Here is a 115343-nt window from a genome sequence, read left to right on the forward strand (position 1 = left end):
GCTTGAGAAATTATTTTCGGATTAAATCCTTGAACGAGCGTTAACTTTAAATCCTTCGTAAATTTTGTCATACAAAAAACTGCACCTCCAATTGTTAGACTGTGTCTAACAATTGGGGTGCAGCTCATTCGTTGGCTTTTTCATATGCAACGGCTCCTTTTTCTTTTGCCAATTGCTGAAATGATTTTTTCGATTTCACAATCCATACTTTCGTTCCAATTGGAATGCGATCAAACAAATATTCCACATCGTTTTTCTTCATTCTTATACACCCTTGTGAAATATACTTTCCAATTGAACTCGGTTGGTTTGTTCCATGTATTCCATATTTACTTCCATCAGTTCCTCTTGCATTAAATCCAATCCACCTTGACCCAAGTGGATTTTTTGGCGATCCACCTGGAATATCCTTCGCAATGTAATACGGATCCTTTGCTTTCATTACAACATCAAAATTTCCTTCTGGAGTTAATTCATTCGTTTTCCCTGTCGCTACTGGAAAAATCTTTTGAATCTTTCCATCGTCAATGTAAGCTAATTTATTCGTTGCTTTATTTACAATAATAAAAGGATCTCCGGCACGTGGATTATCCCCAAGAGGCCAAATCGGCGATAAAGAAAGACATAATATGATAGAGAGAAGATACGGCATAGATAATTCCTACCTTCTATATAAGTTCTTTTATATTATCCTTTCCCTTAAAGCGACTTTTAATGAGTAAATATTGTTCCATTTCATACACAAGTTGAACAAGTTTCGCACGTATCTCAAATTCTTCGCGTGTAGCTGGCAATGGCATGTCTCTAAATAATTCCCTCATTTCTTGAAGCTGCCTTAAGGAAATAACGCCAGTACTCTCAGGGCTAATAGCATTACCAATGTTTTCAACAACATCTGCAATCATGTCAGCTTGTTCATATGTCCACGATAAAGAAGCTGCTAGTGGTATCATTCGCTCTAAAATTTCGAATTGTTGCATACGCATATTAAAATAACGATAGTAATAATCATCTTCTCGCATAAATGCATTCTCAAGTTTTTTAAACGATAAATCTCTTGCTTCATTTAACATATTCTCGGTTTCAATGAGTTCTGCTCCACTCCAACTACTTTCTCGATTTCGTAAATACACAACCATTTCAAACAAAATCGTTTTAAAATTATTCTCTATTTTATCCTGATACTCTTTTAGCTTATTTTCACTACTCGGCATATACATATTTACTAATAACGCCACGCTAATCCCTATCGTTAATATAGCAATTTCATTTCCAACTATAAGCCATGTAATTTGCTTCAATGAATATAGATGCATAACAATAACTGAACTCGTGACAATACCTTCTTGAATTTTAAGCATTACTGCAGTCGGAATAAATGTAAGTAACAATATGCTAATTGCAAGTGGTGTATAGCCAATCGTTTCAAAAATACAAAACGCGAATGCCATTGATAATACACACGCTAGAAAACGATGTAACGACACTTGAAGTGATTTGCGCTTCGTATTTTGTACACATAAAATAACTAAAATGCCTGCTGAACTATAAAATTCTAACCCTAATAACTGAGCAATAAAAACTGCCGCACCTGTCCCTATTGCTGTTTTTACTGTACGATATCCAATTTTAAACATATCATTACTCCTATATGTATAAACGTATTTACAGCTAGTATAAAAAAAGGATGACACAATGTCATCCTTTTCTACTTATTATTCACATAACCTTTTCATATTACAATATTTTTTGTAAAAATTGTTGCGCACGTTCACTTTTCGGCGCTGCAAAAAATTCTTCTGGCGCACTATCTTCTACAAGCTTTCCTCCGTCCAAGAAAAGAACACGATCTGCCACTTCTTTTGCAAAGCCCATTTCATGTGTAACGATAGCCATCGTCATTCCTGTCGTAACTAACGATTTCATAACTTCTAACACTTCTTTCACCATCTCTGGATCTAGCGCCGATGTCGGTTCATCAAATAACATAACTTCCGGTTCCATCGCTAACGCTCTTGCAATTGCTACACGTTGCTTTTGTCCTCCCGAAAGACGATTTGGATACGTATCTTTTTTATCTACTAATCCAACCTTTTCTAAAAGTTTCTCAGCTTTCTTTTCAGCTTCTTGCTTCGTTACCCCTTTTACATTGATAGGAGCATACGTAATATTTTCTAATACAGTCATATGAGGAAATAAGTGAAAATGTTGAAATACCATACCGACATTTTCACGAACATGCATAACATTCGTTTTCGGATTCGTTACTTCTTCCGTCCCAATCCAAATGTGACCATCCGTTGGTGCTTCTAACATATTCATACAACGTAAAAATGTTGATTTTCCTGATCCAGAAGGCCCTATAATTGCGACTACTTCCCCTTTTTCAATTGTTGTTGTAATTCCTTTTAATACTTCGTTTTTACCAAATGATTTATGAAGGTTTTCAATTTTAATCACTTTTCTTCATTCTCCCTTCAATTGCCTTCCCGACTAATGTAAGAATAATGACTAACATATAATAAATCAGTCCAACAAAAAGTAATGGTTCAAGATATTTAAATGTCTCACCGCCTACAATGTAAGCACGACGCATTAAATCAGTCGCGCCTATTACTGTTACTACAGCCGATTCTTTCGTAAGTGTCGCAAATTCGTTCACAAGCGCTGGTAATATATTTTTTAATGCTTGAGGGAAAATAATATTTCTCATCATTTTTCCGTACGGTATCCCTAAAGCCATTGCTGCTTCTGTTTGTCCTTTATCAACCGCTTGAATACCAGCACGAATTACTTCTGACATGTATGCACCTGAATTCAAGCTAAATGCAAGTACAGCAGCTAAGAATGCTGGTATTTCATAACCAATTATTTGTGGGACGCCGAAATAAATAATCATTAATTGCAATACAAGGGGTGTACCACGAAAAATTGATGTATAAAAATCTGCTGCTATATTTAATGCTCGTATTCTAGCAATTTTACAAAGTGCTAATAGCGTTCCTAAAATAAATCCTGCTAAAGCTGATACTGCTACAATTTTCAAAGTAACTTCTAAACCTTTTAGTATATATGGTATCGAAGGCGTAATCGCCGAAAAATCTAAGTTCATTCTTTTCATTCCCCTCACAGAAAAGTGAAAGGCAGCTTATTTTCCGCTGCCAAACCATTTCTTCACTAATTTATCCATTTCTCCATTTTCTTGCATTTTTTTAATTACTTTATTAAATTCAGCTGTTTTATCACTGTTTTTCGGAAGGGCAATTGCTGCTCCAACTTCTTCTGGTGCTTCTTTAATTTCAATTCCTTGTAAATCTTTCATTTTCTCTAAATAATTTTTAGCAACTGTATCTTCTATAATTGCAGCGTCAAAACGACCAGCTTTAATTTCTTGTACGATTTCTGGTATACGGTCACGTCCCTCAACTTGGAAATCTACTTGTTTTTTAAATTCTGAAGCTTTCTCTTCTTGAATAGACCCTGTTTGTACCCCTACTTTTTTCCCTTTTAAATCCTCTACAGATTTAATGTTAGAATCCTTTTTAGAAACGACCATATTTTTCGCAACAAAATAAATATCTGTAAAATCAACATTATTTTTACGCTCTGCAGTTGGCGTCATACCTGCCATTACGAAATCAACTTTTCCTGAACTAAGAGATGCTAATAAACCACCAAAATCCATATCTTTCACTTTCACTTCATACCCAAGTTCTTTTCCGATATATTTAGCAACATCAACATCAAAGCCAATAATTTCATCGCTCTTTGACGCATCTACATATTCATAAGGTTTATAATCTGCTGAAGTTCCCATTACGAGTACTTTTTTATTTCCTTTTGTTTCTTTCGATTCCTCATTACTACAAGCGCTGAATATACTTACAATTAAAATAAGTGCAAACGATATTGATACTAACTTCTTCATCTTTCTTCCCCCTAATAATGTATATTTAAAAGTTTAATAGAATATTTATTCGATGTTTGTATTGTATCAGCACTTTTATTTTTATGCAATATATAAAATAAAAATAAATAACGAAACAATATAAACGCTGTTTGTTATGTATAAAATGATGCATAAAACAACATAACTATGCATATCTCAGAAATTTTAATAATAAATAAAAAAGGCGGCACATCCACTTGATTGTGGACGTGCCGCCTTTTCTCTTATTTTTTATAGTTCTTCACAATTCTCTTCGAAATATGATTGTAGTTTCGCAATAACTTGCATCGGTTCATGACCTTCAATTTCATGACGCTCTACCATCGTTACAATTTTTCCATCTTTTAATAAAGCAAATGATGGAGAAGAAGGTGGGTACCCTTCGAAATATTCACGCGCTCTTGCTGTCGCTTCTTTATCTTGACCTGCAAACACCGTTACAAGGTGGTTAGGACGTTTATCATAATGTACGGAATGCGCAGCAGCAGGACGAGCAATACCACCTGCACAACCACATACAGAGTTTACCATTACAAGTGTTGTTCCATTTCTTTTAAACGCTTCTTCTACCGCTTCCGGCGTCGTCAATTCTGTATATCCAGCAGAGACAATCTCTTCACGCGCTTGGCGGACAACATCATTCATAAAAAAGTTAAAATTAATCACTCTTTTCCCTCCTCTAAAACTACCTATTTGTATCTTACCAGTTAATGTTTATGAAATACAAGTAAGTTTACTTGTATTTAAGTATAGAAAAGGTGTTAGAGCTCTTGCTCTAACACCTTTTCTTTAATGACCACGATGTTTTTGCTTTGCTTTTTGTACTTTCATTAAACGTCTTCTTTCTTTTTCAGCTTCTCGCTTCTCTTTAGACTGCAGTTTCTTTTCTTGTTTATGCAATTCATAAGATAAACTAATCGCCTCTTGCGCCTTAGTAAAACGTTTAATAGTTGTTTCTTTTGCTGCTTGTCGTATGATACGCTTTATGTTTTTAGGACGCTGTTTTTCTTTAACTTCTACACCACATTTTGCAAAGTGCTGAAAATGCTCTAAAAGTGAACCATTCACAAACATAAGCACTTCTTCATCTGACGGTTCCGCCCCAAAAATATACCTCGCCCCATACAATTTCCCTTTTTCTTTACATGTAATGATTCCAACAAAAAATTGGCCATCGTGATATACTGTCAAATCCATTGACAGCCCCTCCTTTAAAAGATTAGAAATACGGGACATCCCGGAGGGGAAGGTTACTGACATGAAATCATGCGTCTGGACTACCAACCAGAGCTGTGTTTTTGTATTTCTTTCACTATTATTATATCTTCTTTTCCATAATCTTCATATATTCAGCAATCATTTTTTTATGCGATCCTACAATATAGTCAGGTAGTTCTGTTACTGAAAAGAATTTAAGCTGAACTGCTTCTTCTTTATTCATAACAAAATCCCCTTCGTATTCATCCGTATAATAGGCGGTTGTTACAGATTGAAATTCATCACCGTTTTCTAATTTTGTAAAGTAGTTCGCTCCAGAAAATACATTGATTAGTCGCAAGTTCTTCACTTTTATTCCTGTCTCTTCATATACTTCACGATAAGCTGTTTCTTCTGGTGATTCACTAAGCTCCATTAGCCCGCCAGGTAGCCCCCATTTTCCGTACGGCTCTGTCCGCTGCTGCAATAAAACATATCCATTTTCATTTATAACGAGTACAACAGCACCAACTAAAATTAAAGGGCGATGACCAACTATTTTTCGTAATTCTTCTACATATCCCACCGTATCGCCTCCTTTTTCGTTGTCCACACTATTGTATCATATGTACGAAACGACAAAATGCGTATATTTTTCATTTTTTTAACAAAATATTTATTTTATGTGATTCATCTACTGTAGCTAACATAATAGATTCGACTTCTGTACTCTCCTCTAGAAATTCTCTCGCCCACGCTTCTGTTTTTCCTAATAATGCAAGAACATCTTTCTGTATCCTCCCATCCTTTACTAATACAAAAGAAACTGGAGATTTTTTTCCCGCCACTTTAAGATCAAGCCGCGAAACTGCTTCATATTCTGGATACCGAAATATAGAAACGACACCGTTTGCTTCCCATAATGCTAATTTAATCGTTTGAATATCGCTCACATTTCGCATACGAAGTTCCGAAAACAAATATTCCAAGGTAATTCTCGCCTTTTTCAAATTGCTAAAATTAATGGAACCATTGTGTATAAGAATAATAGGTGTAGGCTCTAAAAAACGTCTCCATCTATCCCATTTCAGCATTAAAACTGAGCTTATAATATGAAGTACAACAAGTATGAACGTTGTAATCATCGATCCCAGTAACCCTACTTTTTCATCAGACAATGCGTTAGAAATATTCCCACCAAGCAATAACACTAATACAACATCTAAAAAACGAAGTTGTGCGATAGACCTTTGCCCCATCGCTTTCGCAACTAATATTAAAAATATGTATGCTATAATAGCCCGAATAACCCATTCACTATTAGAAAGATGTCGTGCTCCTTCAAAAATATGCATATGCATCACTTTGCACTCCTTACCCGTCTCAAACTGCTATCCTGTTTTAGTTTGCAACGTTTATGAGCATATATGTAAAAAAGCTGGTTCGTTTAAAAACGAACCAGCTTTTTTTACTTAACTGAAAACATATATTTTTTATACGTTTTCCGTACCGATAATATGAGCCCCATCATAATCATATTTGAGAATAAGGAACTTCCCCCATACGATAAGAAAGGTAATGCAATACCTTTTACAGGCATTAATCCAACGATCATACCGATGTTTTGGAATATTTGAACTGTTAATATACCGATTGATCCAGCGCATAATAATGTACCAAATAAATTATCAGCGGAATAACCAATAATAATTGTTCGATATAGTAGTAATAGGAACAAGAAGACAACTAAGGCTGCTACGATAAATCCACCTTCTTCGGCAATTGTAGCGAAAATAAAGTCAGTATGCTTCTCTGGAATATAGACGCTTCCTCCCCCAAACCCTTTACCTTCCATTCCTCCACTACCTACAGCTAAAATCGATTGCTGTGTTTGATAACCTTGATCTGCATTTTCAAATGGATTTAACCAACCTACAATACGCGACTGTTGGTGAGGCTTTAGTAAAGTAACTAAATTATTATAGAAAAAGTCTTGATACTTAAAGAAAATAAATATTAAAGCAGATAATATGGTCAACGGAATAACTGTACATAATGCTATCAATTTCTTTTGAATACCTGACATAAATAAAATACATGCAATAGCAGCAGCATATAAGAACACCATACCTGTATCAGGTTGACTATATACAACCGCCATAGGTGGAAGTGACACTAGCATAATTTTACCTACTAGCTTTAAATCTGTTTGGAATGTCCTTGCCATATACTGTGCATTATGTTTCACTGCTATACTCGCTACTACAAGTAGCAATGCAATTTTGAAAAACTCAGACGGCTGAATTTGCCCAAATACTGGGAAAACAAACCATCTTTTTGCACCTAATTTTTCAGGTGTAAAACCTGATGGTGGTAATACTTTCAAAAGAATAAGTGAAGCAAATCCAGCAATATAAAGCGGCCAAGATAATTTTTGCAATTGATCTAAGTCGATGCTTGCAACAAGAAGTAACAATACAACCCCAATTATGTAGTTAACACCTTGTTTCATAGCAAAGTTTGCAGCTCCATACTGTCCCGTTTGCTGACTGCTATATATAGCAGCTATACTCGTCACACATAGTGCACACAAAATTAAAATTAATTTTACATCTAAACTTTTTAGAAACTCGGTACTTCTTTTCATGACATCCTCCTGAAACATTGTTACGGCAAAAATAAAAAACCAGGAGTCAACATTCTTCATGTTTTGACGACTGATTACACATTATCTATAAAACACTTATATAGAATAACTCTCTTTTTCATACAATACAATATATTATACTACAGTTTCATCAGTAAGATTTGCCAAAAAAATTATTCTTTTCTTATTTTATATCCATATACCATATATCAGCAATGTATTTTCGTAAATTCCTAATACATAATCGTTTATTGTAAGATTACTGGGAAAGATATTTATACATATAGTAGGATGTAGATGAAGAAATAAGATAATAAAAAGCTCGCATAAGCGAGCTTTTTATTAATATACAGATGTATTATTTTCTGACATGTTTTCTAAAATTTCTTTAACACGTCCTAAGAACTTACCACAAATTAAACCATCAAGTACTCGGTGATCAAGTGATAAACATAAGTTAACCATATCACGAGCACCGAACATACCGTTATCCATAATTACTGGGCGTTTTACAATTGATTCAACTTGTAAAATAGCCGCTTGTGGGTAATTAATAATACCCATAGATTGAACAGAACCGAATGATCCTGTGTTATTAATTGTAAATGTTCCACCTTGCATTTCGTCTGCTTTTAACGATTTCGTACGTACTTTTCCTGCAAGTTCTGTAATTTCACGAGCGATACCTTTAATTGTTTTCTCGTCCGCTTGCTTAATTACTGGTACAAATAGTTCTTCCTCTGTTGCAACAGCGATAGAAAGGTTAATATCTTTCTTCTGAACAATTTTATCGCCAGCCCACATTGAATTAATTTGAGGATACTCTTTTAACGCTTGTGCTACTGCTTTTACGAAGAAAGCAAAGAACGTTAAGTTAAAGCCTTCACGCTTCTTAAAGTCACCTTTAATTGAGTTACGGTATGACACAAGGTTTGTCACATCTACTTCAATCATCATCCAAGCATGTGGTGCTTCGTGTTTACTACGTAACATGTTTGCTGCGATTGCTTTACGCACACCTGTTACTGGAATTTCGATATCTCCAGGCATTGTAGGTACAGAAACTGATTTCGCAGCTTCTACTTTTTGCGCTACTGGTGCTGCTTTTGGTGCTTCTGGGCGAGCTTCTACTACTGCCGCTACAGCTTCCTCTTTCTTCGCCGCACCTGCTTGTGGGATATTTCCAGATTCCACTAGCTTTAAAATATCTTTACGAGTGATACGGCCGTTTGCTCCCGTACCTTCTACTAGATCTAAATCAACGTTATGCTCACCCGCAAGCTTTAACACAGCTGGTGAAAAACGTGGTTTTCCATCAGTTGGTTGTTTTACTTTCGGTGCTTTTTCAGACGTAGCTACTTCTGCCTTTGATTCTTCTTTAGTTTTTTCCTCAACAGCTGTTGCTGCTACTTCATCTGCGCCTTCTACTTGAATAACACAAACTACTTCACCTACAGCTAACGTATCACCTTCACCAGCGATTAACTCTTTCACAACACCCGTGAAAGAAGATGGTACTTCAGCATTTACTTTATCAGTCATTACTTCTGCAAGCGGATCATACTTATTTACGTGATCGCCAACATTAACGAGCCATTTACTAATTGTGCCCTCTGTAACGCTCTCCCCGAGCTGAGGCATTGTAATATTTTCTACAGCCATGTATAGTCCCCCCGATTAAAATTCCGCAAGTTCACGCATTGCTTTTTCAACTTTATCTGGATTTACCATAAAGAATTTTTCCATTGTTGGTGCATATGGCATTGCTGGAACGTCTGGACCTGCAAGACGTGCGATTGGCGCATCTAAATCAAATAGACAGTTTTCAGCGATAATTGCTGCCACTTCACTCATAATGCTTCCTTCTTTATTGTCTTCTGTTACAAGAAGAACTTTACCTGTTTTAGAAGCTGCTTCAATGATTGCTTCTTTATCTAATGGATATACAGTACGTAAATCAAGAATGTGTGCAGAGATGCCATCTTGTGCTAACTTTTCAGCCGCTTGAAGAGCAAAATGAACACATAATCCGTACGTGATAACTGTAATATCATCACCTTCACGTTTTACATCTGCTTTTCCGATTGGTAATACGTAGTCATCCTCTGGTACTTCACCTTTAATTAAACGATATGCACGTTTATGTTCGAAGAATAATACTGGATCTTCATCACGAATGGCTGCTTTTAATAAGCCTTTTGCATCATATGGTGTAGAAGGGATAACGATTTTTAAACCTGGTTGGTTTGCAAACATCGCTTCTACAGATTGTGAATGATACAATGCACCGTGAACCCCCCCGCCAAATGGTGCACGGATTGTAACTGGACAAGTCCAATCATTATTAGAACGATAACGAATTTTTGCCGCCTCAGAAACAATTTGGTTTACTGCTGGCATGATGAAATCAGCAAACTGCATTTCAGCGATTGGACGCATACCATACATTGCTGCACCAATTGCTACCCCAGCAATTGCAGATTCTGCAAGCGGTGCATCAAGCGCACGATCTTCACCAAATTGATCATACAAACCGTGTGTCGCTTTAAACACGCCACCTTTTTTACCAACATCTTCTCCTAAAACGAATACTTTCTCATCGCGTTCCATTTCTTCGCGCATTGCTAATGTAATAGCATCAATATAAGACATTACAGCCATGAAACGTTCCCCCCTATTCTGCGTATACGTGCTTCAATGCATCTTCAGGTGCTGCATACGGAGCATTTTCTGCATATTCTGTTGCTTCATTTACGATATGCATAATTTCGTCTAACATTTGTTTTTCGGATTCCTCAGTTAACACACCAGCTTCTTTTAAATAAGCTGCGAATGTTATAATTGAATCTTTTTTCTTTGCTTCTTCTACTTCTTCTTTATCACGATAAACACGATCATCATCGTCACTAGAATGTGCTGTTAAACGATATGATACTGTTTCAATTAAAGTTGGTCCTTCACCACGACGACCGCGATCTGCTGCTTCTTTTACAGCTTTATATACTGCAAGTGGATCGTTTCCGTCTATTGTATATCCAGGCATACCGTAACCAATCGCACGATCTGATACGTTTTTACATGCTAATTGTTTTTCAACTGGAATAGAGATTGCATATTTGTTATTTTCACACATAAAAATAACAGGTAGTTTGTGTACACCAGCAAAGTTTGCCCCTTCATGGAAGTCACCTTGGTTTGAAGAGCCTTCTCCAAATGTAACGAACGTTACTAAATCTTTCTTCTCCATTTTTCCAGCTAGTGCAATACCAACTGCATGTGGTACTTGTGTTGTTACTGGAGATGAACCTGTAACAATACGATTTTTCTTTTGACCGAAGTGACCAGGCATTTGACGACCACCAGAGTTTGGATCTCCAGCTTTCGCAAAAGCAGACAACATAAGCTCTTTAGCTGTCATACCAAATGCTAGTACAACACCCATATCACGGTAGTATGGTAATGCATAATCTTTCTCTCTATCAAGAGCGAACGCCGCTCCAACTTGTGCAGCCTCTTGTCCTTGACAAGAAATTACGAATGGAATTTTACCAGCGCGGTTTAATAACCACATACGTTCGTCAATTTTACGTGCAAGTAACATCGTACGGAACATTTCTAATACTTGCTCATCACTTAAGCCAAGCTCTTCATGGCGCTTTTCTTTTACTTCTGCCATTTTTCATAACCTCCTAAATCCACATTTTTATGCGTGTAACGCTCTTCCATCTACAGCAAGTGCTGCTTCACCAATCGCCTCAGATAATGATGGATGCGGATGAATTGTATGTGCTACTTCCCAAGGTGTTGCATCAAGTACTCTTGCAAGACCCGCTTCAGAAATCATATCTGTTACATGTGGTCCAATCATATGAACACCAAGAATGTCATTTGTCTCTTCATCAACTACAAGTTTTACGAAACCATCTGATTCTCCGTATACAAGTGCTTTTCCGATTGCGCGGAATGAGAACTTACCTACTTTTAACTTATAGCCTTTTTCTTTCGCTTCTTGTTCTGTTAAACCGACAGAAGCAACTTCTGGACTGCTATATACGCATTTTGATACCATAGAGTAATCAATTGGTGTAACTTCTTTCCCTGCAATATGTTCTACTGCAGCAATTCCTTCATGAGAAGCAACGTGAGCAAGTTGCAGGCCACCGATTACATCTCCAATTGCGTAAATATGCGATTCTTTCGTTTGATAAAACTCATTTGTTTGAATGTATCCTTTTTCCACAACGATATCTGTGTTCTCTAAGCCAATATTTTGCGTATTCGCTTGTCTTCCTACAGATACAAGCATTTTTTCTGCTTTAAATTCTTTATTTTCACCGTTGTGTTCAGCTTGGATTGTTACTCCATTATCTTTTACCAATGTTTCTGGTAATACTTTTGCACCAGTTACCACTTTAATACCTTTTTTCTTGAATAGACGTTGCATTTCTTTTGAAATGTCTTGATCTTCTAGTGGTAATATTGTTTTTGCATACTCTAATACTGTAACTTCTACACCGAAGTCAGCAAGCATAGATGCCCACTCAATACCGATTACACCGCCACCAACGATAATAATCGAACTAGGAAGCGTTTCCATTTTTAGGGCATGATCTGAAGACATTACGTACTCTCCGTCTAATTCTAAACCTGGTAATGAATTTGGACGAGAACCTGTTGCAATAAGTACATTTTTTGGAATTAACATTTCATTCTCTTCTCCACTTGCAAGTTCAACTGAAATTGTCCCTGGCATCGGAGAGAAAATAGATGGGCCAAGAATACGGCCAATACCTTCAAACACATCAATTTTACCTTGTTTCATTAAGTGTTGAACGCCTTTATGAAGCTGCGTTACAATCTTCTCTTTACGCTCTTGTACTTTCGCAAAGTTTAGTTCTACATTGCTTGCAATAACTCCGAACTCTTCGCTTTTTTTAGCAGTTGCATATACTTCCGCACTACGTAAAAGAGCTTTACTAGGGATACATCCTTTGTGTAAACAAGTACCACCAAGATTTTCTTTTTCGACTAGTGCAGTTTTTAACCCTAGTTGTGATGCACGAATTGCAGCAACATATCCACCAGTACCGCCGCCAACGATGACTAAATCATATTCTTTTGCCATTATCTCAACCCCTAGCTACCGTTTCTTTTTCACGTACAACATATTCTTTTGGAGCTTCTTCTTCACGTAATACACGAAGTGCTCCTTCTGCTAACGCTTCTAACTCATCTTCGCCTGGATGTACGATAACATCTGCAATCCAGTCCACTCGCTCTTTTATTTCATCGACAAGAATTTTACTGTATGCCAGTCCACCAGTTAATACGATTGCATCGATTTTCCCGTGAAGTACAGCGCTAGCTCCGCCAATCTCTTTTGCAACTTGATATGCCATTGCTTTATAAATAAGAGTTGCTTCAGGATCACCTTTTTCAACCATTTTCTCTACTTTAATCGCATCATTTGTACCGATTAAACTTACAAGTCCACCTTGTCCGACAAGCTTTTTAATCATTTCATCTCGGTAATACTCACCAGAGAAACACATTTCTACTAGTTGCCCTACTGGTACTGTACCAGCACGCTCTGGACTAAATGGTCCTTCTCCGTTTAAACCGTTATTCACATCGATTACTCTTCCTTTTTTATGAGCACCAACTGTAATACCACCGCCCATATGTGTAACTAATAAATTTAAATCCTCATATTTGTGGTTTAACTGTTCGGCTACTTTACGAGCAACTGCTTTTTGATTTAATGCATGGAAGATACTTTTACGTTCCATACCAGCAATACCACTTATACGAGCAACTGGCTCCATCTCATCTACAACGACAGGATCCACAATAAATGCAGGAATGTTTAATCCAGAAGCAATTTCATATGCTAAAATGCCTCCAAGGTTTGAAGCGTGATGACCGCTAAACCCATTTTTTAAATCTTCTAACATCGCATCGTTTACTGTATACGTACCGCCTTCGATTGGACGAAGTAATCCACCACGTCCACAAACAGCGTTTAATTTTGAAATGTTAATACCATGAGAATGTAGAACTTCTAAAATCGTTTCTTTTCGAAACTCATATTGGTCGATAATTCGCTTGTATTTCCCAATCTGTTCTACGTCATGACGAATCGTTTCTTCTAAAACGGGTCTTTCATTATCAAAAACACCAATTTTTGTGGATGTACTACCTGGGTTAATAACAAGAATTCGATTTACAGACAATGTTGCTACCTCCACTAATAAATTCAAAAGGAAGTGGAAACCTCATAAGAGGTAACCACGCCTTTTGTAAAAGTTATATATGAATGATTAGCGACGGCTAATAATATCGTGACCGTTGCGTAAGTAAGTGCTACGAGAATTTTTCAAGCTTGCAATGCGCTCTTCAGCTAGACGATCTGCCGCTACATAAGTTGCTATGCCATCGCGTTTTGAAATTTCGATTACTTTTGCAATTGTGTCATAAATAGACTCAACACGTTTTAGTGCACGTTCTCTATTGTATCCATATAATTCGTCTGCTACGTTAATTACGCCACCTGCATTAATTACATAATCTGGTGCGTATACAATACCCATTTCATGAATGATGTCACCGTGACGATTTTCTTTTAATTGGTTATTTGCAGAACCTGCGATTACTTTTGCTTTAAGTTGTGGAATAGTTTCATCATTAACTGTTGCGCCTAATGCACATGGTGCGTAAATATCGCATTCAACACCGTAAATTTCATTTGGTTCAACTGCTGATGCACCGAATTCTTCTACAGCACGTTGTACAGCTTCTTTATTAATATCTGTAACGATTAATTTTGCTCCTTCAGCGTGTAAATGTTTGCATAGGTGATATGCTACGTTACCAACGCCTTGAACAGCAATTACTTTTCCTTCTAAATTGTCAGTACCGAAAGCTTCTTTTGCAGCTGCTTTCATACCACGGTAAACACCGTATGCAGTTACTGGAGATGGGTTACCAGAAGAACCGAATGATGGTGAGATACCTGTTACAAAGTCAGTTTCTTCATGGATAATATCCATATCATCTACTGTTGTACCAACATCTTCAGCTGTAATGTAACGTCCGTTTAGTCCTTGGATATAACGTCCTAGTGCACGGAACATTGCTTCGCTCTTATCTTTACGAGGATCACCGATAATTACTGTTTTCGCACCACCTAAGTTTAAACCAGCTGCTGCGTTTTTGTATGTCATCCCTTTTGCAAGACGCAATGCATCTTCAATCGCCGCTTCTTCAGAATCATATGTCCACATTCTTGTTCCACCAAGAGCCGGTCCAAGTGTTGTATCATGAATTGCAATAATTGCTTTTAAACCAGATTCTTTATCTTGACAAAATACTACTTGCTCATAATCATATTTTTCTAAGTATTCGAAGATTTCTAATGTCATTGTCGTTTCCCCCTAATGTTTTACCCTTTTTGGTTTATTTTGAAGCAGTCGCAACTGCCAATGCTAATGAATATACTTTTGTTTCTGCTGAATCAGCACGAGATGTTAAAACAATCGGTGCTTTTGCGCCAGCAATCATTGCTCCTACTTTTGCATCCGCAAAGTATACGAGTGATTTATATAGCACATTTCCAGCTTCAATCGTTGGGACGAGTAAAATATCTGCCTTACCTGCTACATCACTTACTATGCCTTTATGCTCTGCTGCAATTTGTGATACTGCATTATCTAAAGCAAGTGGTCCATCAACGATACAATCTTTAATTTGTCCGCGGCGATTCATTTGTGTTAACATCGCTGCATCAATTGTCGCCTGCATCGCTGGATTCACAACTTCTACTGCTGCGATTGGTGCCACTTTGGGCAAGTCGATTCCTATTGCCTGGGCAACTTCTACAGTATTTTGTATAATAGCAGCTTTTTGTGTTACGTCAGGTGCGATGTTCATCGCTGCATCTGTAACGAAAATAAGACGGTCGTAATTTTGAACTTCAAATGCTGCTACATGTGAAAGTACGCTACCTTTACGTAGGCCCCACTCTTTGTTTAACACAGCCTTCAAAATATTCGCTGTTGGGATGTTCCCCTTCATAAGCACATCTGCTTCAGCATTTCTCACAGCTTTAACAGAAAGTTCTGCAGCTTCAGCACTAGACATTGCTGCAATCACTTCAACATGTTCTGAAGTTTGTAAACCATGTTCTTGTAGCATCCCCATTATTTTTTCTTGATTTCCATATAGACGAAATTGAGCTAGCTGTAATTTAATTGCTTTCGCTACAGCTTCAATTACTTCATGATCTTCAGCTACTGCTACAGCCACAGTTTTTTTAGGCTTTCCTGCTGCTTGATCAATTAAGTATTCTAACTTCATATTTTGTAATCAACCCTTTCCGTCGTCCCTCGTCTATTTATAAAGCAAATACCGTGCCAACTTTTAAAAGTGGTCTTACCAATAATGAAAACGCATTCAAAATGCAGTAAAATCAATACTTTGGAAAATAACGAAAGATTCTGTCTTATTTTGTCGCTTTTTGTATACCATGCAATAAATTGCACGGTACGCAATTTATTGCATGCTATTTTTTGCATGGTCATACTTTTCTAGCTTGTAATATAAATTTCGAACGGAAATTCCTAACGCTTTTGCAGTTTGTGTTTTATTCCCCTCAAATCTCTCCAAATATTCATAAATAATATTCCCTTCAAACTCTGTCACTAAATGTTCAAGTGGCTTTTCTTCTAATTCAGGTAATAAATGAGATTGCTTTGACTCCACCTGCTCTTCGTTATGTAATGGCGGTAAATGGTGTACATCAATATAGGTCTCGTTATAATTCATAAAGATAATAGCTCTCCCCAAAATATTTTCAAGTTCCCTCACATTTCCTGGCCATTCGTATGATTGTAAATATAAAACAGCTGAATCAGTGAGCCCTTCTACATTACGACCGTAATCTTGATTAATTTTTTGAATCAATCTGTCCGCAATTGTCGGTATATCTCCTTTACGTTGACGAAGAGATGGAATTTGAATTGGAATTTTATTTAATCGATAATATAAATCCTCCCTAAACTTCCCTTCTAGAATAGCCTTTTCTAAATTCACATGTGTCGCTGCAATTACTCGAACATTAATAGGTATCGCTTTCGTTCCACCAACTTTTACAATTTCTTTTTCCTGCAATACACGAAGGAGTTTCGCTTGTGTATTTGCAGACAACTCCCCTATTTCATCTAAAAAAATACTACCGTTATTCGCTTCCTCAAAGAACCCACGTTTCCCGCCTCTTTTCGCTCCAGAAAACGCCCCTTCCTCATAACCAAATAATTCACTTTCTAACAACGTCTCCGAAATGGCCGCACAGTTTACACGGACGAACTTATTGTATTTTCGATTACTTCCATTATGGATTGCATGTGCAAACAATTCTTTACCAGTCCCAGATTCCCCGCGTAACAGTACTGTTGCTGGTGTATTCGCTCCTAGCTTCGCCTGTTCGATAGCTGCCGTTGTTTCATCTGAATTTCCGACAATATCATCAAATGAATATTTCGCTTCTAATGTACGAATAATTTGCCTTGCTCTATTCAATTCATTTGTTAATTTTTGAATTTCCGACACGTCACGGATAACACCGACGCTTCCTTTCAATATTCCATCCACAATAACTGGTGCTACGTTTACAATTACATCTCGCTTTTTTTGCCCAATCTTCATATGTATTCCGCGCACCGCACGACGCGTTCGAAGTACTTTCATATGCATACTTTCGCCTTCTACAATATCAGTTGTAGCAGGCTTCCCAATAATATCTTCTTCTGTTAAACCCGTTAATTTCGTATATGCTGGGTTAATGACTAAACCTCTTCCTTTTTCATCCACAACCGAAATCGCTTCTTCAGATGAGTTAATAATTGCCTCTAATAGTGTTTGAATTTCTTTTAAGTCTGTAACTTCTTCCGCAAGATCTACAACTTCTGTTATATCTTTAAAAATTGCAAATGCCCCTTGTACCTCTCCTCCTTCTTTTAATATTGGAATACGCGTTGTAATAATTTTCTTTCCATTCTCTAATGTCAGTTCATAATTTACTTCTATTTGTTTCGTACGTATAATGCGAAGTAATTTACTAGTTGGAATGACTTCTAAAATATACTTTCCTATCGCCTCTTCTTTTTTATATCCGATAATACGCTCTGCACTTTTATTAAAAAGACGAACTTGTCCCTCTCGATCAATTACAATCATGCCGTCATGTGTAGAATTTAAAATTAATTCTCCTTGTTGCGTCTGTTCCTCTAACCGCCCAATTAGCCCTTCCTTCTCATGCGCTAATCCTGTAACAATTTTTGCGATATCACCTGGTATAAGAAGAGTGTCTTTTTTCTTTTTTTCTGATAAAACTTTATGTACATCATCTTCACCTGTCATATCAAATATTACATCGATATGCATAGAAAGAAATGGAGTTACACTTTCTCCAATTGCAATCCCGTATTCCTTAGCAATTTGTAGTCCTTTTGCCAACGGATTTATATCAATAATCCCTATAATTTGAAAGATATTCGAACTTTGTAACAGATTCAGCAGCGCGCTCCCGCCTTCACCTGCACCAACAATTAATACTTTTTGTTTCATATATTACACTTCCTCTCGAAGTAACTCTGCAAATTTTTTCACACCCTTATCTTACTCGTTCAGCACCCTCTTGACAAACCCCCTTTCCGTATAACATCATTAAAATATACGAAATAATCTGAAAAGGAGCGTTATGTATGCAGCGTTACGTTGCTCTACTATTAGCACTCATCCCTATTTCATTAGCTGTGTTTGGTATAAAGTTAATGAGAGATACTGTATTCGGGATTCTATTTCCACCAATTTCCATACTGTGGTTACAATTTTTAATCGGCGCTCTCTGCTTCGCGCTAGGGTTTTATATCTTTGGTGGCTTCGTCTTGCACCGAGATCGCAAACGAAATAAAGTACAAGCTCGCTTTAGAAGATAGGAATGCCCCACTATTTATAAATAAAAAAATGAGACCGTTACACGCGGTCTCATTTTTTTATTGGCAATAACGTTCTTGCCGTTTCAGGGTAATCAGTAATAATCGCCGATATATTCATATCAAAATATTTACGCATAAGCGTTTCTTCATTAATTGTATAAGGGCGAACTTCTACACCACTTTCCATCGTTAGTTCGGCAATAGCATCTTGAAGATAACGATAATTCGGATGTACTGCTGTAGCCCCCATTTTTTTCGCGTATGCCCACGGACTATGCAAACCTTCGCGATATAAAATTGCTGTTTGAATATCAGGAGCCATCATATGGCACCGTTTCATACTGTAGTGATTAAACGAAGAAAATATAACACGATCCTCTAGACTAAATTTCCGTACAAGCGTTATAACTTCTTCCTCTAAACCTCTGTATGGAATTTTATTATTTTTAAGTTCAATATTAAGTAGCAAACTCGTTTGTTCAAGCCATTCTAATACCTCTTCTAAAAGTGGTATTTTACAAAAACCTACTTTATCACCAAATTTATAACTTGCATCTAACTTGCATAAGTCCTCATATACATAATTGCGAACCGCACCTTTTCCATTTGTTGTCCGGTCCACCGTTTCATCGTGAATGACGACAACTTTTCCATCTTTCGTTAATTGAACATCAAGTTCAATTCCATCCGCTCTAAAAGACTCAGCTGCTTCAAATGAAATCATTGTATTTTCTGGGTACGTTCCAGCCGCACCACGATGTGCAAATATAAGAGTCATCCTCACTCCCCCAATCTTATGCTATACTATACGAAAAAGGAGGTACTTCTATGAGACCATTACAAATCTCTCCAGATACTGCAGTCCGCTTATCAAAAGCACTAGGTGTTCCACTTGAACAACTCATGCATATGCCGCAGCACATTTTAATTCAAAAACTAGTTGAATTAGAAAAACAAAATAAAGACGAAGAATAATACAGTCCTGTTTTGCAGGACTTTTTATTATTTTCTATTATATCACGGATGCCTTTCCTACTAAAATCCTTTAACAGATGTACTACGATGTGATTTAGCCGTTCCTTCATCATTTAATAATGAATCACATCTTTTCTTTTTTGTTACACGTCATAAAGAAAGCAGACCATTTATTTATAAGTCCCCATTGCGTCCTAAAAACACGATCATAAAAAAACTAGAAGCCCTTTATATTGTTTTTTATTGAACGTGCGGAGCATCCCCTGATTCGTATAGTTCTTTCGCTTTTTCCTCCCCGAATGTAGTTAAAATATAATGTTGCTCTTCTAACGCATCCATTGCTCTAGTTGCTTTACAAACGCTATCTTCTTGAGCATCCGAGAAATAATTGTGATCTTCTACAATTTTACTAAAATCTTTTTTCGCCCATCTATCAGCAATTGCTAAAAGTTCATTTTTCTTCGCAAAGCTACTCTTATTTATAATTTCTTTTAATTTTTTAGCATTACTTTGAATCATTGGGATAGAGCCCGATTTTCGTTCTGCCACCACTTTTTGATGAGTCATGCGATGCATCGCTGTAATGACTTCGCTTTCAGTAGAATTTTCAGTAACATACACATCAACAAAGACCCCATCTACCTCTCTACCTACTATTGTTTGGTCTTCTTTTTTATCTATTTGAGCGCTCACTTCTTTATCTACGGGATTATCTGCAAGTTCTAACATTCCAAATGTAACTGCAATAGCAAGAACTCCCATAGCTGCTACTATTCCTAGCCAAGTTGAAATTTTATTTTCCATTCCCCTTCTCCCTATCTATATCTATTTTATTACCTTATAAAAAACCCACTTACATGTAATATTACTAAAAATAGGTTTTATTTTCCATACTATCAAATAATCTCTTTTTCTCAACAAAATAAAAAGACCAACGAATTATAACATTCATTGGTCTTTAAATAAAAAGTTCATTGGTTTTAAATTTGATATCGAGTATCAATTTCAAGAATTATTAAGCTTTACTAAAGCTTAAATCCCTTACTACTTTTACTCTCAACTAGCTTTATGTTCAAGTCTCAGCTTATCCGCAACCATTGCGATAAACTCAGAATTCGTAGGTTTTGCTTTTGACATGGATACTGTATAACCGAATAAGGACGAAATAGAATCAATATTCCCACGGCTCCAAGCTACTTCAATTGCGTGACGAATTGCGCGCTCCACACGGCTTGCTGTTGTATTATATTTCTTTGCGATATCTGGATACAATACTTTCGTAATCGATCCTAATAATTCGATATCATTGTATACCATGGAGATTGCTTCTCGTAAATACATATATCCTTTAATATGAGCGGGTACACCAATTTCATGAATGATACTCGTAATACTCGCATCTAAGTTTTTCGGTTTTCCATCTACTGTTGTGGCTGATCGGAATGATGGTAGTGGACGCTTAATCATAGTGTTTGCTTTACCACTCACTTGACGAATATGACTCGTTAAATTCTCCATATCAAATGGTTTTAATATGAAATATGAGGCACCTAAGTCAACTGCTTTTTTCGTCACATCTTCTTGGCCAAATGCTGTCAACATAATTACGCTAGGCTGTTTTAACCTTTCAATATGTCGCATTTTCTCCAATACAGCTAAACCATCTAAGTGTGGCATAATAATGTCTAAAACGAGTACATCAGGTTGCTTATCTGTTAATAAGTTTAAACACTCTTGACCATTATAAGCAGTACCGATTACTTCCATATCATCTTGAGCGGCTACATAGCTCTCTAACATTGATACTAGTTCTTTATTATCATCCACAAGACATACTTTAATTTTCTCCACAGCTTTTCCTCCCTTACCGAATCGATTCTCCGACATGTGTATCCTTCTAGGCTACATGAATTGTTCGACAATTGTGTGAAAATTCCCTTTTAAAGTTTCTTACTTTCCGATAAAATCACAAAAAAATATGTTTATCGTTCATTTATTCCCTTTCGCAACACATTCCATCATAGAAATACAACGAAACGTTCAACCCTTTCCTTTTATTTTACAACAAAAAACACCTCTTGCGGAGCTTTTACAAAATTTCAACGAATTTTTCAACAGAAAAAGCGAGCTAATAATATATATTAGCTCGCTTTTTTCTCTTGATCATAAATATTAATTCCAGCTTGATGTAACATCCATTCAATATGAACACCATATCCTGATGTTGGATCATTTACAAATACATGTGTAACAGCACCAATTACTTTTCCATTTTGTACAATTGGACTTCCGCTCATTCCTTGTACGATACCGCCCGTTTTCGCTAATAGACGTTTATCTGTTACTTTTATTACCATACCCTTTGTGGCTGGGAATTTTTGCTGCACTGTACTAACAACTTCAATATCAAACGCTTCTACTTTATCTTGATCAATAACTGTTAATATTTTTGCCGGTCCTTCTTTTACTTGATGAGATAATGCGATAGGCATTGCTTTATCCATTATACCGTTTTTCATATTCGTATTTAATTTTCCAAAAATACCATATGGACTATTAATTGTAATATTGCCAATCACTTCACGGTCTGGTGAGAATCTTGCTAATTTCTCCCCTGGATTCCCATGACTACCTCTTTCAATTGATGTAACTGTCGAGCGCATAATTTGTCCATCTTCGACTTGAATCGGCTTTTTCGTATCATTATCAGAAATAACATGACCAAGTGCCCCATATTTCATAGAATCTGGATGAACAAATGTCATCGTTCCAATTCCAGCTGCCGAATCACGGATATACAAGCCAATTCGATAAGACGATTCACCGTTGTCTTTTTGTGGAGTTAGCTTCGTACGAATATATTTTCCATCTCTTAACAATACAAGATTAAGCGGTTCACCTGTTTCTCCACTATTATGAATAAACGGTGCTACATCACTCATTCTTTCAATTGTTTTACCATTAATTTCAGTAATCATATCTCCAATTTGTACACCTGCTGTTTCACCAGGAGATATTTTACCTTTTTCAGTTTGAATTAAATGATGGCCTACAACAAGTACACCTTTTGTATTTAATTTCACACCAATTGATTGTCCACCTGGAATCACTTTAAAATCTTTTAACACTTTCACATTTACTTTTTTCACTGGAAAACCAGCAAGCTGAAATACCATATCAGCTTCACCATTTTGATGAGAATTTACCATAAGTCCTTGTTTTTGTTCATTCGAACTCACTGTAAATACATGACGATTTGTGGATGAAGCTTTGAAAACTGGTAATGATGATATTTCTGATTGTTGCCCTTCAAAAACAACAAGTTGTTTCGGTGATGAAATAAACGTTCGAAGCGGTTTAAAACATCCAATAAAAACTAAAGAAACAAGGAGACAAAGACCTATTATTTTTCGAAATTTTTCTAATTTCAACTTGTTCACTCTCCTCGCTCCTACCCCACATTCAGCCTCTTGGCTTCACTTTTTAATCTCTCCTTGCAGTGCTTTATTTATAACCGGAAGAATTAAGAAATCGTCATTTGAGAAAAAAAGCTATCCATTACTGGATAGCCTCTGCTGTCTGTTTAAAATGATGCGCTTGCGTAAGTAATTCTTTCGCATGCTCTGTCGTTAAATCTGTGATTTCCACACCAGAAATCATTCGAGCTATTTCTGTTACTTTATCCTCCATAGTTAAAACAGTAACTGATGTAATTGTCCGATCATTCGCTACTTGTTTTCGAATAAATAAATGTGAATCCGCCATTGAAGCTACTTGAGGTAAGTGCGTAATACAAAGTACTTGCGAGTTTACTGATACTCGATAAATTTTTTCCGCAATAGCCTGTGCGACCCGGCCACTTACACCCGTATCCACTTCATCAAAAATAACAGATGCAACCCCTTGATGCTTAGAAAAAATGCTTTTTAAAGCTAAAATGATACGAGATAACTCTCCGCCAGAAGCAACCTTTGAAAGTGGTTTTAGCGGCTCTCCTGGGTTCGTTGAAATATAAAATTCCACATGATCGTAACCATCCGCCGTAAGTCTTACCGGCGCACCTTCCACAAGGGGCTCTTCTGCATTTCCTTCTCTCTTCATAATTCTCACTTCAAATTTCGTTTTTTCCATATATAATTCTTTTAATTCCTGATGAATTGCATTTGTAAGGTGTTCTGCAAGCTCATGACGCATATTACTTAACAACGTTGCTTCTTTCATAATAACACTTTCTAATTCCTTCAACTGTTTCTTCGTCGTTTCAATATGAACGTCTTTATTTTCAATCGTAAAAATTTCCTGTTCAATTTTATCAGCATACGCTAAAATCTCTTCTACATTATTTCCATATTTTCTCTTTAGCATACGAATTTCATTCAAACGTGTTTCAATTTCATCTAAACGATTTGGATCATATTCCATCATATCGAGCTTTTCCCTCAGTTGATAGGCAACCTCTTCTAATAAGTAATAGCTATTTGCAATTGAATCATGATTCTCTTGATACACTTCATCTAAATGTGTAATACTTTCCATTTGCCCCATTGCACTTCTTACATTATCTAATCCTTGTCCGTCGGCACTTAAAGAACGATATGCATCACCTAACGCTTTATAAATCTTTTCAAAATTAGAAATTTGCAATCGTTCCTCAGTTAATTCATTTTCTTCATCCATCTTTAAATCCGCCTTGCGAATTTCCTCGTGCTGAAATTGAATTAAATCTAAGCGATGTGCCATTTGTTGCTCATTTTCACTTAACGATTTCAATTGTTTTTTTAATTTTTCATAGTCAGCGTATACGTTTTGATATATGTCTAATTGTTTAACGATTCGATCCCCATCAAAGTGATCAAGCATAAACAGATGTCGTTCTTCATTCATTAAATCTTGCGTTTCGTGCTGTCCATGAATATCAACAAGTGTTTTCCCAATTTCTTTTAATATGCTAAGTGTAACAAGCTTCCCATTTACACGACATACACTCTTCCCGTTCGCAGCAATATCACGCTTTAAAATAATCATACCATCTTCTATTTCTATATCTAACTCTTCTGCCTTTTCAATACATGGATGCTTCTCATCTTCAACATAAAATAGCCCTTCAATCTCAGCCTTTTCTGTTCCATATCGAACAAATTCTGCTGACCCACGGCCACCTACAAGTAAACTAATTGCATCAATAATAATCGATTTTCCGGCCCCTGTTTCACCGCTTAAAACCGTTAAACCTTTTTGAAAAGAAATATTTAATGCTTCAATAATAGCAAAGTTTCTAATCGATAATTCCGATAACAATGCCCCATTCACCTCGTTATAAAATAATCCCTTACTAAAGGATTTTCTCAGTTCTTCATTCAAATAATCATGATATATATTTGTATGTATATACTCTTCTAACCCGCTTCATTGTACCAAACATTTGTTTTACGGGTCAATCCATCTATTTTTTAACTTTATGCAAACAAAATATTATATTACAATTGAAAATTCATATTTTTAACCAATAAAAATATCTTGTTCACTTTCCACTTTACGATGGAAAGCAAACAAGATTTTTTGTTACAACATATTTAAGAAACGATCAGAGACAACACCTGTATCGTCAGGTGTACGGCAAATAATTAAGCAAGTATCATCACCACAGATGGTTCCGATGATCTCATCCCACTCTAAATGATCAATAAGTGCTCCAAGTGAATGAGCGTTACCAGGCAATGTTTTTAGCACAAGCATATGTCCTGCCGTGTCTAATTTTACAAATGAATCCACTAGATTTCGTTTTAATTTTTGTAACGGGTTAAATCGTTGATCTGCTGGCAAGCTATATTTATAGCGCCCATCATGTAATGGCACCTTCACTAAGTGCAGTTCTTTAATATCGCGCGATACTGTTGCTTGCGTTACATTAAATCCCTCATTACGTAAAATATCAACTAATTCATCTTGTGTTTCAATTTCTTTGTTTGCAATAATTTCCCTGATTTTAATATGGCGCTGACCTTTATTCATACATTTGCACCTCACACTATCTCTTACCATAGTTTAAACATTGGTATACTTCACTTATTTATGTTAACTTATAATTCGTTTCTTGTACACAATTGTTTTTACAATCATTATACAATTACAGCAAAAAGAGGAACAACATATGTTATTCCCCTTTCCCTTTTTGTTTTAGAACGTCATGCGCTTCTGTAACAACTTGCTCTATAGAAATCGGAGAATGATTTTCGCCATTCTCACGTTCACCATGCCATTTCAGATGAATTAAAAATTCAATATTACCATCCCCACCCGTAATTGGTGAGAATGTTAAACCTTCCACATCATAGCCTTCTTTTAAAGCAAACTCGACAATCATTTCTACAACAGCTTCATGTACTTTTCTATCACGAACGATACCTTTTTTCCCAACTTGCTCTCTTCCAGCTTCAAACTGCGGTTTAATTAACGCTGCTACATCTCCGTTAGGCATAAGCATTGTTTTTAAAACTGGCAGTATAAGCTTTAATGATATAAATGAAACATCAATACTTGCAAATTGAGGTAAACCACGTTCTAAGTCTGCTGGTGTCACGTAACGGAAGTTTGTTCGTTCCATTACAACAACACGCTCATCTTGACGTAATTTCCACGCTAGTTGATTGTATCCTACATCTAATGCATAAGATAATTTCGCTCCATTTTGAAGCGCGCAATCTGTAAAGCCACCAGTTGATGAACCAATATCTATCATAACTTTATCTTGTAAATCAAGATGAAATGTCTCTAATGCCTTTTCAAGTTTATAACCACCACGACTTACATACGGCATAACTTGTCCCTTCACCGTAATCTCAGTATCTTGCGAGATTTTCTCTCCTGGCTTATCAAGTCTCATCTCATTTGCATATACGAGTCCGGCCATAATGGCGCGCTTTGCTTTCTCACGCGTTTCTATAAGTCCTCGCTCTACTAATAGTACATCTACTCTTTCTTTTTTTACGCTCATTTGTTACGCCCTTTTTTGTTTTGATGGAATCATTGTATGAATACGGTCTACAACAGCATCTGTCGTTAAACCAATTTCTTCTAATAATTTTGTTACACTTCCGTGCTCTATGAAGCGATCTGGAATACCCATTCGTTCAACTAATGCACTATGGTAACCATTTTCAGATGCAAATTCAACTACTCCTGTTCCAAAACCACCGATTAAACAAGCTTCTTCAATCGTTAAAATCGGTATATTCTTTCCTAGAAGATCATGTAAATATGCTTCATCCATTGGTTTAATAAAGCGAGCATTCACTACTTTCACTGAAACCCCAGCTTTTTCAAGACGCTCAGCTGCTTCCATTGCCATTGGTATTGTCGTACCAAACGTTAAAATAGCTGCTTGTGTACCCTCTTTTAACGTCTCCCACGTACCGATTGGAATCGCCTTTAATTCTTTATCCATATGAACGCCAAGTCCATTACCGCGAGCATAACGCAATGCGATTGGTCCATCTTCATATTGCATCGCCGTATAAACTAAATGTTGCCCTTCATTTTCATCTTTCGGCATCATAAGCACCATATTCGGCAAGTGACGTAAGAATGAGATATCAAATACGCCTTGATGCGTTTCACCATCTGCTCCTACTAATCCCGAGCGATCTATTCCGATGAAAACATTTAAATTTTGGCGGCATATATCATGAACAACTTGGTCATATGCTCTTTGTAAAAATGTTGAATAAATCGCTAAGAATGGCTTCATTCCTTGCGTTGCCATACCTGCTGCCATTGTTGTAGCATGCTGTTCTGCAATACCTACATCAATCATACGATCTGGGAATTCTTTTTGGAATTTCTCAAGTTTTGATCCAACAGGCATTGCAGGTGTAATTGCTACGATACGCTCATCCGCTCTCGCTAGCTTAAGTACTGTTTCACTAACGACAGCACTCCATGCTGGTGCAACTTCTTTCGGCTTAACGAAGTCACCTGATTCAATTTTATAAGGTCCTGTTCCATGCCAAGTTCCAATAACGTCACTCTCAGCCGGTTTATAACCTTTTCCTTTTTTCGTAATAACGTGAACAAGCACTGGGCCTTTTGTTTTCTTTGCATATTGCAACGTTTCGAATAACTTTTCATAATCATGCCCATCGACTGGACCTAAATATGTAAAGCCTAACTCTTCGAAAAAGACACCAGATACTAGTAAATATTTAAGACTATCTTTTATTTTCTCTGCTGTCGCAGCCACTTTCCCACCAACTGCTGGGATTTTCTTTAATATATACTCTAATTCATCTTTTACCCAGTGATATTTTCCTGCGGTACGTAAACGACCGAGCACATTATGAAGCGCACCAACGTTTGGTGCAATTGACATTTCATTATCATTCAAAATAACAATCATGTCTGTTTTTTCATGTCCAATATGGTTCAATGCCTCTAAAGCCATTCCGCCTGTTAAAGCACCATCTCCAATAATTGGTATAACATATTCTTTCGTTTTCTTTAAATCACGTGCCAGAGCCATTCCCATTGCAGCCGATAACGAAGTCGAGCTATGACCAGTTTCCCATACATCGTGCTCACTCTCGCAACGTTTCGGGAAACCACATAGACCTTGATATTGCCTTAATGTACCAAACTCTTTCGCACGTCCAGTTAAAATTTTATGTACATAGGATTGATGTCCTACATCCCATAAAAATTTATCTTGCGGGCTATCAAATAATTTGTGCAGAGCAATTGTGAGTTCTACTACACCTAAATTAGGTGCAATATGTCCACCTGTTTGAGAGAGCTCTTCAATTAAAAACTTACGAATATCCTCACTCAATCCCTCTAGTTCACTGATAGACATATCTTTCAAAAAACTAGGGTTTTGAATTTGCGTTAGATCCACATGGATCACTCACTTTCATTTCATAATCTGTCAACATGTCAAATATTATAAAAAACATTTACACAAAACAAGAAATTCTCTTTTCTATTTTTCGTCTTGTCCCGCTATTAACCAGTCTATTGCGCCCTAATCCTATTATAAACCATATTTCTTTAGGCGATGAAAAAAATAGCCGCTAACACGAAGTGATAACGGCAATGTAATCTACATATATTTTTGCCAATAACAAGAAAAGAAAAACCTTTTCCTACATTTATATCATAAAATGATGAATGACTCAACAAATGAAAACGCTGTTATATTAGTTATTACGTTTTGCAATCAAATCACAAATAGATAGTAAATATTCATCTTGTAATTGCAAGGAACTAATCGCACCTTTTGCTTCTGCAATTGTTTCTTCTAAAATATCCTTTGCTCTATCTACAGTAAACAACGTTGTATATGTGCTCTTTTCATTAGAAAGATCGCTACCAATCGGTTTTCCAATCTCTTCTTCAGTTCCTTCGACATCTAAAATATCATCTCGAATTTGGAAAGCTAGACCGATATATTTGGCAAACGTAAGCAACTTTTCTTCTTGCTCTTCTGTCGCATCAGAAAGTATCGCACCCGCAAGTACAGCAAATTCAAGCAGTTTTCCGGTCTTATGTTTATGGATGTACTCCAATTCATCAATCGTAAGGCGTTTCCCTTCCGCTTCCATATCTGCCACTTGTCCGCCGACCATTCCTTCTGGTCCTGCTGCTTTTGCGAGTTCAAGTACAAGTCTTACTTTTTTTTCAGCAGAAATTTCTTTTTGCTCATATGCCATAATAACTTGAAAAGCATATGTCAATAAGCCATCTCCTGCTAAAACTGCCATCGCTTCACCAAATACTTTGTGATTTGTGGGCTTTCCTCTTCTTAAATCATCATCATCCATACAAGGTAAATCATCATGAACTAACGAATATGTATGAATCATTTCAAGAGCACAAGCTGCACCTACTCCAAGATTTCTTTCTTTCCCAAACGCTTGTAATGTTGCAAACAAAAGTAACGGGCGGAGACGTTTTCCACCCGCTTCCAAAGAATATGCCATCGCTTCACGAAGTACATTTGGACATTGTAATTCATTTGCATAGCTTACAAGTTTTTCTTCTACGAAAGTTTTACTTTCTTTCAAAAAAGTATCAAAAGCAATCGTCACTATGCTTCATCTCCTAAAGCAGTAAACGGTTCAAGCTCTCCATCTTCCCCAAGAATAACTGCCATTTGTTCTTGTACATTCTTCAGCTTCTCATCACAAAGCTTAGATAATTCCATACCTTCTTTAAAATAAGAAATCGCTTCTTCTAAAGGTACGTCACCTTGTTCTAGCTTAGAAACAAGATGCTCAAGTTGCGAAATTGCCTCTTCAAAGCTTAATTTATTTTCCATTATTCAATTCACGCTCCTCTATGCCTGATACGCTACAATCTAGTATTCCATCTTGTAATTGAACTGAAACAGCATCTCCAAGGCTTACATCTTTCACACTTTTTAACACTTGCTTCTCTTCATCATATACAAGCCCGTACCCTCTCATCATTACTTTAAGCGGACTTAACGCTTCAAGTTTTTGAGCAGCTCTTACAAAGGCAAATTCTTTCGTTTGAAGTAACGTTTGCATTTCACGTTGTAATTGCTTTTGCAACGTTTCAACAGCTACCTTCGTTTGCATAATTTTTTGAGATGGGTGGTGCTTCTCTAAATAAAATGAAAGTTGCTTTAACTGATTCACCTTTTTATCAATATAGCGCTCTTTCGCTAAAACAAGCTGTTCTAGCGCTCTATCTAATTGCTCTTCCTTTTGCTCATATACTTGTCTTGGATAACGGAACGCATACGATTTTTGCAACACTTGTAGTTTTTCTTCTTTTTTATGTACTAACTCTCTCATTGCTCTTTGCAATCTCAGAGTTCTTTGTAATACCTTTTCTTGTAACTCTATAATGTTAGGTGCTGCCAGCTCAGCTGCTGCAGTCGGTGTTGGCGCGCGTAAATCTGCAACAAAATCTGCGATTGTAAAATCCGTTTCATGGCCTACTGCCGAAATAATAGGAATTTCACTCTTAAAGATTGCTCTTGCAACCATTTCCTCATTGAAAGCCCATAATTCCTCAATAGAACCTCCACCACGACCAACGATTAGTACATCTATCTCTCCCATTTCATTCGCTGTACGAATCGCTTGTACAATCGAGGGAGCCGCTGACTCCCCTTGTACAAGTACCGGAAATACAATAACATTCCCAATTGGATAACGACGTTTAATCGTTGTTATAATATCACGAATCGCTGCTCCTGTTGGCGACGTAATCACACCTATTGTTTTAGCGTAAGGAGGAATCGCTTTTTTATAAACTTGAGAAAAAAGTCCTTCTTCTTCTAAACGAACTTTTAACTGTTCGTACGCTAAATGTAAATTCCCGACTCCGTCAGGCTGCATGTCTTGAATATAAATTTGATAAGAACCACTCGCCTCGTAAACAGAGATTTTCCCTTTCACGAGTACCTTCATCCCATTTTCAGGTTTGAATTTAATATTACGATTATGGCCCGCAAACATAACCGCTGCGATTCTTGCATTTTCATCTTTCAATGTAAAATACATGTGGCCACGGCTATGATTTTTAAAGTTGGAAATTTCACCTTTTAACCAAACAGACTGCAAATGCGGATCATATTCTATTTTTGTTTTTATATAGCGTGTTAACGCTGTAACGGTTAAATATTGCTTCTCCATTTCTCTCTCCTCATAGCCGACTCAAATTATTTACAAACGACACCTGCACGTTTGGCAGATTCAACAGTATTATGAAGAAGCATTGTGATTGTCATTGGACCAACACCCTTTGGCACAGGTGTAATGTAACCCGCAACATCTAACACGTTGTCAAAGTCAACATCACCACAAAGTTTTCCTGTTTCTAAACGGTTAACACCAACGTCAATTACAACCGCTCCTTCTTTAATATAATCCGCTGTTATCATTTTAGGTCGTCCAACAGCTACGATTAAAATATCAGCTAACTTCGATAACTCTTTCATATTTTGCGTCTTAGAATGACAATATGTTACAGTGGCATTTTCATTTAAAAACAATTGTCCCACTGGTTTACCGACAATATTACTTCTTCCAATTACTACTACATGTTTTCCAGAAATATCAAGATTTGTTTCTTTTACTAATTCTACAATACCATGCGGTGTACATGGAAGGAATGTATCTTGTCCCGTCATCATACGTCCCACGCTGATTGGGTGAAATCCGTCTACATCCTTTTCTGGTGAAATTCTTTCAATGATAGCTTTTTCTTCAATATGTTTTGGTAAAGGTAATTGCACTAATATGCCATTAATACGGTCATCGCCATTTAAGCGATCGATTTCAGCAAGCAAACGTTCCTCAGTAATTGTTTCAGGAAGTTCAATTAGCTCTGAGTAAATCCCTACTTGTTCACAGCCTTTTTCTTTTCCTTTCACATAAGAACGAGATGCTGGATCTTCTCCAACTAAAATAACTGCTAATCCTGGTACAATACCTTGCTCTTTCAACTTCACAACTTCTTCTGTTAATTGTGCTCGTTTTTTCTCCGCAACTTCATTTCCTTTGATGATTACTGCTACCATTTTAAGATTCCCCCTTAAAGAATTTACAGTGTATCTTTTATATTAGATAAAACGCCGTTAATAAAACGACGAGATTCCTCATCCCCAAATGTTTTTGCAATTTCAATTGCTTCGTTAATTGTTACGTTGTGTGGAATTTCTTCCATGTACTTCATTTCATACACAGCTACACGTAAAATACTGCGATCAACAATACTAATACGCTCAAGCTTCCACTTTTTTAAGTTTTGACGAATCGCTTCATCGATTGCTTCTTTATTTTCTACAAAACCTACTACAAGTGACTCTAGAAACTCATTTGTTTCTTCGCCTTCATCCAGCGTGTTTTCCACTGCTACTTTCGGTTCTAATTCACCTGTAATATCCATTTGGTATAATGCTTGCATTGCTCTTTCTCTAGCCGTCCTACGTTTCATTGTAACTCTCCTTTATGCTTCAAGTCTTTCCTTATACTTTGTTATATTATTATAATTTATAAGCCGTCAATTCACTTACTCTTACAGTTTTCATTGATTTTCCAACCTTATAATACAATGATAATAACACAATTTATCGTTTCACACACGGGTTACAAGGCTGAAAAATAATAAAAAGATTAACTTCAAGTTCCATATCTTATCACAATGTACGTTTTTTGGAAAAACGACACATTTTCTTGTTTATTTCTTATTTTTTGAAATAGTATAATAATTAGAGGGTTGTAATTTGTGAAGAAATGAAACGATAAAAAAGATGCCTATGTTACTAGGCACCTTTTCATTCTTACACTGGTTCGATTTCTGTTTTTTGTGTTTCGAATGTTACGCCAACGATGTGAACATTCACTTCTTTTGGCTCAAGTCCTGTCATTGTAAAGAGTGCTTGGCGAATATTGTCTTGAATCTTTTGTGCAACAACTGGAATTGCTACACCAAAATACATTACAACATAAAGGTCAACGATAATATCTTCGTTTGCTAATTCAACCTTTACACCTTTACCATGATTTTTCTTACCTAACTTCTCAACAACATCTGTAGCAAAATTACCGCGCATTGCCGCTACACCTTCTACTTCAGCAGCTGCAATACCTGCAATTACTTCAATTACTTCTGGTGCAATTTCTACTTTACCAAGAGTTGTATCTTGACCCATATCTAACATATGTTCAGCCATGAAAAAAACCTCCTTTAATGTATCACTGCGTCACAAGTTCATGCTCTTCCAAAAATTTCGTATTAAACTCACCTTTTACAAAATCAGGATGATCTAGCAATTGCAAATGGAACGGGATTGTTGTATGTACGCCTTCAATGACAAATTCACTAAGTGCGCGCTTCATTTTTGCAATTGCCTCTTCACGTGTTTTTCCGTGAACAATTAATTTAGCAACCATCGAATCATAGAAAGGTGGGATTGAATATCCCGGATATACAGCTGAATCGACGCGAATACCAAATCCTCCTGGTGGTAAGTACATTTCTACTTTACCTGGAGATGGCATAAATTTTTTGGCAGGGTTTTCCGCATTAATTCGACATTCAATTGCCCAACCATTAAATTGTACTTCTTCTTGCTGTAACGATAACTTTTCTCCTGAAGCAACAAGAATTTGCTCTTTAATTAAGTCCATTCCCGTTACCATTTCAGTAACCGGATGCTCAACCTGAATTCTCGTATTCATCTCCATGAAATAAAAGGTTTTCGTTTTATATTCATAAATAAACTCAACCGTACCAGCACCTGTATAATCAACCGCTACCGCCGCTTTAACTGCCGCTTCACCCATCTGCTTGCGAATATCTTCATCAAGTGCAGGTGATGGACTTTCTTCTAGTAGTTTTTGCAAACGGCGCTGAATTGTACAATCACGCTCTCCTAAATGAATGGCATTTCCGTGTGTATCTGCCATTATTTGAATCTCAACATGGCGGAAATCTTCAACGTACTTTTCTAAGTATACACCAGGGTTCCCAAAAGCGGTACTAGCTTCTTGCTGTGTAATTTGAATTCCTTTTATAAGCTCTTCTTCATGGCGTGCAACACGAATACCTTTTCCACCGCCACCTGCAGTCGCTTTAATAATAACTGGATATCCAATTTGATTAGCAAGCTCGATCGCTTCTTCGGTATTTTTAATAATCCCTTGTGAACCTGGTACAATCGGAACCCCTGCTTCTTTCATTGTATCACGAGCAACGTCTTTTGTGCCCATCTTTGAAATAGCTTCTGGACTTGGACCGATAAAAATCAAGTTACATTCACGGCATAATTCTGCGAAATCTGCATTCTCTGCTAAAAATCCGTATCCCGGATGAATAGCATCGCAGCCTGTTAACTTCGCAACGCTAATAATGTTCGTCAAATTTAAATAGCTTTCTTTCGAAATCGTTGGTCCTACACAATACGCCTCGTCTGCAATCTGTACGTGAAGTGACTCTTTATCTGCTTCTGAATAAATTGCAACTGTTTCAATATCCATTTCTTTACAAGCACGAATAATTCGTACAGCAATTTCCCCACGATTGGCTATTAATACTTTTTTTATCATCACAAAGACTCCCTTATTACGCTTTTACAAGAAATAGCGGTTGTCCATACTCAACAAGCTGTCCGTTATTAACAAGAATTTCAACAATTTCGCCCTCTACATCAGCATCAATTTCGTTAAATAACTTCATAGCCTCGACAATACACACGATAGAATCTTTCGATACTCTATCCCCAACACTTACATATGGAGGTGTATCTGGCGAAGAAGAAGAATAGAATGTACCTACCATCGGTGATGTGATTTTATGTAGGTTTTCATTTTGAACAGCCTTCTTCTCTTCTTGTTTTGGCGCTTCTGCTTGTGCTGCTGCTACTTTCGTTTCAACTTCAACAGGCGCTACTGGTTGCATAGCTTGTTTTGCTGCAGGTGCTTGCACAGCAACAACTTCATTACCACGCTTTTTCATTTTGATTGTTGTACCGTCTTTTTTGTATTCAAATTCATCAATATTAGAGCTATCAATTAATTTAATTAATTCGCGAACTTCTTGAATTTTAAACATGTAAAATCCACTCCCATACTCTTGTTTGTCCCGTTTTTACAGATTCTCGTCACGAAAACTAGATTGACTGTAAAAATACGATGTATTCTATTAGAAAATATATTTCATTAACTAATAGAAATATTTACTATTTCCATCTTACGATAAATTTTTTAAACATTCCAATTTATATTTCTTTATAATAAATCGAAACTCCTGTAAAAATATTATTCCAATAAAAATTTAATACCTAGTAATAATACCAAGTTTCACACGAAATTGGCAAGACCACTTCTTAAAAAACATTCACTACTTTTTCAAAACGTTACACAGCAAACATGCCATTCCCTCTTCACTCTTCACCACACCTATAGTCAATAACATATTTTTACCAAATATTTTTTTTGTTTACACACCGTTCATCATTCCTTCATATAAGAATAGTATGTTCAAAGTGTAGAAAATATATTGTGTCGAGGTGTGGAAATATGATATGGCTCATTCTCTTTTTACCTGCTGTAATCGTTTGGGCATGCGTTCTTTGCATCCACGTCAAATCCGGAAAAAGTAATCATCAGTACCATGAACCATTAATCTTTTACTCACAACGTGTTTCTCCATTCCGAGCTGAACATAGTAAAAATAATTACAAAGACGCAATAGAAAAAAGCTATCGAAAATGATAGCTTTTTTCTATTCACACGTACTTACATACTCTTTTTACTATTTGCATACCCTTTGCTTAGTAAAAGATAATAATCCGTAGGGAAATCCCTACGGATTAAGGTTTCACTTATTTCGCTGGTGGATCAAATTTCACACCTACATCTTTTGATCCGCCTTCACTTCTTACAAGTTGAATAATTTTATTTGCTTCTTTCTGTGAATGTTTTGCCGCTTTAACCGTTACTCTAATATCAGTACCATCAGCTCTTACAAGAGCATCTGGATATCCTCCTTGAGATTTAATTACTGTCTCAAGTAATTCTTGCTTCGTTTCCATTGTCGTAATGGCATCAAAATTTTCTTTCGCTTTATTCTTTTCTGTTGCTGAAGCTTTTGTTGAACTCATCACTTCTTGTAATTTTGCTTTTTGTTCACTTCGCTGATCTTCCATTTGCATACGTAAAGCTGTGAAATTCTCATCACTTGATTGAACTGATACATTGCCCTCTTTTTTACTTGTTTCTTTTTTTGCATTTTCTTTTTTGTCTGTTTCTTTATTTGTTGTTTCTTTGCTTGTATTTTCTTTTTTCGGAGTTTCTTTAGGCGCTTCGTTTGTTACTGCTTTATCAGTACCTTGTTTTTCTTGTCCAATCTTTTCACCTGTTGCTGGCGATGCTGTATTCATTTTGTCAGGAGTTGTCACGTAATACACAGATAGTACAACAACTAAACTTAACATCGTTAATAACCAAACTGTTTGTTTTTTTAACACTTTATTTCCTCCCTATCAATTTTTCGGTGAAACTGAAACGCGATGGGCCGGTACATCTAGCAGCCTTATCACAGCTTCTTTTACCATTGCTTTAACTTGTATATTATCCACTCCCTTTGCTACGACAAGAACACCACGTACTTTCGGCTTCTCTGTTCGTAAAACAACAGGAGTTTCTTTATCCCCTTCACGTATAATGACAGTCTTTTCATCAAGAGACTCGTCCTCTACTTCTCTCTTACCGCCTGTTTTATCTGTTTCACCTGTTGTTTGTGAGCGTTTCACTGTATTTTTTTCTAAAATTTTTTCTTCAGATGAATCTAAATTCACTTTAATCGTTACGTCTTTTACTCCTGCTATTTCTTCTAAAGCAGTTTTTAATTCTTGTTCATACGCTTTTTCATATTTTTCTACATTTGACATACTATCATTACTTTTTTGTCCGAAAGTTGGTACGTCTTTTTCTTGGTTTTGAGTTTTTTGTTCTTTAAATACAGGTACTTCTTCTTTTTTACTTGAAAAGAGACTACTAGAAAACATAAGCAAAATTCCAAGTATGAGTAGGACAAGTAAAAACTTAGGTGTTACCTTTTTACCCTTCTCGTTGCTTTCTTTTTGATTCCCATTCAATAAGTTTCGAAAAAATGAGAACTTCGAATTTTTATCTTTATTGTCCATTTACTCTACCTGTCCTCCCTTCCATTTGAACTTGGATTTGTTTACCCTCTAGTTGCCACCTGCTTGAAAAGAAATCTTTCATTTCTACATTCGTTTCTTCCACTTTTTTTGGAGGCTCTTTCGTGTTAATTTCAATTGGCTTTACTGTTTCGATTGCATCATTTTTACTACGTTCTTTTTCTTTCAACGTCACAACAACAGATTGAATATCTTTCGCTGACTTTACTTCTTCTATATTTTCCGCTGCGACTATTTGTATTTCAGAGACAGCCATACCATACTTTTTCTCAAACTCTTTTCCTACTTCTTTTTTCATTTTGGTAGCCATCTCTTCTAAACTATATGCACGTGTTAGAGCTTGTATTTCTTTTTTCTTCGAATCTATTGAATTTTTTACAGATCCTTCTGCTACGTACTTTTCTTCATTAAAATTTGCAATTACTTCATTTACATCTGTCTGCAATAGTTTAAAAAGGGGTGTTAAAATTAATACGACTAACAAAAGACTTACAACAAATTTAACGTATTTTTGCAAATTCGAATTTGGAAGAATAAGATGAAGCATTGTCGCTAAGAGCAAAAAAACGATAATATTTCTGATCCACTCTGTAACAAATTGCATACTCTTCACCTCCTACCGCATCATAAGTGTAATATTCCCCGCAGCAATAATAATTGTAATACTTAAAAAGAACATAAATGATACGATAGCTAAGCAAGCAAATACGTAAATGATGCTTCTTCCAATAATGTCTAAACATTGAATAATTGCTCCGCCGCCAACCGGTTGTAATACTGCTGCTGCGAATTTATAAATAAATGCAATACAGAAAATTTGAATCGCAGGAAAAGCAACAATTAAGCATAAAATGACGAGCCCAATAATTCCGACTGTGTTTTTCAATAATCCTGATGCGCTAATAACAGTATCTGCCGCTTCCGTAAACATCCTTCCAACTACTGGAATGAAGTTTCCTGTTACAAATTTAGCAGTTTTCACAGCTATGCCATCAGCAACGGCTGTCGCTGTTCCTTGTACAGATAATACCCCTAAAAAAATCGTTAAGAAGATACCGATAATCCCAACGCTAACGTTTTGCAGAAGCTTGGACAATTTTGTAACTTTATATTGATCACTCATTGTACTTACAATACTTAATATCGTTGCCAGTAATAAAAGCGGTAGAACGATATAATTCATAAGAAGCCCGCTTGTATTCATTAAGAAAATGATAATCGGATGAAAGAAAGATACAGATACAACCCCGCCACCAGTCGCTATAAGCGCCAATAAAATTGGCAATAGCGCTAATATGAAATCTACCATTGTTTGTATCGTTTCTCTTGCATATGTCATAACGACATAAAAACTATTTAAAGCAAAAATAATAAGTACCATATATACAACAGCATCAGCAATTTTACTTACACTACTTTTTGAAAAAGCGGATTGCAGTGATTGCAACAATGCACTAAAGATTGTGAGCATAATGAGTGTGCCAAGCAGTTTTCCATTAGCTGCAAGCTCATGAAATAAATATTTTAATAACCCTATCATCCACTCTTTTAGAGAGAATTCTTTTTCTCCCTTTACAAACTCCATAAAACTCCCTTTTTGACTCTCTGGCAAATAGCCACCATATTTTGTAACAAGCCCGTCCCAAAATTGCTTCACATCTTCAATTCCGAGCTTATCCAATTGTTGATCAACGACGTTTGTTTCTACAGGAGAAGCTTGTACAACAACCGGTAAAGAAAAGAAAAGGAAGCAAGCAAATAGCAGCTTAGCTCCAAACCTCCTCAACATTCACTCCCCCTTATCCCGTCGGTAAAAATCCGAGAATAGTTTCAATTACAACCGTCAAAATAGGAATTGCCATAACGAGAATTAAGATTTTCCCAGCAAGTTCAATTTTCGAAGCGATGGCACCTTGACCAGCATCTTTTGTAATTTGAGCTCCAAACTCGGCAATATAAGCAATTCCAATAATTTTTAGTAACGTTTCCACGTAGACGTTGCTAACTTTCGCTTCACTCGCTACTCTCTCAATCATTTGTAAAATAGAATGAATTTGATCGATTAAAATAAGAAACATCACGCTACCTACGAACACAATAAATAAAGATGTAATACTAGATTTATGCTGGTTCAAAACAGCAGCTAAAAACGTAGCAACGAGGCCTAATCCGACAATTTGTATAATTTCGATTCGAACCGCCTCCTTTACTGGAAGAGAAAGACACTTTTAATCTTGTCGAATAGCGTATTAATTAAAAATGCAACATGAAATAAAATGACGACAAAACCGACAAGGATAACCCAATTTGCAATATCCTCACGCTTCAATTCTTTTAGTACAGTATGAATGAAAGCTAAAACAATGCCGATTCCGGCGATTTGAAATATTAATCCAACATCAATGGACATCGCCTTTCTCCCCCCTATAGCAGTAAAATTACAATAAGTAGCCCTGCTAGTACCCCTAAGCTCTTAATCATTTTTTCGTATTGCAGTTGTAAAGCTTTCGCTTCCTCTTCTTCTCTCTCCAAATGTGTAATACATAAGCGAATATGTTTTTGTTGTGATTCACGATCATGTTGCCCGAGCGTTTCACCAAATTGCTGCAGTATTTCATACTCGGTTTGTTGAAAAGCCGTCAACTTCCAATTCTCTTTCAAACTATCTATCCAAGCTTCCCTTACTGTTTGTTCTCCACTTTCTAGTTTTTTAGCGAAACTTTGAAATATCCAATTTAATGGCTTTGGCATTTGTTTAACTAATCGCTCGGCAGCCTCAGATAAAGGTGTGTGTCCATACATAATTTCTGCCTCTAATGATTGAAGTGCTGATTTTAATAACCTAAGTTGCCTCGGTCTCTCACTGTATCTTTTAGCGTACGAAAACCCGAAAAAGGTGCTGACCGCAACGATTAACACTGCACCAAATATTTTCACCATACGCCCTCAGCCTTTCTATTTGATAACACTGGTTTTCCATATTTATCTTTCACCTGCATAACCGTTCCTGGACCCCTCGCTTTTGACAACTCCACAAACCTATCAAATATACCAAGCTCTAGCACTGCCTTGAGCGATGGACGTCTCACAACATCCTCATAGGAAAATCCGTGTGCGCTTATAAAAAGCTGGACACCTGCATGCACTGCCTCCATAATTGCTTCACTATCTTCTTTACGGCCAATTTCATCTACGATCAAAATATCAGGACTCATAGAACGAATCATCATCATCATTCCTTCTGCCTTTGGACATGCGTCTAACACATCGACTCGGGTACCAAAATCATATTGCGGGATCCCTTTCACACAACCAGCAATTTCTGACCGTTCATCAACGATCCCCACTTTACAGGAAGGAATTTCCGAAGCACTTACCCCTTGACTCATGCAACGTGCTACATCTCTTAAAAGTGTCGTTTTACCCGTTTGGGGAGGGCCAATTACCATCGTGTTTAACCACCTTTTTTCATACAAATATGGCAAAAGCGGTTCAGCAATCCCTATTTTTTGACGAGCAATACGAATATTAAAGGAAGAGACATCACGAATCATTTTCACTGCGCTTTTTTCTGTAATAACTTTTCCTGCTAACCCGATTCTATGCCCCCCGCGAAGCGTCACATACCCACGTTTTAATTCCTCTTCCATCGTATAAATTGAGAATTGACTTAACTTATTCAATAAGTAAATAGCATCCTCTGCAGTAGTGATATAGTCATAAAAAAACACCTTTCCGTGTGCAATACACTCTAGCGGCCTTCCAATTCGAACACGAATTTCCTCTAAAGCATCGTATTGCTTACATTCTTCAATTAAGTACTTCATCGTTTTTGGTAAAACTTCTAATACCTCTTTCATCGGCTTCTCCCCACTATACTCGACTTACTATTTCAGTAATGCGATAAAAATACAGCAAATTCCAAGCGCTAGAAAAAAGAGCTTCAAGAAAGAAATTTCACTTGCTACACTCGCTATCCCAATTGTCATTGTTAAAATTAATACGGTAGGTCCAACAAACGCCAACATACCATTTATAAACAACGCTTTCTTCGCATCATTCACATAAAGCATAAGCAAAGCAGCAAATATCTCCGCACTACCTGAAAATAATCGAAGTGCCCCCATAACAAGCACGGATGTTTCCATTGCCGCTAGCCACTGTTTCATTCTTCCACCTTCTCCCGTAACAGTTACTAACTTCGTATTCTAAAAAAGAATATATTTGTACAACCATATGCAGAGGTTGTCTATTTCAGAAGTAAAAACATAATTTTTCTCTAAATTCCGAATTACAATCTGAATATTCATATTATTTCATGGTATATTATGGTATATTTAGTTTAAAAGAGGTTTAAACCATGCAGCACGTCACTTTATTACCACTAGATTTATGCTATACAAATGTGATTTTCGAGCTATCAAGTGATCCACATATAAAAAATGCATTGGGGATAACGGTAGAAAACATCGAAGACACGAAAACATTTCTTCTTTTCGCAATAGACGAAGAGCGTCAAAAGAAATCCTTATCGAGAATGATTGTGAATGAAGAAAATGAAATAATTGGCCTCACCACACTTAAACATATTAATAATGAGAAAAAGCAATCTCACATTGGTAGTTGGCTCGGCTATCCGTACTGGGGAAAAGGCTATAACGAGGCTGCTAAAAAAGAAATCTTTAAAATCGCCTTTTTAGACTTACAACTTTCCTACGTATTTGCTGGTGCTAAAACGAATAATATCCGCTCTTTAAAAGCACAAGAAAAACTACCTTATATTTCATTGCATGTGGAAAACAAGTTTCCAGACGAACACGCTGCACTAGAGAAAGAAGTAAAGTCACCTTGCTCTCTGCATGTCGTGTCACGTGAAAATTTTTTAAACTGGTTGAAATTACAGAATGAGGGGGAAAAATATGAAGGCATTGAAAGTTAGTTTAACCGTTGTAGTAGAATTAGCTCTTATTTATCTTTTTTCATTATTGGTCGGTTGGTCATTTATAGAGACCTTTTTCCTTGGTAGTTTAGCAATATTTGCAATTATGTGGTTAATTATTATGAGTAACCATAGAAATAACATTACAGATCACGCAATAAGTAAAACATTAACTGGCGTTGAGACTGGCGAAATAAAACCATTTCAAATTGTTTTGACTCCATCTATTATGGGTACTCTTTCACTTGTTTTAGTCAGTTTTATAATAACAGCTATTTACTATCTACCCTATTTCCTATAAAAAAAGCACTCGTGAATTATCACAAGTGCTTTTCTACTATGCACGAGAAACGTATTTACCTTCACCAGTGTTGATGATAAGCATTTCGCCTTCGTTAATGAAGATTGGTACTTGTACAACAAGACCAGTTTCTAATGTAGCTGGTTTTGTTACGTTAGAAGCAGTATCACCTTTAATACCAGGCTCTGTTTCTGTAACTTGTAATTCAACTGTGTTTGGAAGTTCAACACCAAGTACTTCGCCTTGGTAAGTCATGATTGCTACTTCCATGTTTTCTTTTAGGAATTTAAGCTCGCGCTCGATTTGTTTTTCACCAAGTTCGATTTGCTCATAAGTTCCGTTATCCATAAATACGTGAGCCTCACCGCTTGCGTATAAGTATTGCATACGACGGTTTTCGATGTGTGCTTTTTCTACTTTCTCACCTGCACGGAATGTTTTCTCTTGAACAGAACCTGTGCGAAGATTACGTAGTTTAGAACGAACGAATGCAGCACCTTTACCTGGCTTTACGTGTTGGAAATCAAGTACTTGCCAAAGGGCATTGTCCACTGAAATTGTTAAACCTGTACGAAAATCGTTTACTGAAATCATGTAAAAAAATCCTCCTGTGTATTACAAAATAATAAGTTCTTTTGGTGATTTCGTAATTACTTCATTACCTTCACTTGTCACAATGATATCATCTTCAATACGTACGCCGCCAATACCTGGAATATAAATACCTGGTTCTACTGTTACAGCCATACCTGGTTCAAGTACTGTATGAGAACGGAACGCTAAACCTGGTGCTTCATGGATTTCAAGACCTATTCCATGACCAGTAGAGTGTCCAAAGTATTCACCATATCCTTTTTCCGTTATGTAGTCACGCGTTAGCGCATCAGCCTCGCGACCTGTTAAACCAGCTTTAATACCGTTCACACCACGTAGTTGTGCTTCTAAAACGATATTATAAATTTCTTTTAATTTATCAGATGGTTCACCGACTGCAATCGTACGAGTAATATCAGAGCAATATCCTTTGTAATAAGCGCCGAAGTCTAATGTAACGAAATCTCCTGTTTCTATCACTTTTTCAGATGCCACGCCGTGCGGTAATGCCGAACGAAGACCTGAAGCAACGATAATATCAAACGAAGAAGATGTTGCTCCTTGTTTTCTCATGAAAAATTCAAGTTCATTTGACACTTCAATTTCAGATACTCCCGGGCGAATGAATGATAGAATATGCTCAAAGGCAGCATCTGCAATCTGTGCAGCTTCCTTTAATATCTTAATCTCTGAATCAGTCTTTATCAAGCGTAACTTTTCTACAAGTCCAGAAGTCGGGATAAATTCAGCATCAATCGCTTCCTTATGCACTGAATAAGAACTATATGTAAGAGTATCTTGCTCAAAACCAAGCTTTTGAATTCCAAGCTCTTTCACTTGCTTTGCCACTTCATCAATGATCAATCCTGCGTGCTGTACAACCTCATATCCAACCGCTTGTTTACTTGCCTGCTCGACGTAACGGAAATCTGTAATAAATTGAGCACGATCTTTTGAAATAAGAACAACGCCTGCTGTTCCTGTGAAGTTAGCCATATATCTACGACTATGTTCATTTGTTAACAAAATACCGTCAATACCAGCCTCATCAAATGCACTTCGTAATCTTTCAATTTTCTCCATTACTTTATGCCTCCCTCAATTTCTCCATTAATGCAAATAACGCTAACTTATAGCCATAAAAACCAAATCCTACAATTTGACCTGCACAAACAGCTGCCGTCACAGATTCATGACGGAACGATTCACGCTGATGAATGTTAGAAATATGTACTTCAATAACAGGAATCGAAATGCTCGCAATGGCATCACGAATCGCATAGCTATAATGCGTAAATGCTCCCGGATTTAAAATGATCCCTTCATATATATCTTCCGCTTCATGAATAATGTCGATAATGGCACCTTCATGATTCGATTGGAAACATTCTAACTCCACTCCCATTGTTTCTGCTTCTTGCTTCATATCTGCTTCAAGTGTCGTTAGCGTGCCCTTTCCATATACATTTACCTCACGAACACCGAGGCGATTTAGGTTAGGACCGTTTACGAGGAGTAACTTTTTCATATTCTTAAAACTCCTTAATATTAAATATCTATACAATATTTTAACATAGGAGTTACTTATTTGAATAGTTCGTCTTCTCTTACCCTTCTTGTTCTGCTTTATTGCTATTTACTGCGTAAGAAACAGAATATGCTATAAACACACCATACAATATAAAAATACATATTGTCGTCACAATTGTCTCTTTTGGTAAATGGAGCGCACTTTTAATAACAGGAGCCATTAAACCCATCCCCAAAAACAGTAGTGCCCACCAAAATAGCCCATAAATAATTCCCGCTATAATCCCTTCAAACTTTGCAAAAAATGCTTTATACAAAAAGGCAATTAAAATTGAAAGAAGTCCCATACACACTATTCCGAACACATTGCCCCATACACCCTCTTTCCAACTTCCAAACGCAAATGGTAAAAGGAAATAATTCGGGCCCGCCTCCGTGAATGAAAATATATGAAGGAAATACCATATCCCGCCCCAAAAGATTCCACCAAACAAACCAATCTGCACAAAATTCCTTGTTCCTAATTGTTCTTGACTCACATCGACACCTCCGCTCAATAGTATGCCCGAAACTATTTTGAAGCATGTTTAAATCCTGCGAAATTTGTCTATAAAAAGAATAAGAAATGTCCGACTCTCATAACATTTTCCCTTGTCATCTACTTGTATTTGCCGATAAAATAAAGGAAACTCGGTGATTGTCTTATTTCAAAACGACAGAACCCAGTATGACAATTGCCTCTTTTTCTACATAAGAGAGAAACAAATACAGGTTGGTGTTAACATGGCAGAAGAGTCAAAACAAATATATGGCGGGCAAGCGGTCATAGAAGGAGTTATGTTTGGCGGTAGAGAATATACTGTTACAGCGGTTCGTCGTAAAGATAAATCGATTGAATTTTATCGATTACCACGCGTTCGTAATAAAGTACTATCTACCCTAAAAAAAATTCCATTTTTACGAGGGATTGCCGCTATTGTGGATGCAAGTGCGAATGGAGCAAAACATTTAAACTTCGCTTCAGAACGATTTGACGTCCACCCAGAAGATGATGAACAAATTGCAAATAAAAAAGAAGAACAATCAAAATTAACGATGGTATTAGGAGTTGCAGCTGTTGGCGTTTTATCTTTTATATTCGGTAAAGTCATTTTCACAGCAGTTCCTGCACTATTAGCTGAATTAACAAGACCGATTTTCCCGTCTCATACTGGGCAAATCATTGTCGAAAGTGTCATTAAGCTCATGCTATTATTGAGCTATATATACTTTATTTCTTTAACCCCACTTATTAAGCGGGTATTTCAGTATCACGGTGCAGAGCATAAGGTAATCAATGCTTACGAGAATAACCTTCCTCTGACTGTAGAAAACGTTCAAAAGCAAACTCGTCTCCATTATAGATGTGGCAGTAGCTTTATTATATTTACAGTCATTATTGGAATGTTCGTTTATTTCCTAGTCCCTACAGATCCTCTTTGGGCACGAGTTATAAACCGAATTTTATTAATTCCAGTTGTACTTGGTATTTCTTTTGAAGTATTACAATTTACAAATCGATTACGAGATATTCCCGTATTACGCGTACTTGGATATCCTGGATTATGGCTACAACTATTAACAACGAAAGAACCAACAGATGATCAAGTGGAAGTAGCAATTGCATCGTTTGAAGAATTATTACGTTTAGAGAACAAACAATAATTATTTAAAAATGGTGTTCAACTCCTTTCCTCATCGTTAATATACTAATTTTAATATACGTTTTTAGGAGGTGTCCCTTATGAACGGTCGTTCGTTTACTTTCGCTATATTTGTGCTTATTATCGGATTGGCAATATTCGGCCTTGTTTCATCTGTTATTACAAATCCCATGGGTGTATTAAGAAATATCGGGTACATGTTACTTGTTGTTGGTATCTTTTACTTGCTATACAAGATGTTTACAAATTCCAGTGGTTCTGCAAATTCACAAAGCTCATATAAGCGTGCGGCAAAACAATCGAACCGCAAACATGGGAAACAAAATGTAGCACCCCTAGGCAATTCTTTCTTTAAGTCAACTACTTCTAATGACAAAAGTAAAAAAGGGAATTCTTCCACTTTGAAACGAAAAAGAAAACAGTCTCATTTAACTGTCATTGAAGGCAAAAAAAGCAAAAAGAAAGACCGTGCTTCCTTTTAGGAAATACGGTCTTTTTTTATACTTTGAAGCACTTCTTTTAAACTTTTCTCTCTCATACTTTCAATTCGAAGATGATGATTTTCAAATGGTAAATTCCGTGTCACATCATTAGGTACCACAACGCACGTTAATCCCGCTGCAACTGCTGCTCTCAATCCATTTAATGAATCTTCAAATACAACAGCTTCAGACGGCTTAATTCCTAATTCTTCTATTGCAACTCGATAAAGAGCTGGATCTGGTTTTACCTTCTCAACATCTTCTCTCGTTTTAATTACTTCAAAATATTCTCGAATTTGTAGCTCTTCTAAAAAATGAATAACCCATTCTCTAGAAGAACTAGAAGCTAGTGCGATTTTTAATCCCATTTCTTTCGCTTCTTCTAAATATTCTTTTACCCCGTCACGAGCTTCTGGTATTCTCATTTTCTCTTTATGTAAAGTTGCCACTTTTTCTTTTAATGCACTTTTGTTAAACTTCTCTTTTAATTGATCATTTAAATATGTATAAAGTACCTCATCTGTTGTTCCAATGCATTTCGCAAATTCCTCTAAAGGTAGTTCCCCGCCGTATTCACGAACAGCATCTCTGAAAGAGTGAAACCATATCGTTTCTGTGTCCACAATTAATCCATCAAAATCAAAAATAATTGCTTTCATAATTCTCCCATCCTTTTCGAATTGAAATAAAAAAGGAAACGCCATACGTTCCCCTTAATTACTTTTCTCTTCATTTGCTCTTTGAACACCACGAAGTGTTTCCACTCGGACTGCATCTTGTTCAAAGTATTCCACTAAATCACCAATGCGATCAATTGCTTCCCAACTTAAATGATGTTCAATTCCTTCTACATCATTGTAAATTTTACTTTCATCCACACCGATAATACGCATAAATTGCTCTAGCAAGTCATGACGATATACGAGACGTTCTCCGATTTTTTTACCTTTTGTTGTTAATACAAGCCCTCTATATTTTTCATAAATTAGATATTCATCTTTGTCTAATTTTTGCACCATTTTTGTTACAGAGGATGGATGTACACTAAGCGCTTCAGCAATATCAGATACGCGGGCGTAACCCTTTTCATCAATCAACAAATAAATTTGTTCAATATAATCTTCCATACTAGGGGTAGGCATCGGTTTCCTCCATCCAAGTTCATTTTGCTTATTCCGTACGAAGCAATCAATAAAATGATACACCAGAAAGAATAACGTGACAAGTTGAAAACGAGCCTAAATATATAAAACAAAAAAGAATCTGTATTTGCATACAGACTCCCCTTAAGTAAAATATTGTATTTCTGCATTAGGAAAAAACTCATTTCTATAACCTCTTATCGTTTCTTTTAATACTGCTGCATCATCTTTTTTATATACATATTTTCCGATGGTTTCGGAAAACAATGCTGAATCAATTCAAACGTTAAATTTGGTATCGTCATATCTTTGTCGCTCAAATAGTTTACGGTATCCTTCTTCCCATTCTTCATGCATTTAAATTGGCGCAACTATAAAACCAAGTGGATATTCAAGTGCCTTTCGTTCAAAGTAAACGAGCTTTGGCATAAACGGTCTCATATAATTTTCGCCCTCTCGTTAGTATGGGGGACATTAAAGTTTTCCACCCCAGTAACTTGCATTGCAAGTTACTGAATGTTATAATTTGGATACCAGCTACCTTGCAACGCAAGTTACCTGGATAAAAGGTGGTGAAATCATGCACAGCCAAATGTTAAAAGGCGTGCTCGAAGGGTGCATCCTATACATCATTTCACAAGAAGAAGTGTACGGATATGAACTGAGTACAAAATTAAATAAACACGGATTTACATTTGTAAGCGAAGGAAGCATATATCCATTATTGTTACGTATGCAAAAAGAAAAATTGATTGAAGGAACATTAAAAGCTTCCTCACTCGGTCCAAAGCGAAAATATTATCACGTAACCGATAAAGGATTAGAACAGCTTGAAGAATTTAAACAAAGCTGGGGGATGGTTTCAACTACGGTAAATAACTTATTACAGGGGGAGTGATAGGGATGAATGCACAAGACATGATTGAATTGAATAATAAAAAACGTGAGCTTCTAACTTCCGAAAACGAAATTGCTTATGGTGATATGCTAGTATATCTTCGGTTATCTAATGTACCCGAACATCAAGTAGAAGAACTTTTGTTAGAAATATTAGATCATCTTATCGAAGCACAAGTAGAAAATAAAAATGCTTATGACATTTTTGGTGATGACTTACAATCTTATTGTGATGAACTTATATCAGCTTTACCAACCCAAACAAAGTTAGAAAAAACTTCTTTAATTGGATTTTCTGTTAGCTTACTTCTTGCTATACAGTTTGGCATAAATGCAATTATTTCATTTTTTATGTTTCTCTTTGAAAAAAATAATACATTATCAAGTCCGCCTTTTAGCATCCTTGGAACTACTTTGTCTGTTTCAATAATTATACTAGGTATACTATTTATTTTATATTTATTAAAGCGTTACTCCTTTGATCAGAAAATGAATTGGAAAAGAAGAATTCTATTTGGATTCGCATTTGCTACTCCATTTTGTTCCGCTGTATTCTTAAATATTTATTTCCAAAAGCAACCTTATCTCATTTATCATCTAACCTTTTGGCAAAATGCTTTAATCACTATCCTATTTTACGTTTTATATAAATTATTATATAAAAAATCAAATTTTTAACAGCCCTTCAAAAGGCTGTTTTTTCTTCTGTCTAATTTTACAAATTGAAAAATTTCATAAAGAAAATAAGAAAAATGCAAAATAATTAAAGTTAATTGTTGACGTGATGCTTTTATTATCGGTATCATAAATCTTCGTGAGCAATTATTTTTCGTTATACGATTTTTTTATTATTACTGAATTTTTGAGAGGAGAAATTAGATGTCAGTTAAGAAGAAAACGCAAGTACGCACCGGCAAAATGGTACGTGAACTAATGTTAGCAGACGAAGATGTAAATGCTTCGCTAATTATGGTATATAGTGAAAACGGTGTAAACGCAGAAATTAAAATCGAGGGCTTAACGCCGAAATGTAACGAAGAATTATTTTTGAGCGGAAACGTGGATTGGAACAAGAGTGTTATTTATAAAATTGTTGATTTCACTGGAAACGCTGAAGTTGGTAAAGTTACATTAACAGCGATGAACAAAAACAATGTTTCTCTAGAAATTGAACGCGTTATGTGGAGTAAAGAAAATAAAGAAGCTGCCGAGCAAGAAGAAACACAGGTAGAAGCAGCACCGAAAAAAGAAGTAGTTGTAGAAGCTCCAAAAGCAATTACGCCTGCTCCTAAGCCTGTTACGCGTGTGGAAACACCTGCTATGGCACCTAAGCCTACTCCGGTACCGACACCGAAGCCAGTAAGCGTAGAAGCAGCTGTAGAACTAGTTACTCCAGCGCCTGTGAAAAAAGCAGTCCCTACTCCAGTTACAAAGCAAGAGACAGCACCGGTTGCTCCTGCAAAACCGAAGCAGCCTGCTTTGACTGAAACAAATTCAAAACTACAAGAAAATTATGTTAAACTCGTGAAAAAGACAATTGAAGTTTGTCAAGATTACGAGCTTGGCATCGACATAGATGATTCTATTGAAAGCTTAAAAGAAGAACTACAAAGCCAAGGTATTAGCGTTACATTTGACAAAGAAATTATGGACGTTGTAAGTCGCCTTCGTTCTTTACAAGATAAAGGAATCAAAGTAGAAAAAGTACTTAATTTACTATAAAAAAATAAGAGGTGGCTATCGCCACCTCTTATTTTTTATAATTCCACTCATTACTTTCATACTTTTCTTTCGCTAACGTTTGAACTTCATGTAACTGTTCTTCTGTTAATTCATATGGAACAAGTTCTACATCCAATCCTTTTTCAAAGCCAACTTCAAACGCTTTAATTAACTGTTCTATCGTAAATGTACGGTCTGTTAATTCATTAATTGCTACTGCTTTAGAAGAGAACATACTCTTCATACGTTCCTTCACACGTTCATTTGGGAATAAAAATAGATCATATAGTTCATCTAAATCAATTTCTAATGGAATCGATCCATGCTGTAAAATAACACCTTTTTGACGTGTTTGAGCACTACCAGCAATTTTTCGTCCTTCCACTACAATTTCATACCAAGATGGTGCATCAAAACATACGCCTGAACGTGGATTTTTTAAATTTTCACGATCTGCTTCTGTTTTTGGAACTGCATAATATGCTTCTAACCCTAATGCCTTAAAACCATCTAATAAACCTTGCGAAATAACACGATACGCTTCTGTAACTGTTTTCGGCATATTCGGATGATCTTCAGACACAATAACACTATACGTTAGCTCTTTGTCATGTAGTACACCCCTGCCGCCTGTTTGACGACGAACGAATCCATATTTCTTTTCGTTAACTACATCCATATTAATATCTTTTTCAACACGTTGAAAATACCCAACTGTTAATGTTGGTACTTCCCATTCATAAAAACGAATTGTTGGTGGCATTTTCTTTTCACTTTGCCAATTTAATAAACATTCATCTAACGCCATATTAAATGCCGGTGAACATTGACCAGAGTTAATATAACACCATTTTTCTTTTCCCATCCTGCACCTCATATAACCAATTATTTTTCACATTCTCTAGTCTACCAAATTCGACAAAATTTGTGAAAGAATACGAAATTTCTTCTTATATGCAAATGAATCTGTTGCATAAATACATAAGGGCATTATAATATTGAAAGTAGGATAAGAAAAAAGGGAGCGATAGAATCGTGTCAACAACTTGGATTATTTTATTAGCCGTAATCGTAGCATTTATCGGCTACACTGTATGGATGTACTTCTATCAGAAAAAATTAATTAAAACTCTTACAGAAGAAGAATTTCGCGCTGGCTACCGTAAAGCACAGCTTATCGATATTCGTGAAGCAGACGAATATAACGCAGGGCATATTTTAGGTGCACGTAACATTCCGTTATCACAAATTCGCCTTCGCCATAAAGAACTTCGTCAAGATCAACCTGTTTACTTATATTGCCAAAGCGGATTCCGTACAGGTCGTGCAGCGCAATACTTAAAAAAACAAGGCTACAAAGATTTCTACCAATTACAAGGTGGATTTAAATCTTGGACAGGCAAAATTAAAAAGAAATAATAACATACAAAAAACTAGCTGAATAAATCAGCTAGTTTTTTCATTTCATCTTATTCGCAATGTATAATAAATTCTGCTTGATTACCTTTTCATCGTTCTCTTCTACATTCCGATACAGCAGTTGATATTCAATTCCTTTCTCTTTCCATATAAGCGTAGCAAATTCGTCACCACGTTCATAATCATCTTTATTTTTAAAATAAGCAGACGTTCCATTATTCAGTTTCATTTGTTCTTGAAATCGCTTCTCTTCCACAAGATCCGGAAAACTATAAGGAAAGTTCGCGACATTTAACTCAATATACTCATTTCTACCTGACTCCTTCTGTTTATATTTAATCGTTAAGACAGTGTTCTTTTTCCCAAGCGTTCTTACTTCCCCCTTCACATCACTTGTAATGTCGTACGGTAAAAACGTTGGAACTTTAAACTTCACCGGAAAATATTTTGGAAGTTCCTTTAGCGGAATAGGATCCGTAACACAATCCATAGCTCCTCCTGTTGTTCCCACAAAGTGTTTTTCTTCTTGCATCGTTTGCTGAAACGAACACGAACTAAGCATGAAACTAGAAAACACGAAACAAATGATTCTTTTTTTCAATTTGTTTCCGCCCTTTCATACCGCTCTCTTAACGAACGAAGCGTTGATATTCTCTTCATATTCGCTTTGTCACCAAACTCCACCTTTGAAAACTTTCCACGTTATTCTCACACATTTTGACAACACTTTTTGCAAACAAAAAAGACCCCTATCATTCTTACGCCCAAGTGAAAAGGTTACGCGAATAAAAAGAAGTCTTATTAATACCATAGTTTGTGAAAAGCTTTTCAGGTCAAGATTTTTTCTTTCTTATTATTTTCCCTTTATAATAAGGGAAAGAGGTGATACATATGGCCAATATAAAACAAATTGCTAAAACTGCTGGTGTATCGATATCAACTGTTTCTCGTGTCCTGAATAATCACCCTTACGTAAAAGAAGAAAAGCGTAAGCGTGTTCTAGATGCTGTTGAAGAATTAAACTACGCAAAAAATATAAATGCTGTCCATTTAATAAGAGGGAAAACATATACAATTGGCGTTATGCTTCCTTTCATTAACCTCCCCTACTTCAGTACGATTATTGAAGGAATCGGAAACGAAGCGTTAGCTGCCGGATATCACATTAATTTATGTCAAACGAATTACGATAGCATTGAAGAAATTCGTGTTCTTGAAATGATGAAAATGAAACAATTTGATGGGATGATTATTTGCTCCCGAACGAGCTCTTGGGAACAAATCGAACCTTTTGCAAAATTTGCCCCTATTATTTCATGTGAAAAAATGAAGCATCCCCTCATTTCATCCATCTACGTAGATCATTATGAAGGTTTCCGTCTCGGTACTGCCTATTTACTAAGTAGAGGCCATGAAAAAATCGGAATTTGTTTAGCAAGAAAAACAAGTGTAAATTCCATGGAGCGCGAAAAAGCGTTCGCCGATACACTTCGTAACGAAGGGAAAACGTTGCATCCTGAATGGATTTTCCACCAATGCTATACAATGCAGGACGGAGCACAAATACTCCATCGTATTTTAAATATGAAAAATCGTCCAACTGCTATTTTCACAGCGAACGATCAAGTTGCAGCTGGTTTATTAACAGAGGCTCGAAAACATGGTATTCGAGTACCTGAAGACCTTGCTATCCTTGGATTTGATAATCATGAAATTTCAAAGGCATTAGAAATTTCCACAATTGAACATCCCGGTCTCGCAATGGGCTCACATGCTTTTTCTTTATTCCATAAGCAGATCCAAAGCGAGCAAATTGTCGGCAGTGCAAAAGAACTTTCATTCCATTTAATTGAGCGAGAGACTGTCTAAAAAGAGCGTTACCTATAACGCTCTTTTTCAGCTCTTCACCTATTGACATTATATTTTTCATCTCATATAATGAACCTAACGAACGGTAGGTAGGGGATGAAAATGACAGCAAACCGCATTAAAGCTGTAGCACTTTCTCATTTCGCACGCTACGGCTATGAAGGAACTTCATTGGCAAATATTGCTCAAGAAGTTGGGATTAAAAAACCATCGATTTACGCACACTTTAAAGGAAAAGAAGAGCTATATTTCATATGCTTAGAATCTGCTCTTCAAAAAGATTTGCAGAGCTTCACAGGCGATATCGAAAGCTTTTCCAATTCGTCCACTGAAGAATTGCTTTTAAAATTATTAAAAGGGTATGCAAAACGATTTGGTGAAAGTGAAGAATCAATGTTTTGGTTACGAACTTCTTATTTTCCGCCTGATGCATTTCGCGAACAAATTATTAATAAAGCAAATGTACACATTGAAAACGTCGGAAAACTTTTATTCCCTGTATTTAAAAGAGCAAGCGAACAAGATGAGCTGCATAACATTGAAGTAAAAGACGCCTTAGAGGCTTTTCTATGCTTACTCGACGGTCTTATGGTTGAACTATTATACGCAGGTTTAAATCGTTTTGAGACACGTTTAGACGCTTCTTGGAAAGTATTTTGGCGCGGACTTTCAAACTGACGGATTGCCCTTTGCAATGCGTCGTTTTTAAGCCCTTTACCTAACGACTGGTAGGAAGGAGAAATGACATATGGCATGGATTTATGTAATCATCGCTGGTATTATTGAAATCTTTTGGGTGATTGGACTAAAAAAAGCAGAGGCACCACTTGAATGGGCTGGTGTTGCTCTATTAATTACAATTAGTTTCGTCTTATTATTTAGAGCTTATAAAGATTTACCTGTCGGCACTGTATACGCAGTCTTTACAGGAATCGGAGCTGGTGGAATCGTTCTTACAGAGATTTTCATCTTCGGAGAACCTTTCTCTATCGTAAAAGTTTTATTAATCGGTTTAATCTTCTTCGGAGTAATTGGTTTAAAACGAGTAACAGAAGAAAAAGAAGCGAAGGAGGCCGCATAAAATGGCTTGGGTATTTTTAATTCTAGCTGGTATTTGTGAAATTATTGGTGTACTCTTTATGAAAGTAGCCACTGAAAAGAAAGGCTGGGCACCAAAAGTTATTTTAATCGCTAACTTCGGCGTAAGCTTCTTCTTCTTATCTCTTGCGATGAACACATTACCGATGGGAACTGCTTACGCAATTTGGACTGGAATCGGAACTGCTGGAAGTGCACTTCTAGGCATTCTCATTTTCCGAGAATCAGCGGATTGGCGTCGTCTTGCTTTCTTAAGCTGCATTTTATGCGGCGCTGTTGGCTTAAAACTATTAAGCTAACGTGAGGTGAATGTCATGTGGAAAGAACAAGGAAAGAAAATATTAGCATGGATCACACTTTGTATCGTCATTCTATTACAAATAAGTTTTCATATAATAGAATCATTGTTTCATAAAGTATTATCCATTCTCACATTCCTTCCTAACATGACACTTGAAATTATATCGATTGTTTGGTCCATTATCGCCTCCATTGCAATCGTCATTATATGGAGTATCGCCAAACTATGGAATAAGTTATTTAAAAAGGACAGTACTTCTGAAAAAGAGTAACTGTCCTTTTTTATATTCATTCAGACTTTCTGTAGAAGTTAGATGTGATAAGACAAAACAGACCAATTATAACAATACTTATACCAATTCCTTTATGCAAATTAGGAAACGGTGATGGTATGTCTGAATAAAAATTTGATAACAAAAGACCTATTGACAAAAATAATACTCCTATTTCAAATAACAATTTTCGTTTCCCCATTGTTCCCCCTCCAATTTTTTTCATACATTCCTTTCTTTTGGACATACTACCCAAAAAAAGGAGTGGATAATATGCAAAATTCTATACATAAGCAAATCCTATTTTTATTTTTCCTATTTCTTATTCTCATCATCGTTTTCAGCTTTATATTACATACTCCGAAAGATGTGCCAAATAGCGTTTCTTTTTATAAACTACTGCTCTCGTATTGTCGTTATTGAAGAAGGTGCCTTTTATAGGGCACCTTTTAAAATTCTCTCTTCTCATACAATTTCACTGAAACGAAGATAGATGCTATGAGCATACATATTGAACCAATGAATAACAAGGTATTATATAATTGAATTTGTTCCAAGTTGATTTGAAACAAAGTTTCTAAAATAACAATCGGCGCCATGAATATTACTATTGTAATAAGAATAGTTTTTTTATATCCTAACCAAAAAGATATTGGTAGAACAAAGCTTAAATACACTAAAATAAAGCTAATACTAGCAAGCAATGTCGTTTCAATAAATTCAAATAGGTTAATCCCATTCTTCATTCCCATCGTGAAACAGCTGACCGTTACACTTATAAAAAGAATAATAATTGCTACTATATATTTCGCATACACAATTTGTTTTCTCAATATTGGTAAACTATTTACTATAACTTCACTCTCATTTTTACTATCTGCTTCAAATGTTTTTACTGTTGCCCCAATTGTAATAATTACTGACATAATGATGAATAAATTTTCCGTATCTGTTAAGGCCATATAAAAGAAAACAGGATACAGTATGTACCAAATTAAAAATTTCCATTGAATGATGAAATCTTTTAAAATTAGTTGCTTGATCATATATTACACCTCCTAATATGAAAATGTCCCTTCTATAACTCTGCCTCCTGAAACATTTTCATTGAGAGGAACATGGATACGAATATACTCACTAATACTCCGATACCAAGAACACCCATTGCTTGTGTAGCCTCTTGAGAGTGAAGTACTTTTAACATAATTGTTTTATCACCAAAAATATTGCACATAAGACCAATCATACCCATTAAAGGAAAAAGCATAATCAAATTCAAGACAGTAATAACTTTATATCCCCCAATGTAATTAGTCGGTATCGTTACTGCACAATAAATCAAAGTTGCTACTATTGCTGAAAATATTGCATATCCAGGCATAACTATATCTCTGTTCAATAAAATATTCCCTAATATTACGACTATAAAAGTTACACTCAAACCAGCCATAATAAATAATGTGCTTGAAATATATTTAGCTATAATTATCTCTTTTCTCGTTATAGGCAAACTCACTAATACTTTTTCTGCTTTACTTTTCTCGTCATAATAAAAAGAAATATATATAATCGTACTACATGTTATAAATACTCCTATTGCAATCCCCATTGGTTCGACGGAATTCTTAAAAATAGATAAAATAGGGATTAAAAAGTAGAAAGGAAACATCTTCTTCTGTAAAAAAAACTCCTTCAAAATCAACTGTTGCATATGAATTCTCCTCTCTATAAATCACGCGTTTCATAAATTTTAATTGTAAGAAGCATAGAAACGATATAGACACTAGCTAGTGTGATTAATCCAACTATAAATATGCCAAAATGTAATGGATTCATAATCCAATTAATGAATGATGCCGTAACACTTTCTCCGTCACCAATAAACATTCCAACAATAACACCTATTCCAGCGGCTCCACCTGTAAATATTCCACGTACTACTTTTGATTTTGTCCCATAATAACTCGGGAATAATGCTGTAATATAAACTAAAGAATATACAGCACCTCTGACTACTACATACCAAGGAATTTCAATATACAAATTGGGATGATAAGCTCCAATATCACCAATGACAGCGATACCTCTTATAAGAAAAACAACTAGCGTAGTAGAAATCATGCCACCTACAATAAATATTACACCCGAAATATATCTAGCAATAATGATATCCTTTCGTCCAACAGGTAAACTATTTATAATAACATCACTTTTATTTTTTTCATCCATCGCTATTAGTATCATAGAAGATGATATCGTTATGAGTAAGCAACTCATTGGAAATAACAATTCACCATCTGGATCTAATCCAAAGAAAACAAGAGGCATAATAAAATACACTAACCACATAACCCGAAAAAAGAACAAATCTTTATAGATTAGCTGACGCATAGGCACCTCTCCCTTTCGCAGTGTAAACGATAATGTCATCTAATGTAGGCTTTTCTAGTACAACCTCATTTCCAAACCAATCGATAATTCCTTGTTTATCCTTCGCTAAACCTTCAAAACCAAACTTACTTTTTCGTAATCCAACAAATAGTTCTTTTCCTTCTCGATCTAATAAATCATTACTTCCTTTTACGATTACGTAGTTCTCCATTAAGTCTTCTTTTTCACCAGTAAATATAATTTCTCCATCATTGATGAACGTAACATAATCTGCAATGCGCTCTAAATCTGTTGTAATGTGCGTTGAGAATAATACGGATACTTCATCTTCCATTACAATTTCTTGCAACATATCAAGTAATTCACTTCGAACAACTGGATCTAACCCTGCTGTCGGTTCGTCCATAATAATAAACTCTGCGTGGTGCGAAAGTGCGATTGCAATCGCAAATTTCATTTTCATTCCTTTTGATAATTCTTTAATTTTTTTATACTTTGGAACTTGTAATCTATGCATATACGATTGATACTGCTCTTCGTCCCACTTTTTATATAACGGTGCAATAATACGCTTCATTTGTTCACACGTTAAATCTTCGTAATAATGATTTTCATCATATACAAAGCCGATATTTTGTTTTATTTCCTTTTCAGCTTTCTTATTGTCCTTGCCAAAAATTTTTATATCTCCGTTATCTTTTTTAATTAAATTCATAATCATTTTGATCGTCGTACTTTTCCCGGCCCCATTCGGTCCGACAAACCCCATAATATATCCGCGTGGTAACGTAAAACTTATATTTTTCACTGCGAAACCTTCATAACTTTTACAAACGTTTTTTAACTCTAACATCTCTCTCATTCCCCCTTATATAAAAACGCAATCATCTGCTGTAATTCTTCAAGTGAAAGCTGCAACGCTTTACTTTCATTCACAATCTCTTCCGCTTTACTTTCCAATAGGCGAAGCCTTTGTTCTTTTAATAGTTCATTATTTTTACGTGAAACATAAGTCCCCTTCCCAGCAACAGTTTCTATATATCCTTCTTTTTCAAGCTCCTCGTATGCACGCTTCGTTGTAATGACACTAATTTGTAATTCCTTCGCTAAGCTACGAATAGACGGTAATTGATCTCCACCCTTTAAACCGCCATTTAAAATAAGCTGGCTTAATTGTTTTCTTATTTGCACATAAATAGGGTCTTGGGAAGAATTCGAAATAATAATATTCATGTTTTCCTCCAGTTTGTGTATATACTGTGTATACCTTATATATACAGTATATACACACCATCCTATTTTTGGCAAGAAAAAAAGACCAACATTTTCCTGTTGGTCTTTCGTATATGTATCACTTTTCAAAGCGATCTAACATCTCGTCTCTCATTCCGAAACTTACTACTGCAATTCCTATATACATAAACAGAAGGAATGCCGGATGAACTGTGTTGTACCAGCTGCTGTCAACGATTAAGTAAATCGTTAATGCCACAACAAGAACAAACGCTAAGATAAACATATAAAAGTGTCTTGTACTACCCATGATAAACTCCTCTCTTCTCACTTCACCATTCAACAGTTTATTTTATCGAATAATTCGATATGACTCAAGGTTAACTTTCTGTTATGTAATCAAGTTCCACCTTTACAATGTCCTCACATGCTATTGAAATGATTGTTCCTTGTTTATCAATCGCCGTCACTTCTCTATTATCCATTACACGATTTGCTACTCTTTCTAACACTTTTCCTTGGTCTCGATAGCAAAATTCTTTTACATCTTTAATTGTTTCTCCATTTTCTAAATGGTATACCATTCTATAACATCGATATCCCAAAATTTCACCCCCGTCTTGTTCGTTTTTTCACATATACATAAAAATGAGTAATCTTTGCCTCATCACATCTTCTTAATTTCAATAAAATTCTAACAAAAATAAATACTTTTATCAAACCGACTTTTTCAACAAAACTACCTATAAAACTACACCTTTACACCATTAGGAAACAAAAAACATATTTTTTTAACATTTTCTTCACTATTTCTGCATAAAGTGAAACTTTAATCAGTGGGGATTTTTGTTCATTCCCACTGATTATTAGTTGAACCAATCGGGTATTTACGGACAGTTTATCTCCCACCTGGCTTCTTTGCACCAGCTAAGTTTTGAGTTGAGAGTTTACTGTCCGTTAATGCGGGACAAATTATCCATACAAAAAAAGAACCCGCCTCAGCGAGTTCTTCTTTTGTTATTTTAATCAAACTTGTACAGGAGCTGGCTTCGCATAACGTAAAACTGGTTTACGTGCAGCCATCGTTTCGTCTAAACGTTTAATGACTGTCGTATGCGGTGCTTCTTGTACAACTTCTGGATTTTCTTCTACTTCTTTAGCGATTTGAATCATCTTATCAATGAAACCATCTAATGTTTCTTTTGATTCTGTTTCTGTCGGCTCAATCATAATACATTCTTCCACATTTAATGGGAAGTAAATTGTTGGTGGATGATAACCGAAATCAAGCAGACGTTTTGCAATATCTAATGTACGTACACCAAGTTTCTTTTGACGACGACCTGATAATACAAATTCATGTTTACAATGTCTATCGAATGGAAGATCGTAGAATGGCGCTAATCTTCTCATCATATAGTTTGCATTTAATACCGCATACTCAGTTACTGCACGCAATCCATCTGGACCCATAGAGCGAATATACGTGTATGCACGAACGTTAATTCCGAAGTTACCATAGAATGGTTTCACACGACCAATTGCTTCTGGACGGTCGTAGTTGAAGTGATAACCATTTTCCGTTTTCTCTAAAATCGGTTTTGGTAAGTACGGAATTAAATCAGCTTTCACACCTACTGGACCAGAACCTGGGCCACCACCGCCGTGAGGACCTGTAAATGTTTTATGAAGGTTTAAATGCACAACGTCAAATCCCATATCTCCTGGGCGTGCTTGGCTTAATACCGCATTTAAGTTTGCACCATCATAGTATAATTTACCGCCTGCATTATGGACGATTTCTGCCATTTCTAAAATATTTTCTTCGAATAGACCTAATGTATTAGGATTTGTTAACATAAGTGCTGCTGTTTCTTCGTTTACAACACGTTTTAAGTCTTCTAAGTCAACAAGGCCATTTTCATTTGATTTTACTGTAATTGTTTCAAAACCAGCTACAGTTGCAGATGCTGGGTTCGTTCCGTGAGCAGAGTCAGGCACAATTACTTTCGTACGGTTAAAGTCACCATTCGCTTCATGGTATGCACGAATTAACATTAAACCTGTCCATTCTCCGTGTGCACCAGCTGCTGGTTGTAAAGTAACAGTATCCATACCTGTAATTTCAATTAAATGCTCTTGTAAGTCGTACATTAATTCCATTGCACCTTGTACTGTCTTTTCATCTTGCAACGGATGAATATTTGCAAATCCTGCGAAACGAGCTACACTCTCATTAATTTTCGGATTATATTTCATCGTACAAGATCCAAGTGGATAGAATCCAGAATCCACACCGTGGTTACGGTTTGAAAGTGCTGTATAGTGGCGCATAATATCAAGTTCAGATACTTCTGGTAGCTCTGCATCTTCTACTCGAATATAATCGCTCTCAAACACATCTTCTAGTTTCACTTCTTCTACATCTAATTTGGGTAAGCTATATCCTATGCGTCCTTCTTTACTCACTTCAAAGATAAGTGCTTGGTCTTGGTTCTTCATTGGATAGCCCCCATTTCGTTTACAAGTGTGTCAATTTCCTCTTTTGTACGAAGCTCAGTTACTGCTACAAGCATATGGTTTTCATGCTCTTTATAATCACGGCCTAGATCGTAACCGCCGATAATATTCTTTTGTAATAATGCATCGTTTACTTCTTTCACTGGACGTTTGCAATCTACAACAAACTCATTGAAGAATGGTCCAGCAAATGTTACTGTGAAGCCTTTCGCTTCAAATTGACGTTTTGCATATTGTGCTTTAGAAATGTTTTGACGTGCCATTTCTTTCACACCTTGTTTGCCAAGTGCCGTCATTGCAACAGAAGCTGCTAATGCATTTAACGCTTGGTTTGAACAAATGTTAGATGTCGCTTTATCACGACGAATATGCTGTTCACGTGCTTGTAACGTTAATACAAATCCACGTTTACCATCTGAGTCTACAGTTTGTCCAACAAGACGTCCTGGAATTTTACGCATAAATGCTTTCGTTGTTGCAAAGTAACCACAGTGCGGTCCACCAAACTGCGTTGGAATACCGAATGGTTGTGCATCACCGATTACAATATCAGCACCAAATTTCCCTGGTGGTGTTAATGCGCCTAATGATAATGGATTTGAAGAAACGATAAATAATGATTTTTGTTGATGAACGATTTTTTCAATATCAGCTAATTTTTCAACTTGTCCGAAGAAGTTTGGATATTGAACGATTACACAAGCAACTGTATCATCTACTTCACTTTGTAATACGTCTAAATCTGTTACACCATCTTTATGATTAATTTCAACAACTTCAAGATTTTGTCCTTTTGCATACGTTTCAAGTACTGCTCTTGATTCTGGATGAACCGCGCTAGATACAAGAATTTTCTTTTTGCGAGTATGGCCAGCTGCTAACATTGCCGCTTCAGCTAAAGCTGTCCCCCCGTCATACATAGAAGAGTTTGCTACATCCATTCCTGTTAATTCACAAATCATTGTTTGGAATTCAAAGATTGCTTGTAATTCCCCTTGTGAAATTTCCGGTTGGTATGGTGTGTAAGCTGTATAAAATTCTGAGCGAGAAATAACATGATCTACAATTACTGGAGCATAATGATCGTATACGCCTGCTCCTAAGAAAGAAGCGTATTCTTTTAAGTTAGCATTTTTACTAGCCATTTGAGATAGCTCTTTTAAAAGCTCTGGCTCTGATTTTGCTTCTTTAATTTTTAAATCCCCTTTAAAACGAACACTCTCTGGAATATCAGAGAATAATTCATCGATCGTTTGAACGCCGATCGTTTGTAACATTTCTTTTTTGTCTTCTTCTGTCATTGGAAGATAACGATGCAACATGAAATCTACCCCTCTCCCCGTTACTTTGAACGTTTGTAAAATGGTGTTGGAACAACTACTGCTTTGACGCGTTTATTACGAATTTCAATTTCTACTTCTGTATCAACTGCTGCGTATTTTACATCAATTAGTGCTAAACCAATGCTTTTCTTTAACGTTGGAGATTGTGTACCACTCGTTACTTCCCCAATTTTTTCTTCACCAATAAATACAGGGTAATGCGTACGAGGAATTCCACGTTCGATTACTTCGATGCCGACTAATTTACGAGGCGCACCGTTTTCTTTTTGCTCTTTTAACGTTGCTTTTCCAAAGAAGTCTGCTTCTTTATTTGTTTTTACCGCAAAGCCAATTCCAGCCTCAATCGGTGTAATATCTTTTGATAATTCTTGTCCATAAAGTGGTAATGTTGCTTCGAATCGAAGTGTATCACGAGCACCTAAACCACATGCTTTTAAGCCCTCTTCTGCTCCAACTTCAAGAAGTTTCTCCCAAAGTTTTGCAGCATCTTCACTCTTACAGTAAATTTCGAATCCATCTTCACCTGTGTAACCTGTACGAGATACAAGTGCTGGAATTCCATCTACAAGAATATCGTTTTTAAATTTAAAGAACTTAATTTCTTTCAAATCTTCTGACACAACTTTTTGTAAAATGCCTTCTGCTTTTGGTCCTTGAATTGCAAGCTGTGCAACTTCACTAGAAACATTGACTACTGTCGCATCGCCAATTACATGACTTGCTAACCATTCGTAATCTTTCTCGATATTTGATGCATTGATTACTAATAAATAGTCTTCTTCACCACGTTTGTAGATTAATAAATCATCTACTGTACCACCATTTTCGTAGCACATAGCTGTATATTGTGCGCCCCCTACCTTTAAGGTAGATACGTCATTTGTAACAACACGTTGTAAAAATGCTAAACTATCTACACCTTTTACTTCAACTTCTCCCATATGAGACACATCGAACAAACCTGCAGCTGTACGTACAGCTTCGTGTTCTTCTTTAATGCTTGAAAATTGAACTGGTAATTCCCAACCACCGAAGTCGATTGTTTTTCCACCATACTTCGCGTATACATCAAATAACGGTGTACGTTGTAATGTAATCATGCTCTCTCCCCCTTATGCTTTGACAAATCAATAAAAGTTGCTTCCCTTTTCTAAACATTTTCATTCTGAAAAGATAGGATATACGGAATCTCATTATATTTTTTTATGAAAGCGTAAATAAAAAATCACTTTCTTGGATAAAATACGAAAGATTCCACACATTTCACACCATTATCCTAACATCATTCGCTATATTTCATCAATATTCTAGCATAAAAAATAATTTAGAATTTTTTATGTTAAAACACAATAAATACAGCTTTTGAGATTTAATACTTTATTATTGTCTATCATATAGCCTTTAATAACGATAATTATGCCTTCTTTTAAGGCAAATCATCATACATTAAAAAATAATTACTTTAGTTTATAAAAGGTGGGAGAGTTGTAATGAATGTCGATATTTCCGTAGATCGGACATGGCAAAACAATTTTTTAAATAGAATTGACGAAGATGGTCCTTGGACAAACTGGGATTTATATCACTTAGCTTATGAAACAGAAAAATCGTTACTTGTTCCTACTTTTGATGGACTACAAGCACCGAAACATTTATCCCATTTCACACCGCTTCCGCATCAATTAGAAGTCGCTCAAAATGTGATTGAACAAATGAACGGTAAAGCGATTCTAGCAGATGAAGTAGGCCTTGGAAAAACAATCGAAGCTGGACTTATTTTGAAAGAATACATGGTCCGCGGGCTTGTGAAAAAGGTACTTATACTTGTCCCAGCTTCTCTCGTATCACAATGGGCATACGAACTGAATACAAAGTTTTTCATTCCCGCTGTAGCACAAAAGAAAAGCTACTCATGGGAACAAGCTGACGTAATCGTATCATCAATTGATACTGCGAAACGTTCACCACATCGCGATATCGTGTTGAACTTGGAATATGACCTTATTATTATCGATGAAGCACATAAACTGAAAAATAATAAAACAAAAAACTATGAATTTGCACAACGATTAAAAAAGAAGTTTTGTTTATTACTAACCGCTACTCCTGTTCAAAATAAGATTGATGAAATTTTTAACCTTGTTTCTTTATTAAAACCAGGACATTTAGGCAATCAATCCAACTTTGAAGAATATTACGCTTCCAAAAATCGCTCAGCCGAATCAGATGAAGACTTAAAAGCTCTCATTAATAAAGTAATGGTGCGAAATAGACGACATAATACCGGTATCGATTGGCCGAAGAGACATGTACGTACAATTTTTGTTGAGTTTAATGAACAAGAACAAGCTCTATATAATGATATCGAAAATTGGCGAGGACAAGACGCCTTCACATCTGCTTTCTCATCGTTAACTTTAAAACGGGAAGCGTGTAGTAGTCGTGAGGCTGTTTACTATTCATTGAAAAAGCATGTAGAAAAAAGACAGAAAGAAAACGAACATTATATAAAAGATCCACATATCGATGTGCTAATGGACAAAATTAATCATATTCCTTTCAACTCAAAAGCAAATAAAGCTCTTGAGCTTATAAAAGAAATTGACGATAAAGTCGTTATCTTCACAGAATATCGAGCGTCACAAATGTACTTACAATGGTTTTTACAACAACACGGTATTTCTTCCGTTCCATTCCGCGGCGGGTTTAAACGCGGGAAGAAAGATTGGATGAAGGAGCTTTTCCAAAACCACGCACAAGTATTAATTGCAACTGAAGCTGGTGGTGAAGGGATTAACTTACAGTTTTGTAGCCATATGATCAATTATGATTTGCCATGGAATCCAATGCGTCTTGAGCAAAGAATCGGACGTATTCACCGTCTCGGTCAAAAAAATGATGTTCATATTTATAACTTAGCTACAAAGCATACTGTTGAAGAACATATTCTGAAACTGTTATATGAAAAAATCAACTTATTCGAGCGTGTTATTGGTGAACTCGATGAAATTTTAACGAGAATTAATATGAAAAACATCGACGCGCACATTCAAGAAATTTTCGCGCAATCAAAAAGCGAAGGTGAAATTAGAATTAAGATGGAAAACTTAACATCTATTATCGACTTTGCGAAACGAAATGAAGCTGAGGTGCAAGGCTATGCAGCAACATGAAATTCATAATTACTTATACAATTTCTTTGAGGCGAATAACTGTGAAATTTTAGAACGTTCTCCTCATTTATTAGATGTACAGTTAACAATTGAGATGGATAAATTATTAATGAATCGCCCTTTTTATTGGCACTATCTTGAGAAAACAGGAGGCGTACCGAATCCGATGCGCCTTACTCTTATTACAAATCCAGAAAATGAAGAAAATGATGGTGAGCTTATTCACTACGGTTCACCACGTCTACATCAAATTTTCCAAACGACAAAAGAATTAGGCTCATACATACGTTTATATGAGGATGTAAGACATAATGGGGCAACACATACACCGCTCCACCCTTGGCTCGGTATTAATATAAAAGTTTCCTATCAATGTGATCGAAAAAAAGACATCCTTCACTCGATTGGTATTCATCTCATTTCTGGAACAATGATGGCAAACTTTCATGAAACATTAACAAACATTAAACTTACACCAAAAATACCTGATTTTTGTTTTACGCTCTCGCCCATCATTAAACCTCAAAGTGGTTTACAACGCATAGAAGACGCTTTAAAAAATATAATTGCAGAAGATGACCATACGTGGGCAAAAGAAGCAAGAGTGCGTTGGAATCATGATTTAGACCTTTTAAACCGTTTTTATGAAGAAAGTGACGAACTTCCTGAGAGCTATGAAATTGAAAAACAAGCTCTGCAAGAACAGTATGAACCACGTATTACAGTGCAAATTATTAACGGTGGACTCTTTTATGTTACCGCGAATCATTTTCTATCAAAATAAAGCTCCTTCTGCTTTAGAAGGAGCTTTATTTCGAGTTATTCTCTATCCTCATTACGCTCTTGTTGTTTTTGCTTTGCCATGCGTTTTTGATACGCACGATCCTTCGCGCTCACATGATTTGCATCAGTTGGAAGATTTTCTTTTGAACGTCCAATTCCATTGCTCATCTTTCCCACTCCTTTTTACGTTTTTCAGGATACATGTTTATTTTCAGCTAGAGTTACAATCCTTATACAAAAAAATAAGAGCAGCCCTTGGCCACTCTTACTCGCTCACATATTTTTGAAACATATCATGGATGCCTTTATTTACTAGGTTCGAGATCTGCTCGTCAGATTTATTCGGATAACGATCACGCAATCTGATAGATGCCTTCACCATTAAATTTTCTAATACAGAACGGCCACCTTCTCCATAAATAATTTCAGCATATTTAACAAGCCTTCCATCCTCTACTGTTGCTGGATTATGATTGAAGAAAAATTTACTCATTGTCTCCACCTCTCTCTTTTGATAACGTTTACATTTATATAGATTATTTATGTTATTTATTTCACAATATTGTATGCATGTATATTTAATTAGTTTCATTATAAAGCAACATATCGATAGTAAATATGTGATTTTCCGTCCATTTTGTGAACAAATTAAAAATGAAAGCGTTTCCTTTATTATATACTAAAAAAACTTACTACGCTAGGGGCAATTTTTTTCAATCTACTCCCCCTCGAAAATTGATATATTTTTTCTTTTCCCATTAAACCTTATACAATTTTCAGAAATTATATTATAAAATATATGTATGACTTAAGGAGGCTTTGTATGAATCAAAATAAAAAAGCTATATTAGATCTTGTCTTTTATCTCGTAATCCCATTCCTCATTTGGAAATTTGCAAAACCTTATATCGATCCTTATTACGCGATGTTACTTTCCTCTGTTCCGGGGATTATTTATACACTGTATACCTTTAAAAAAGAAAAACAGTTTAACGTGACAGGGTTCTTTATTTTAATTACACTCATTTCTAATACAACGGTAGATTTATTATCTGGGTCAGCTGAACGAATGTTGTGGAATGATGCATATTATCACATCGTACTCGGTATTATCGTCATATGTACAATTTTTATAAAGAAACCACTTATGTTATATTTCGCAGCAGATATTGCCGCACTGCAAGGCCATGACCGTGATAAAAGTCGTGAGCTTTATCGTGATAGTCGTATTTATCCAGCACTACAATATTTAACGCTATTTTTCGGTCTACAATTCATATTAAAAAGCTTCTTAAAAATTTATTTCATCTCTGTTTTCGGTGTAGATGGCTATGGTGAAATGAGAGCGATTATGACCGCTGTTGGATGGGGCATTTCCATTTGTATCGGAATTGGATTTGTTTGGGTAAATAATAAAATACATGCCGTTACGGAAGAACAAGAATCCGTGCAGTAAATAAAAATCCCCTAGTGTAATACGACACTAGGGGATTTTGGGTTTGCTAAACATATGACTAAAATTTAACTTGATTTTTTTCTTTTACTTTTTACATTTCGGTAAAACAAAGCAGCACTCAGCGGCATAACACCAAACCACTTATTCATAAATGGCTCTTTTTCAGCACGGCGTTGTTCTTTCTTTTGTTTTCGATCTTCTTTTGGAGCATCCATATACGACACAAACTGCTGCGTCACAAAGCGAACATAATCATTAGTAGACATATTATCATCACCTCTACTTGATTAGTATGTCCACTTTTTTATACATTAATCTTTTCCTTTAATTCATTCATAATTTGCTTTACAGACTTATTTGTCGTATCGATATGAATATGAGCCTCTTCATAATAAGCTCGGCGTGATTCAAATTTCTTTACGAATGCATCTATATCTTTCTTTTGAAATAGTGGACGTGTCGTATCTTCACGAAGCCTTTCTGCAATTACATGCGGATCACAATATAAATACACGACAGTTCCGTTCTCTTTCATCCACTTGCGATTTTCCGCTCGTTCAATAATTCCCCCACCAGTTGTAATAATAACATTATGGACTGGTAGCGCACGTAACATTTCGCTTTCATATTCCCGAAAAGCCATTTCGCCTTCTTCGGCAAAAATTTTTCGAATTGCCTTCTCTTGCTTCTCTTCGATTTTTTGATCAGTATCTACAACATCCATTTGAAGTTCTTTACTTAACGCTTTTCCAATTGTTGTTTTCCCTGCTCCCATGTAGCCGGTTATGTATATAGATTTCATTTCTTGTCCTCTCAATCGTCATTTATTAATTGTTATTATAACGAAAGATGCTACTTTGTTTAATAAAAAAACGTTTTGTTCTTATACTATGAAGAACAAAACGTAACACTCGCTTTTACTTATAAGTGCCTCTTCTCACCCACTGCGTTGCAATCCATTTCTCACCTTTCGTTACAGGTGCCCCTCCGTGTAACGTAAGCTCATTTATTGATTGATCTTGATAAAAATACTCAAAGTATACTGCCATTCCCTTTCTAGGGTGTACAGAAAGATTTAATTTCGGGAAGTACGTTTCTCCGCCTTCTTCTACATCATTTAAATACATTACAAGCGTACTAATACGATTGTTAGCAGCTGATCTACTATGTTCCGCAAAATAATCATAGTGTGCTTTATATTGTTGATCCACTTCATAATTTAAAATGTGCAATCCTTCACCATGCGACGCAGGAACATTCATGATAGATGAAATTCGTTTTTCAATCTTTGAAGTAAGTTCATTGTCTTCCAAAAATGCACCGCTACTTGTTCGAATATCATTTACATCACGTGCTGAACCAACTTTAGAACGTTTCATTTTATTTTTAGACATTTCAATTAATTCATCACACTCTTCATCACTTAGTACATTTGCTAATACGACAATAAGAGGTTCTTCGAATTTTGAAATAATGTGTATTTCTCTATCTTCTGTCATAATCGTATTTCCTTTATGATCAAAAATAGTTTGTTCCTTATTTTCACCTATTTGATTGTTGTTTGTCATTTCCCTATTCTCCCTAAAAATAATGATTGGATAGCATGAATATATCATATTCTTTCTACCTTTCTCTTTTTTGAGAAAATTTAAACTTTTAATCATTATATTTATCCATTTCTTCTAAAAAATCAATTCAATTTACAATAGGAAATCCTGGTTTATCTATATATATATTTTACATATTATCCTTCTATCCAATCGACTATTTTCCCATCCTTTTTTCTATACCGAAAACTCACCGTATAGAAAGCTTCCTGTTTGAGTGTACACTGCAAAGCAACGAGAATTAAATCATTTTCAAAGACATAATTTCCACTCGCTTCTCCCTTTTCATACTGAAAGAAAAATGTACCTTCTTTTTCTTTTTGCTGTAAGTCTTTTTTTATATCTGTAATAGATCGGTTAAGTAATTCATCCAATAAAAATTTTTGTTCTATTCCTATATAAAAATTTTTATCTGTAAACAACATATTTGTTTCGTATATAAAAAAAGAAGTTAATAAAATAAGAAAGATAATCGTTCCAGGCATTGTAAATCCCTTTTGCTTTCTCATACGTTTATTCCTATTTCGCTATATCGCATAACTACACCTTCATATATTTTCCCACTAGTATCTTTCACATTTATAATGAGTACATGAGGTGTTAGTTTGTAAGAAACCGTTCCAATATTTTGTAAAACAACTTCCCTCCCGCGCCTATTTACCTTTCTTATAAGACGACTATTCTCTTTTTCATACGATACTTCACTCCCATTACGCGATCGGAATTGTAAAATACTTTCTCCATTTTCAAATGCTAGCTGTTCTCCAGATGATACTTCACGAAACTCCAATTGCATTTGCCCTAAATACACATCCCACTCCCAATCATTTAACCCTTTCGACTGTTTATTTTCCATTTCAATGAAATGTAGGCGGGGAAAGAGCAAAAAAAATATTGATAATAGAAACAGACATACAATCATTTCTATTAATGAAAAACCAAATTCTAATTTATTTTTTCTCCTACATAAAAGCATTGTTCCATCATTCTGTCTTTCACATCTTTCCACATGGTACAAACTTCATTGCCTCCCCAATATGTGTAATACACAATTCCATTTATATTCTTTTCTATTATTCGCTTTTCTTCATTTCCATACATATATATAGCTGCTTCTTTTTTTAATAATCCAGTTGCCTTATAACGAATTTGTATATTTTTTCTTTCTTGCATAACTAATACTGTTTGCGGTAGTAGTAACGATACAGCCATCATTAAAACACTTAACGATACAATCATTTCAGCCATTATGGATCCTTTTTGACATTTCACGATACGTAAATCTCCCTCTTCCAAGCTGAAATACAATTTCATATTTATAATTTCTATACGAAATTATAATCGTACCACCTCTATTAATATTTCCACTTGGGTTATATGTCATCGGATTTGGAAACGTATGCAAATCAATTTGTATATCTTCTTCATACTCTCGCTTGACGATATAATACTTTGTACCTGACTCTTTTATAGCATACATATTTCTATCTTTATGCCAACGTAATGTGTAGTGCTTTTGATGGTTTATCGCTAATTGCTGCATATACAAAATATCATTTGAAAACTGTCTCAAAAATTGTTCAACTTTTTGTCGCTCGTATAAGGAATGAACACTAAAATACGTAACTATACTTAATACAGAAATAACAAATAAAACGAGTAACATTTCTAAAAAAGTAAACCCTTGTTGTTTCACAATGCCCTAATTGATACTGTGCCATCATCTGATATATGAATAGATTCGCCATTCGGACACTTATCAGTTGTAATATACTTTTCATCTGCCAGTTCTTTTAACGATGGAATTTTATTATGTTGTAATTGATATACTTGTATTTGTGCTTCTATAGATTTCACGTAAGCTGCACACCCTTTTCCTTGGACCGATGAACGCTGTGTAACTACATTTGGAATAATTAATAGTAATAATATAGTTATGACAACCATTACTAATAGCATCTCTAACAGAGTAAATCCTTCCTCATTCTGCATACAAATGCCCCCTAAATAGAATTCATCATTTGAAACATCGGCATAATCATCGCTAAATACATAAGGACAACGATTCCTCCAATACATGTAAATAAAATAGGCTGAATGATAACTAACATATGTTTAATTTTTCGTTCCATCTTTTCCATAATAAGATCGCTATAGTCACCTAATTCAATCCCTAAATTGCCATTTGCTTGTCCATGCGTAATAACATAAGAAAGTTCTTTCTCGTAATACCCACTTTTAGCAATGATAGATTGTAACTGTTCTCCTCCAATTAATTGTCTTTCAATCCGATTCGCTTCATATTGAAAGAACGGATGATATCTTTGCTCCATCATTATTGTTAAAGCTTCGCATACTGATAGTCCACCATTTAATAAACCACTCAACTGAGTAGCAAAATAATGTGAATGCTTTAAAATAAGAAATGTTTTGATGAGAGGAATACGAAGCATGATTTTTACCTGTCTAATATGTGGAAGTTTCCTAAAATACAACATGTATAAACTACATCCAATAATAACAGTTAAAATAGCGGTTAAAATAATGTATGGTAGCAGTTTTATTGCACTTAAAATGTGTTCTGTAAGTAGTGGTGTATTAGAACCGAACGAACTATAAACCATTTCAACCTGAGGTAATAAAATGAGGTTAAAAATAAAAAGCATGATTAGTAGAAAAAACATCAAGAACATAGGATACTGCATTATTTTCATCATGTCTCTCCTATACTTATCTTTCTTATAAAGAAGTACACTTCCTTGTTGCAAAGCAAAAGAAATATCACCATGTTGCTCGGCATAAAATAGATAACTTAACATGTCCTGATGAAACTTTAACTGATGAAAAGAATCGTGTAGACTTTTCCCATCTTTTAATCCCTCAATCATGCGCTGCAATTGTACTTTCTTTTCTACAGGTAATTGAAACTGTAAAAATTCTAATGCTTGTAAAAGAGAGTAGCCTTTTTCTAATAATTCTCCTAAACGTTTCAACAATACTACTTGATCACTTAAACTCCAAGTTTTCTTAAACATAAACATCTTCTTCTAAAAAACCTAAAGCATATCCTTTTCGTATTGATGATTCTAAAGTCTCATGTTTGTAAGTAACACATTCTCCATCTGCTTCTTTAAGTGCTTGTTTTAACTCATATCCATATAGCAGCTCATAAATGCTTGCTTGCCTTACTTGCCTCATTGATTTACATAAAGTTGAGCACTTTCCTCTGCAAAACGGACACTTCAATTCGACAAGTCGCTGTGCAGCTACAGCCAATAAAGACTGTTCAATCTCTTGCCTCGTTATACCATAATCCATGAAACGAATGATTGCTCCTTTCGCATCATTCGTATGCAGCGTTGTCATTACTAAATGTCCTGTCAAACTTGCTCTTATAGCTATTTTTGCTGTTTCCTCATCCCGGATTTCACCGACTAAAATAATATCTGGATCATGACGTAAAATAGCCTTTAATCCTGTTTCATATGTGAGACCCGCTTTTTCATTTATTTGAATTTGTAATACATCGTCACTTCTTTTTTCAACCGGATCTTCAAGTGTAATGATGCGACGTGTTTTCTTTTTTCTAATTACTTCTAATAATGCATACATTGTCGTCGTCTTCCCAGATCCAGTCGGTCCAGTAAACACGAGTAGCCCCTGTGAATAGCGTAAAAACGAGAGTAGTTTTGCTGCCGTACTTGGAAATAACGAAAGATGTGATAAGGGCTGAACAGATGCTTGTAAATGAAGGCGAATAACGAGACTTTCTTGATATACTGTTGGAAGTGTTGAAAGGCGTAAATACACTTCTTGTCCATCAATTTGCAAATACAGCGAACCATTCTGTGGCTTCCGTTTCTCTCCTATGTCCATAGATGCTAAAAATTTGAAATGTGAGACAAGTTTTTCTCCAAACTCCTTTTCAATACACTGGCTCGTCATTAAATCTTTTCCTATACGTAGTTGCACCGCTACATCCTTCTGCCGGGGCACAATATGTAAATCTGACGCTTGTACCCTACACGCTTCTTTTAAAATTGTATTCGCGAAAATTTCAATCCCATTCATCACTTTTCCCTCCTCACTATGTATATAGCATGAAAACATTCGCAATAAAAATTTGGACTTTTGTATTTTCAATAGAGGAAAAAGGAAAAATATGTTTGTGAAATTATGAACAATTTCCGAATTATTGTCTGAAATTACCTATACTCATGTTTATCTGTATTATAATGTTATTATCTTGGATAAAGTGATAAAGGTGGAGATCCTCATGGAACAAGCTTTAAAAATTACAGGTGTATTATCTGACCCAACTCGTTATTACATTTATAAATATATTTCGCAAAAACATAGTTACGTAACGGTACAAGAAATTGCAGATGAGTTTGACATTCATCCAAACGTAGCGCGTTTACATTTATCTAAATTAGAAGATGTTCATATGCTAAAATCGGAAACGAAGAAAACTGGAAAAGGCGGACGACCGAGCAGATTGTATGTCTTATCTGAAGATGTTATCCAATTACAATTTCCATTCCGTGATTATCAATTGTTAGCAAGAATCGCATTTAATTCTTTACTTAGCCTTGGCGCTGCTGGTGAGAAAGCGCTATACGAAACAGGAAAACAATTCGGAGCTGAATTAATGCAACAACATATGCAACGTTTAAATGTGAGTGAAGATGCTTTAACAGTGGAACAAAAAGTTCAAATTGCAAAAGAAGCTTTCTCAACAGCTGGCTTATCACCTGCATTTGAATTAAGTGCAGATGGAACAAAAATTTTCTATGATGTACACAATTGTCCATTTAAAGAAGTTGCTGTTCATCATCCAACTGAAATTTGTAACATGCACGGAGATATGATGAAAGGAATTTTTGAAATCCTATTCCCTAACATGGAATTAACTCGAAATGATAGTCTATTAGATGGATGTAAATCTTGTAATTATAAACTAACAATTTAATTTCTCATATAAAAAGAAGCCAATAATAATTGGCTTCTTTTTATATGAATGAATATTTACAATAGTAAGAAAAATAAACTATAATGAGGTGAGGTTTACTTTTTTTAGAAAAGGAGGGAGATGGCATGGAGCGCATGTTTCGCGTTCTCGGCTTTTGGACTGGAATTTTCTCGGTTATGTTTTACGTAGGGGATATGCAACAGACCGCACTACTATTTTTAGGACAAACAGGTTTCTTCGTACTTTTAAGCTATTTAAAATTAACAGAGCGTATGTATATATACGTATTTGGGGCATATTTAACTGTTTTCTTCATAGGATTTACATACTACACGACGTTTTTACTTGTCCCTGGGGCTGGACATTAAAAGATGGCATTTTGCCATCTTTTTTTAATTCCGGAATTTCCTAGTTGACTTATAGGTTTTATTACCTTATATTCTATATAACAGATTGGAATTAGGGGGAATCAACATGAATACACTGCTTGTCGGAATTAACGTTGCAGTCATGCTCATTTTAGTTGGCGTATTATATTATATGCAACGTAAGCATGTATCTTTTAATAAACGTGTATTTACTGCTTTAGGAGTCGGAATTATATTCGGTCTTATATTACAATTTATTTATGAACCAACTTCTAAAATAATTATTGAATCAAATACTTGGTTTGGCTTAATCGGTAACGGTTATGTGAAATTACTTCAAATGATCGTTATGCCACTTATTTTAGTATCTATTATTTCAGCCTTTACAAAATTACAGTTAACGAAAAACCTTGGTAAAATCAGTGGTCTTATTATCGGAATTTTAATTCTTACTACAGGAATCGCTGCAGCTGTCGGTATCGCTGCAAGTGCAGGATTTGATGTATCTGCAGCAGGCTTGCAACAAGGTGATGCAGAATCTGCTCGTCTGAAACTAGTTGAAGAAAGATTTACTTCTATTGAAAAGACAACAATTCCAGATAAATTATTAGAGCTATTGCCTACAAATCCGTTTCTTGATTTAACAGGCGCTCGTCCAACATCAACAATTTCTGTCGTAATATTTGCAGCCTTTATCGGCATTGCCTTTATAGGTGTAAAACGAAAATATCCAGAACAAGCAGAACTATTTAAGAAAATGCTTGATGCTGTATATGCAATCGTAATGCGTATGGTAACATTAATTTTACGCCTTACTCCATACGGCGTATTAGCTCTTATGGCAAAAACAGTTGCTGGTAGCGATATAAATGCTATTTTAAAACTTGGTAACTTCGTGTTAGCCTCTTACGTAGCACTTATCGTAATGTTTATCATTCACTTATTATTAATTGCATTGTCTGGTTTAAATCCAATTCAATATTTGAAAAAAGTGTTCCCTGTACTAACTTTTGCATTCACATCTCGCTCTAGTGCTGGTGCGATGCCATTAAATATTGAAGCTCAAAAAGAAAAGCTTGGTATTTCCGAAGGAATTGCAAACTTCGCAGCTTCATTTGGGGTATCTATCGGACAAAACGGTTGCGCAGGTATTTATCCAGCAATGCTTGCAATGATGGTCGCTCCAACTGTAGGAATTGATCCATTACAACCACAATTTATTTTAACTTTAATCGCTGTTATCGCTATTAGCTCATTCGGTGTTGCCGGAGTTGGTGGCGGCGCAACATTCGCAGCTTTAATCGTACTATCTACAATGAACTTACCAATCGGTATTGTTGCTCTAGTTATCTCGGTTGAGCCATTAATCGATATGGGGCGTACAGCTCTTAACGTAAGTGGTTCTATGACAGCAGGTCTTATTTCAAGTAAATGGCTTGGTGAATTAGATCAAGATACGTACAATCAAGATGATACAAAAACTGGTGAAATTGCTTCATAATGAAAAAAAGACGCTAACATACAATTGTTAGCGTCTTTTTTATTCCGTTCCCTCTTTATAGATTTTATCTTGAGAATTCTTACTCCAAGTATTCTTCTAGTTGCTCTTTTAACTCCTCCTCAATCTCATAACAAGATTCATCAACAAGTTCCCCTACTTTCTTACTCCCAAAAATGTTTGATTGAATTGACATCCCTAAAAAGATTCTTTCGCATTTCCAAATTGGAATATAGTGAAATTCAATCATCTCTTTTTCTTCATCTAATATAGCTATGGCAACTGATGAATAATAACCCACCTCAAAGGGATTCTCTTTTTCTCTTGCAAATCCCATATCTAATTCCATGTGTTTTTCTATGTATAAATGCGCATACTCTTTATGCAGTTTAAGTGATATTCGCTCTATTTCCTTCTCCATACATTGAATGTTCTCTTTTAACTCCAACGTAAACTCCTGTTCTTTATATTTCATTTTCGCCTCCTGAAACATAGAAAAAGAGAATATGATAACATATCCTCTTTCCTCAAATATATTTCATTATCTCACAGCCCGTCCTTTTCACAAATAACCATTTTGTTCGCACCATTTATGAAATTGTCCTACGTCTACTCCAACTAACACGATATCCTTTAGCTCTACATCAATGATTTGTTCTCCAATTACAATAGCAAACTGCGATGCTAATTTTGTCTCGTTTTTCTTTACAATTCCAATTCGGTTCCGATGCGGTCCATCTTTTATATATGCTTTTTGTCCTACAATATCAAAGTTCAAAATTCTCACCTCTTTTACTGCGCTCAAATTGGAAATACGATCTCCACCTCGGAAAATTTCCTTTCATTGCACTATTTCTCTATATATATGACGAAACAATAAAAGAGTCCTTCCTTCTTTACAATTATTTTTTCTTTGTTTCATTTTTGTGATTGAAACGTAAAGTTTATAATAAAATACACTTGGAAGCGCTTTCTATGTAATTTTTTATGTTATAATATATAAGTAGAACTTCGTAAAGAGGGTTAAAAAATGAATACAAAAATGATTAAAAAAGTAATTGAAGCATTAAAAGTATATGGCTTTCAGGATGTATCATTCTGTGACAAAACGAAGCAATTTTTATTTCATAACGAAACCGATATTATGAGCGGCTATGCAGAAATAACATATAGTAGTCAATTTGAAAAATTCAACGTACAAATTCATCCAATTGAAACGCATCACCAAGCAGAGTTACAAGAGATTGAAAGACATATACAAGCTTGTATAAGAAAAGTGGAATATTTAAACGCACTTCTTACCGGGCAGACAAAACTAGATGATAAAATTATTATTATGTAAAAAAAGAACGTGATCCAATCACGTTCTTTTTTCATTATACGTTCATCTTTTCCTTTAGTTGTAATCCTGTAACAGATTCTAATACATCCATCGATTCTCCAAATGTCATATCAAAAATTGTCTTGTCCTCTATGTATGGAAACTGTCTGAAACGCTTTTCTAACACCTTCACAGCATCTGATGTAAAGTTTGCACTATCAATGCCAAATTCTGTTTCAAGAAGAACGATCCAATCTAGCACATGAAAACCTAATCCATTGACGAATGAAATAAGTTTTTCTTCTGGGTTTGAAGATAAGAATACTTGGCGTTCTATCTCACTAAAAAGTTCTTCTCCTAAGATTTCAGCTAACTCATCATCATGTTCACGTTCAACAAGTTCTTCGTAGCCGTAATCATCCACAAGCTCTTCTACTTCTTCACTATCCTGACAAAGCAATTGACTAAGAAGTGCCTCTTTCTTAAATTCACTATTTTGTACGACTTCTAAAAAGCTCGTTTCCCATCCATTTTCTAATTTCATATTATGTACTCCTTTATATACGTTTCTTATCATCACTGTACCCAAAAGATCACTTTTATAACCTTTTAGGTAGTTACTATTATTTCACATGATTCATAACAAAAGATGCAAACTCAGCTACATCTCCTTCAAAAATATTTATTTCTGGCAAGTGATAGAACGTTGTTTGGAGCGGGTTTCCTGCATGATATACATATATCGTTTTCTCTAGTGCAATCGCCATTCCAAACTCTGTATGGCTCCCGTTTCCACCATCTAATATAAGTAAAAATACATCCGCTTCTTTTACAGCATTTCGTTCTGCCTGACCAATTTCTCTTAATTGTTCTTCATTCGCTGCTCTTTCATTTTTGGTCCAATCATATGTATGGTGCCATCCTGCATGTTTCAGTTCATTTGCTACGGAATGTACAAGATGTTTATTTTGGAAACCTGAGGCGATATAAAAATTCATTTATATACACTCCTTCATTGTGTATGGGGAAACTCCTTTTTAGCGTTATTTGTTATAGCTATAATAAAGAACAACTTCAAAAAAAATCCCCATCTTTAAAACTTATTTGCGTTTAAATGATGGGATGCTTCATGGTCTTCTTTTATTTTTTGTTTTTTATAACTTTCATCAGCTAACATTTCTAGTTCAGCTGTTATCTCTGACTTTTCAAGCTCTCTTTCTTGCGAAAATTTCCTTGAAATATAAACAATAACACTACCAACGTACAACACAAAGCATATAATAAGTGCAGTATTTTCATAGAGACTTAGCTCCAACACAGTCACTCCTAATCCATTCGTATTTTCACGCCTCATTAATTGGAATTTCCCTATTAACCCATTTGTTATCCCGCTATTTGAGGGCAGTAAGACTCCCTCCTCAAAATTCAGTAACAGTAAAGAAGTTAGATGTGGGATGAACCCAACTGATTAAAGTTTCACTTTATTGTAACATAAAAATATCAATTCTTGGAATCTTTCACCCTACTAAAAGAGGCATGATTGTTTCATCATGCCTCTGAAATATTTTGAATGATTGTTTTAATTGCTTCTTTTCCATTATATTTTTTTAGTGCTGTTTTATACTTCTCATTATTTTGATTCAATTCTTCGACATACTTTATAAGAGATTTTACAGTTACATCTTCTTCATATAACACGGAGGCATACCCTTGCCTTTCAAAGGACTCTGCATTTAATATTTGATCTCCACGGCTTGCAAATTTCGATAATGGAATTAAAACCATCGGCTTTTGTAATGTTAAAAATTCAAAAATTGCGTTGGAGCCCGCGCGTGAAATAACAAAATCTGTTACCGCTAATATATCTGGCAGTTCTCCATGTACATATTCAAATTGTCTATATCCTTCTTTATTTTGTAAACTTTCGTCAAGGTTACCTTTTCCGCAAAGGTGAACAATTTGATATTTTTTAAGAAGTTCTGGTAATGCTTCTCGAGCCGTATCATTAATTTTTTTCGCGCCCAAGCTGCCTCCCATAATCGTAATAACTGGCTTTTTACGTGAAAAACCTAAAAACGCTAAACCTTTTTCACGATTTCCCTTCAGCACTTCTTCACGTACAGGAGATCCCGTATATATTACTTTTTCTTTCGGTAAATGTTTCGCTGCTTCTTCAAATGTAACAAATATTTTCGAAGCAAAACGAAGCGCAATTTTATTTGCTAGTCCTGGTGTCATATCAGATTCATGTAATAAAACTGGTACTCTATTTAGCCATCCTCCAATTACGACTGGTACAGATACGAAACCGCCTTTTGAAAAAATCACATCTGGTTTTAGTCTTCGAATCCTTACATACGCATCCATAACACCCTTCATTACAAGAAAAGGATCTTTTATATTTTTCAAATCAAAATAACGACGTAGCTTTCCACTCGAAATACTATAGTAGGGAATGCCTTCCTTTTCTATAATCGTTTTCTCAATACCTTGATGAGAACCAATATAAGAGATATCCCAGTTGTCTTCCTGTAAATATGGGATAATGGCTAAATTAGGTGTTACATGTCCTGCCGAACCGCCACCTGTAAAGACTATTTTCTTCATACGTCTCCCCCTTCTAGACTATAATACACTAAAATATCTTGCCTCAGGGTGAGAAAATACCATAGCCGTTACGGACGCTTCTGGCTCCATCATGAATCCTTCTGTTAATGAAATACCTATTTCCTCTGGATGAATTAAGCGAAATAGCTTTTCTTGATCTGCAAGTTCTGGACACGCCGGATAACCAAATGACACTCGTATTCCTCTATATTTCGTACGGAAACGTTCTTCCATCGTCAGTTCAGGTGAGTCCGGAATGCCCCAGCGGTCACGAATGAGCATATGTGTTTTTTCAGCAAGTCCTTCCGCTAATTCAAGCGCTAACGATTGAATGGCATGACTACGTAGGTAATCACCTTTCGCCTTCCACTCTTCAGCAATGTCCCGAACTCCTTCCCCAACCGTAACAGATAAGAAAGCAACATAGTCCATCTCATCTCCTATTGGGCGCAAATAATCACCTAAAGTACGATAGGGAGCCTTTCCTTGTCTAGGGAATGTGAAACGCTCTATAACACGCGTATGATCTTCTGGATCATATATTACAATGTTTTGTCCGTCGCTTTGCGCTGGGAAAAATTGATACACTGCTTTCGGCTTTAACCAAGATTGTCCTTCCTGCAATAATTCATCTATTAAATCATTTAATTCATGTGCTCTCTTATCTCCCTCTTTCAAAAGCTTCTTCACATTTCCTTTTAATCCAAGGTGATGCCCAAGTAGCATTTGTCTATTTAAAAATGGAGCGAGATGAAGGGCCGGAATATCGCGTAATACAATTCGTTTTGTTGAATCAGGCACGATAACTTCAGCCTTCGGTAATGGCTCAATTACTGCTGGAATTTCTACTTTCTTCTCCTCTTTTTTTACGATATGAAGATGACGTTCTTTTTTATCCTGTTTCATCTTCTCACGCTCTTCTTCTTTTTGAAGCTTATTAATAATATCGAGCCCCGTCATCGCATCACTCGCATAACAAACGAGTCCTTTATATGATGGTGAAATCCGATTATCTGTAAACTTTCTCGTTAACGCTGCACCACCTACAACAATGGGCACATCAATATTTGCCGCTTTTAAATCTTCAGCAGTCGTTACCATTTGTTGCGCTGATTTTACTAATAAACCTGAAAGGCCTATAATATCCGGTTTCTTTTCTTGTACTTCTTGAACAATTCGATCCGAACGTACATTAATTCCTAAATTAATAATCTCATATCCGTTATTTGCTAAAATAATTTCAACGAGATTTTTCCCAATATCATGCACGTCACCTTTTACAGTTGCTAATAATACTTTCCCTTTTTTCGCACTATCACTAGATTCCATATGTGGCTCTAAATAGCTTACAGCAGCTTTCATACTTTCGGCACTTTGCAATACTTCAGCAACAATAAGTTCATTATTATTAAATAGTCGTCCTACCTCATCCATCCCTTTCATAAGCGGACCGTTAATAATATCAAGAGGTTTTCTTCCTTCTTCAAGCGCAAGACTTAAATCCTCGTGTAATCCTTGTTTCGTACCTTCTACAATATAATTTGCTAGTCTTTCATCAAGCGTTAACGTTTCTTGCACAACGATATCTTTCTTTTTAGCAACTCGGTAAAAGTTTGTAAATTCTTCTAACGTCTCTTTCGTCGTTTCAAACAGTAGTGCATCTGCAAGGCGTTTTTCTTCCTCTGGAATCGACGCATAGCGTTCTAATTTTTCCGTATTCACAATCGCGTAATCTAACCCTGCTTTCGTAGCATGATATAAAAAGACTGAATTTAATACCTCACGTCCAGCCGGTGGTAAACCAAATGATATGTTACTTACCCCTAAAATCGTTAAACACTCTGGTAACGCTTCTTTAATAAGGCGAATTCCTTCTATAGTCGCTGCTGCTGAACCAATATATTCTTCATCACCTGTCCCTACCGGAAACACAAGTGCATCAAAAATAATATCTGACGGGCGTATCCCATACTTCTTTGTAAGTAATTCATAGCTTCTTTTCGCAATTTCTATCTTTCGCTCCGCACTAACCGCCATACCGTCTTCATCAATTGTTCCTACAACTATAGCAGCACCATACTTCTGAAGAAGCGGTGTCACTTTTTTAAATCGTTCTTCTCCATCTTCTAAATTAATTGAATTAATAACAGCTTTTCCTTGAATATAAGTAAGAGCTCGCTCCATCACATTTTCATCTGTTGAATCAATCATAATCGGTACTTTTAAAACTTTCGTAACTTCTGCTAAGAAGTTTTCCATATCTTCTATTTCATCGCGATCAGGATCTGCCATACAAATATCAATAATATGAGCATTTTTCTTCACTTGCGCTCTTGCCACTTCAGCAGCCTCTTCAAATTTCCCTTCTGCTACTAATCGTTTAAATTTACGTGACCCAATAACATTCGTTCTTTCACCTACAAATAACGGTCTCATAGACTCATCATATTGCAGTGCTTCTAATCCACTAATTCCATGTCCTTCTCTCTCATGATGGTCACGAGGCTTAAGAGATGCTAGCGCGGATTTCATTGCTTTTATATGTTCTGGTGTCGTGCCACAACAACCACCAATAATATTAACCCACCCTTCTTCAGCAAATCGCTTCACCTTTTCAGCAAGAGAAGATGGAGATTCATGGTAATGTCCATCTTCATCAGGAAGACCTGCATTTGGATAACAAGAAATGTAACACTCCGATAAATCAGATAGTGAACGAATATGGTCCCTCATAAACTCCGGACCAGTCGCACAGTTTAACCCAACAGATAATGGTTTCATATGTTCTACTGATAAATAAAAAGCTTCAATTGTTTGCCCAGCCAGAGTCGTTCCCATTGGCTCAATCGTACCTGAAATCATAATAGGAACCGTTTTTTTCAGTTCTTCAAAAGCAGCTTGAATTCCAATATAAGCTGCTTTCACGTTACGCATATCTTGACTCGTCTCAACGAGTAATACATCAACTTCTCCTTTTAATAATCCTCGTGCCTGCCTTGTATAAGCCTCAATCAATTCTTCAAAAGTCACACCACCAGTAACACTAATTGCTTTCGTTGTTGGTCCCATCGCTCCCGCAACATATACTTCATTCCCGCTTTCTTTAACAGCTTGCTTCGCCAAAAGTGCTGCCTTTTCATTTAGTTCTTCATCTAAATGAGACAGCTCATAATCACTTAGTACAATATTCGTTGCCCCAAATGTATTTGTTTCAATAATATCCGCTCCAGCTTCAATATAAGCTTTATGAATCTTTAAAATAACGTCTGGTCTTGTTTCCACTAAATATTCATTACAGCCCTCGTACTCTTCTCCTCCGAAATCTTCAGCAGTTAAATCCTCTTGCTGAATCATTGTCCCCATTGCACCATCTAATATTAAAATGCTATTTTTCAATTTTTCTTCTATACACTTCATCAATTAATACCTTCTTTCACTTCTTGCTTTTCTCTTACATATTTAACAAGATGTTCTGTAATTTCATACTTTAAAAATGGTGTAATAAGATAAATACCATTAAAATATTTCATCGCTGCGTCGACCAATTCTTGTGAAATGCGAATCCCTTCCTCAATTGCTGCCTCTTTCGTTTCATGTCCATCCATTCTCTCTCTTATTTCTTCAGGAAGAGTAATACCCGGCACCTCAAAATGAAGAAAATCTGCATTCCGCTTACTTACTAACGGCATAATTCCAATAAAAATAGGTTGTTCCAAATGCTTTGTCGCTTCATACACTTCTTCAATTAACTTGATATCGTAAATTGGCTGAGTTAAAAAATACTCCGCTCCAGCATCTATTTTTCGTTCCATTCGCTTAACCGCTGCTTTTAAGTGCCTCACGTGAGGATTAAATGCGCCGCCTACAGAAAACCTTGTCGCCGGTCCAATTGATTTCCCTAAAATTGAACGTCCATCGTTCATTTCTTTAATCATTTTAATAAGCTCAATAGAGGATAAATCATATACAGAAGTGGCACCGGGAAAATCACCAACGCGCGCTGGATCACCAGTTAAAGCTAACACTTCTTCCATCCCTAACGCCGATAAACCTAACAAATGAGATTGTAGTCCAATGACGTTATGATCTCTACACGTTAAATGCGTCAATACTGGGATATCATGCTTCGTTAATAACGCACCCATCGCCATATTAGAGACACGAGGCGATGCTAATGAATTATCTGCTAGAGTAATAGCATCTGCTCCCGCTCTTTTTAACGCTCTTGCTCCTTCAAAAAAACGCTGTGTATCTAACGTTTTCGGTGGATCTAATTCCACTACAACTGTCGTTTGTTTTTTTGCTTTCTCTGCTAGAGTGACGTGAGCCTTCGAACGTTTCTCATGCGTATGAACGACTTTTGGCCTTTGAATCGTTTCTTTTTCTATTACAGGGGTAATATTCGCAACAGCGCGCTTCATACTTTGAATATGTTCTGGAGTCGTACCACAACAGCCACCCAATAACCGAATACCTTGCTCAATAAATTTCGGTGTCATCACTTCAAAATAAGCTGGGCTTCCCTCATATACGTAACGTCCCTCTACATAATTCGGGAGACCTGCATTTGGGTATGCTGATAAATAGCCATTTTGCGGAATCGATATCATTTTGAAAGCTTCCGTCATATGAAGCGGCCCCAGTTGACAATTCAATCCAACAACATTTGCACCGTAATCTATAAACTGCTTTAATATTTCATTGACATCATTTCCATTTTGAGTCGTACCTGCTTCATGTAACGCTAATTGCGCAACAATCGGAATATTCGTTTGCTTACGCAACACTTTAACAGCATGAAGTAATTCAAATTCATCATAAAAAGTTTCTAATAGTAATCCATCAACCTGTTCTTCTAGTAAAGCCCCCGCCTGTTCAAGTAACATAAACTCCCTTTCCATATCAGTCGTTGTAACAGCTCCGATATGTTTCATACCACCAATTGTTCCTAAAATTGCATTTTTATCTGTCACAGATGCTTTCGCCAATTTCACTGCCGCTCTATTAATTTTTGTAACTTGATTTTCTAAACCATACATACGTAATTTCGCCTCATTTGCTCCATACGTATTCGTTTGAATTACATCTGCTCCAGCAGCTACATATTGTTTATGAATGGATATAATTAGATCTGGATCAGATACGTTCAATTCTTCAAAGCTACTTTGCAAACCATGTGAATGCAATAACGTTCCAACCGCACCATCACCTATTACAATTCCTTTTGATAATAAATCTAGTAATTTCACGAATCTCCCTCATTTCTATCAATATAAAAACCCCCTCTTCACTTTGAAGAGGGGGACATAATTGTTCCTCCTCTTATTATGCAAAACATTCGTTTTGCAGGTATTAGCACCGTTTCAAACATTTCGTTTGAAGGTTGCCGGGTTTCACAGGGCCTTTCCCTCCACCGCTCTCAATAAGAGTTGTCTTTATTATTTTATTTATGTAGCTAAAAGGAAATGCGTTCCCCTTTTAACAATGTTTGTTAATTTTTTAATAAATTTAGCATGCACAAAAGTAAAAGTCAATGACACTTGCGGAAAAATAAAAATTATTTAAAATAAAGTTGCAATTCAATTATCTTTTATTGTAAAGTTAAAAACATAATAAAAATTTCATACGAACATTCTTATCTAGAGAGGTAGAGGGACTGGCCCTGTGACGCCTCAGCAACCATTAACATTTTGTTAATAAGGTGCTAATTCCAGCAAATTGTGAAAGATTTGACAGATGAGAAGAAGACTCTATTCAAACCGAAAGCCTTCTTCTTAGAAGGCTTTTTTTATTTTATATTCACTTAATGTTTCAATTTAAAAAGGAGGAATTTTCACATGTCAACAATCGAAACAAAACTAGCACAAATCGGAAATCGTAGTGAAACTACAACTGGAACGGTTAATCCACCAGTTTATTTCTCAACCGCTTATCGCCACGAAGGAATTGGTAAATCTACTGGCTTTGACTATTCACGAACTGGCAATCCAACTCGCGGTCTTTTAGAACAGGCGATCGCAGACTTAGAATATGGCGAACAAGGTTATGCCTGTAGTTCAGGGATGGCGGCTGTTCTCCTCGTCCTTTCTCTATTCCGCTCTGGAGACGAACTTATTGTATCTGAAGATTTATACGGGGGAACGTATCGATTATTTTCTGAGCATGAAAAAAAGTGGAATGTTCGATGTAGATACGTAAATACACAGTCTATTAAACAAATTGAGCAAGCTATCACAACTGAAACGAAGGCTATTTTCATAGAAACTCCAACTAATCCATTAATGCAAGTTACTGATATTGCTGCTGTCGCAACTGTAGCGAAAAGGCACGGACTACTTCTTATTGTAGACAACACATTCTACACACCTTATATACAGCAACCATTAACAGAAGGTGCTGACATTGTACTTCATAGCGCAACGAAATATTTAGGGGGACATAACGATGTACTAAGCGGGCTTGTCGTTGCAAAAGGAAAGGAACTTTGCGAGGAAATCGCTCATTATCATAATGCATCAGGTGCAGTTTTAAGCCCATTTGACTCATGGTTATTAATTCGCGGTATGAAAACGTTAGCGCTTCGCATGAGACAACATGAAGAAAATGCGAAAGCAGTTGTTGCGTATTTAAATGATGAAGACGGGGTGACAGATGTATTTTATCCAGGAAGAGGCGGCATGATTTCATTCCGCCTTAAAGATGAAGCTTGGATTAATCCATTCTTACAATCTTTATCCTTAATTACATTTGCCGAAAGTCTTGGTGGTGTAGAAAGTTTAATGACTTATCCAGCAACGCAAACACATGCTGATATTCCTGAAGAAATTAGAACAGCAAACGGCGTATGCAATTGTCTTCTTCGATTCTCAGTTGGCATTGAAAATAGTAACGATTTAATTCAAGACTTAAAGCAAGCCATTAAACTCGTAAAAGAAGGTGTAAGAATATGAGCTATTCTATAGATACACTCTTACTACACAACCAATATAAACATGACTCGCAAACAGGCGCTGTGAACGTTCCTATTTATAACACATCAACTTTTCACCAGTTTGATGTAGATACGTTCGGAAAATATGACTATAGCAGGTCAGGAAATCCAACTCGTGAAGCTCTTGAAGATATCATTGCTTTATTAGAAGGCGGAACAAAAGGATTCGCCTTTGCATCAGGCATTGCAGCGATTTCCACTGCATTCCTCCTTCTTTCACAAGGTGATCACGTACTCATTTCAGAAGATGTGTACGGAGGCACTTACCGAGTGATAACTGAGGTACTCTCCCGTTACGGTGTTTCACATACATTTGTTGATATGACCAATTTAGAAGAAATAAAACAAAACATGAAACCAAATACAAAGCTCTTTTATGTAGAAACACCTTCTAACCCACTTTTAAAAGTGACAGATATTCGCGAGGTTTCTAAACTCGCAAAATCTATTGGCGCTCTTACTTTTGTTGATAATACATTTTTGACACCACTATTCCAAAAACCACTTGAACTTGGAGCTGATGTCGTTCTTCATAGTGCTACAAAATTTATTGCTGGTCATAGTGATGTTACTGCCGGATTAGCAGTAGTAAAAGATGCAGAACTCGCTCAAAAGCTTGGATTTTTACAAAATGCATTCGGTGCTATTTTAGGACCTCAAGATTGTTCTCTCGTACTTCGCGGTCTAAAAACATTGCACGTACGCCTCGAGCATTCAGCTAAAAATGCCAATAAAATCGCACATTATTTACAAGAGCACGCTAAAGTACAAAATGTCTATTATCCGGGATTACAAACACATCTCGGATTTGATATTCAACAATCTCAAGCAACATCAGCTGGAGCGGTCTTATCGTTTACTTTGCAGTCAGAAGATGCACTCCGCCAATTTTTATCAAAAGTAAAATTACCTGTTTTTGCAGTTAGTTTAGGAGCTGTAGAGTCAATTCTTTCTTATCCAGCAAAAATGTCACATGCAGCACTGTCGCAAGAAGCTCGTGATGAAAGAGGAATCTCTAATTCATTACTTCGGTTATCAGTCGGTCTTGAAAATGTTAACGATTTAATATCCGATTTTGAAAATGCCCTTTCTTATGTAGAAGAACCTGTAAATGCATAGAGAAAAAGAAGATATGAGATTAGGTTTTCATATCTTCTTTTTCTGCGTTTTAGTTATATTCATTTGAATTTCTTCTTTTCTTATAGTCCATAAAAAAATAAAAGTATATCATCTATTTCTAAATAATGGATTAATTGATATATTAAGAAATAAAAAGGGGTGAAAATAATGGATATTTGTTCAGATATTTTAATCGTTATCGATTTACAAAATGGCGTATGTTATAGCGAGGAGCATTTATTTGATTTACAGAACTTACTAACAAAAGTAAATAAAAGAATTTATTCATACAGAAAATTAAATAAACCAATCCTTTTTGTTCAACATTGTGATGATGATTTAGTACCCGAGAAAGAACTTTGGGCTATTCATACCGATCTAGATGTTCAAGAACAAGATTTTTTTGTAAGAAAAACACATGCAAATTCATTTTATAAAACAAACTTAAAAGAAATTTTAGATCAATTATCTGTAAATTGCATTGAATTTTGTGGCGCCCAAACAGAGTACTGTATGGATGCTACGATTAAGTTTGCCCACGGACTAGGATACGAAAACTTTATGGTACAGAAAACAACCTCTACGTTGAATAATCCTTTTATGTCCGCAAAAGAGACAATTGATTTTTATGAGAACATATGGAATCACAGGTTTTTAACGTTGCTAAAAGATGAATTTTAGAATAAATGACTAATGACTTGATCATCCTAAGATTTATCAGCTGTAAGCAAATATTTCATTATCACCATAAAGAAGCGAATTACATTCAGCTTCTTTTCTTTTAACCTGTTTTATATTCTATATATATCATTATAATTCCTTTGTCATATTATTTTAAAAATTTCGTATATTCATTTGAAAGAATAAGAAAATCATGATAAAATTGTGTTACAAATATATCTATATCTTTCAATTTTTAAAACGCATCGAAATTTTCACCCAAAAATGTCATTTTACAAAAACATGCTAATTTACCTATTTTATTTACATCAGGGTCTCTTTTCTTACAATTTCTTTACTTTAGGACTTTTTTTCTGCAACAACTATTTTCTTTTCTTTAAATTTTTGGTATGTATAGTATGGTATAATAGCTCACACGGAGGTGGAAAAGAACATGTTAGAAACCTTTCAAAAAGAATTAGAACTATATGAAAGTAATGCAGAATTATTAAAAGTGCTAGCTCATCCTGTTCGTTTATGTATCGTAAAAGGATTAATCGAGCGCGGTCCAAGCAACGTTTCTACAATGTATACTGGCTTAAACATGCCACAATCTACAATTTCACAGCATTTAGCAAAATTAAAAAGCGCTAAAATCGTTTCTAGTGAAAGAAAAGGATTGGAAATTTATTACAAAGTAGAGAATGAAACAATCATTCAACTCGTTCGCGTATTATTAGGTTAGGGACTAATAATCGAAGAAAAAGAACGTATTCTATATTTTTCATCTCATATCTTTAATATAAATATATATCATGAGAGGAAATATATAATACTACATAAGTCGTATTAAAAAACAAGACACAGTATATACTGTGTCTTGTTTTTTATATTGTTACATACCGATCCAAATGTAAATGTTGCATATCTTTTGTATGTATAACAACATCAAATGCACTCCCTACTCCTCCATTCAAAATCATAGAACGAACTGCTCGATTTTGTTTTTGCGTTTCAGAAAAAGGATTCGTATCTTGATGGCTCGTAAGCTGTTCTAATATCCCTGCAGCTAACAAGAACTCAGATTGTTTCTTATGCCATACTGCACTCATTCCTTGCATACTAAACATCTCCTTTAGCTCGTCCCAATGAATATGAGTAGTAAGATCCATTTCACCTGGATGCGCTAGTGGGTTACGTATTAGCTTATGCTGATAATACCCTCGCAAACTTCCTTCACGGTGTGCTGGATGCATCCATTCTTCTTTTGTGTATCCATAATCAACTGTAATACATATACCTTTTTGAAACCATTTCGCAATTTCTTTTATATACTCCTCCATCACAATTGGTACTTCAAAACGTTGCCCTTCAGCAATATGAATATTATATTTCAATAAATAGCGACCAATTCTTTTATCTAACGGCCTACATACTTCTGAAAGGTTTCCTTCCTCTGTATATGTAATACGTACTTCATACAACATACCATTTCTTTTCTCAATTATTTCAACAGGAAATGCATCAAACAACTCATTCGAAAAAAGAATTCCCTCGAAAGAATCTCCCATTTCACTATAGGAGGTATAGTACGATACATTAGAAAATGAGCCAAGGTGCTCCTGCTGTAATTTTCTATGAAAAGGGCTCACTTCAATCATTGAATAGTTTAAATCAATAAAGGTTTTTGGAGATAATTGCTTCCATTCTTGTAAAACATCATAGGCAAACTTCCCTGTTCCTCCGCCAATTTCACAAATATTCGGAGCAACTTCACCATTTTCAACAAGACGAATAAAAAGTTTAGCAAAAGTTTTTGCAAACACAGAGGATACGTTGCTACTTGTAAAAAAATCCCCTTGTCTTCCAATCTTTTCACGTTCTTTCATATAATATCCATGACCTTCTGTATACAATACAAGGTTCATATACGTACTATATGAAATTGAATAATCCTTTTCTTTCCCCATCCATTCTCTTAAAATGAGCTCCATTCCCATAATGACTCCTTATTGTAAAAACGGATTATTTTCTTTTTCAAAGCCAATGCTTGTTTCTGGACCATGTCCACATAAAACCGCTGTTTCATCTGGTAATACAAATAATTTCTCTTCAATACTTCCAATTAATTCAGCGAAACTTCCACCAGGTAAATCTGTTCTTCCAATGCTCATTTGGAACAATACATCTCCTGAGAATACAGCATTCGCCTCTTTACTATAATAAGAAATACTTCCTGGAGAATGTCCTGGTGTCTCAAAAATTTCAAAATTAAATGATCCAATTGTTAATGTACCTTCTGCATCAATAATATGATCCGCTGGTTTTGCTGTAATACTGCGGTTCATCATAAAAATTTGAGAGCCGTTTACAGTTGCATCTCCTAACCAATCTGCTTCTTCTTTATGTACATACACAGGAATATGAAAAGTGTCTCTTACCGCATCAACAGCACCGATATGATCAAAGTGAGCATGTGTTAATAAAACAGCTAATGGTTTTAATTGTTCTTCTTGTAAATATGTAACGAGCTTTTCACCTTCATGACCAGGGTCAAAGATAATGCACTCTTTTTGATCGTTCATTAAAATATAAGCATTCGTTTGTAATGGGCCTAACGGCATTTGTATCCATTTCATATGAAAATCTCCTCCAGTTATTAAACTTACTTTTAATGATACAACATTTCTTTCTCTGAGGAAAAGAAAGGATGCTATCTCGACAATCATTTTTAAAACATGTACAATATAAAAGAGTAAATATTCCAAAAACTCATAATAAGAAATGGGTAGACAGAGGAGGATATTGTATGGGCCTTGTTATTATTTTTACACTTGTCACTCTGTTAGCTGTATTTGCTACGCTTAGAACACTTCGTGAAAAAAACTTTTTCGCGAGCGGCTTTGCAATTGCAACTGTACTCGTTTTCGGATGGTTTACGATCATGACTGTTCTATATAACGGGTATCCACCAGCAGCTTAATTCGTTTACACTTTATTCTTCATCATCGAGATTTCACACAAAAAGAGGAAGGGTTCCCCCTTCCTCTTTTCATATTTCACAACTTATATCATCTTCGCTTCGTATTTGTGCTTTTTTACAAGCCAAGCTCCTCCGATAACACCTGCATCATTACCAAGTGTTGCAATAGCTAACTTCGTGCTCTTTACAGCACGTGAGAAAGCGTATTGCTCGAAATAGCGTTGAATTGGTTCTAATAGCGCATCTCCAGCTTTAGACACGCCTCCACCAATAACAATTTTCTCTGGGTTCAATGTACTAGAAAGGTTCGCTACAGCTAATCCTAAATAAGAGGCTACTTTTTCTACTACTTCACCTGCTAATTCATCACCTTGTCCAAGTGCTTCAAAGACATCTTTTGATGTAATACGTCCTTCTTCAGCTAACATAGAACGCAACATGCTCTCTTTATTAGTCTCTTGTATTTTTTGCATAGCAACACGTACAATACCTGTCGCAGATGCTACTGTTTCTAAGCAACCAGACTTCCCGCAATTACATGGGAAAGCATTTTCTGTAACGACTGTAATATGTCCAATCTCACCAGCAGCACCACTCACGCCGTGTACAATCTCACCATTGGCGATTACACCACCACCAACGCCCGTACCAAGTGTCATACAGATTAAATCTTTTGCACCTTCACCAGCACCTTTCCACATTTCACCAAGCGCTGCTAAGTTTGCATCATTATCAATAACAACAGGTAATCCTGTTTCTACTTCTAATAAGTCTTTTAGCGGATAGTTTTTCCATCCTAAATTAACCGCTTCATAAATCATTCCAGACGCCACATGTACAGGACCAGGAGCTCCCATACCAATACCAATTAACTTGCTCTTCAATTCGCCTAATTCTTCTAGCTTTTTATCAATTGCTTTCGCAACATCAAGTGTAATATGTTTTCCTTGCTCACCTGTATTCGTAGGGATTTCCCACTTATGTAAAATTTCACCGTATACATTAATAAATGCTAATTTAATCGTTGTACCACCAAGGTCAACACCAACTAACCATTTCTCTTCCATGTTGCTTACCTACCTTTATCTAATTCTTATTTAGCTCTTTTTGAATTTCTTGCTTCAATAAAAATAAAGCTGTTTGATAGTCTTGTGGATCGATTAGCTGTGATTGATTTAATTCACGCAATTCATCTTGCATTAATTGTAAATCTGCAATTCGATCTCCCGTATAAATAATCGTACCAAATTTCTTTAGCAATTGCTGAATATCATAAATAGATACCATTTCATCACCCTCTATGCTCACTTACTATAAAAAATTATAATAAGAAAACGTTCACATATTTTATTATAATCAAGAAGAAAAAGTCTCGTCAATTTTTATTTGTCTATACAAGCTTATTTGTAAGCATTGTTCCTTTTTCTGTAATAATTTTTTCTATGTTTTTATCAAATGGCTCTACCGGAATGTGTTTTACCATTTGAAAATCATACGCTAATGATAGCGTTTTCCCTTTATAATGCACGAGATAACGATCATAATAGCCACCGCCGTACCCAATTCGCTCTCCTCGTTCTGTATAAGCTACGCCTGGGACAATTTGAAGATCAATTTCATCCATATTCACTTCTTCCGTAAGCCCGGGAATCGGTTCACGTAAATTCATATACACCGTTTCTAATTGATCAAAATTATTAATTTGCCGGAAGGACATCGTTCTTGTTCCTTTATTACACTTAGGAACTACAACTTTCTTTCCTTCTTCCCAAGCTTTTTCGATAATAGGATATGTATTCACTTCATTTTCCATTGAAAGAGTAATTCCAATTGTTTTAGCTTCAACCCACTCTTTTTGCGCATACAACGAAAATGCAATCTGTTCTGATAAAGTTGTATACTGTTCTTCTGATAAAGAATTCATGTGTTCTATTATTTGTTTACGCAAACGTACTTTCTCTGCTTTCACACATTCTCCCCCTTACAGTGACACTTTACTCTATGCTGATAGTGTATCACTTTTAACATAGGAATCGAATAAAAAAAGAAACAGTAGGAAAATATTCCTACTGCTTACTTTGTTTCACGGTGTAACGTAGACTTCTTGTCACGCTTGCAATACTTTTTAAGCTCGATACGCTCAGCGTTGTTACGTTTATTTTTCTTTGAGATATAGTTACGATCTCCGCATTCTGTACATGCTAGAGTAATATTCACACGCATTCTTATTTCCCTCCAGTACTAATAACTTAAATCAGACTATACTATAATACCACTTTTAAAATAAAAATTCTACACCTTTTGATATTGTCTAATTTTTTCTATAAGATTTTTCATATTTTCCCTTGCTATTACTGGGTTTCTAGCATGTGAATACACCAAAAATTTTGGTTGTTTTATGTCAGAAACGATATAAGACCACTCTTTTTCAGTATATTTGAACTGCACTCCTTCAAATATCCCTTCTCCCTTCCTTTCTATATCATCCAATAATTTCCTCATAATTTCCCCTTTTTCATTCCATGAACATACCACTTCATCATAAAGTAAATAGAGCGGAGGTGATTGCTCTACTATGCTGAGAAACGTTTTTCCTTGCAATGCTATTAGCTCGAATAATTTTCCAATCCGATATAAAATATCTCGCTTCCACCTCACTTGAAACGACTTTCTTTCATCCTGCGTATAAAATAGAAGATAACATTCTCCTAACTTCAAAGACATTGGGTAAATATTTCCTGTCGATTCGAGCAAGAAATCTGGAATATCTACCTCTTCCAAATCTGTACCTTGGTAAATATTACTATGTTTATCGTATAACTCGAAATGATTTCCTTTCTCCGAAAACATAAGAGCCATATTCGCTTTACTTGATTTCATCAAAGCTTTCACATGATCTTTTTGTTCGCTTGCATAAATCCATGTAACTGTACAACCAAGTCTTTGCAGAAAGAGCATAAGTAAATGTTGCAACGTATCATTTCTCTTATTAATAAGAAGATGAAACTTCTGCATCTGTATTTTCTCGATATCAATATGCTCCAATATAACTTCTATATACTCATTCATAGAAACATGAACGAGCTTATTACGCCCCATTTCTTTCTCCTGCACGTAATAAAACAATTCGGACATATATATTTGTTCTATCTCTTTTTGCTGCTTATACGTTAACGGCATGCCAGCTTGACCGTATAACTTTATAACAATCTCATTCTCATTCTCCACTTGAATGAAAACACCACCTGCACATTGCAAATGATGAACACTATATTGAAAAAGTGACTCGTTCATTTCTTTACATTCCATCGTATGAATCCCTATACCATGAATAGCATGTAAAAATAAATTTTTATAAGAGGTTGTTTCTATATTTTCTTGACTTCCAATTAATATACTTTCTCCTTTTTCAAAAAGAGAACCATACGCCATCGCAATCTTCACGATAAACTGGGGAGTAATTTCAACATTCCCTCTTCCTACAATGCGGCTTTTTTGTAACCACCCTGCACTCATTTCACTCTCTTGAATACCAGCCGCTCCTACTATCGAATGACTATCAATCGCCTTATAAGGCCATAGTTTTCCTTTTTGCTTAATTACCGTACTTCTCCCGATATGACAGTGATCCGCTACAACACTTTTTTGAAACAGTGTAACATCATCTTCAACTATTGTACGCTCTCCTATTGTCGTTTCTAATAGTTCACAATACTTCCCAATGTGGGCATTCGCAAAAACAATACTTTTTTGAAGATGAGAATAACTTGAAACAATACTATTTTTCCCAATAATAGAATATGGCTCAATTACAGCTCCTGTACCAATCTTTGCTCCTTCTCCAATAAAAGAGGGGCCATGAATTTTCGTCCCTTTACCAATCGTCACCCCTTCCCCCATCCATACCATAGGTAATACTTCTGTATAAGGAATAGGTACTTGTAACTTTTTCGTTAACAAATCAAATTGTGCTTGTCGATATTGATTAAATGTGCCGATATCTAACCAATAACCTTCTGACAAATATGCGAATAACACATTTTTGTTTGCCAATAATGGAAACACATCATGACTGAAATCAAAAAATTGCCTAGGCGGTATGTAAGAAAAGATTTCTGGCTCCATAATATATATGCCTGTATTCACAACATTAGATACTACCTCATTCCAGCCCGGCTTTTCTATATATCGTGTAACCTCCTGGTTTTTATTCATTACAACCAATCCAAATGAGAGTGGATTTTCTACTTCTTTCACAAACATTGTTACCATTCTTTTCTTTTGTTCATGAAACCTAATTCCTTCTGATAATTGAAAGTCAGTTAATGCATCCCCGCTTATCACAACAAATGTTTCATCTAAAAATTGTTCTGCTTGTTTAATACTCCCTGCTGTGCCAAGCGGAGGAGAGTCTTCAAAATAATACAAGTTAACTCCCCATTTACTACCGTCACCAAAATATTGCTTAATGGTCGTACTCATATATTGAACAGTAATTGCAATTTCACGAATACCATGCTGACGTAATAACTCAATATTATATTCTAAAACTGGTTTTTCTAATAATGGTAACATCGGCTTTGGAGTATTACATGTTAATGGTCTAAGGCGTCTTCCTTTTCCTCCAGCTAAAATAACCCCCTTCATATACTTCAGCCTCCACTTATATAATGTTCAGTAACTCCATATACCATATGTATATTCCCTATCCCACATGAACTAGCAGCATAAACTTGATTAGTTAAACAAATCCTCATTTAGAAGACCATATAATTAAATTTCTCACCTATAAAAACGTACGTTTCAAACAACAAGAAAGCGCTTACTGTAAATTGGTAAATAATACTTATTAACGACAAACATATATACTAATTTTTCCATTACATTATGATACATCTTATCATCATAAACTAAAGGAAACAACGAGCTTTTTTTGTCATGTTTTGACTAAAAAAAGCAGGTGATTTCTCATCACCTGCTTTTATTCCTACTCATTCAATAAATAATGCTTTCCTTTTACTAAATAAAAGACATTTTCAGCAATATTTGTAATATGATCTGCTACACGCTCAATATATCTCGCGACAAATGATAATTGTGTAATTTGCGTAATTGCTTCTGGTTGTTCCGGAACCGACGATATAAACTCACGAATTGCTTTTCCATATATTTCATCAACGGAATCATCCATTTCAGCAATTTGTTTCGCAAAAGTTAAATTTTCTTGTTCATATGCTTCTAACGCTAAATGTAACATCTCATTTGCAACCGCAAACATTTCATCCAGGTTGTGCAAACTAACAGCCACTTCTTTTTCCCCAAGACGAATTGTAGCCTTTGCAATATTAACAGCATGATCTGCAATACGCTCTAAATCTGTCGCTGTTTTAATTGAAATAAAAATCCTTCTTAAGTCACTTGCTACAGGTTGCTGCTTCGTAATGAGCATAAGCGCAAGATCGTTTATTTCCTCTTCTAAATTATCCATGCGGTAATCACCATCAATGACCTCTAACGCTTTCTCTACATCCCTTGTATGCAGACCTTCCATAGCCATCAATAAAGCCGCATTTGCTAATTCTCCAAGCTCGATCACCTTTTGCTGTAACGCTTTTAAATCACCTTGAAACTGTTCTCTTACCATTTTTCTTCCCCCTCAATATTATGTGCCATTATATAAAAGTGAAACTTTAATCAACCCTCATCAATCGGGATTTGATAGGCAGCAAGATCCCCTCCCTAACTTCTTTGCTTTCGCTAAATTTTAAGGTGGGGGTCTTACTGCCCGCAAATAGCGGGGTAAATCTCCTACATAGCCTCTTGCGCTTGTAATAAACCTTAAGATAAGGAGAAGTATTACTTCTCTATTAACAGTAAGATAAAATAAGAAATGCCCTCTGTTAAGAGGGCATTTGCTCTTAGCTTTGAAACGATATCAACCAAAGCGACCTGTAATATAATCTTCTGTACGCTTATCTGAAGGAGTCGTAAATAATTTGTTTGTATCTGTATACTCCACAACTTCCCCGCTTAAGAAGAAAGCTGTTTTGTCTGAAATACGCGCTGCTTGTTGCATATTATGCGTTACGATAACAATACTAAAATCTTTCTTTAGCTCTTGAATTAATTCTTCTACTTTTAATGTTGAAATTGGGTCTAATGCCGATGTTGGCTCATCCATTAAAATAACGTCTGGCTCAATAGCTAAGCAGCGTGCGATGCATAGACGCTGTTGCTGTCCACCAGATAAACCGTATGCATTATCGTGCAAACGATCTTTTAACTCATCCCAAATCGCTGCTCCACGTAAACTTTTTTCAACAATTTCATCTAATGTCTTTTTGTCACGAATACCATGGATTTTTGGACCGTATGCTACATTCTCATAAATAGATTTTGGAAATGGATTTGGCTTTTGGAACACCATTCCTACATGCGTTCTTAATTCTTCAACTGGATATGATTTATCAAATATATTGCGTTCTCTATATTCAATTACACCTGTAGTTCGAACAATCGGTACTAATTCTACCATGCGATTTAATGTTTTTAAGTAAGTTGATTTACCACAGCCACTTGGACCGATAATGGCTGTAACTTCATTCTCATGAATACTTAAATTAATATCTTTTAAAGCATGGTCTTCCCCATACCATAAATTTAAGTTTTTCGTATCAAATACTACCTTCTTTGGCGCAGTCTCGATTTTCTCTTCGTTTTTCACCTGTACATTTACTACTGTTGCTACCATTTGAATTCCCCTTTCATCCACTTCCAACTTATTTTCGATTTCGTAACCATAAAACAAATATATTAATAAATAGCAACAAACCTAACAAAACAATCATCCCAGCTGCTGCTACATACTGAAATTCTTCTTGTGGCCTACTCATCCAATTAAAAATTTGAATTGGTAGAACTGTAAATCTATCAAACATACTAAATGGAACATAATTTGCAAACGCAAGTGCCCCAATAACTAATAGTGGTGCAGCTTCTCCAATTGCTCTTGATATCGCTAACGTACAGCCCGTTATAATCCCTGGGAAAGCATATGGCAATACAATTTGATACATCGTTTGCCACTTCGTAGCACCTAATCCGTAAGAACCCTCTAATAATACACTTGGTACTGATCGAATTGCTTCTTGACTCGCCACAACAACTGTTGGTAAAACGAGTAGACTCATCGTCAGTGCTGCTGCAACTATACTCTCTCCTAAATGAAGAGCATATACAAAAATAGTTAAACCAAGCAATCCAAATACAACGGATGGTACTCCTGCTAACGTTTGATTATTAATCTCTATTATTTTTTTAAATAGAGATTCCTTCGCATATTGCTCTAAATAAAGTGCTGTTCCAACTCCAAATATAAAAGAAACAGGTATAACAATACTCATAAATAATATTGTCCCTGACAAAGCTGCAGCAATACCAGCTTCTTTCGGATTACGTGAAGCGAAATTTGTAAAGAAATTTATTGAAAGATAACTTATACCTTTTTCAACAATTTGAAACAGTAACAAAAACAAAATTACCATTGAAAATAAAATTGCTATATAAAATAACAATTTGTAAATTCGATCTTTTAAAAAGCGTGATGCCATGTTTTTTTGTATTTTTTTATGATTCAACATTCGCATATTATGTCATCCTCCTAAAACGGCGCATAATAGACTGCGAAATGATGTTCATAATAAAGGTAAACAAAAATAACGTTGCACCTACAGCATACATGCTGTAATACGTAATCGTTCCATGCGGAGCATCACCTAAACTTACTTGTACAATATAGGCTGTTAACGTTTGAATAGAATGTGTCGGATCAAGCGATACATTCGGTGTGGATCCTGCTGCAATTACAACAATCATCGTTTCACCAATTGCACGAGAAGCCGCTAATATAATTGCTGCCATAATCCCTGTAAAAGCGGACGGAAACACCACTTGTTTTACCATTTCAAACCGCGTCGCTCCGAGTGCTAATGAAGCTTCTTTCGTCCCTTTCGCCACAGCTCTCATCGCGTCTTCAGATAGAGATGCAACTGTAGGCATCATCATAAATCCGATAACGATTCCTGGACTAATCGCATTAAAAAACTGTAAATCTGGTATAAGCCTTTGTAAAAGCGGCGTAACAATTGTTAATGCAAAAAAACCATATACAATTGTCGGGATACCTGCTAATAGCTCTAACATCGGCTTTAATATTTTCCGTGCACTATTTGAAGCATATTCGCTTAAAAATACGGCACACGCTAAACCGATAGGAATTGCTACAAACATAGCAATTGCAGTTATAAGGAACGTTCCACATATGAGTGGTAATATACCGAATTTAGGGTCTTCAAAAAATGGTAACCATTCTTTCTCCGTCAAAAAGGAGTATAATGATATTTTTTGAAAAAACATGATTGTTTCATTAGAGAGCGTAAAAACAATTCCAAGTGTCGTCACAATAGAAACGCTAGCAATTATTTTTAGTAATAAAGGCACTATTCGATTGATTCGCTGCGTTTTTTTTCTTTGTTTTGTATTTCTTTCAATCAAATGTTGTACAGAAAATGTAATTTGACTTTTGTCATTATGAGCCAAAGATGAAAACCCCTTTCCACCCTGACATTACCTTTTTATTTCTGTTAACATACGCAGCTGTTCATTGTATTTTTCTTTTCGTAATTTTACATACCCGACCTCTTCAGCGAGGTTACCGACATGCTGAATCATAAACTCAACATAGTTTGCTACATTCATTTTATTTCGGATAGATGCATTATTCACATAAGCAAGTAGCGGCCTAGATAACGGCTTATACTTACCTGATTGAATGGTCTCTTTCGTCGGAAATACACCATTTACTTTTATTGCTTTCACCTTATCTCGATTAGCCATATAATAAGCATATCCTACAAAAGCAATGGCATGTTTATCATTCATTACCCCTTGCATAATAACTTGATCATCTTCAGACAAAGAGACTTTTTTTACAATGCGATGATTTTGTAAGATGACATTTTGAAAATAATCATACGTACCAGAGTCTACGCCTGGTGCATAAAACTTCACTTGTTCACGTGGCCATGTTGAATGAATTTGTGACCATCGCTTCTCTCTTCCATCTTCACTCCAAAGTAGTCGTAACTCGTCTACTGACATATCGTCTACCCATGTATTATGGCGATTCACAACAATCGTAAGACCGTCGTTAGCAACCTCAAAAGGTGTGAACTGAATAGAGTTTTTCTTCATTTCATTTTTCTCGACTTGTTTCATTACTCTCGAAGCATTATTTATATCTACTTCTCCTTTACTGAAACGATTAAATCCTCCCCCAGTTCCAGAAATACTGATGGAAATTTTCACGTCTGGATGCACCTTTGTATATTCCTCCGCTACTGCTTCTATAATAGGAAAAACCGTTGAGGATCCATCAACTCTCACTTCTCCCTTATCATTTAAAGCAAATGCAGTAGACATTTCAAAACAGAGGAACCATATTGATAATACGAAAATCTTAATCGGTGTACGCATCCATTTCACGTGTTCTTCCTCCTAGAAGTAACCGGAAATAACAGGATTACAGATATAAGAATACTGCTAAACTATTAATTCGGTTTTAATTGTTTGTAAAAGTTTTGTAAAGTTCCACAAAAATCAACATACGATACAATTTTAATTCAGTAGTAGCTATTCATTTCCTCTGATGATTTCCCTATAAAATATTTATCCCCTATCCCACCATATACAAGTATCATTTATAGGGCCGCGTTTTTTAAATGTTGTATACTTGTCCACATTTATTACACGATATGCATAAACCATAAAAAAAAGCACACTATCTTTTCATATAGTGTGCTTTTTTACAACTTTTTTATTCATCATCTTGATCTTTGTTTTTATTGTCTTTATCATCTTTTGGAGCTTCACCATTTACTTCTTTGTTTTTCAAATCAAAGTAAGCGTCCATAATTTCACGACCAATATATCCATTAATACCAGTCTTATCATCATGTACCCATGGAACGACAACAGAGAATGCTACTTCTGGATCTTCAAGTGGCGCATAACCTACTAATGTTAAGTTATATGTTTCCACACGTTCACCTTTTGCATTTCTACCAATCTCTTTATCTCCACCATACACAGTTTGAGCTGTACCAGTTTTCCCAGCAGCTTTATATTTTGCACCTGTAAAGTACTTTGTAGCTGTACCACCTGAATCATTATACACTTGTCTAAATCCTTCTTGAACACGTTTAATTTGCGATTCTGGCATATCAATACGATTTAATACTTTCGGTTCCATAGATTGAACAACTTTCCCAACTTCATCTGGTTTCACTGCCGGTTGACGAATTTCTTTTACAACTTGTGGTTGCATACGATATCCACCATTGGCAATCGTCGAAATATATTGCGCTAATTGAAGCGGTGTATACGTATCATACTGTCCAATTGATAAATCTAGTAAGAAACCTGGTTGACTACTCTTACCCATCTGACCAGCAGATTCATTCGGTAAATCAATTCCTGTTTTTACACCAAGTCCAAACTGTCCGAAATAATAACGCATCGTATCAAATGCTTTTTGAGGTATATCTAACGTACCACCTCTCACATATGGAACACCGGCGATATTCATCGCTGTTTTAAACATATAAACGTTAGAAGACATTTTTAAAGCTGTAAGGTCATTAATGTATCCCATCGTTTTCCAAGACGACTTCGTAGGTGTACCTTTTAATTTAATTGGTTCATCCAATTGTACTGCCCCTGGTTGAATCGCACCAGTTTGATATCCAGTAAGTACTGTTGCACCTTTTACAGTTGACCCCATCGGATAAGAACTTGTCATGGTACCTAATGCAAAGTCATTTACTTTCGTTTGACCATCTTCGTTAACTAATTGTTTCCCCGCCATAGATAAAACTTCACCATTTTTTGGGTTCATCATTACAACAAATGCGCGATCTAAAAGAGGTTCACTTCCTTTAAACCTCATTAAATTCTTCGCAAGAATATCTTCCACGCGCTTTTGTAATTCCATATCAATTGTTAAGTTCAGGTCATTACCACTTTGTCCTTTTGATACATTAATCGTTTCTAAAATATTACCGTTTTTATCTGTAACATTTCTAACTTCTGCTTTCGTACCATGCAGGCTATCTTCATACTGTTGTTCAAGATAACTTTTTCCTACTCGGTCATTTCGATTGTAATCACGAACAAGATAGTAATCTAGTCTTTCTCTCGGTAAGCCTTCATCAGATGTCGACACCCCACCAAGTACACTTCGGAATAAATCATCGTACGTATATTTTCGCTCCCAATCAACATTCGTATCTACACCTGGTAATGCTGCTAGGTTTTCACTAATAATCGAATATTCCTTTTCTGTAGCATCCTTTTTAATAACTTGAGGTGTCATTGCATATCCGCCGTCCATCTTACTCTTAATCGCTAGTATTTCTAGATCTTTGGCGGATAATTGATTAATCTCTTCTTCTGTTACACGACTTCGCTGACGCTCGTCTAATTCTTTATCATCAATTTTTTTATCTTTAAACTCTTGACGATCTTTATTCGTAATTTTTTCTTTAGCTTCCTCTTTATGCATAGCAAGCCAATAATCTTTTTTATCGCGATCTGTTAATTTATCTGTCGGTACTTCAATCAAATCTGCTAGCTTTTTCGCTGTTTCTAAGCGATCCTCTGCAGTTGATCCTTTCATTTTTGTAAATGTAATAGTACGAATGGCTGCATTATCTACTACAGGTCGCCCATAACGGTCAAATATTTTCCCACGCGGTACAGGATTACTTATCGTTGAGTTTTCTTTCTTCTCCACTTCATTCTTATATTCTTCACCGCGAACAATTTGTACATATCCGAGCCTTACAATAACCGCGGAGAACATTAAAAACACGCAGAAAAACAACACGTTTAATCGAAAAGGAACGTGGGTCTTTTTCTTATTTTGCTTCTGCTTCTTGCTCATACAAACCCCCTCTACCAACAGCTATGTAATGTGAAAGGGACACCTTCATACAGGTGTCCTCACTGCTGTCTTACATCTTTTTCTATTCTAGCATAAAACAAACGAGAAGTTAACCTTCTGGTTCAGTTTGGTTTTGCGCGTTCCCTTGCGTTACAACACTTGTTTTACTCGCATTTCCCTCATCATATTTGACATTTTTAACTGCAAAATAAATAAGAAAATGTCCAGCACCTAAAATACATAATAAGTAAGGTAAACTTTTTTCAGGTGGAAAGAATAGTACAGCACATAAAAAACTTAAAATGGAACAGATTCTTCCGGCGTTTAACCATAACTCCCGAACAACGACATATTCCACACGCCATTCTCTCGCATTTTTTGCTCTACCAATTACGTCATATGTCATTGATCCGTACGGAACAAGTAAAATAGGGTATGCAATCGCAATACATGCTGCATAAATAAGTAATTTCGTGTATGTAACATTGAAAATAACTAAAAAGACGACAGCATATAAAATAATGCCTCCAAGTAAAATTGCTTTTTTTCGCCACTCTTTCTTTAACATACGAGCAACTAAGTAATAACATACAAAGGATACAGCAGAGTTCACTAAACTGTATTTCCCTAATGCGAACTCACTATTAGTTGCTAAATAAACATATACTGAAATGACAAAAATAAACGTTCCTTCTCTCAATCCTTGGAAAAAATGAGCTCGTGTAATCTTTCCCCAATTTTTATCAATCCGTCGTTCTTTCAATACTTGCACGATTTCATAACGCCCTTCACATTCTCTTTTAGATAAAAAGAAGCTTAAGACGATAGCAATTGCAAATAGAACTAATGAAAGAAAGAATATAACAGTATAACCACTCCATTTCTCCATACGTGAAATTGTGTATCCTGCTGCTATTGGTCCGATCATCCCAGAGAAGGATGTAAGAAGTCCAAGAAACCCATTAAAGAAATCTCTTGTTTCTGGTTCTGTAATTTCAAATGTCAATAAGTTAAAAGCCAACCAGTAAAAACCGTATCCTACTCCTAAAAGAGCCCCCATTAATAAAATATACTGAGAAGCACTTTTTCCTGCTACTAAGACAACGATAAAAAAAATTGCGAGCGTTCCTACCCCTATTCGTAATAAAATCGAGCGATCGATACGTTTCGCTAATTTCCCCCCTACAAGAAATGTGAGAGGCTGTAATACCACGCTTGCTAAATTATACAAGCCAAGATTCACATAATTTTGTGTTTGTTTCCATAAATAAATATTTACAAACGTATTCGATAAAGAAATTGCGAGCGTGTATAAACCTCCTATAAGGAGCAATAACACTAAATCCCGATTCACTTCAACGTCACCAATTATATGTTTCCATTTCATACACAACTCTCCTTTACTTCATGTTCTAGTCTTCCAAAGACAAGCCCAATTATGTAAAAGGAAAGCATAGAAAAAAGCTAGGGGCTCTCCCCTAGCTTTTTCTATATTTATTACAATTATTTTGCTTCTTGGTAACGTTTTTCAGCAGCGTTCCAATCTACAACGTTCCAGAATGCACCGATGTAGTCTGGACGACGGTTTTGGTAGTTTAAGTAGTAAGCATGCTCCCAAACATCTAAACCGATAACTGGCGTTTTACCTTCAGTTAAAGGAGAATCTTGGTTTGGAGTGCTTGTTACTTCTAACTCACCATTGTTTACTACTAACCAAGCCCAACCAGAACCGAAGCGAGTTGCGCCAGCTTTTGCGAATTCTTCTTTGAATGCATCGAAGCTACCGAATTTTGCTTCAATTGCAGTTGCAAGTTCACCTACAGGTTGTCCTCCGCCATTTGGAGATAGGATTGTCCAGAAGAATGTATGGTTAGCATGTCCGCCACCATTGTTACGTACTGCTGTACGGATTCCTTCTGGTACTTCGTTTAAGTTTGCAACTAATTCTTCTACGCTTTTGTCAGCTAATTCTGCATGACCTTCTAAAGCAGCGTTTAAGTTTGTAATGTACGTGTTGTGATGTTTTGTATGATGGATGTTCATTGTTTCTTTGTCAAAGTGAGGCTCTAAAGCATCATACGCATAAGGTAAATTTGGTAATTCGTGTTTTGCCATTGTTATATTCCTCCCAGTTTATGTATTGCCACTTAAGTGACATACAACTTCATTCTACCCTAATTGCCATAGGGTGCAAACAAATAAATCACATTGTCTTGCTATCATTAAAGTAGCAAAATTCCCACTTCTTTTCAATTAAAATGCTCATATATTCCGTAAAAAAAGCTTCCTTCTACAAGGAAGCTTCCTGCTAACATAATAAACATGTGAAATGGATATGGACCCTGTAGGACTCGAACCTACGACCGGACGGTTATGAGCCGTCTGCTCTAACCAGCTGAGCTAAGGGTCCACAATTATGTATGTAACAACATATCAAATAAAGGAATTCCTATCGGATATGCTCTTTAAGAAATGTAAGATAAATTTACCATATAGAAAAGAAAAGTGTCAATTGTATTTTTCTTATTTAAAAGAAGAAAGTTAATAAAAGAAATTTAGTTATCTCCACTATATGTAAATATAATATATCTTGAGATTCTCTAGATTACTACGTTACAATGATTTTATACATACATAAAGGAAGTGAATCTATGTCCATATTTACCCAATTCGTAAAAAGCATATACTCGCCTAAAGATATGGCGCTATTCCGTTTTCAAAAAATCGGTAAAACCATTTTGTATATTATGCTACTTTGCTTAATTACTACTATTCCAAGAACTTTTTTGTACGGTAGTTTTATCCAAGATGGTGTAAGCATGGTAAATCAAGTCATCGATAAAGATTTACCTGATTTTAAAATTGAAAATGGCGAACTAAAAGCCGATATTGATCAACCTATTGAAAAAGAAGAAGGAAATGCACTTTTCGTATTTGATCCAAATTCAACAGACCTAGAAAAATATCAAAATAAAACAGGTTTATTTGTTTTAAAAGATAAAGTAGTCTCTATGGGAAATGGTCAAATACAAACGTATTCTTATAACGATTTGTTAGGTGCATCTCTTGAGAAAAAAGATCTACAAGAATTTATTTCTTTATTCGATAATATTTATCCAATTTTATTATTTGTTATTGGATTCTTAGTGTACCTATTCCAATTATTCATCACTTTTGTAGGTGTGACTTTACTTGCGTTCATCGGTTCTGCTATGAGCGGTCAACGTAAACTATCCTATAAACAAGTTTGGACACTAACTGCATACAGCTACACAATCCCAACAATCTTCTTTATGATTATGGATGCATGTAAGATTGTCGTACCTGGATCAACATTCATCTATATCGCAGTTGTTTTAATTGTTCTGTACTTAACGATTAAAGAAGTTCCAAAACCGAAAGAAAAATAAGAACGAAAAAAAATGCCTAAATAGGCATTTTTTTTTTGGACAAGCATATATTCCTAGCAAAGGAGTGAAGAATATGAAGAGATTAGGTATATTCCTATTCGTGCTTGTTCTCGGTTATATATTTTATTACGATATAAAAATCGGTACTTTACCGATGTTAAGTTCATATAAAAAAACAACTGCTGCTCAAACGATTAAAAAAGAAAACACAGACAGTCAGCAGAATAAAGAGAACAAAACAGAAAAAGAAACGGATGTATCTTATAAAACAATTGAAGTAAAAACTGGTGAGACAGTTCTTTCTATTACAGAACAAATTAACAAGAAAAAAATTCCTTCCATAGAAAAAGTCATTGACGACTTTAAACAATTAAACAAAAGTACATCTGCTACAAAAATACAAATTGGAAAGTCTTATAAATTCCCCTTATATCAATAAGCTATCACTTAATCCTTGTCAATTACATAAAGGCGCTGATACAATAGTAAAAGTGAAACCGAGTACTTCGGTTTCTATAGCCCTATATCACGTATACTATCATTGATATGAGGGACTAAATAAGAAACTTCTTTTATAAGGAGAGCGATCTATTCGTGAATGAAATGACTCATCGTACAAAAACACGTCCAGTTAAAGTCGGTAATTTAACAATCGGCGGTAATAATGAATTAATTATACAAAGTATGACAACAACAAAAACACATGATGTTGAAGCAACAGTTGCTGAAATTAAGCGTTTAGAAGAAGCCGGCTGTCAAGTCGTCCGCGTTGCCGTTCCAGATGAACGCGCAGCAGATGCTATTGCTGATATAAAAAAACAAATCAACATTCCACTTGTTGCTGATATTCATTTTGATTATCGCCTTGCTTTAAAAGCAATTGAAGGCGGCATTGATAAAGTACGTATCAATCCAGGTAACATTGGTCGTCGCCATAAAGTAGAAGCTGTTGTAAATGCAGCAAAAGAGCGCGGTATTCCAATCCGTATTGGTGTAAACGCTGGTTCATTAGAGCGTCATATTTTAGAAAAGTACGGGTACCCAACTGCAGATGGTATGGTTGAGAGCGCGCTACATCATATTAAAATTTTAGAGGACCTAGATTTCCACGATATTATCGTATCTATGAAAGCCTCTGATGTTAACTTAGCAATTGAAGCATACGAGAAAGCTGCTCGTGCTTTTGATTATCCATTACATTTAGGTATTACAGAATCTGGAACATTGTTTGCCGGAACTGTAAAAAGTGCTGCTGGTCTTGGAGCAATCTTAAATAAAGGCATCGGAAATACACTACGTATTTCATTAAGTGCTGATCCAGTTGAAGAAGTAAAAGTTGCTCGTGAACTATTAAAATCATTCGGTCTTGCGTCTAACGCAGCAACACTTATCTCTTGTCCAACTTGTGGTCGTATTGAAATTGATTTAATTAGCATCGCTAACGAAGTGGAAGAATACATCTCTACACTTCAAGTACCAATTAAAGTTGCAGTACTTGGTTGCGCTGTAAATGGCCCTGGTGAAGCTCGTGAAGCTGATATCGGTATTGCCGGTGCACGTGGAGAGGGATTATTATTCCGTAAAGGGCAAGTCGTTCGTAAAGTACCAGAAGAAACAATGGTAGAAGAACTGAAAAAAGAAATCGACGTAATTGCTGCTGAAATGGCTGCTGAACGAGAAAAAGAAAAAGAGACACAAGAACAATAAAAAGAAGGTTGCCACAACATTTGTGAGCAACCTTCTTTTCTACGTAAAAAAGCTCGTCAGTTATATAACCGACGAGCTTTTACTTTGCACATTTTGGACAACGACCATATATTTCAAACTTATGCCCCGTTACTTCATAACCGGTAAAATCTTTATTCATAAAATCCATTGGGCAGGAAGTAATCTCTTTCGTTCCCCCACAATCCAAACAAATAAAATGATGATGATGTTCCATAATAGAACAAGTAAAACGAAAATGTTTTTCACCATTTAATTCCGTTTGTTCTAAAACACCAATCTCAGCAAAAACTGTTAAGTTACGATAAATCGTATCAAAACTAAGCCCCGGATAATCGTCCTTCATATGCTCTAAAACGTCTTTCGCAGTTAAATAACGATTATGTGCTGCAAATAATCTGAGCATCTCTTCTCTTTTTCCAGTATGTTTGTATCCTTTTTCTTTCATTAGGCGTAAAGCTTCTGTTAGATTCATACCTATCCCTACTTTATGCAGTTTTTTTCTTCTTCCATAAAATCGCACCGATTAAAATAAGAACTGCTATCATAACAATTGTACCACCTGGCGCTAGATCAAGTTGATACGAAGCAAACATTCCACCAATTACTGCAATTTCACCAAATAAAATGGAAAAGAAAATTGTTTGTTTAAATCCTTTAGCAATACGAATACTTGCTGCAACTGGTAACGTCATTAATGATGATACAAGAAGAACCCCCACTACACGCATTGATACTGCAATGACAAGAGCAACTAATATAATGAAAATAAAGTGAATCCATTTCGCTCTTAAACCAGTTGATACTGCGTATTCCTCATCAAATGATAATAGAAACAGCTCTTTATATAATAAAATAATTGTCGCAACAACAACAATTGCTACAATCCCAATAATAATTAAATCTGTACTTGTTACAGCACTGACACTACCAAATAAATAACTAAATAAGTCTGTGTTAAATCCATTTGCAAGTGAAATGAAAATAACTCCAACCCCCATCCCTGCCGAAAGGATAATTGGAATTGCTAATTCTTGATAGTGCTTATATACAGTTCGTAACTTTTCGATTAGTAGCGCTCCACCAATCGAGAAAATCATCCCCATATATAAGGGGTTTAAAAACCCACCTGTAAAAATGGTTTTTTCAAGTAATAAACTTGCTGCAATACCCGATAACGTCACGTGACTTAATGCATCCGCAATAAGAGATAAACGACGAATAACAACAAACACACCAATTAACGGTGCAACAAGTCCAATTAAAATACCTGCGTATAAAGAATTACGTAAAAAGTCATATTGTAAAAAATCTTGTATCATTATATCCTCCCGTGATGCTCATGTTCGTGTTCTAAACGATGAACATGATGTCCATATAAGACGGACATTTCTGCATCTTCTAACTCTCGGAACTTCTCTACATTCCCATGGAAATGTAGATGTTGGTTTAGGCATGCAACATGTGTTACTTTTTCAGTAACAGCTCCCATATCATGAGTAACAAGAATTAATGTGATCCCGAGCCTTTTGTTTAAATCCTCTAATATTTCGTAAAAACTTTCCACATTTTTCACATCGATTCCAACAGTAGGCTCGTCCAAAATAAGCAATTCAGGATCACTAACGAGCGCACGAGCAATAAATACACGCTGTTGCTGTCCACCAGAAAGCTCTCCAATGTTACGACCTTGAAACTCACTCATCCCTACATCAGCAATTGCTTTTTCTACCTTTTTCTTATCCTCTTTTGTGAAAAAGCGAAAAAGCCCTTTTTTCGAAACAAGTCCCATTGACACAACTTCAGAAACAGTTGCTGGAAAACCAGAATTGAAACTATTTGCCTTTTGGGATACATAACCAACTTTGTTCCATTCCTTAAACTTCTTACTATCAACGCCAAACACGCGAATACTTCCTTCTTTTGGCTTTAAAACACCTAATAAACACTTAAGTAAAGTTGATTTACCTGAACCATTCGGTCCCACTAAACCTAAAAAAGCTCCCTTCGGAACTTGCAAATTAATATTTTCTAACACATTCCGATCTTCGTATCGGAATGTTAAACCTTCAATTTCTAATATATTATTCATAGCATCTCACCTATTTTAATTCAGAATGATTCCGATTTATATCTATTTGAATTATAGTACAGCTTATTATAGTTGTAAACCAATCTGCCTAAAATATATCTATTTTTTCAAGAAACCTTACTATTATAACAAAAAGCAGAGAAAAATTCTCTGCTTTCGAAAAATATTCCTATAAACTTTTTAGTGAATAGCCGATTTAAACTTACCACCATTTGTCTCTTGCGTGCTCATAATCGTAACAAACGCATTTTCATCAATTTCATGCACAATTGATTTTAACTTCGTCACTTCTAGACGCGTTACAACTGCATAAATAACTTCTTTTTCTTTATCCGTGTAACCACCTTTCGCTACAAGCTTTGTAGTTCCACGGCCAAGACGATGCAAAATCGCGTTTGATACTTCCTCATATTGATCAGATACAATTAAAACCGCCTTCGTTTCATCTAGCCCTTGAATTACTGTATCGATCGTTTTAAATGCGATATAGTACGTCATAACAGAATACATCGCTTGTTCCACACCAAACACAAATGCTGCCCATGCAAAAATAAATAAGTTCACAAACATTACGAATTCACCAACAGAGAACGGTAATTTCTTCGTTAATAAAATCCCCATAATTTCAGTTCCATCTAGCGATCCACCATGACGAATTACAAGTCCTACACCAAGACCTAAAATAAGACCACCAAACACTGTCGCTAAAATAGGTTCTGTTGTAAATGGTGGTACCGCATGTAACGTTGACTCAATGAAAGCTAATGCTACAATACCAAATGTCGAAGATAACATAAATGTTTTTCCAATTTGCTTATAACCGGAATACATAAATGGGATATTGAGAACAACGACTAAAGTAGAAAAACTTAACCACCAAATGTTAGGAGTAAGATAATCTAATATAAGAGAAATACCAATAATTCCACCATCAATAATTTTATTTGGCATTAAAAATAGTTCAATTGCTACCGCCGCGCATGCTGCTCCAAAAATAATCATAACTAAACGATAAATGAGATGAATAACACTTTCTTTTCGATGTTGCTTTTGCTCCATAAGTCCTCCCTTTACTCTTTTTCTGTAGTTTTGTCCTTATATTATAACATACGCTTCTTTTCCTCATGAAAAAAGAAACTCCATACGAATATGTACAAGCTATATGCTCATATATTTCGATAGAAGAACGCGTGAAGGAGGATAATAAGATGAACCTCATTAAACAAATTGTTAATAAAAAATTAAATCATATTTCTACAAAAGAGTTATTAAAATATAGCAAAGAATATGAAGTTCCCATTACAGCCGCACAAGCTGATCAAATCGTTTTACTTATGAAGGGTAAAAATATTAATATTTACGATAACAACGAGCGACTAGAGCTCTTAAAACAAATCGCAAAAGTAACTTCCCCTGCCACTGCCCAACAAGTAAATACATTATTTCAGCAACTACTAAAATAAGGAGGGGATTTCCCCCTCCTTATTGCGCTTTAATTTTTTCAAGAAGCCCTTCATCAAAAGTGCCGTTTTTCAGCATTTCGATTTCCAATTTGTATGGTGGCTTCTTATCTTTTTTATCTTCCCCTACATACGGTGTTTCAAGAATTTTTGGTACATGCATTAACTGTGGATGATGTACAATGTGATGCAATGCTTTATACCCAATGTGACCAAATCCAATGTTTTCATGACGGTCTTTTCCTGCTCCGCGTACATTTTTACTATCATTAATATGAAGTACTTGTAAACGATCTATACCAACGATCTTATCAAATTCGTTTAATACGCCGTCAAAGTCATTTACAATATCATATCCTGCATCGTGCGTATGACACGTATCAAAGCATACAGATAGCTTTTCATTATATTTTACACCATCAATAATTTTTGCAATTTCTTCAAAGCTACGACCGCATTCTGTTCCTTTTCCTGCCATCGTCTCTAACGCAATGTTAACCATCTGTTCTGGCGTTAATACTTCATTAAGCCCTTTAATAATTTGTTGAATACCAGCATCTGCTCCAGCACCAACGTGCGCTCCTGGGTGAAGAACAATTTGTTTCGCTACACCTAATGCCGATGTTCTTTCAATTTCCATGCGAAGAAAGTCTACGCCTAATTGGAATGTTTCTGGCTTCGTCGTATTCCCAACATTAATAATATACGGCGCATGGACGATAATTTCCTCAATTCCGTTCAGCTCCATATGTTTTCTTCCTGCTTCTATGTTCAATTCTTCAATTGGTTTTCTTCGTGTATTTTGCGGTGCACCTGTATAAATCATAAACGTTGTTGCACCGTATGAAACAGCCTCTTCACTTGCTGCTAATAACATTTTCTTACCACTCATGGAAACATGAGATCCAATCTTTAACATACAATCACCTCTTCAATATACAATAGATATAATGATAGCATAATTTGTAGAAATATGTAGTGAATTGTTTGTTCACAAAAGATGCACTACACAAATTTATATGACTATTTATACAGACTATACTTTTCATTTAAATTAGCTGGATTAAGTGAAACTTTAATCAATACTTTTCTATCCATATTGATTACATCTCCCACAAATAGCGGGATAAAAAAAGATAAGGGAAACCCCTTATCTTTTTTTATTGCCATATTTTTTCTTCACTTTGTCACGTTCTGTTGCAAGTTTACGTTTATAGTTTGGTTTTACTTTTTTCGGTTTTTTAATAACTTTCGTTGCCATAACATCAAGTTCGTCATTTGGTTTTTTACGGCTCTTACGACGACGACGCTCACCTAAATCGGCCCACTCATCTCCGCGTAAATCTACATGCTTGAACTCAATATGACGTTGTTTTTCTAAACTATCTAACGCTTCTTCGTTTGCTGGATCATATATCGTCACTGCAATACCAGAATGCCCCGCACGTGCTGTTCTTCCAACGCGGTGAACGAAGAAATCTAAATCTGATGGTAGCTCATAGTTAATAACATGGCTAATCCCTTCAATATCAATACCACGTGCTGCTAAATCAGTCGCAACAATATATTGGAATTCAAGGTCACGAATTTGTTTCATCATTTTTTTACGATCACGTGGTGATAAATCCCCGTGAATTCGTCCAACTTTTAAGCCACGTTCCATTAATCCATCAGCAACTTGGTCTGCCATCTTTTTCGTATTCGTGAAAACAACTGCTAAATACGGTTTAAATTGAAGTAGCATTTTATGCACTAAATCAATTTTATTACGATGTTTAGAAGGCACTAAATAGTGTTCAATGTTTCCAGCTGCAACTTGTTTTGGATTGATATGAATATGCTCTGGATTCTCCATATACTTCTTCAGAAACGGTTTTAGTTTTTGAGGAATTGTTGCAGAGAAAA

General features: G+C 35.8%; 136 protein-coding genes, 1 tRNA gene, 1 pseudogene and 2 riboswitches (1 of these 140 running past the window's edge). Of the genes and pseudogenes, 33 read left to right on the forward strand and 105 right to left on the reverse strand.

The annotated features are described in order from the left end of the window. Positions 1-124 precede the first annotated feature (124 nt). The 18 genes from D1166_RS10345 to D1166_RS10435 all read right to left on the reverse strand — a co-directional run bounded on the left by D1166_RS10345 (position 125) and on the right by D1166_RS10435 (position 18416). Complete coding sequence (locus tag D1166_RS10345) at positions 125-652, reverse strand: L,D-transpeptidase (protein WP_097856099.1); 528 nt, start codon at positions 650-652, stop codon at positions 125-127. A 16-nt stretch (positions 653-668) separates the two neighbouring features. Continuing rightward, entirely contained in the window at positions 669-1637 is a 969-nt protein-coding gene (locus D1166_RS10350; RefSeq protein WP_000472665.1) for an aromatic acid exporter family protein, read from the reverse strand. Positions 1638-1737: 100 nt separating this feature from the next. Continuing rightward, positions 1738-2460, reverse strand: coding sequence for an amino acid ABC transporter ATP-binding protein (locus D1166_RS10355; protein ID WP_000590202.1), 723 nt, complete (start codon positions 2458-2460; stop codon positions 1738-1740). Continuing rightward, complete coding sequence (locus tag D1166_RS10360; RefSeq protein WP_001046915.1) at positions 2453-3112, reverse strand: amino acid ABC transporter permease; 660 nt, start codon at positions 3110-3112, stop codon at positions 2453-2455. Before D1166_RS10360 ends, D1166_RS10355 begins: the two co-directional genes overlap by 8 nt. Positions 3113-3148: 36 nt before the next feature. Beyond that, complete coding sequence (locus tag D1166_RS10365; RefSeq protein WP_000737665.1) at positions 3149-3928, reverse strand: transporter substrate-binding domain-containing protein; 780 nt, start codon at positions 3926-3928, stop codon at positions 3149-3151. Positions 3929-4180: 252 nt separating this feature from the next. Continuing rightward, on the reverse strand, positions 4181-4594 hold the full coding sequence (locus tag D1166_RS10370; RefSeq protein WP_001979317.1) for a BrxA/BrxB family bacilliredoxin: 414 nt from the start codon (positions 4592-4594) through the stop codon (positions 4181-4183). 144 nt (positions 4595-4738) lie between these two features. After that, a complete protein-coding gene (locus D1166_RS10375; protein WP_000366585.1) occupies positions 4739-5146 on the reverse strand; it encodes a YjdF family protein in 408 nt (135 codons plus the stop codon). A gap of 121 nt (positions 5147-5267) precedes the next feature. Further along, the gene (locus D1166_RS10380; RefSeq protein WP_000542555.1) at positions 5268-5732 is read right to left on the reverse strand and encodes an NUDIX hydrolase; all 465 of its coding nucleotides are present in this window, start codon (positions 5730-5732) and stop codon (positions 5268-5270) included. Positions 5733-5802: 70 nt separating this feature from the next. Then, positions 5803-6507: a DUF421 domain-containing protein gene (locus D1166_RS10385; protein WP_061654460.1), complete on the reverse strand. Its 705-nt coding sequence runs from the start codon at positions 6505-6507 to the stop codon at positions 5803-5805. A 107-nt stretch (positions 6508-6614) separates the two neighbouring features. Next, on the reverse strand, positions 6615-7793 hold the full coding sequence (locus D1166_RS10390; protein WP_000831181.1) for an FtsW/RodA/SpoVE family cell cycle protein: 1179 nt from the start codon (positions 7791-7793) through the stop codon (positions 6615-6617). A 342-nt stretch (positions 7794-8135) separates the two neighbouring features. Then, the gene (locus tag D1166_RS10395; protein ID WP_061654461.1) at positions 8136-9455 is read right to left on the reverse strand and encodes a dihydrolipoamide acetyltransferase family protein; all 1320 of its coding nucleotides are present in this window, start codon (positions 9453-9455) and stop codon (positions 8136-8138) included. A 15-nt stretch (positions 9456-9470) separates the two neighbouring features. Beyond that, complete coding sequence (bfmBAB, locus tag D1166_RS10400; protein WP_000290071.1) at positions 9471-10454, reverse strand: 3-methyl-2-oxobutanoate dehydrogenase subunit beta; 984 nt, start codon at positions 10452-10454, stop codon at positions 9471-9473. A 13-nt stretch (positions 10455-10467) separates the two neighbouring features. Then, the gene (gene bfmBAA, locus D1166_RS10405; protein ID WP_000852551.1) at positions 10468-11469 is read right to left on the reverse strand and encodes a 3-methyl-2-oxobutanoate dehydrogenase subunit alpha; all 1002 of its coding nucleotides are present in this window, start codon (positions 11467-11469) and stop codon (positions 10468-10470) included. Positions 11470-11496: 27 nt separating this feature from the next. Next, positions 11497-12918 (reverse strand): dihydrolipoyl dehydrogenase, encoded by a 1422-nt coding sequence (gene lpdA, locus D1166_RS10410; protein ID WP_061654463.1) that lies wholly within the window; start codon positions 12916-12918, stop codon positions 11497-11499. Positions 12919-12922: 4 nt separating this feature from the next. Then, positions 12923-14026: a butyrate kinase gene (gene buk, locus D1166_RS10415; RefSeq protein WP_000115780.1), complete on the reverse strand. Its 1104-nt coding sequence runs from the start codon at positions 14024-14026 to the stop codon at positions 12923-12925. Positions 14027-14113: 87 nt separating this feature from the next. Continuing rightward, positions 14114-15214: a leucine dehydrogenase gene (locus D1166_RS10420; protein WP_000171357.1), complete on the reverse strand. Its 1101-nt coding sequence runs from the start codon at positions 15212-15214 to the stop codon at positions 14114-14116. Between the two features lie 34 nt (positions 15215-15248). After that, the gene (yqiS, locus tag D1166_RS10425) at positions 15249-16148 is read right to left on the reverse strand and encodes a phosphate butyryltransferase (protein ID WP_097856098.1); all 900 of its coding nucleotides are present in this window, start codon (positions 16146-16148) and stop codon (positions 15249-15251) included. Positions 16149-16343: 195 nt separating this feature from the next. Continuing rightward, entirely contained in the window at positions 16344-18416 is a 2073-nt protein-coding gene (locus tag D1166_RS10435; RefSeq protein ID WP_000810976.1) for a sigma-54 interaction domain-containing protein, read from the reverse strand. A gap of 137 nt (positions 18417-18553) precedes the next feature. Here D1166_RS10435 and D1166_RS10440 point away from each other — a divergent pair, with 137 nt between their 5' ends. Then, on the forward strand, positions 18554-18787 hold the full coding sequence (locus D1166_RS10440) for a DUF2627 domain-containing protein (RefSeq protein WP_001190210.1): 234 nt from the start codon (positions 18554-18556) through the stop codon (positions 18785-18787). A gap of 49 nt (positions 18788-18836) precedes the next feature. Here D1166_RS10440 and D1166_RS10445 read toward each other — a convergent pair whose 3' ends face one another. Beyond that, positions 18837-19565, reverse strand: coding sequence for a glycerophosphodiester phosphodiesterase (locus tag D1166_RS10445; protein WP_000172580.1), 729 nt, complete (start codon positions 19563-19565; stop codon positions 18837-18839). A gap of 50 nt (positions 19566-19615) precedes the next feature. Between D1166_RS10445 and D1166_RS10450 the strand changes: the two genes are divergently transcribed. Beyond that, positions 19616-19762 (forward strand): YycC family protein, encoded by a 147-nt coding sequence (locus D1166_RS10450; RefSeq protein WP_001247671.1) that lies wholly within the window; start codon positions 19616-19618, stop codon positions 19760-19762. A gap of 240 nt (positions 19763-20002) precedes the next feature. On the opposite strand, the gene D1166_RS10455 is transcribed toward D1166_RS10450, so the two are convergent. The 15 genes from D1166_RS10455 to accB all read right to left on the reverse strand — a co-directional run bounded on the left by D1166_RS10455 (position 20003) and on the right by accB (position 35344). Continuing rightward, positions 20003-20566 carry a PRK06770 family protein gene (locus tag D1166_RS10455; protein WP_000428227.1) on the reverse strand — a complete coding sequence of 188 codons (564 nt, stop codon included), beginning with the start codon at positions 20564-20566 and terminating at the stop codon, positions 20003-20005. Positions 20567-20818: 252 nt separating this feature from the next. Then, on the reverse strand, positions 20819-21613 hold the full coding sequence (gene spo0A / locus D1166_RS10460; protein ID WP_021727703.1) for a sporulation transcription factor Spo0A: 795 nt from the start codon (positions 21611-21613) through the stop codon (positions 20819-20821). Positions 21614-21903: 290 nt separating this feature from the next. Further along, positions 21904-23202, reverse strand: a complete 1299-nt coding sequence (spoIVB, locus tag D1166_RS10470; RefSeq protein ID WP_002000940.1) for a SpoIVB peptidase — start codon at positions 23200-23202, stop codon at positions 21904-21906. Positions 23203-23320: 118 nt separating this feature from the next. Continuing rightward, positions 23321-25060 (reverse strand): DNA repair protein RecN, encoded by a 1740-nt coding sequence (gene recN, locus D1166_RS10475; protein ID WP_000947765.1) that lies wholly within the window; start codon positions 25058-25060, stop codon positions 23321-23323. Between the two features lie 264 nt (positions 25061-25324). Continuing rightward, positions 25325-25774: an arginine repressor ArgR gene (gene argR / locus D1166_RS10480; RefSeq protein WP_001032580.1), complete on the reverse strand. Its 450-nt coding sequence runs from the start codon at positions 25772-25774 to the stop codon at positions 25325-25327. Positions 25775-25916: 142 nt separating this feature from the next. After that, positions 25917-26756, reverse strand: coding sequence for a TlyA family RNA methyltransferase (locus D1166_RS10485; protein WP_000111874.1), 840 nt, complete (start codon positions 26754-26756; stop codon positions 25917-25919). Between the two features lie 3 nt (positions 26757-26759). Next, complete coding sequence (gene dxs / locus D1166_RS10490; protein ID WP_000366454.1) at positions 26760-28652, reverse strand: 1-deoxy-D-xylulose-5-phosphate synthase; 1893 nt, start codon at positions 28650-28652, stop codon at positions 26760-26762. Between the two features lie 301 nt (positions 28653-28953). Continuing rightward, positions 28954-29844, reverse strand: coding sequence for a (2E,6E)-farnesyl diphosphate synthase (gene ispA / locus D1166_RS10495; protein WP_000150374.1), 891 nt, complete (start codon positions 29842-29844; stop codon positions 28954-28956). After that, positions 29844-30074 (reverse strand): exodeoxyribonuclease VII small subunit, encoded by a 231-nt coding sequence (gene xseB / locus D1166_RS10500; RefSeq protein ID WP_000428423.1) that lies wholly within the window; start codon positions 30072-30074, stop codon positions 29844-29846. Before xseB ends, ispA begins: the two co-directional genes overlap by 1 nt. After that, positions 30064-31422, reverse strand: coding sequence for an exodeoxyribonuclease VII large subunit (gene xseA / locus D1166_RS10505; protein WP_000415249.1), 1359 nt, complete (start codon positions 31420-31422; stop codon positions 30064-30066). The genes xseB and xseA overlap by 11 nt, the downstream gene beginning before the upstream one ends. A 26-nt stretch (positions 31423-31448) precedes the next feature. Further along, complete coding sequence (folD, locus tag D1166_RS10510) at positions 31449-32309, reverse strand: bifunctional methylenetetrahydrofolate dehydrogenase/methenyltetrahydrofolate cyclohydrolase FolD (RefSeq protein WP_000226732.1); 861 nt, start codon at positions 32307-32309, stop codon at positions 31449-31451. A 23-nt stretch (positions 32310-32332) separates the two neighbouring features. After that, complete coding sequence (nusB, locus tag D1166_RS10515) at positions 32333-32725, reverse strand: N utilization substance protein NusB (protein ID WP_000830247.1); 393 nt, start codon at positions 32723-32725, stop codon at positions 32333-32335. A 346-nt stretch (positions 32726-33071) separates the two neighbouring features. Further along, positions 33072-33464 (reverse strand): Asp23/Gls24 family envelope stress response protein, encoded by a 393-nt coding sequence (locus tag D1166_RS10520; protein ID WP_000807630.1) that lies wholly within the window; start codon positions 33462-33464, stop codon positions 33072-33074. Between the two features lie 22 nt (positions 33465-33486). After that, on the reverse strand, positions 33487-34839 hold the full coding sequence (gene accC / locus D1166_RS10525; RefSeq protein WP_000592870.1) for an acetyl-CoA carboxylase biotin carboxylase subunit: 1353 nt from the start codon (positions 34837-34839) through the stop codon (positions 33487-33489). 16 nt (positions 34840-34855) lie between these two features. Then, positions 34856-35344: an acetyl-CoA carboxylase biotin carboxyl carrier protein gene (accB, locus tag D1166_RS10530; protein WP_000472859.1), complete on the reverse strand. Its 489-nt coding sequence runs from the start codon at positions 35342-35344 to the stop codon at positions 34856-34858. 467 nt (positions 35345-35811) lie between these two features. On the opposite strand from accB, the gene D1166_RS10535 reads away from it, so the two are divergent. After that, positions 35812-36006, forward strand: coding sequence for a hypothetical protein (locus D1166_RS10535; RefSeq protein ID WP_002101315.1), 195 nt, complete (start codon positions 35812-35814; stop codon positions 36004-36006). Positions 36007-36116: 110 nt separating this feature from the next. On the opposite strand, the gene D1166_RS10540 is transcribed toward D1166_RS10535, so the two are convergent. The 9 genes from D1166_RS10540 to D1166_RS10580 are packed head-to-tail and all read right to left on the reverse strand — an operon-like array spanning position 36117 to position 41626. Then, positions 36117-36761, reverse strand: a complete 645-nt coding sequence (locus tag D1166_RS10540; protein WP_000914710.1) for a SpoIIIAH-like family protein — start codon at positions 36759-36761, stop codon at positions 36117-36119. 15 nt (positions 36762-36776) lie between these two features. Next, positions 36777-37439, reverse strand: coding sequence for a stage III sporulation protein AG (gene spoIIIAG, locus D1166_RS10545; protein WP_061654470.1), 663 nt, complete (start codon positions 37437-37439; stop codon positions 36777-36779). Beyond that, on the reverse strand, positions 37429-38061 hold the full coding sequence (spoIIIAF, locus tag D1166_RS10550; protein WP_001161033.1) for a stage III sporulation protein AF: 633 nt from the start codon (positions 38059-38061) through the stop codon (positions 37429-37431). Before spoIIIAF ends, spoIIIAG begins: the two co-directional genes overlap by 11 nt. 12 nt (positions 38062-38073) lie before the next feature. Next, positions 38074-39246, reverse strand: a complete 1173-nt coding sequence (spoIIIAE, locus tag D1166_RS10555) for a stage III sporulation protein AE (RefSeq protein WP_000946110.1) — start codon at positions 39244-39246, stop codon at positions 38074-38076. Positions 39247-39256: 10 nt separating this feature from the next. Continuing rightward, entirely contained in the window at positions 39257-39640 is a 384-nt protein-coding gene (gene spoIIIAD, locus D1166_RS10560) for a stage III sporulation protein AD (RefSeq protein ID WP_077393170.1), read from the reverse strand. Positions 39641-39663: 23 nt separating this feature from the next. After that, complete coding sequence (gene spoIIIAC, locus D1166_RS10565; RefSeq protein WP_000020914.1) at positions 39664-39867, reverse strand: stage III sporulation protein AC; 204 nt, start codon at positions 39865-39867, stop codon at positions 39664-39666. A 14-nt stretch (positions 39868-39881) separates the two neighbouring features. Next, entirely contained in the window at positions 39882-40397 is a 516-nt protein-coding gene (gene spoIIIAB / locus D1166_RS10570; RefSeq protein ID WP_000238702.1) for a stage III sporulation protein SpoIIIAB, read from the reverse strand. Further along, a complete protein-coding gene (gene spoIIIAA, locus D1166_RS10575) occupies positions 40391-41317 on the reverse strand; it encodes a stage III sporulation protein AA (protein ID WP_000665905.1) in 927 nt (308 codons plus the stop codon). The genes spoIIIAB and spoIIIAA overlap by 7 nt, the downstream gene beginning before the upstream one ends. Before the next feature lie 27 nt (positions 41318-41344). Next, complete coding sequence (locus tag D1166_RS10580) at positions 41345-41626, reverse strand: YqhV family protein (protein WP_000816050.1); 282 nt, start codon at positions 41624-41626, stop codon at positions 41345-41347. Positions 41627-41817: 191 nt separating this feature from the next. Between D1166_RS10580 and D1166_RS10585 the strand changes: the two genes are divergently transcribed. Continuing rightward, a complete protein-coding gene (locus tag D1166_RS10585; protein ID WP_001164984.1) occupies positions 41818-42396 on the forward strand; it encodes a GNAT family N-acetyltransferase in 579 nt (192 codons plus the stop codon). After that, positions 42377-42697: a hypothetical protein gene (locus tag D1166_RS10590; RefSeq protein ID WP_000645695.1), complete on the forward strand. Its 321-nt coding sequence runs from the start codon at positions 42377-42379 to the stop codon at positions 42695-42697. The genes D1166_RS10585 and D1166_RS10590 overlap by 20 nt, the downstream gene beginning before the upstream one ends. A 36-nt stretch (positions 42698-42733) precedes the next feature. On the opposite strand, the gene efp is transcribed toward D1166_RS10590, so the two are convergent. From efp to D1166_RS10610, 4 genes are all read right to left on the reverse strand, one after another. Beyond that, positions 42734-43291: an elongation factor P gene (gene efp / locus D1166_RS10595; RefSeq protein ID WP_000626516.1), complete on the reverse strand. Its 558-nt coding sequence runs from the start codon at positions 43289-43291 to the stop codon at positions 42734-42736. 21 nt (positions 43292-43312) lie between these two features. After that, positions 43313-44374 carry a Xaa-Pro dipeptidase gene (pepQ, locus tag D1166_RS10600; RefSeq protein ID WP_000411041.1) on the reverse strand — a complete coding sequence of 354 codons (1062 nt, stop codon included), beginning with the start codon at positions 44372-44374 and terminating at the stop codon, positions 43313-43315. 4 nt (positions 44375-44378) lie between these two features. Next, complete coding sequence (gene aroQ / locus D1166_RS10605) at positions 44379-44819, reverse strand: type II 3-dehydroquinate dehydratase (protein WP_000735147.1); 441 nt, start codon at positions 44817-44819, stop codon at positions 44379-44381. Positions 44820-44898: 79 nt separating this feature from the next. Continuing rightward, on the reverse strand, positions 44899-45360 hold the full coding sequence (locus tag D1166_RS10610) for a YqhR family membrane protein (protein ID WP_000076880.1): 462 nt from the start codon (positions 45358-45360) through the stop codon (positions 44899-44901). Between the two features lie 244 nt (positions 45361-45604). On the opposite strand from D1166_RS10610, the gene D1166_RS10615 reads away from it, so the two are divergent. Then, on the forward strand, positions 45605-46525 hold the full coding sequence (locus D1166_RS10615) for a DUF1385 domain-containing protein (RefSeq protein WP_000807121.1): 921 nt from the start codon (positions 45605-45607) through the stop codon (positions 46523-46525). Between the two features lie 79 nt (positions 46526-46604). Beyond that, positions 46605-47006 carry an SA1362 family protein gene (locus D1166_RS10620; protein WP_097856097.1) on the forward strand — a complete coding sequence of 134 codons (402 nt, stop codon included), beginning with the start codon at positions 46605-46607 and terminating at the stop codon, positions 47004-47006. Here D1166_RS10620 and D1166_RS10625 read toward each other — a convergent pair. The 3 genes and pseudogenes from D1166_RS10625 to D1166_RS31750 all read right to left on the reverse strand — a co-directional run. After that, positions 47003-47665 (reverse strand): HAD family hydrolase, encoded by a 663-nt coding sequence (locus D1166_RS10625; protein WP_025966333.1) that lies wholly within the window; start codon positions 47663-47665, stop codon positions 47003-47005. The two genes, D1166_RS10620 and D1166_RS10625, sit on opposite strands and share 4 nt — an antisense overlap. A gap of 54 nt (positions 47666-47719) precedes the next feature. Continuing rightward, a complete protein-coding gene (gene mntR, locus D1166_RS10630; protein ID WP_001143083.1) occupies positions 47720-48148 on the reverse strand; it encodes a transcriptional regulator MntR in 429 nt (142 codons plus the stop codon). Positions 48149-48292: 144 nt separating this feature from the next. Next, positions 48293-48538, reverse strand: a pseudogene (locus D1166_RS31750) (spore photoproduct lyase family protein); the annotation flags it as partial. A 190-nt stretch (positions 48539-48728) separates the two neighbouring features. Between D1166_RS31750 and D1166_RS10640 the strand changes: the two are divergent. From D1166_RS10640 to D1166_RS10650, 3 genes are all read left to right on the forward strand, one after another. Further along, the gene (locus D1166_RS10640) at positions 48729-49046 is read left to right on the forward strand and encodes a PadR family transcriptional regulator (RefSeq protein WP_000556083.1); all 318 of its coding nucleotides are present in this window, start codon (positions 48729-48731) and stop codon (positions 49044-49046) included. A gap of 5 nt (positions 49047-49051) precedes the next feature. Beyond that, a complete protein-coding gene (locus D1166_RS10645) occupies positions 49052-49723 on the forward strand; it encodes a DUF1129 family protein (protein WP_118043306.1) in 672 nt (223 codons plus the stop codon). Positions 49724-49924: 201 nt separating this feature from the next. Then, on the forward strand, positions 49925-50767 hold the full coding sequence (locus tag D1166_RS10650; RefSeq protein ID WP_000111900.1) for a hypothetical protein: 843 nt from the start codon (positions 49925-49927) through the stop codon (positions 50765-50767). 28 nt (positions 50768-50795) lie between these two features. Here D1166_RS10650 and D1166_RS10655 read toward each other — a convergent pair whose 3' ends face one another. Continuing rightward, entirely contained in the window at positions 50796-51632 is an 837-nt protein-coding gene (locus D1166_RS10655; protein ID WP_000514081.1) for a lipoate--protein ligase family protein, read from the reverse strand. Positions 51633-51802: 170 nt separating this feature from the next. On the opposite strand from D1166_RS10655, the gene D1166_RS10660 reads away from it, so the two are divergent. Further along, positions 51803-52186 carry a rhodanese-like domain-containing protein gene (locus D1166_RS10660; protein WP_000108653.1) on the forward strand — a complete coding sequence of 128 codons (384 nt, stop codon included), beginning with the start codon at positions 51803-51805 and terminating at the stop codon, positions 52184-52186. A gap of 40 nt (positions 52187-52226) precedes the next feature. Here D1166_RS10660 and D1166_RS10665 read toward each other — a convergent pair whose 3' ends face one another. Then, positions 52227-52763: a DNA polymerase III subunit delta gene (locus D1166_RS10665; RefSeq protein ID WP_118043310.1), complete on the reverse strand. Its 537-nt coding sequence runs from the start codon at positions 52761-52763 to the stop codon at positions 52227-52229. A gap of 314 nt (positions 52764-53077) precedes the next feature. On the opposite strand from D1166_RS10665, the gene D1166_RS10670 reads away from it, so the two are divergent. From D1166_RS10670 to D1166_RS10690, 5 genes are all read left to right on the forward strand, one after another. Next, positions 53078-54055: a LacI family DNA-binding transcriptional regulator gene (locus D1166_RS10670; protein ID WP_001273982.1), complete on the forward strand. Its 978-nt coding sequence runs from the start codon at positions 53078-53080 to the stop codon at positions 54053-54055. Positions 54056-54151: 96 nt separating this feature from the next. After that, positions 54152-54733, forward strand: coding sequence for a TetR/AcrR family transcriptional regulator (locus tag D1166_RS10675; RefSeq protein WP_002005730.1), 582 nt, complete (start codon positions 54152-54154; stop codon positions 54731-54733). 70 nt (positions 54734-54803) lie between these two features. Beyond that, positions 54804-55136, forward strand: coding sequence for a DMT family transporter (locus D1166_RS10680; RefSeq protein ID WP_000312339.1), 333 nt, complete (start codon positions 54804-54806; stop codon positions 55134-55136). Between the two features lies 1 nt (position 55137). After that, the gene (locus D1166_RS10685; RefSeq protein WP_000312623.1) at positions 55138-55452 is read left to right on the forward strand and encodes a DMT family transporter; all 315 of its coding nucleotides are present in this window, start codon (positions 55138-55140) and stop codon (positions 55450-55452) included. A gap of 15 nt (positions 55453-55467) precedes the next feature. Further along, positions 55468-55725: a DUF3975 family protein gene (locus tag D1166_RS10690; protein WP_000265427.1), complete on the forward strand. Its 258-nt coding sequence runs from the start codon at positions 55468-55470 to the stop codon at positions 55723-55725. Between the two features lie 16 nt (positions 55726-55741). Here D1166_RS10690 and D1166_RS10695 read toward each other — a convergent pair whose 3' ends face one another. The 11 genes from D1166_RS10695 to gcvT all read right to left on the reverse strand — a co-directional run bounded on the left by D1166_RS10695 (position 55742) and on the right by gcvT (position 64312). Further along, positions 55742-55927: a hypothetical protein gene (locus D1166_RS10695; RefSeq protein ID WP_000518066.1), complete on the reverse strand. Its 186-nt coding sequence runs from the start codon at positions 55925-55927 to the stop codon at positions 55742-55744. Positions 55928-56174: 247 nt separating this feature from the next. Beyond that, a complete protein-coding gene (locus tag D1166_RS10700; protein ID WP_000595346.1) occupies positions 56175-56771 on the reverse strand; it encodes an ABC-2 transporter permease in 597 nt (198 codons plus the stop codon). A gap of 32 nt (positions 56772-56803) precedes the next feature. Further along, complete coding sequence (locus D1166_RS10705; protein WP_001186564.1) at positions 56804-57436, reverse strand: ABC-2 transporter permease; 633 nt, start codon at positions 57434-57436, stop codon at positions 56804-56806. 14 nt (positions 57437-57450) lie between these two features. Continuing rightward, entirely contained in the window at positions 57451-58116 is a 666-nt protein-coding gene (locus D1166_RS10710) for an ABC-2 transporter permease (RefSeq protein ID WP_001249426.1), read from the reverse strand. Further along, positions 58097-58969 carry an ABC transporter ATP-binding protein gene (locus tag D1166_RS10715; RefSeq protein WP_000891307.1) on the reverse strand — a complete coding sequence of 291 codons (873 nt, stop codon included), beginning with the start codon at positions 58967-58969 and terminating at the stop codon, positions 58097-58099. Before D1166_RS10715 ends, D1166_RS10710 begins: the two co-directional genes overlap by 20 nt. Positions 58970-58974: 5 nt before the next feature. Beyond that, complete coding sequence (locus D1166_RS10720) at positions 58975-59349, reverse strand: GntR family transcriptional regulator (RefSeq protein ID WP_001021353.1); 375 nt, start codon at positions 59347-59349, stop codon at positions 58975-58977. A gap of 118 nt (positions 59350-59467) precedes the next feature. Next, positions 59468-59659: a hypothetical protein gene (locus D1166_RS10725; protein ID WP_000535933.1), complete on the reverse strand. Its 192-nt coding sequence runs from the start codon at positions 59657-59659 to the stop codon at positions 59468-59470. Between the two features lie 70 nt (positions 59660-59729). After that, positions 59730-59933, reverse strand: a complete 204-nt coding sequence (locus D1166_RS10730) for a DUF3929 family protein (protein WP_000262496.1) — start codon at positions 59931-59933, stop codon at positions 59730-59732. Between the two features lie 442 nt (positions 59934-60375). Then, positions 60376-61851: an aminomethyl-transferring glycine dehydrogenase subunit 2 gene (gcvPB, locus tag D1166_RS10740; RefSeq protein WP_000795702.1), complete on the reverse strand. Its 1476-nt coding sequence runs from the start codon at positions 61849-61851 to the stop codon at positions 60376-60378. Further along, positions 61848-63191 carry an aminomethyl-transferring glycine dehydrogenase subunit 1 gene (gene gcvPA / locus D1166_RS10745; RefSeq protein WP_000903240.1) on the reverse strand — a complete coding sequence of 448 codons (1344 nt, stop codon included), beginning with the start codon at positions 63189-63191 and terminating at the stop codon, positions 61848-61850. The genes gcvPB and gcvPA overlap by 4 nt, the downstream gene beginning before the upstream one ends. A gap of 20 nt (positions 63192-63211) precedes the next feature. Then, positions 63212-64312 (reverse strand): glycine cleavage system aminomethyltransferase GcvT, encoded by a 1101-nt coding sequence (gene gcvT, locus D1166_RS10750; protein WP_000631769.1) that lies wholly within the window; start codon positions 64310-64312, stop codon positions 63212-63214. Between the two features lie 390 nt (positions 64313-64702). Between gcvT and D1166_RS10755 the strand changes: the two genes are divergently transcribed. Together D1166_RS10755 and D1166_RS10760 are read left to right on the forward strand one after the other, a co-directional pair. After that, complete coding sequence (locus D1166_RS10755; RefSeq protein WP_001100037.1) at positions 64703-66385, forward strand: DEAD/DEAH box helicase; 1683 nt, start codon at positions 64703-64705, stop codon at positions 66383-66385. Continuing rightward, the gene (locus D1166_RS10760) at positions 66372-67169 is read left to right on the forward strand and encodes a YqhG family protein (protein ID WP_001183964.1); all 798 of its coding nucleotides are present in this window, start codon (positions 66372-66374) and stop codon (positions 67167-67169) included. Before D1166_RS10755 ends, D1166_RS10760 begins: the two co-directional genes overlap by 14 nt. Positions 67170-67204: 35 nt before the next feature. Here the strand turns inward: D1166_RS10760 and D1166_RS31755 are convergent, their stop codons facing one another. Next, a complete protein-coding gene (locus D1166_RS31755) occupies positions 67205-67336 on the reverse strand; it encodes a hypothetical protein (RefSeq protein WP_000064668.1) in 132 nt (43 codons plus the stop codon). Between the two features lie 97 nt (positions 67337-67433). Beyond that, a complete protein-coding gene (locus tag D1166_RS10765; RefSeq protein WP_000032702.1) occupies positions 67434-67661 on the reverse strand; it encodes a hypothetical protein in 228 nt (75 codons plus the stop codon). Between the two features lie 73 nt (positions 67662-67734). Here D1166_RS10765 and D1166_RS10770 point away from each other — a divergent pair, with 73 nt between their 5' ends. Then, positions 67735-67851: a hypothetical protein gene (locus tag D1166_RS10770; protein WP_001987222.1), complete on the forward strand. Its 117-nt coding sequence runs from the start codon at positions 67735-67737 to the stop codon at positions 67849-67851. 140 nt (positions 67852-67991) lie between these two features. After that, the gene (locus tag D1166_RS10775; RefSeq protein WP_001073111.1) at positions 67992-68624 is read left to right on the forward strand and encodes a VC0807 family protein; all 633 of its coding nucleotides are present in this window, start codon (positions 67992-67994) and stop codon (positions 68622-68624) included. Positions 68625-68689: 65 nt separating this feature from the next. Here D1166_RS10775 and D1166_RS10780 read toward each other — a convergent pair whose 3' ends face one another. The 10 genes from D1166_RS10780 to comGA all read right to left on the reverse strand — a co-directional run bounded on the left by D1166_RS10780 (position 68690) and on the right by comGA (position 74302). Continuing rightward, positions 68690-68890, reverse strand: coding sequence for a YqzE family protein (locus D1166_RS10780; protein WP_000106083.1), 201 nt, complete (start codon positions 68888-68890; stop codon positions 68690-68692). Between the two features lie 38 nt (positions 68891-68928). Further along, the gene (locus tag D1166_RS10785; RefSeq protein WP_000836650.1) at positions 68929-69426 is read right to left on the reverse strand and encodes a shikimate kinase; all 498 of its coding nucleotides are present in this window, start codon (positions 69424-69426) and stop codon (positions 68929-68931) included. A 115-nt stretch (positions 69427-69541) separates the two neighbouring features. Further along, entirely contained in the window at positions 69542-70192 is a 651-nt protein-coding gene (locus D1166_RS10790; RefSeq protein WP_118043307.1) for a 2OG-Fe(II) oxygenase, read from the reverse strand. A gap of 176 nt (positions 70193-70368) precedes the next feature. Continuing rightward, positions 70369-70740 carry a competence type IV pilus minor pilin ComGG gene (gene comGG, locus D1166_RS10795; RefSeq protein WP_001231273.1) on the reverse strand — a complete coding sequence of 124 codons (372 nt, stop codon included), beginning with the start codon at positions 70738-70740 and terminating at the stop codon, positions 70369-70371. Continuing rightward, the gene (gene comGF, locus D1166_RS10800; RefSeq protein ID WP_000923099.1) at positions 70737-71207 is read right to left on the reverse strand and encodes a competence type IV pilus minor pilin ComGF; all 471 of its coding nucleotides are present in this window, start codon (positions 71205-71207) and stop codon (positions 70737-70739) included. Before comGF ends, comGG begins: the two co-directional genes overlap by 4 nt. Then, positions 71177-71479: a hypothetical protein gene (locus D1166_RS10805; RefSeq protein WP_000829473.1), complete on the reverse strand. Its 303-nt coding sequence runs from the start codon at positions 71477-71479 to the stop codon at positions 71177-71179. Before D1166_RS10805 ends, comGF begins: the two co-directional genes overlap by 31 nt. Then, positions 71472-71927 (reverse strand): competence type IV pilus minor pilin ComGD, encoded by a 456-nt coding sequence (comGD, locus tag D1166_RS10810; protein WP_000813142.1) that lies wholly within the window; start codon positions 71925-71927, stop codon positions 71472-71474. Before comGD ends, D1166_RS10805 begins: the two co-directional genes overlap by 8 nt. Continuing rightward, a complete protein-coding gene (gene comGC, locus D1166_RS10815; RefSeq protein WP_001178686.1) occupies positions 71924-72223 on the reverse strand; it encodes a competence type IV pilus major pilin ComGC in 300 nt (99 codons plus the stop codon). Before comGC ends, comGD begins: the two co-directional genes overlap by 4 nt. An 11-nt stretch (positions 72224-72234) precedes the next feature. Continuing rightward, a complete protein-coding gene (comGB, locus tag D1166_RS10820; protein WP_000475192.1) occupies positions 72235-73266 on the reverse strand; it encodes a competence type IV pilus assembly protein ComGB in 1032 nt (343 codons plus the stop codon). Continuing rightward, the gene (gene comGA, locus D1166_RS10825) at positions 73259-74302 is read right to left on the reverse strand and encodes a competence type IV pilus ATPase ComGA (protein WP_001013186.1); all 1044 of its coding nucleotides are present in this window, start codon (positions 74300-74302) and stop codon (positions 73259-73261) included. Before comGA ends, comGB begins: the two co-directional genes overlap by 8 nt. Before the next feature lie 205 nt (positions 74303-74507). On the opposite strand from comGA, the gene D1166_RS10830 reads away from it, so the two are divergent. From D1166_RS10830 to D1166_RS10840, 3 genes are all read left to right on the forward strand, one after another. Further along, positions 74508-75203, forward strand: a complete 696-nt coding sequence (locus D1166_RS10830) for a helix-turn-helix transcriptional regulator (RefSeq protein ID WP_000434125.1) — start codon at positions 74508-74510, stop codon at positions 75201-75203. Between the two features lie 125 nt (positions 75204-75328). Next, positions 75329-75571 (forward strand): DUF2626 domain-containing protein, encoded by a 243-nt coding sequence (locus tag D1166_RS10835; RefSeq protein ID WP_000440721.1) that lies wholly within the window; start codon positions 75329-75331, stop codon positions 75569-75571. A 106-nt stretch (positions 75572-75677) separates the two neighbouring features. Beyond that, positions 75678-77072 (forward strand): L-cystine transporter, encoded by a 1395-nt coding sequence (locus tag D1166_RS10840; protein ID WP_001094330.1) that lies wholly within the window; start codon positions 75678-75680, stop codon positions 77070-77072. Between the two features lie 79 nt (positions 77073-77151). Here D1166_RS10840 and D1166_RS10845 read toward each other — a convergent pair whose 3' ends face one another. Continuing rightward, a complete protein-coding gene (locus tag D1166_RS10845) occupies positions 77152-77544 on the reverse strand; it encodes a hypothetical protein (protein ID WP_000875390.1) in 393 nt (130 codons plus the stop codon). 87 nt (positions 77545-77631) lie between these two features. Continuing rightward, positions 77632-77847, reverse strand: a complete 216-nt coding sequence (locus tag D1166_RS10850) for a DUF3912 family protein (protein ID WP_001008326.1) — start codon at positions 77845-77847, stop codon at positions 77632-77634. A gap of 252 nt (positions 77848-78099) precedes the next feature. Here D1166_RS10850 and D1166_RS10855 point away from each other — a divergent pair, with 252 nt between their 5' ends. Further along, a complete protein-coding gene (locus D1166_RS10855; RefSeq protein ID WP_001093237.1) occupies positions 78100-78411 on the forward strand; it encodes a hypothetical protein in 312 nt (103 codons plus the stop codon). A gap of 34 nt (positions 78412-78445) precedes the next feature. Here D1166_RS10855 and D1166_RS10860 read toward each other — a convergent pair whose 3' ends face one another. The 6 genes from D1166_RS10860 to D1166_RS10885 form a co-directional block, all read right to left on the reverse strand. Then, a complete protein-coding gene (locus tag D1166_RS10860) occupies positions 78446-78934 on the reverse strand; it encodes a hypothetical protein (RefSeq protein ID WP_000764261.1) in 489 nt (162 codons plus the stop codon). Between the two features lie 79 nt (positions 78935-79013). Beyond that, complete coding sequence (locus D1166_RS10865) at positions 79014-79388, reverse strand: nucleoside 2-deoxyribosyltransferase (protein WP_001012333.1); 375 nt, start codon at positions 79386-79388, stop codon at positions 79014-79016. A 95-nt stretch (positions 79389-79483) separates the two neighbouring features. After that, positions 79484-79744: a DUF3966 domain-containing protein gene (locus D1166_RS10870; RefSeq protein ID WP_001250699.1), complete on the reverse strand. Its 261-nt coding sequence runs from the start codon at positions 79742-79744 to the stop codon at positions 79484-79486. A 194-nt stretch (positions 79745-79938) separates the two neighbouring features. Continuing rightward, positions 79939-80997, reverse strand: a complete 1059-nt coding sequence (gene murG, locus D1166_RS10875) for an undecaprenyldiphospho-muramoylpentapeptide beta-N-acetylglucosaminyltransferase (protein WP_000724782.1) — start codon at positions 80995-80997, stop codon at positions 79939-79941. Between the two features lie 18 nt (positions 80998-81015). Then, complete coding sequence (gene metH / locus D1166_RS10880) at positions 81016-84414, reverse strand: methionine synthase (protein ID WP_097856094.1); 3399 nt, start codon at positions 84412-84414, stop codon at positions 81016-81018. After that, entirely contained in the window at positions 84414-86246 is a 1833-nt protein-coding gene (locus tag D1166_RS10885) for a bifunctional homocysteine S-methyltransferase/methylenetetrahydrofolate reductase (protein ID WP_097856093.1), read from the reverse strand. Before D1166_RS10885 ends, metH begins: the two co-directional genes overlap by 1 nt. A 70-nt stretch (positions 86247-86316) precedes the next feature. After that, positions 86317-86426: riboswitch (SAM riboswitch) on the reverse strand. A gap of 203 nt (positions 86427-86629) precedes the next feature. After that, a riboswitch (SAM riboswitch) is annotated at positions 86630-86740 on the forward strand. Positions 86741-86834: 94 nt separating this feature from the next. On the opposite strand from D1166_RS10885, the gene metI reads away from it, so the two are divergent. From metI to D1166_RS10905, 4 genes are all read left to right on the forward strand, one after another. Then, complete coding sequence (gene metI, locus D1166_RS10890) at positions 86835-87947, forward strand: cystathionine gamma-synthase/O-acetylhomoserine thiolyase (RefSeq protein WP_000103888.1); 1113 nt, start codon at positions 86835-86837, stop codon at positions 87945-87947. Then, positions 87944-89107 carry a cystathionine beta-lyase gene (metC, locus tag D1166_RS10895; RefSeq protein ID WP_000122301.1) on the forward strand — a complete coding sequence of 388 codons (1164 nt, stop codon included), beginning with the start codon at positions 87944-87946 and terminating at the stop codon, positions 89105-89107. The genes metI and metC overlap by 4 nt, the downstream gene beginning before the upstream one ends. Positions 89108-89275: 168 nt before the next feature. Continuing rightward, positions 89276-89788, forward strand: a complete 513-nt coding sequence (locus tag D1166_RS10900; protein WP_000350341.1) for a cysteine hydrolase family protein — start codon at positions 89276-89278, stop codon at positions 89786-89788. A 433-nt stretch (positions 89789-90221) separates the two neighbouring features. Further along, the gene (locus D1166_RS10905) at positions 90222-90512 is read left to right on the forward strand and encodes an ArsR/SmtB family transcription factor (protein ID WP_000894377.1); all 291 of its coding nucleotides are present in this window, start codon (positions 90222-90224) and stop codon (positions 90510-90512) included. A 142-nt stretch (positions 90513-90654) separates the two neighbouring features. Here the strand turns inward: D1166_RS10905 and D1166_RS10910 are convergent, their stop codons facing one another. Both D1166_RS10910 and D1166_RS10915 read right to left on the reverse strand, forming a co-directional pair. Next, on the reverse strand, positions 90655-91767 hold the full coding sequence (locus D1166_RS10910; RefSeq protein ID WP_058840117.1) for a class I SAM-dependent methyltransferase: 1113 nt from the start codon (positions 91765-91767) through the stop codon (positions 90655-90657). Between the two features lie 9 nt (positions 91768-91776). Beyond that, positions 91777-92406, reverse strand: a complete 630-nt coding sequence (locus tag D1166_RS10915; RefSeq protein WP_000871233.1) for an MBL fold metallo-hydrolase — start codon at positions 92404-92406, stop codon at positions 91777-91779. Positions 92407-92576: 170 nt separating this feature from the next. Between D1166_RS10915 and D1166_RS10920 the strand changes: the two genes are divergently transcribed. Continuing rightward, positions 92577-92750, forward strand: a complete 174-nt coding sequence (locus tag D1166_RS10920) for a DUF2759 domain-containing protein (protein ID WP_000524852.1) — start codon at positions 92577-92579, stop codon at positions 92748-92750. A gap of 83 nt (positions 92751-92833) precedes the next feature. Here D1166_RS10920 and glcK read toward each other — a convergent pair whose 3' ends face one another. From glcK to D1166_RS10990, 14 genes are all read right to left on the reverse strand, one after another. After that, positions 92834-93817 carry a glucokinase gene (glcK, locus tag D1166_RS10925; protein WP_000391701.1) on the reverse strand — a complete coding sequence of 328 codons (984 nt, stop codon included), beginning with the start codon at positions 93815-93817 and terminating at the stop codon, positions 92834-92836. Between the two features lie 19 nt (positions 93818-93836). After that, the gene (locus D1166_RS10930) at positions 93837-94037 is read right to left on the reverse strand and encodes a YqgQ family protein (protein ID WP_000253699.1); all 201 of its coding nucleotides are present in this window, start codon (positions 94035-94037) and stop codon (positions 93837-93839) included. A 103-nt stretch (positions 94038-94140) separates the two neighbouring features. Continuing rightward, on the reverse strand, positions 94141-94719 hold the full coding sequence (locus D1166_RS10935) for a 5-formyltetrahydrofolate cyclo-ligase (protein WP_000642752.1): 579 nt from the start codon (positions 94717-94719) through the stop codon (positions 94141-94143). Positions 94720-94823: 104 nt separating this feature from the next. Then, the gene (gene rpmG, locus D1166_RS10940) at positions 94824-94973 is read right to left on the reverse strand and encodes a 50S ribosomal protein L33 (RefSeq protein ID WP_001265616.1); all 150 of its coding nucleotides are present in this window, start codon (positions 94971-94973) and stop codon (positions 94824-94826) included. A 69-nt stretch (positions 94974-95042) separates the two neighbouring features. Further along, entirely contained in the window at positions 95043-97397 is a 2355-nt protein-coding gene (locus D1166_RS10945) for a sugar phosphate nucleotidyltransferase (RefSeq protein WP_016111670.1), read from the reverse strand. Positions 97398-97737: 340 nt separating this feature from the next. Continuing rightward, positions 97738-98394 carry a phosphate signaling complex protein PhoU gene (gene phoU / locus D1166_RS10950; RefSeq protein ID WP_000251243.1) on the reverse strand — a complete coding sequence of 219 codons (657 nt, stop codon included), beginning with the start codon at positions 98392-98394 and terminating at the stop codon, positions 97738-97740. 291 nt (positions 98395-98685) lie between these two features. Beyond that, the gene (gene pstB / locus D1166_RS10955) at positions 98686-99501 is read right to left on the reverse strand and encodes a phosphate ABC transporter ATP-binding protein (RefSeq protein WP_000226681.1); all 816 of its coding nucleotides are present in this window, start codon (positions 99499-99501) and stop codon (positions 98686-98688) included. Between the two features lie 28 nt (positions 99502-99529). Next, positions 99530-100396, reverse strand: coding sequence for a phosphate ABC transporter permease PstA (gene pstA, locus D1166_RS10960; protein ID WP_001242564.1), 867 nt, complete (start codon positions 100394-100396; stop codon positions 99530-99532). Between the two features lies 1 nt (position 100397). Beyond that, entirely contained in the window at positions 100398-101348 is a 951-nt protein-coding gene (pstC, locus tag D1166_RS10965) for a phosphate ABC transporter permease subunit PstC (protein WP_000940912.1), read from the reverse strand. Positions 101349-101375: 27 nt separating this feature from the next. Next, on the reverse strand, positions 101376-102293 hold the full coding sequence (locus D1166_RS10970) for a PstS family phosphate ABC transporter substrate-binding protein (RefSeq protein WP_000871817.1): 918 nt from the start codon (positions 102291-102293) through the stop codon (positions 101376-101378). 331 nt (positions 102294-102624) lie between these two features. Continuing rightward, positions 102625-104751, reverse strand: a complete 2127-nt coding sequence (locus D1166_RS10975) for a peptidoglycan D,D-transpeptidase FtsI family protein (protein WP_000038982.1) — start codon at positions 104749-104751, stop codon at positions 102625-102627. Positions 104752-104860: 109 nt separating this feature from the next. After that, on the reverse strand, positions 104861-106138 hold the full coding sequence (locus D1166_RS10980; protein ID WP_000871383.1) for an MFS transporter: 1278 nt from the start codon (positions 106136-106138) through the stop codon (positions 104861-104863). A gap of 116 nt (positions 106139-106254) precedes the next feature. Then, positions 106255-106866 (reverse strand): superoxide dismutase [Mn], encoded by a 612-nt coding sequence (gene sodA, locus D1166_RS10985; protein ID WP_001052035.1) that lies wholly within the window; start codon positions 106864-106866, stop codon positions 106255-106257. Positions 106867-107087: 221 nt separating this feature from the next. Continuing rightward, positions 107088-107161: transfer RNA gene (locus tag D1166_RS10990), tRNA-Ile, on the reverse strand. A gap of 241 nt (positions 107162-107402) precedes the next feature. Between D1166_RS10990 and yqgB the strand changes: the two genes are divergently transcribed. The 3 genes from yqgB (at position 107403) to ispG (ending at position 109868) form a co-directional block, all read left to right on the forward strand. Continuing rightward, a complete protein-coding gene (gene yqgB, locus D1166_RS10995; protein WP_000021899.1) occupies positions 107403-108161 on the forward strand; it encodes a protein YqgB in 759 nt (252 codons plus the stop codon). Between the two features lie 73 nt (positions 108162-108234). Next, positions 108235-108600, forward strand: coding sequence for a protein YqfZ (gene yqfZ, locus D1166_RS11000; protein ID WP_000825416.1), 366 nt, complete (start codon positions 108235-108237; stop codon positions 108598-108600). Positions 108601-108764: 164 nt separating this feature from the next. Next, the gene (gene ispG, locus D1166_RS11005) at positions 108765-109868 is read left to right on the forward strand and encodes a flavodoxin-dependent (E)-4-hydroxy-3-methylbut-2-enyl-diphosphate synthase (RefSeq protein ID WP_153577907.1); all 1104 of its coding nucleotides are present in this window, start codon (positions 108765-108767) and stop codon (positions 109866-109868) included. Positions 109869-109947: 79 nt separating this feature from the next. Here ispG and D1166_RS11010 read toward each other — a convergent pair whose 3' ends face one another. From D1166_RS11010 to D1166_RS11025, 4 genes are all read right to left on the reverse strand, one after another. Next, a complete protein-coding gene (locus D1166_RS11010; protein WP_001054516.1) occupies positions 109948-110361 on the reverse strand; it encodes a Fur family transcriptional regulator in 414 nt (137 codons plus the stop codon). 13 nt (positions 110362-110374) lie between these two features. Then, entirely contained in the window at positions 110375-111208 is an 834-nt protein-coding gene (locus D1166_RS11015) for a metal ABC transporter permease (RefSeq protein ID WP_000613815.1), read from the reverse strand. Then, positions 111208-111978 (reverse strand): metal ABC transporter ATP-binding protein, encoded by a 771-nt coding sequence (locus D1166_RS11020; RefSeq protein ID WP_001059662.1) that lies wholly within the window; start codon positions 111976-111978, stop codon positions 111208-111210. Before D1166_RS11020 ends, D1166_RS11015 begins: the two co-directional genes overlap by 1 nt. Positions 111979-112158: 180 nt before the next feature. Next, positions 112159-113037: a YitT family protein gene (locus tag D1166_RS11025; RefSeq protein WP_000435963.1), complete on the reverse strand. Its 879-nt coding sequence runs from the start codon at positions 113035-113037 to the stop codon at positions 112159-112161. Between the two features lie 149 nt (positions 113038-113186). On the opposite strand from D1166_RS11025, the gene D1166_RS11030 reads away from it, so the two are divergent. After that, entirely contained in the window at positions 113187-113441 is a 255-nt protein-coding gene (locus D1166_RS11030; protein WP_001048954.1) for a DUF2624 domain-containing protein, read from the forward strand. A gap of 19 nt (positions 113442-113460) precedes the next feature. Here D1166_RS11030 and D1166_RS11035 read toward each other — a convergent pair whose 3' ends face one another. Then, positions 113461-114357 (reverse strand): deoxyribonuclease IV, encoded by an 897-nt coding sequence (locus tag D1166_RS11035; protein ID WP_097856091.1) that lies wholly within the window; start codon positions 114355-114357, stop codon positions 113461-113463. Positions 114358-114588: 231 nt separating this feature from the next. Further along, a protein-coding gene (locus tag D1166_RS11040) for a DEAD/DEAH box helicase (protein WP_000194015.1) crosses the window boundary here: on the reverse strand, positions 114589-115343 show its 3' portion. The gene runs 556 nt beyond the window's last position; the window shows 755 of its 1311 coding nt (coding positions 557-1311); its start codon lies beyond the right edge, outside the window; its stop codon occupies positions 114589-114591.

Source organism: Bacillus sp. ISO11, from assembly GCF_003458115.1.
Classification (GTDB): Bacteria; Bacillota; Bacilli; order Bacillales; family Bacillaceae_G; genus Bacillus_A; species Bacillus_A cereus.

Bases quoted from the DNA above. Each gene is read 5' to 3' on its own strand.
- D1166_RS10345 (WP_097856099.1), bottom strand. From the start codon at position 652: ATGCCGTATCTTCTCTCTATCATATTATGTCTTTCTTTATCGCCGATT.
- D1166_RS10350 (WP_000472665.1), bottom strand. From the start codon at position 1,637: ATGTTTAAAATTGGATATCGTACAGTAAAAACAGCAATAGGGACAGGT.
- D1166_RS10360 (WP_001046915.1), bottom strand. From the start codon at position 3,112: ATGAACTTAGATTTTTCGGCGATTACGCCTTCGATACCATATATACTA.
- D1166_RS10365 (WP_000737665.1), bottom strand. From the start codon at position 3,928: ATGAAGAAGTTAGTATCAATATCGTTTGCACTTATTTTAATTGTAAGT.
- D1166_RS10370 (WP_001979317.1), bottom strand. From the start codon at position 4,594: ATGAATGATGTTGTCCGCCAAGCGCGTGAAGAGATTGTCTCTGCTGGA.
- D1166_RS10375 (WP_000366585.1), bottom strand. From the start codon at position 5,146: ATGGATTTGACAGTATATCACGATGGCCAATTTTTTGTTGGAATCATT.
- D1166_RS10385 (WP_061654460.1), bottom strand. From the start codon at position 6,507: ATGCATATGCATATTTTTGAAGGAGCACGACATCTTTCTAATAGTGAA.
- D1166_RS10390 (WP_000831181.1), bottom strand. From the start codon at position 7,793: ATGAAAAGAAGTACCGAGTTTCTAAAAAGTTTAGATGTAAAATTAATT.
- D1166_RS10395 (WP_061654461.1), bottom strand. From the start codon at position 9,455: ATGGCTGTAGAAAATATTACAATGCCTCAGCTCGGGGAGAGCGTTACA.
- bfmBAB (WP_000290071.1), bottom strand. From the start codon at position 10,454: ATGGCTGTAATGTCTTATATTGATGCTATTACATTAGCAATGCGCGAA.
- bfmBAA (WP_000852551.1), bottom strand. From the start codon at position 11,469: ATGGCAGAAGTAAAAGAAAAGCGCCATGAAGAGCTTGGCTTAAGTGAT.
- lpdA (WP_061654463.1), bottom strand. From the start codon at position 12,918: ATGGCAAAAGAATATGATTTAGTCATCGTTGGCGGCGGTACTGGTGGA.
- D1166_RS10420 (WP_000171357.1), bottom strand. From the start codon at position 15,214: ATGACATTAGAAATCTTCGAATACTTAGAAAAATATGATTATGAGCAA.
- yqiS (WP_097856098.1), bottom strand. From the start codon at position 16,148: ATGAAGTTAGAATACTTAATTGATCAAGCAGCAGGAAAGCCTAAAAAA.
- D1166_RS10435 (WP_000810976.1), bottom strand. From the start codon at position 18,416: ATGAAACAAAAAGTATTAATTGTTGGTGCAGGTGAAGGCGGGAGCGCG.
- D1166_RS10440 (WP_001190210.1), top strand. From the start codon at position 18,554: ATGCAGCGTTACGTTGCTCTACTATTAGCACTCATCCCTATTTCATTA.
- D1166_RS10445 (WP_000172580.1), bottom strand. From the start codon at position 19,565: ATGACTCTTATATTTGCACATCGTGGTGCGGCTGGAACGTACCCAGAA.
- D1166_RS10450 (WP_001247671.1), top strand. From the start codon at position 19,616: ATGAGACCATTACAAATCTCTCCAGATACTGCAGTCCGCTTATCAAAA.
- D1166_RS10455 (WP_000428227.1), bottom strand. From the start codon at position 20,566: ATGGAAAATAAAATTTCAACTTGGCTAGGAATAGTAGCAGCTATGGGA.
- argR (WP_001032580.1), bottom strand. From the start codon at position 25,774: ATGAATAAAGGTCAGCGCCATATTAAAATCAGGGAAATTATTGCAAAC.
- D1166_RS10485 (WP_000111874.1), bottom strand. From the start codon at position 26,756: ATGAGCGTAAAAAAAGAAAGAGTAGATGTACTATTAGTAGAGCGAGGA.
- xseB (WP_000428423.1), bottom strand. From the start codon at position 30,074: ATGGAAAATAAATTAAGCTTTGAAGAGGCAATTTCGCAACTTGAGCAT.
- xseA (WP_000415249.1), bottom strand. From the start codon at position 31,422: ATGGAGAAGCAATATTTAACCGTTACAGCGTTAACACGCTATATAAAA.
- folD (WP_000226732.1), bottom strand. From the start codon at position 32,309: ATGGTAGCAGTAATCATCAAAGGAAATGAAGTTGCGGAGAAAAAACGA.
- nusB (WP_000830247.1), bottom strand. From the start codon at position 32,725: ATGAAACGTAGGACGGCTAGAGAAAGAGCAATGCAAGCATTATACCAA.
- D1166_RS10520 (WP_000807630.1), bottom strand. From the start codon at position 33,464: ATGGCTGAACATATGTTAGATATGGGTCAAGATACAACTCTTGGTAAA.
- accC (WP_000592870.1), bottom strand. From the start codon at position 34,839: ATGATAAAAAAAGTATTAATAGCCAATCGTGGGGAAATTGCTGTACGA.
- accB (WP_000472859.1), bottom strand. From the start codon at position 35,344: ATGTTTAAAATTCAAGAAGTTCGCGAATTAATTAAATTAATTGATAGC.
- D1166_RS10535 (WP_002101315.1), top strand. From the start codon at position 35,812: ATGATATGGCTCATTCTCTTTTTACCTGCTGTAATCGTTTGGGCATGC.
- spoIIIAG (WP_061654470.1), bottom strand. From the start codon at position 37,439: ATGGACAATAAAGATAAAAATTCGAAGTTCTCATTTTTTCGAAACTTA.
- spoIIIAF (WP_001161033.1), bottom strand. From the start codon at position 38,061: ATGCAATTTGTTACAGAGTGGATCAGAAATATTATCGTTTTTTTGCTC.
- spoIIIAE (WP_000946110.1), bottom strand. From the start codon at position 39,246: ATGTTGAGGAGGTTTGGAGCTAAGCTGCTATTTGCTTGCTTCCTTTTC.
- spoIIIAC (WP_000020914.1), bottom strand. From the start codon at position 39,867: ATGTCCATTGATGTTGGATTAATATTTCAAATCGCCGGAATCGGCATT.
- spoIIIAB (WP_000238702.1), bottom strand. From the start codon at position 40,397: ATGGTGAAAATATTTGGTGCAGTGTTAATCGTTGCGGTCAGCACCTTT.
- spoIIIAA (WP_000665905.1), bottom strand. From the start codon at position 41,317: ATGAAAGAGGTATTAGAAGTTTTACCAAAAACGATGAAGTACTTAATT.
- D1166_RS10580 (WP_000816050.1), bottom strand. From the start codon at position 41,626: ATGAAACAGTGGCTAGCGGCAATGGAAACATCCGTGCTTGTTATGGGG.
- D1166_RS10585 (WP_001164984.1), top strand. From the start codon at position 41,818: ATGCAGCACGTCACTTTATTACCACTAGATTTATGCTATACAAATGTG.
- D1166_RS10590 (WP_000645695.1), top strand. From the start codon at position 42,377: ATGAAGGCATTGAAAGTTAGTTTAACCGTTGTAGTAGAATTAGCTCTT.
- efp (WP_000626516.1), bottom strand. From the start codon at position 43,291: ATGATTTCAGTAAACGATTTTCGTACAGGTTTAACAATTTCAGTGGAC.
- pepQ (WP_000411041.1), bottom strand. From the start codon at position 44,374: ATGGAGAAAATTGAAAGATTACGAAGTGCATTTGATGAGGCTGGTATT.
- aroQ (WP_000735147.1), bottom strand. From the start codon at position 44,819: ATGAAAAAGTTACTCCTCGTAAACGGTCCTAACCTAAATCGCCTCGGT.
- D1166_RS10615 (WP_000807121.1), top strand. From the start codon at position 45,605: ATGGCAGAAGAGTCAAAACAAATATATGGCGGGCAAGCGGTCATAGAA.
- D1166_RS10620 (WP_097856097.1), top strand. From the start codon at position 46,605: ATGAACGGTCGTTCGTTTACTTTCGCTATATTTGTGCTTATTATCGGA.
- D1166_RS10625 (WP_025966333.1), bottom strand. From the start codon at position 47,665: ATGAAAGCAATTATTTTTGATTTTGATGGATTAATTGTGGACACAGAA.
- mntR (WP_001143083.1), bottom strand. From the start codon at position 48,148: ATGCCTACCCCTAGTATGGAAGATTATATTGAACAAATTTATTTGTTG.
- D1166_RS10640 (WP_000556083.1), top strand. From the start codon at position 48,729: ATGCACAGCCAAATGTTAAAAGGCGTGCTCGAAGGGTGCATCCTATAC.
- D1166_RS10645 (WP_118043306.1), top strand. From the start codon at position 49,052: ATGAATGCACAAGACATGATTGAATTGAATAATAAAAAACGTGAGCTT.
- D1166_RS10650 (WP_000111900.1), top strand. From the start codon at position 49,925: ATGTCAGTTAAGAAGAAAACGCAAGTACGCACCGGCAAAATGGTACGT.
- D1166_RS10655 (WP_000514081.1), bottom strand. From the start codon at position 51,632: ATGGGAAAAGAAAAATGGTGTTATATTAACTCTGGTCAATGTTCACCG.
- D1166_RS10670 (WP_001273982.1), top strand. From the start codon at position 53,078: ATGGCCAATATAAAACAAATTGCTAAAACTGCTGGTGTATCGATATCA.
- D1166_RS10675 (WP_002005730.1), top strand. From the start codon at position 54,152: ATGAAAATGACAGCAAACCGCATTAAAGCTGTAGCACTTTCTCATTTC.
- D1166_RS10680 (WP_000312339.1), top strand. From the start codon at position 54,804: ATGGCATGGATTTATGTAATCATCGCTGGTATTATTGAAATCTTTTGG.
- D1166_RS10685 (WP_000312623.1), top strand. From the start codon at position 55,138: ATGGCTTGGGTATTTTTAATTCTAGCTGGTATTTGTGAAATTATTGGT.
- D1166_RS10690 (WP_000265427.1), top strand. From the start codon at position 55,468: ATGTGGAAAGAACAAGGAAAGAAAATATTAGCATGGATCACACTTTGT.
- D1166_RS10695 (WP_000518066.1), bottom strand. From the start codon at position 55,927: ATGGGGAAACGAAAATTGTTATTTGAAATAGGAGTATTATTTTTGTCA.
- D1166_RS10700 (WP_000595346.1), bottom strand. From the start codon at position 56,771: ATGATCAAGCAACTAATTTTAAAAGATTTCATCATTCAATGGAAATTT.
- D1166_RS10705 (WP_001186564.1), bottom strand. From the start codon at position 57,436: ATGCAACAGTTGATTTTGAAGGAGTTTTTTTTACAGAAGAAGATGTTT.
- D1166_RS10710 (WP_001249426.1), bottom strand. From the start codon at position 58,116: ATGCGTCAGCTAATCTATAAAGATTTGTTCTTTTTTCGGGTTATGTGG.
- D1166_RS10715 (WP_000891307.1), bottom strand. From the start codon at position 58,969: ATGTTAGAGTTAAAAAACGTTTGTAAAAGTTATGAAGGTTTCGCAGTG.
- D1166_RS10720 (WP_001021353.1), bottom strand. From the start codon at position 59,349: ATGAATATTATTATTTCGAATTCTTCCCAAGACCCTATTTATGTGCAA.
- D1166_RS10725 (WP_000535933.1), bottom strand. From the start codon at position 59,659: ATGGGTAGTACAAGACACTTTTATATGTTTATCTTAGCGTTTGTTCTT.
- D1166_RS10730 (WP_000262496.1), bottom strand. From the start codon at position 59,933: ATGGTATACCATTTAGAAAATGGAGAAACAATTAAAGATGTAAAAGAA.
- gcvPB (WP_000795702.1), bottom strand. From the start codon at position 61,851: ATGAAGAACCAAGACCAAGCACTTATCTTTGAAGTGAGTAAAGAAGGA.
- gcvPA (WP_000903240.1), bottom strand. From the start codon at position 63,191: ATGTTGCATCGTTATCTTCCAATGACAGAAGAAGACAAAAAAGAAATG.
- gcvT (WP_000631769.1), bottom strand. From the start codon at position 64,312: ATGATTACATTACAACGTACACCGTTATTTGATGTATACGCGAAGTAT.
- D1166_RS10755 (WP_001100037.1), top strand. From the start codon at position 64,703: ATGAATGTCGATATTTCCGTAGATCGGACATGGCAAAACAATTTTTTA.
- D1166_RS10760 (WP_001183964.1), top strand. From the start codon at position 66,372: ATGCAGCAACATGAAATTCATAATTACTTATACAATTTCTTTGAGGCG.
- D1166_RS31755 (WP_000064668.1), bottom strand. From the start codon at position 67,336: ATGAGCAATGGAATTGGACGTTCAAAAGAAAATCTTCCAACTGATGCA.
- D1166_RS10765 (WP_000032702.1), bottom strand. From the start codon at position 67,661: ATGAGTAAATTTTTCTTCAATCATAATCCAGCAACAGTAGAGGATGGA.
- D1166_RS10770 (WP_001987222.1), top strand. From the start codon at position 67,735: ATGCATGTATATTTAATTAGTTTCATTATAAAGCAACATATCGATAGT.
- D1166_RS10775 (WP_001073111.1), top strand. From the start codon at position 67,992: ATGAATCAAAATAAAAAAGCTATATTAGATCTTGTCTTTTATCTCGTA.
- D1166_RS10780 (WP_000106083.1), bottom strand. From the start codon at position 68,890: ATGTCTACTAATGATTATGTTCGCTTTGTGACGCAGCAGTTTGTGTCG.
- D1166_RS10785 (WP_000836650.1), bottom strand. From the start codon at position 69,426: ATGAAATCTATATACATAACCGGCTACATGGGAGCAGGGAAAACAACA.
- D1166_RS10790 (WP_118043307.1), bottom strand. From the start codon at position 70,192: ATGACAAACAACAATCAAATAGGTGAAAATAAGGAACAAACTATTTTT.
- comGG (WP_001231273.1), bottom strand. From the start codon at position 70,740: ATGAGAAAGCAAAAGGGATTTACAATGCCTGGAACGATTATCTTTCTT.
- comGF (WP_000923099.1), bottom strand. From the start codon at position 71,207: ATGCTTTTATGTAGGAGAAAAAATAAATTAGAATTTGGTTTTTCATTA.
- D1166_RS10805 (WP_000829473.1), bottom strand. From the start codon at position 71,479: ATGGCTGAAATGATTGTATCGTTAAGTGTTTTAATGATGGCTGTATCG.
- comGC (WP_001178686.1), bottom strand. From the start codon at position 72,223: ATGCAGAATGAGGAAGGATTTACTCTGTTAGAGATGCTATTAGTAATG.
- comGB (WP_000475192.1), bottom strand. From the start codon at position 73,266: ATGTTTAAGAAAACTTGGAGTTTAAGTGATCAAGTAGTATTGTTGAAA.
- comGA (WP_001013186.1), bottom strand. From the start codon at position 74,302: ATGAATGGGATTGAAATTTTCGCGAATACAATTTTAAAAGAAGCGTGT.
- D1166_RS10830 (WP_000434125.1), top strand. From the start codon at position 74,508: ATGGAACAAGCTTTAAAAATTACAGGTGTATTATCTGACCCAACTCGT.
- D1166_RS10835 (WP_000440721.1), top strand. From the start codon at position 75,329: ATGGAGCGCATGTTTCGCGTTCTCGGCTTTTGGACTGGAATTTTCTCG.
- D1166_RS10840 (WP_001094330.1), top strand. From the start codon at position 75,678: ATGAATACACTGCTTGTCGGAATTAACGTTGCAGTCATGCTCATTTTA.
- D1166_RS10845 (WP_000875390.1), bottom strand. From the start codon at position 77,544: ATGAAATATAAAGAACAGGAGTTTACGTTGGAGTTAAAAGAGAACATT.
- D1166_RS10855 (WP_001093237.1), top strand. From the start codon at position 78,100: ATGAATACAAAAATGATTAAAAAAGTAATTGAAGCATTAAAAGTATAT.
- D1166_RS10860 (WP_000764261.1), bottom strand. From the start codon at position 78,934: ATGAAATTAGAAAATGGATGGGAAACGAGCTTTTTAGAAGTCGTACAA.
- D1166_RS10865 (WP_001012333.1), bottom strand. From the start codon at position 79,388: ATGAATTTTTATATCGCCTCAGGTTTCCAAAATAAACATCTTGTACAT.
- D1166_RS10870 (WP_001250699.1), bottom strand. From the start codon at position 79,744: ATGAGGCGTGAAAATACGAATGGATTAGGAGTGACTGTGTTGGAGCTA.
- murG (WP_000724782.1), bottom strand. From the start codon at position 80,997: ATGAAGAAAATAGTCTTTACAGGTGGCGGTTCGGCAGGACATGTAACA.
- metH (WP_097856094.1), bottom strand. From the start codon at position 84,414: ATGAAGTGTATAGAAGAAAAATTGAAAAATAGCATTTTAATATTAGAT.
- metI (WP_000103888.1), top strand. From the start codon at position 86,835: ATGTCAACAATCGAAACAAAACTAGCACAAATCGGAAATCGTAGTGAA.
- metC (WP_000122301.1), top strand. From the start codon at position 87,944: ATGAGCTATTCTATAGATACACTCTTACTACACAACCAATATAAACAT.
- D1166_RS10900 (WP_000350341.1), top strand. From the start codon at position 89,276: ATGGATATTTGTTCAGATATTTTAATCGTTATCGATTTACAAAATGGC.
- D1166_RS10905 (WP_000894377.1), top strand. From the start codon at position 90,222: ATGTTAGAAACCTTTCAAAAAGAATTAGAACTATATGAAAGTAATGCA.
- D1166_RS10910 (WP_058840117.1), bottom strand. From the start codon at position 91,767: ATGGGAATGGAGCTCATTTTAAGAGAATGGATGGGGAAAGAAAAGGAT.
- D1166_RS10915 (WP_000871233.1), bottom strand. From the start codon at position 92,406: ATGAAATGGATACAAATGCCGTTAGGCCCATTACAAACGAATGCTTAT.
- D1166_RS10920 (WP_000524852.1), top strand. From the start codon at position 92,577: ATGGGCCTTGTTATTATTTTTACACTTGTCACTCTGTTAGCTGTATTT.
- glcK (WP_000391701.1), bottom strand. From the start codon at position 93,817: ATGGAAGAGAAATGGTTAGTTGGTGTTGACCTTGGTGGTACAACGATT.
- D1166_RS10930 (WP_000253699.1), bottom strand. From the start codon at position 94,037: ATGGTATCTATTTATGATATTCAGCAATTGCTAAAGAAATTTGGTACG.
- rpmG (WP_001265616.1), bottom strand. From the start codon at position 94,973: ATGCGTGTGAATATTACTCTAGCATGTACAGAATGCGGAGATCGTAAC.
- D1166_RS10945 (WP_016111670.1), bottom strand. From the start codon at position 97,397: ATGAAGGGGGTTATTTTAGCTGGAGGAAAAGGAAGACGCCTTAGACCA.
- phoU (WP_000251243.1), bottom strand. From the start codon at position 98,394: ATGGTAAGAGAACAGTTTCAAGGTGATTTAAAAGCGTTACAGCAAAAG.
- pstB (WP_000226681.1), bottom strand. From the start codon at position 99,501: ATGGTAGCAACAGTAGTAAATGTACAGGTGAAAAACGAAGAGAAAATC.
- pstA (WP_001242564.1), bottom strand. From the start codon at position 100,396: ATGCGAATGTTGAATCATAAAAAAATACAAAAAAACATGGCATCACGC.
- D1166_RS10975 (WP_000038982.1), bottom strand. From the start codon at position 104,751: ATGAGCAAGAAGCAGAAGCAAAATAAGAAAAAGACCCACGTTCCTTTT.
- D1166_RS10980 (WP_000871383.1), bottom strand. From the start codon at position 106,138: ATGAAATGGAAACATATAATTGGTGACGTTGAAGTGAATCGGGATTTA.
- sodA (WP_001052035.1), bottom strand. From the start codon at position 106,866: ATGGCAAAACACGAATTACCAAATTTACCTTATGCGTATGATGCTTTA.
- yqgB (WP_000021899.1), top strand. From the start codon at position 107,403: ATGTCCATATTTACCCAATTCGTAAAAAGCATATACTCGCCTAAAGAT.
- yqfZ (WP_000825416.1), top strand. From the start codon at position 108,235: ATGAAGAGATTAGGTATATTCCTATTCGTGCTTGTTCTCGGTTATATA.
- ispG (WP_153577907.1), top strand. From the start codon at position 108,765: ATGACTCATCGTACAAAAACACGTCCAGTTAAAGTCGGTAATTTAACA.
- D1166_RS11010 (WP_001054516.1), bottom strand. From the start codon at position 110,361: ATGAATCTAACAGAAGCTTTACGCCTAATGAAAGAAAAAGGATACAAA.
- D1166_RS11015 (WP_000613815.1), bottom strand. From the start codon at position 111,208: ATGATACAAGATTTTTTACAATATGACTTTTTACGTAATTCTTTATAC.
- D1166_RS11020 (WP_001059662.1), bottom strand. From the start codon at position 111,978: ATGAATAATATATTAGAAATTGAAGGTTTAACATTCCGATACGAAGAT.
- D1166_RS11025 (WP_000435963.1), bottom strand. From the start codon at position 113,037: ATGGAGCAAAAGCAACATCGAAAAGAAAGTGTTATTCATCTCATTTAT.
- D1166_RS11030 (WP_001048954.1), top strand. From the start codon at position 113,187: ATGAACCTCATTAAACAAATTGTTAATAAAAAATTAAATCATATTTCT.
- D1166_RS11035 (WP_097856091.1), bottom strand. From the start codon at position 114,357: ATGTTAAAGATTGGATCTCATGTTTCCATGAGTGGTAAGAAAATGTTA.